Genomic DNA, 112,836 nt, shown 5'->3' with positions numbered 1-112,836 from the left:
GCGGACGGATACGTTTCGGGGGCGGTCTGTTCGGCGTCGTTGGTTCCCATGTGCGATCGATGGAGCAGAACGGGAAAATGGGTTTGGGTAGCGGACAGGGGTTCGCCTTGCGACAGCGCGATCCTCGGCTATCGGCGAATGCGGTCCGTGATCGTTACGCACCGTTCGCCGTCCGTTACTCGGACAACTGCTCCCAGGGCCGTTCGCGCTCGAGTGTCGCACTCGCCGCGAGAGCGGCGTCGCGGATTCGCTCGGCGAGTGCCACTGCTGACGGCCGGATGAGCGGTGTCTCACGTGACATGTGTCTAGCACTATGAGACGAGCTGATCGCTGCTCTCCCGACGGTCACGTCCGACCGCCCTGACTCGACGATCGACCGCGGTCCGGCCTTACTGATACATCCGCAGCGGCTGGGCCTGCGAACTCTCGTCCTGCCCGATCGCTTGCATCTGCTGGGCCAGTTGCTCTCGCTTCGCGCGGATCTCTTCGGCCCGGTCGACGAGTTCCTGGACGTCGATTTCGATGCCCGCGACCGGACCGATCCCGTCCTCGAGCAGGACGCTCGCGGCTTCGGGGTCGGGGAACTGATGGTTACACTCGACGACGAGGGCGAGGCTCCCGTAGTCCTCGTGTGCGGCGCGGTTGATGAGCGCCCCTGTCGGCCCCGTGATGACACCGTCCTCCGGCGGCATCGCGATGTCGGTCGACTCGAGCCGGTCGCCGGCGTCGCCGGTCGCGACGCCGTAGAGGGCGGGACGGGTTCCGTTCTCGCGCTCGGCGGGGAGGCCGCTGAGGTAGATCGGCGTCGCCGCCCGGTCGACGATCCAGCCGGTCAGACAGTCGGCGACGCTCTCGACGGCCTGGGACGCGATCGGCGCGTCGCTCTGGAGGGCAATGAGGTCGTGTTCCTCGCTGACGTAGAGGCGCACCGGCGGCTGCGCCGTCCGGTCGCCGCTGCGGTAGACGCCGATCCGGGGTAACCCCTCGCAGTTGACGCTCGCGTAGTAACGCATGTCGAGTTGCTCGACGAGGTGGTCGGTCGCGATCTTTCCGACGAGGCCGACGCCTGGAAACCCCTCGACGAGCGTGGGGTTCTCGAGGTCCGGCTCCGGTCCCTGAACGCGGATACCTGCCATACTCCGACCGATGGCCGTCACCGGCATAAAATCGAGGGCCGAGACCGTCGGCGATCTCTCGGGCAATTCGTGTGAGCACCCTGTCTGTTATGTCGGTCGCGTCCGAAGATTCGATACTGATGCCGACGCCGGAAACGGACCGCGACCCGGCCGACGACCGTGATTCCGACGCCCGGTACGCGCTCGTCCGTGCGGCGTACGCGGACGCGATTTTCGACGCGATCGGAACGGTCCTCTTGCTTGGGTTCGCACTGCTGTTCCTGGCCCTCGGGACGAGAGGGCTGCTCGTCGATGCGTCCACCGAACTCGCCGTCGGTCTCATCCTCGGGGCCGTTGTGCTGGCCGGTGTCGCGTTCGGTCTGGTGCCGCCCGTCCGGAAGTGAGCCCGGCGATCCGGCGTCGGCTTCGAAACCCACAAGCGCCAGTCGCTCGAACCCCGAGCCGATGGAGCCACTCGAGCGGTATCGACCGATTATCGACGATTTCGACGCGTTCCTCGCGGCCTGCGAGCGGCCGCTCGGCAACGCCGTCCGCGTCAACACGATCAAGGCCTCGGTCGAGCGGACGCTCGCGGCCCTCGACGAGGCGGGCGTCGACTACGACCAAGCCGACTGGAACCCGCGCGTCCTGACCCTCGAGACCGACTCGCCGGGATCGACGTGGACCTCCTTCCACGGCTTTACCCACGGCCAGGAGGAGGTCTCGGCGGTGCCGCCGGTCGTTCTCGATCCACAGCCCGGCGACCGGGTCTGGGACTGCTGTGCCGCGCCCGGCGGCAAGGCGACCCAGATCGCGGCGCTGATGGACGACCGCGGGACGGTCGTCGCGAACGACAACAACCTCGGCCGCATCTCGGCGCTGCGGTTCAACGCCGAGCGACTCGGCGCGACCAGCCTCGCCGTGACCAACGCCGACGCGCGCAACTACTCGCTCGAGCGGTTCGACTTCGACGCGTTCGATCGGACCCTCGTCGACGCCCCCTGTTCCTGCGAGGGGACGATCCGGAAGAACCCCGACGCGCTCGACAACTGGTCGGAGGGCCACATCTCCTCCGTCGCGGGCATCCAGAAGGGGATCATCCGCCGAGCGATCCAGGCCACCCGCGAGGGCGGGACGGTCGTCTACTCGACGTGTACCTTCGCCCCCGAGGAGAACGAGGCCGTCGTTCAGCACGCCCTCGACAACGAGTCCTGTCGCGTCGTCGACTTCGACCTCGATCTAGCGCACGCGCCGGGACTGACGGCGTGGAACGGCGAGAGCTTCGACGAGCGCCTCGAGCGGGCGGCCCGGATCTATCCCCACCAGAACGACACCGGCGGGTTCTTCGTCGCGAAACTGGAGGTGACCGCCTGATGGCCGACGGCAACGACGGTCAGCGGTTCGACCGACTCCCCGCGACCGACGCCGAACGCACCGTCGACGGGCGAGCCACGCGCGAGGCGGTGGTCGACTACTTCGCGGATCGGTTCGGCATCCCACCGGAGACGTTCGACGAGTACACCTTCTGGGAGAAGGGTGCGGGGAAGATCTGGATTTACCGCGGCGAGGCCCCGACGCCGCTGGAGATCGAGGCGATCGGAATGACCTGCCTCCGCACGCGACAGGAACACTGGAAGCCGACGACGGATTTCGTCCAGCGCGTTGGCAGCCACGCCACCGAGTGCGTGATCGACCTCGACCGCGAGCAGGCGCGTCGCTTCGCCGCCGGCGAGGACCAGACGCTCGAGTGGTGGGACGGCGACTGGGGGTATCTGATCGCCGCCCACGAGATTGCGGGCGAGTCCGAAGCGATCGGCGTCGGCCTCTACGTTCACGGCGAACTCCGCTCGATGGTCCCGAAGGGACGACAACGGGACCTCGAGCCGTAGCGACGGGGAACGCGAGCGACCACTCGAGAGACGGTCTCGGCGAGATACGCTCCCCGACGGCTGTTTCTCTCAGGGGCGTCCGAGGCGGACGTGGCGACGGTACAGATAGGCAGAGAGCGCCGGCACCGAGAGGAGCAGGAGCTTCGGGACGATCACCCCGCCGAGATGGACGACGCCGGCGAGCCCCCACCAGCCGCTCGGCGACCACGTCTCGTTCCCGCTGAGCGCTCGGCAGTCAGCGAGCAAACACCCGAGGACGAGCACGGCCACGAGGACCCCCGTCCAGAAGGAGAGCGTCTGCAGTGCGAACCACGCGATGCTCGCACCCAGCGGCGCGTCGGTCGACGGGTGAGCCGCAGCAGCGAACGCCCGGAACGCGACACGCGTTATCAACGCCGTCAGTACCACGACGGGAAACGGAACGATGCCGTACCACCACGTCGACTCCGTCATGCGACACCGTTTCGTGGGGCTTGAATTAAACCTGCTGACCTAAATTCGTGGCCACAGGCTGCCGTATATATTTGTCCTCGGCCGAACGAAACGGACAGATAGCCGGAGCCGTCGCTGTTCGATCGTCGACGACGGAGGAAGGCGGGGCTTACGCGAGCGTCTCGCCGAGCGCCTCGAGCGCCGCCTCGCGGACCGCGTCGCGTTCGCCGGGCAGGAACTCGACGTGGCCGTCCTGGCCGCCGACGACGCTGACGCCGCCGTTGGGCACGGCCTCGGCAATCGAGTCGCCGAGATCACGGACGTTGACCGAGGCCGTCGCGCGGACGTGGAGTTCGTCATCGCCGACGCCGAGCGTGACGTACGGCGAGTCCGCTCGGTCCCGTTCGCTGCGGTGGAGCGCGTCCAGCAGCAGGATCGTCGTCGGGAAGTTGTAGCGGTGGGTGAAGGCGTCCGTGTCGAGCACGGAGACGGTGACGCCGTTGACGCCTTCCACCGTGAGGTTCTCGCGGGCCGTCTCGAGTTCGGTCTCGAGTTTGTCGCGGAACTGCTCGGAGACGTGGGCCGCGAGATCGCCGTCCCGGGGCCGTCCGGATTCGTCGCCGTCGCCGAACAGCAGGTCGATCACGAGTTCGCGCTTGTCCTTGTAGGACTGATAGTAGGCCTCGAGCGCGACGGCTTCGCGGCGCTCGGAGACGCCGGTCTCGTCGTAGCCGGCTTCGGTCGCGAGTTCGAGGTACGCCTCGGGCGTGTCCTCCCAGTAGCTGACCGCGGGGAGGTGCTCGAGATCGTCGCGCACGTCGTCGTTGACGTGGGCTGCGACGTTCGTTGCCAGCGCGGTCGAGGTGACATCACTGACGTCGACGCCGGCTAGCGACGGTGCGACATCGACGCCGACGGCGTCGGTAACCTCGTCGTCGGCTCGGCTGTCGTCGATGACGAGCGCCTCGGCGTCGTACAGCGAGAGTAGTTCGTAGCCGTCAGTGGACTCGACGGTCGATCCGGCGTCGATGAGGACGACGAGCGGGAGTTGCTCGCCGTGGCGCTCGCGTGCCTCGAGCATCGAGGTGACGTCGTTGGTGGCGGCGTCCATGTCGTAGACGCGGCCGTCGAGCGGACGTCGCTCGAAGTAGTGATACTCCGCGTCCTCGCGGGTGTGTTTCTCGCGAATCAGCGGGAGCACGGCGCGCTCGATGGCGGCACCGGCGACGTAGCCGTCGGCGGTCGCACCGTGGCGAACGACGATCGGCCGCGCTTCCATGACGGCCCGTCGGATCGCGGTCGCCGCGTCGGCGATATTCGACTCGACGGCCGCGACCGCGTCGTGATCGGCCAGCAACTCGACGTCGGCCGGCCGGGCCTCGCGTTCGAGCGCGCTCTCGAGGCGGTCGACGACGGTGTCTCGCTCGTCACCCTCGAGAATATCGAGGGACTCGGTCTCGACCTGTAGGTCGCCGTGGTGGTGTTCGACCTCGCCCTCCAGGGCGACGACGTCGTCGAGTTCGACATCGGGGTAGGCGCGAACGCCGGCCTCCTCGAAGGCCGCACACTCGACGGTGGCGGTCTCGTCGCGCAGTTCGAAGACGGTCGGACCGCTGGTCTGGCGAACGCCGGTGATCTCGCCCTCGAGATGAACGACGCTACCGACCTGGTTCTCGATGGAGCCGATGGTCGTGCGCTTGAGTGCGGGTTCGGATTCGCCGTCCGGTTCGGCGTCAGTGGCCGGCGTCGAGGCGGCGGCGGACTCGGTCGCGACCGAACCGCTGCTCGCGACGGAGCCGGCGGGTTCCGCGGCCGGGGATTGCTCGTCGACGGCGTCCGTCTCCGATTCGCGTTCGGTTTCGTCGGCGGCGGCCTGCAGTTCGCCGGCCGTCGCCGCTCGGTCGTCGGTGGGTTCGTCGCGTTCGGCGACTGACTCCTCGGACGAGGTGGGTTCGGTCGTCGTCTCGGCGTCCGACTCGTCGGCGTCGTCCTCGAACTCCTCGGGTCGGTACTCGTCGTCGCCCGTCTCGATCAGTTTGCCGCGGAACTCGCGTTCGCGCTGGCGGATCGACCAACCGAGGTCGACGTTACCGTTGTCTCGAACGTCGAGCACCTGGACGAAGACGTCGTCCCCCGGTTCCCAGTCGAGACTTTCGAGTCGTTGGTCGAGTTCGCTTCGATGCAACAGGCCGGTGACGTGGTCTCCGATGTCGACGAAGACACCGAAGTCGGCGTAGCCGTCGACGGTTCCCCGGTAGTAGCGTCCGGGTGTGAGCTGCGAGGCAGACGTGCCGCGAAATTCGAAAACGGCATCCTCCTCGTGACTCTCACAGATCTCGCCGTCAACGGGTGTGCCGCAGATGATACAGTTACCCATCTACTCGAACCAAGCGGTTTCGCCCTAAAACGGTTGTCGAAATGCGTTCGCGACGCGGGTCACCGTTACAACTGCGGTATAGCCCCGCGGTCAGTCGAAAACCGCCGAATCATCCTCGAGCGCCTCGATATCGTCGGCGATCCGGCGAACGTCCTCCGGGAACAGCGAGACCTGTACTTCGTTGTCGTCCTCGTCCTCGAAGACGAGTTTGATGCGCTTGTCACCGAACTCCCTTGCCTCGACGGTGTCGACATCGAACAGTTTGACCGTCGCTTCCTTGTTGTTCGGGCCGACGTTCTTGATCGCGCCGTCGTTGAGCTCCAGCATGAACTCCTCGAGCGTGAGTGCGAGCATAGTCGCCGTACGGCCCCCGGGTAAAAAACGCCACGGCATCGCCGCCCAGTGTGCTGATACCCCGTGAACGCCACGGGGGTTCGCAGTGGTTGGGTGCCGAATGGTGAGAGTGGATCCGCCTGGCGATCGCAACGGAACGGGCGGTTGCGGTACACCGGAACCGACCGGAATACGATCCCAGACCGCACGCGTGGTGTGTCAGTTCGCTTGCGGCGTCCGCTCCTTCCGAGACCGAACGTATAAGAGTTGGTGATAGTACATGTCCGAGGCCGGTCGGAAACCAGTCGTTGCGGACAGTACGGAGCCACACGCGGTCCACGGGTCGACGCGATACGCGGCGGCATGGTCGGACCTCGCCCACCTTTATTGTGTTCTCGTACGAATCACTCGGTCGCTATGGAACTCACTTGGCACGGCCACTCGACGTGGCACGTCACCGTTGGGGAGACCGATCTGCTGATCGATCCGTTCTTCGACAATCCGAAGACCGACCTCGAGCCGTCCGATATCGACACGCCGGACTACGTCCTGTTGACACACGGCCACGCCGATCACATCGCCCACGCGGGCGAGTTTTCGGACGCGACGCTGGTCGCGACACCGGAACTCGTCTCCTACTGCGAGGCGGAGTTCGGCTTCGAGGATGCCGTCGGCGGCATGGGGATGAACCTCGGCGGAACCGTCGAGTGTGGCGACGCTTACGTCACCATGACCCGCGCCGACCACACGAACGGGATCATGACGGAAAACGAGACGAGCGGCGGGATGCCGGCCGGGTTCGTCGTTTCGGATACGAAACCGACGCAGGTCAGCGACGACGAGTCGACGACGTTCTACAACGCGGGCGATACGTCGCTCATGACCGAGATGCGTGAGGTCGTCGGCCCGTACCTCGAGCCCGACGCCGCCGCGGTCCCGATCGGCGACCACTTCACCATGGGCCCGATGCAGGCCGCGATCGCCGTCGACTGGCTCGATGTCGACCACGCATTCCCGCAGCACTACGACACCTTCCCGCCGATCGAGCAGGACCCCGCGGCGTTCGCCAGCGAGGTCCGCGGAACCGGCAGCGACACCGAGGTCCACGCGCTCGAGGCCGACGAACCGTTCACACTCGAGTAGACGGGGATCGAATGCGCCGACGGCATCGAACGTCGGCGCTCTTTTTTGCCGTCGCGGTCGCCCCGGTTCGATCATCCTTGCCCGAGCTATCGGAGCCGGCGAACGAGCCGGAGGAACAACGACACGGCCGTCCCGAGGCCGGGGACTCGAGACGAAAGCGCGGCTGCGGCGAGGAGCAGGAGGCCGCTCTTTCGACGGCCGCGCCGAAACGCCAGCGCGCTGTCTAGCAGGGTCGAGACGATGCTGAGTGTGTTCGCTGACCGTCTATTGATGGGGTCCATATACAACCGAGATACCCGTATCGGGGAAACAAACGCCGCTGCAAACGCAGGGTATCTGAACTGGTGTGCCACGACTTCTTCCCATACGTACGGGGCTGAAACAATCGGGCCAACAGTCTTATTAATACTACAAATAATGAGAATGTGTGGACAGACGTAAATTATTGGTAGCTGGTGGGACAGCAGTAACGACCGCGCTCGCAGGCTGTAGTGGAAGCGACGATACGGATCGTGAGAGTGGGGACACGACTAACGACGACTCAGGAAACGGTGACGGGAGTAGTAACGGGAGTGGTGGTGCAAGCGACGGCGGCGATCTCATTAAAATCCTCGATCACGAGTGGTACAACGAGGGTTCGTTCAGTTCCGGGGTTCGGGGACAAGTAGAAAACGTCTCCGATGAGACGCTCGGATACGTGGAGGTCTCGGTCTACTTCATTGATGCAGACGGCGTGCAATTCGAGGAAAGTCTGGATAATACCTCCGACCTCGCCGCGGGTCGCGTTTGGGAGTTTGAGGCGATGTTCCTCGGAGAGGATCCATCTCGAGTAGAGGAATACGAGGTTCAGGGAGACGTTACCAATATCTGAGCGTCGATTCGGTAGCCGCGGTATTCAGCCGATTCGTTCCAAGTAGACGCACGTTCGATAGGACTGACCCTGATCGAGACCGGTCTCTCCCGCGATCACCAAACGTTTACAGCACCGCCCGTTGAGGACTCGACTGCTATGGCGAAGCAGGTCACCACTGTCTCCGATGAGGGGTACAGCGCGACGAACGAGATTCGCGACTTCGAGACGACGGTCGACGCCAACGGCGAGGCGGCCCCCGATACGCTCGAGACACTGCTCGCTGCCTATGGTGCCTGTTACGTACCGGCGCTGCGCGTTGGTGGCCAGCAGCGTGGGGCCGACGACCTCGGACGGATCGAGATCGATATCGACGGCGACCTCAACGACGACGACAAACTCGAGTCGGTCCAGTTTGATATCCGCGTCGAGGCCGCCGTGGACGACGACACCGGCGACGAGATCATCGACCGCGCCTTCGAACTCTGCAAGGTCCACGACGCGCTGAAAGACGGCCTGCACGCGGACACGACCTTCGAGAGCGACGCGTTCTGAGGTCGGCGGCACACGGGCGGTCCAGGTGCGTGCGATACGAACCCGGCCGCGACGCGGCGTCGGTTCGATCGAAACGTGTTGGAAACTTCGACTGTTGAGCCCGCATGCGGGCCACAACCGACATAGCCACGGGACACGTCGGATCGGACTACGATGCGACGAGCCGCGCTGGTCGTAGCAGTCGCCGGACTCCTCGTCTTCGCGGGCTGTAGCGGGTTCGACGGTCTCGACGGTCCCGACGAACGGGCTCCGAGCGACGTCAGCGGCGACCTCGAAATCCATCACATCGACGCGGGACAGGCCGATTCGACGCTCCTCGTCACGCCGTCGAACGAGACGATCCTGATCGATACGGGCGACTACCGCGACGACGGCGCGGCCGTCATCGACTATCTGCGGGCTCACGATATCGACCGGGTCGATCATCTCGTGGCGACCCACGGCCACGCCGACCACATCGGCGGCCATCCCGAGGTGATCGACTATCTCGAGACGGACGGCGACGGGGTCGGCGCGGCCTACGATTCCGGCGTGCCCCACACCACCGCGACCTACGACGCCTATCTCGATGCGATCGAGGCACACGACGTGCCGCTGTTCGAGGTCGCAGCGGGCGACACGCTGCCGCTCGAGGACGGCGATCTCGAGGCCACCGTTCTGAACCCACCCGCGGACGGGACGGGCGACATCGACGCGAACGGCGTCGTGCTCGCGATTGCGTTCGGCGACGTCTCGTACCTGACGACCGGCGATATCGAGGCCGGCACCGACCGCCGACTGGTCGCGGAGCGGGGCGACGACCTCGCGGCCGACGCCTACCAGGCGGGCCACCACGGCTCGTCGACCTCCTCGAGCGAGCCCTTCCTCGAGCGGGTTGATCCGGCCGTGGCGATCGTCTCGAGCGCTCGCGACTCCCGGTACGGGCACCCACATGACGAGGTCCTGCAGGCTTTCGCCGACCGCGGGATCGAGACCTACTGGACCGGCGTCCACGGCGATATCGTGTTGACGACCGACGGAACCGACACCGCGATCGAGACGGAGCGCGACGGACCGACCGACCCGGGCGTGCTGCTCGAGCGGGACGGAGGCGCGCAGTCGGCCCGCGAGCGACCGCCGGTCATCGGCCGAGCGCGGACGCCGGCGTCCGGGTGACTTTTGGCGACGCCGCGCCGACACGAACCCGATGCTGACGAAGGACCTGCTCCGCGTCTCGCGGGCCGGCGGCGGCTACCAGCCCCAGTTCGCGGACCGGAGCCACCGCCCGCTCGCTGCTCGCGTCATCGGCACGTACCAGGGTCACGTCGGCGAACCGCGCGCCGCCCTCGAGTCCGCGCTGACCGACCTCGAGCGCGGGACGCCTGGCGGCTCGGGCGACGCCGCCGACTTCAAACTCGTACGCGGGCTCTCGGCGCTGCTCGAGCGCGAGGCGACGTTCGAGACCGATGCGGCGATCGAACCCGACCGCGCCCGCCGGGCCGCGTTCGAGGCCGCCGAGGCGGTCGGCGTCGTCACCGAGGACGAGCGCACGGCGGCACTGATTCGTGCGAGCGAGTCGCTCGCTATTTCGGCGGACGATCTCGAGACGGCCCTCTACGCCGACCTCGAGGACCGCCAGGTCCTGACCGCGGTCGACCCGCGCTGGGACCCCGACGGACTGATCGCCCAGTACAACCTCTCGCTGGCGCAGACGGTGCTGTTCGACGCCACCGAGCTTCGCGTCCGCTCGAGCGACCCGAAAGCGCTGATCTCGGCGATCAAGCGCCTGCGATTGATGTACGAGATCCGGCAGACCGGTCGCGAGGAGCCGGACGGGGCGGCCGGGAGTTCGGACCGCGAGGTCGTCGTCACCGGCCCGACCCATCTCTTTCGAGCGACGCGCCGGTACGGGACCCGCTTCGCCCGACTCCTCCGGACGGTCGCCACGAGCGAGCAGTGGTCGCTCACAGCGACGATCGACGACCGCGGGACCGACCGGACCCTCTCGCTTTCACACGAGGACCCGATCCGCGTCCCCGACGCCGATCCGGTGGCCGATGTCTCGTTCGACAGTAGCGTCGAAGCCGATTTCGCGGCTCGGTTCTCGAACCTCGACCTCGAGTGGGACCTCGTCCGCGAGCCCGAGCCGCTCGCGACGGGAACGCGAGTGATGATCCCGGACTTCGCCTTCGAGTACGCCCACGGCGAGTTCCGCCTCTTTTTCGAGATCATGGGGTTCTGGACGCCCGAGTACGTCGCGAAGAAACTCTCACAGCTGTCGGGGCTCGAGGACGTGGACATGCTGGTCGCCGTCGACGAGTCCCTCGGCGTGGGCGAGGACATCGCCGCGCGCGACCACCGCGCGATCCCGTACTCCGGGACGGTACGAGTCAAAGACGTCGTCGACGTCCTCCGGGAGTACGAGCGGCAGTTCGTCGCCGAGAGCGCGGCCGCGCTTCCCGACGAACTGCGGCCGGACGAAGCCGTGATCACGCTGGAGACGCTGGCCGCTCGCCACGGCGTGAGTGCGGACGCGCTCGCGGACACGTCCGTCCCCGAGCACGACCGCGTCGGGCGAACGCTGATTCGGCCCGCCGTGCTCGACGCGCTCGCCGAGGAGATCGAACCCGGCATGGAACTCGCCGACGCCAAAACGATCCTGGGTGAAGCCGGTATCGACGACTCGAGCGCGGTGCTCTCGCGGCTGGGGTATCGCGTCGAGTGGGACGGGTTGGCCGGCGGAACGCTCGTCGAACGGGAGTGACCGTTCCGCCGGTCGGGCGTCGACTCGACCGCGGGCGGCCCGTAGCCAATGTGCTTTGTACGCAGGCTTATATCCCCGTGTGGAGATGATCGGATAGTGCCACCGTCCCTCTCCACCGGTCCCGGCTCTCTCCTGCTCGTTGAGGATAATCCCGGCGACGTTCGGCTCATCGAGGAAGCGTTCAAATCGGCGGGGTTCGACACGACGTTCCACGCGGTCCCCGACGGCGACGCCGCCCTCGAGTTCCTGCGAGAGCGGGCGGCGACCACGTCCGGCCCGGGTATCGATCTCGTCTTGCTTGACCTGAATCTGCCCGGCATGGACGGGTTCGAAGTCCTCGAGACGATCAGGGACGATCCGGACCTGGTCTCGTTGCCGGTGCTCGTCCTCTCCAGTTCGGCGGCGACCGACGACATCGTCAGAAGCTACGAACTGGCTGCGAACGCGTATCTCACGAAGCCGACCGATCCCAGCGAGTTCGCCGATATCGGGCGTGCGGTCGAGGCGTTCTGGTTCGACGAAGCGATGCTGCCGCCGGTCCTGTCGTAATGACTCCCGTCGGAACCCGATGGGAGCGGGACCGTCGCGTTCCGTTCGTCACCCATCTCCGTCGAGTTCGGTTCGGCCGCGTTCGAGGCGACCGTTTCGCGAGCCGTTTCGCCTGCAGGGTGACGGGTCCGACCGAGGCAGGTGATGCCGGCCGACGAAACCGTGGCCCGATAACGTATTTGCGGTCCCGACACGAAGTCGCCGTATGGATGCGATCGAGGGGACCGGTTCCGATCGCACCGGGGAGCAGCTATCGACTCGCTTTCGTGAGCACGCGTCCGGCATCGCGTCGCTGCTCGTCACCGCGATCTGGCTCGGTGCGATGGTCACGGGTCAGGACTGGTGGCTCGCGGCGTTGCTCGTCGGTTACATCGCGGTCGTACCGATAGTCGGGATGCTGTTCGACGAAAAGCCCCAGGACGAGCCGGAACGGACCGCCCCGGAGACGGACGAGATGGAACGGAGCCCCGAGCCGGCACCGACCGACTCCGACACCGCTGCTCGCGACGCACTCGAGACCCTGCGCGAGCGCTATGCCGCGGGCGAATTGACCGACGCACAGTTCGAGCGCAAACTCGAGCGGCTGCTGGATACCGAAACGCTCGCGGACGCTCGGGCGCGGGCTCGAGACCAGCGTCGACCGGACCGACCCGTCGATCGGGAACGAGAGCGGAACCGGGAGCGCGAGTTCGAACGCTGACGCCTCTAGTCGTCGGTCGACTCGGCCTCGTCGGAGCGGTCGGAGCGGTCGACCGCCGACGGGTCGGGCCAGGTGACGCTGCCCAGGAAGGGAATGCCGATCCGCTCGGCGGCGCGGGCGATCATGTGCGAACCGGTGGGGACCGTCAGGAAGAGGAAGGCGATCCCGATGAGCGCGGTCAGCCCCTCGCTGCCCGGGCCGAACTCCGCGAAGCCGGCCAGGAAGATCGCGGCGGTGCCGAGCGTCGTCGGCTTGCTCGTGGCGTGCATCCGGTTGTAGACGTTCGGTAGCCGTAACAGCCCGATCGTCCCGACGGTCAGGAAGAAGACGCCGACGACGAGCAGCGCGATGACGATGGCCGTGTGAATCATTCGATCACCTCGCCGTCGGTGACGAACTTGGCAACGGCGACGGTCGCGATGAAACCGATGATCGCGAGCACGAGGCTCACGGTGATGAACAGCCCCCGGCCGGTCAGCAGGGCGAACAGGACCGCGATCGCGACGACGTTCGTCGCGATGGCGTCCAGGGCGACCACGCGATCCGGGTTCGTCGGCCCGCGGATCACGCGATAGCCACACAGGACACAGAGCCCGCTAACGAGGACTAACGCGGCGTGGATCGCCGTCTCGAGGACGGCGGGATCGCTCTCAGTCATCGCCGACACCCCCCGCTTGGCGATCCGGCCCCCTGTCTCTTTCCCCGCCGGAGACGACGATGTCCGGCGGCGGGTCCGACGGCGATGCGTCCTCATCGAACAACTCGAGGGCGTAGTCCTCCCAGGTGCGGATCGGGTCGGCGATCGCCTCGGGGTGGCGGCCGTTGACGCCGTGGACGTACAGCGCGTTGGTCTCCTCGTCGTAGTCCAACGTCACGGTGCCGGGCGTGATCGTGATACTGTTCGCGATGACCGTGATCGCGATGTCGGACTCGACCCGCAGCGGGACCAGGATCACTTCCGGCTCGATCGGCATGCCGGGCGAGAGCACCCGATAGGCGACGTCGAGGTTTGCCCGCAGGAGTTCCCAGGTGAACGCACCCAGGTAGAGCCCGGCGTAGGGGAGCGCCCGAACCCCGCGCCCGAGATTCACGTGCTTGCCGTACAGCCGCCGGAAGACGAACGCCACCGGCAGGCCGACGAGCAGTCCCGAGAGGAAACCGCGGACGAGCGAGATGGGTGTCAGCGGCTGTCCGACGACGAACACCCACAGAACGGCGAAGACGACGCCGACGACCGGCCAGGTCCGGACTCGCATCAGTGTCCACCTCCGTTCGAGCCAGCCAGTTCACTCGCCGTCTGCGGATCGACTGCGTCGACGTACCCCTCGGTATCGAGCGCGGCCTCGGCGGCCGTTTCCGCGAATTCGTAGACGGGTTCGAAGCCGATGCCGACCGCGATGATCGCGACCGCAAGGCCGACGAGGATCGCGATCTGAACGGGGTCGACGGTCGCGGCCTCGACGGCGTCCGTCCGTGCGCCCCAGAAACTCCGATTCCAGAGGCGGGTCGCGTAGGCGATCGTCAACAGCGAACCGACGAGCAGGAGGACGAGAACGGGGCCGGAGCCCGCTCGAGCGGCGGCGTCGAAGACGAGGAACTTCCCGAAGAAACCGGACAGCGGCGGGATACCGACGAGTGCGAGCGAGCCGACGAACACGGCGAGTGCCAGCGGCGGCGACCGCTTGGCCAGCCCACCGAGGTCGGCAAAGCGACTCGTCCCCGTCGCGGACCGGACCGTCCCCACTGCGAGGAAGAGCAGCCCCTTCGCCAGGGTGTGGTTGAGCGCGTACACCAGTGCGGCGATGATCGCGAACGTGCGTAGCTCCGGGCCGGCCGCCGTCGCCGCGATCGCGACCGGGATCGCGATGAACCCGACCTGGCCGATGCTCGAGTACGCGAAGACCCCTTCCATGGAGTCGCGGCCGACGGCACCGATACCGCCCAGGAGGATGCTGCCGGCCGCCATGACGAACAGCGCTGCGCCGACAAACGGCAACGGCGAGTCGCCGGTGATCGCAACGCCGACGAGCGGAAGCGGGAGGTCGACGGCGACCTCCGCACCCGCAAAGATCGTAAAGGAGAGTCGGATGATGGCGTAGATACCGACCTTTTTCGTCGCCCCCGCCAGGAGGGCGGTAATCTGGGGCGGCGCAGCCCGGTAGGCGGTCGGAATCCAGAACTGGAAGGGGACGAGGCCGGCCTTGATCGCGAACACCGACAGCAACAGGCCCAGCAGACCGACGACCGGTACGGGATCGAGGCCGTAGGCCGCCGGCTCCGCGAGCCGTTGTGCGAGGTCGGCCATGTTGAGCGTCCCCGTCGTCGCGTAGATGCCGCCGACGCCGAGCAGGAAGACGGCGCTGGCGAGCAGGTTGAGCGTGACGTACCAGAACGCCGCGCGGGTGTGCTGGGGGCCGCCGCTGTAGGCGACGAAGACGTAACTGGCCATCAACATCACCTCGAACCAGACGAAGAGGTTGAACAGATCGCCGGTGAGGAAAGCACCGGTGACGCCCAGCGCGAGGAAGTGAAAGAGCGGGAAGTAGTAACTGCGTCCCTCGCCGCCGGGGAGGTGTCTGGTCGAGAAGACCAGCGACGCGATACCGAGGATCGCGACCATCGTGAGCATGAACGCCGACAGGCCGTCGGCGACGAGCGTGATCCCGAAGGGGGCCGGCAAGTCGCCGACCTGATACGTCGCGATTCCGGGTGCGTCCGGCGCGAGAACGATATACCAGTCGATCGCCGCGACCGCGATCGCGTAGCCCGCTCCGCCGGCGAGACTGACGGCCGTCCGAGCGCGTGGATGCCGGCCGAGCAGCAGCGTTCCGGCGGCCGCGACGAGGACGACCAGCATCGGTGCGATCACGAGCGTCGATGCCGTGCCGACGGGCGTCGCCGTCATCGGCGCTCACCCGTCGTCGCCGTCGGCGTCCGGTTTCGGGTACTCAGCATCGTCGTCGCTGTCGCCATTGTCGTCATTCGCTCTCACCGAGTTCAGTCACGTCGAGCGTGTCGTGTTCCTCGTAGACCCGATACGACAGCACGAGCGCGAACGCGGTCATGCCGAACCCGATCACGATCGCGGTCAACACGAGCGCCTGTACCAGCGGATCGGCTGTCTCCGGGACGTGCTCGCCGTGGCCCGCGAGGATCGGGACCGACTCGGCGGTGGCCGGTGCGATCCCGCCCATCGCCAGCAGATACACGTTCGCGGCCTGGCTGATGATCGCCAACCCCCAGACGACCCGGATCAGGTCCCGGCGCAAGAGCAGGAACGTCCCGAGGGCAAAGAGCGTGCCAATCGTGGCTGCGAGGACGACCCCGGTCATTCGGCTCCCACCACCGAGAGGATCGTCAGCAGTCCACCGACGACCACGCAGTAGACGCCGAAGTCGAACGCGAGCGCGCTCGCGACCTCGAGATGATCGTAGATCGGGACCCCCTCGAGCATCTCGAACGTCTGCGTGAGGAACGGCTTGCCGAACAGCAGCGGCGCGAGACCGCTGGCGACGGCGAGCGCGAAGCCGTAGGCGAAGAGGCGACGATACGCCAGTACGACGCGGTCCCGCGACGGCTCCTTGCCGGGGTCGACATCGCGGCCGAGGATTCCGCGCTCCAGGAAATCGAGCCCGAATCCCATGTAGACGATCGCGAACGCCGTCGTCGTGAGCACGCCGCCGATGAAACCGCCGCCTGGGAGGTTGTGTCCGTCGAAGAACAGCGAGATGGCGACGACCAGGATGATCGGGACGATCGCTCGAGCGGTCGTGCGCATGATAACCGTCGTCATTCGTCATCACCTCCGTCGGCGGGTGTCACCGCGGGCTCATCGCCGGTCAGCTCGTCGCCGTCGCGAATCGCGGTTCGATCGCCGTCGCGGTCGCGCATGACGATCAACGTCAGGATCGAAATCGCGGCGAGTGCGATCACGGCGAGTTCGCCGAGGGTATCGAAACCACGGAAGTCGACGAGGGTGACGTTAACGATATTGGCCCCGCCGCCCCGCGGAATGGCCTGCTCGGCGTAGGCACGAGCGATCTCGCTCGAGCCGTCGGGGCGGGCCCCGGTCGTGACGAGCACGGTGACGAACGCGGTCGCGCCGACGAGGACCGAGAGGACGGCGTCGCGGGCGACCGTCCCGATCTCGACCTCGTAGCGCTCGGGGATCTCCTCGATCACGAGCAGGAAGATCACGAGCACCAGCGTCTCGACGACGAGCTGGGTCAAGGCGAGGTCGGGCGCGCTCGCGAGGATGTAGAAGATAGCGACCATGAAGCCGAGGATCGAGAGGGTGAGCACGCCGGCGATGTGTGACTCGGCCGTCGCGACGGCGACGCCACCGATCACCGCGACGAGCAACACGAGCGCGATGGCAAGCGAGACCTCGACGCCCAGTTCGGTCGGCGCGATGGCACCGGCCGCGACGAAGCCGGCGAGCGCGAGCGTACAGGTCGCCGCCAGCGTCCACGTCGCGTACGTCCGGAGGGTGCCGTCGTGGACCGTTTCGGCGAACGCCCGCCCCTCGTCGCTGAGGCCGTCGACGGCGGTATCGTACCACCAGTTCGCTCCGATCGGCGGTACTGCCCGCGGGACCGATCGGATCGCGTCGTGGAGCCGGCCGTAGGACGGGTACGCGACGAGCCCGACGCCGATCGTGACGGCGCTCATCCCCAGCGCGGGCGAGTAGGACGTCGGGAGGCCGACGTGCATCTCGTGGGGATCGACCGCCGTCGCCTCGAGCCCGGACTGGACGATGGCGTCGACGGCGAGTTGGGGATCGACGCTGATGACTGCGGCGAGCAGCGCCAGTACGGCCGGTGGGACGAGCATGGTGACGGGCGGACGGTGGACGTGGCCGAGCGCCTCGGGTCGCTCGCCGAAGAACAGCGAGAGGAATCGCAGCGAGTAGAGGACGGTAAAGATGCTGCCGAAGACGGCGACGGCAGGGTAGAGCCAGCCCAGCAGGCCGATATCGTGGTGGTGACTCGCCTCGACGGCGGCCTCGAAGAGGAGCTCCTTCGAGTAGAACCCGTTGAACGGCGGAATGCCGGCCATGCTGAGCGCGACGACGGTCGTAATCACCGCTGTCACCGGCAGATCGTGGCGGAGCCCGTTGAGTTCGTCGATCTCTCGCGTCCCCGCCTCGTGGGCGATGATGCCGGCGACGAGGAACAGCGCGGCCTTGAACAGCGCGTGATTGAGCAGGTGGAAGACGCCGGTCTCCGCGCCGTAGACCGATGTAAAGCCGAAGCCGGCGACCATCAGCCCGAGATGACTCGCCGTCGAGTAGGCGAGCAGTTCCTTGATGTCCGTCGATGCGACGGCCAGGATCGCACAGACCGTCATCGTCGTCAGGCCGAGCGTCGCGAAGAGGAACAGCCACTCGGTGCTCACGAGCATCGGGCGGACCCGGCCGATGAAGTAGACGCCGACCTTGACCATCGTTGCGGAGTGGAGGAACGCCGAGACGGGCGTCGGGGCTGCCATCGCGTTGGGCAGCCAGAAGTGGAGCGGAACCTGCGCTGACTTGGTCCCCGCACCGATCGCGAGCAGTCCGAGCACCGGGAGGAACAACCCCCGCTCTCGCAGGGCCGATTGCATCGTTTCGGGGCTCTCGAGCATCGCTGCGAGGTTGAACGCAGCGCCGGGACCGAGGACATCGCTCGCAACGAGCGAGAGCAAGAGGAGGCCGACGAGCAGGAAGAGGCCGCCGCCGACGGTGATGAGCATGGCCATCCGGGCGGCGTACTGCGAGGAGTCGTCCGCGGTGTAATAGCCGATGAGAACGAACGATGCGAGGCTGGTGAGTTCCCAGAAGAGAAAAATCGCGATCAGGTCGGCGGCGAGCGCGACGCCGACGATCGAGCCCATGAAGGCGAGCAATGCGGCGTAGTACCTGACGAGTCCCGACTCGCCGTGCATGTATGCGGGCGAGTAGGCGAAGATCAGCGCGCCGATACCACACGCTAACATCGCGAACAGCAGCGCCCAGCCGTCCACGTAGAACCGGAGCGCGAGGTCGAGAGAGGGGACCCACTCGAGTCCGACGGTCCCGTTCGTCCCATACTGGGTCGCGAGGAGGCCGAACGAGGTGAGCGCCACGACGGTCCCGGCGAACCCGGTTCCCTCCCCGAGGACGCGAAAGACGACCGGCGTGAGTGCTGCAACGACGAACGGTAACGCGACCGCGGCGATAACCATCGCCAGGTCGGGAGACATTCAGTACGCCGAGGATAGGGGGAGACTACCCTTAAACGATTACCTTTCGGAAGCCGCGACTGTACGGAATCGACGCACGCGCGTCGGCGCGAATCGGCGATCGGTCCGGGAGTCCGACACGCTTATTCGCGAACGGCGACGAATCACGTGTAGTGAGTACCGAGACGCCAGAACCGACCGAAACCGAAGCGTTCGAGCGGGTCTGTGAAACGCTCGTCGAGCGGATCCTCGCCGGCGAGGTCGAGCGTGACGAGGTCGAGAAAGCCAAACTCGAGGCCTGTTCGGAACACTCGGCACCCAAGGTACCGAAGAACTCCGAGTTGCTGGACTACGCGCCCGAGGAGCACCGGAAGGAGTTGGAGACCGTGCTCCAGCGCAAGCCGGTCCGGACGGCCTCCGGCGTCTCGCCGGTCGCGATCATGACCTCGCCCGAGCGGTGTCCACACGGCAAGTGCCTCTACTGCCCCGGCGGCCCCGACTCCGAGTTCTCCTCGTCGCAGAGTTACACTGGCGAAGAGCCCGCCGCCGCCCGCGGCGTCCAGAACGAGTACGACCCCTACGGCCAGGTGACGCTGCGACTCGAGCAACTACGCCAGATCGGCCACCCCGTCGACAAGGTCGAACTCATCCTGATGGGCGGGACGATGACCGCCCGCAGCCACGACTATCAGGAGTGGTTCGTCAAGCGAGCCCTCGAGGCGATGAACGACTACGACGTCGACAAGGAACCCGAGCCGGCACAGGGAGTTAGCTTCGCCGAGGACCCTGAGGAGTACGAGTGGAAATACCTCGAGGACGTCATCGCGGAAAACGAGACCGCGGACATCCGTAACATCGGGACGACGTTCGAGACGAAGCCCGACTGGTGTGACCCCGAACAGATCGACCGGATGCTCGATCTCGGCGGCACCAAAGTCGAAGTGGGCGTCCAGACGACCTACGAGCGGATCAACCGCGACATGCATCGCGGCCACGGCGCGCAGGCCTCGATCGATGCCAACCAGCGACTGCGCGACTCGGCGTTCAAGGTCGGCTTCCACACTGTCTCTTATACACATCTCTNCATCAGAGATGTGTATAAGAGACAGACCTACGACTGGTGGCACAAAGACGAGTACGAGCCCCTTTCGAACGACGAAGCGGCGGATCTGATCGCGGAGATCAAGGACATGATCCCCCGGTATACGCGGCTCCAGCGCGTCCAGCGGGACATCCCGGCGGACTTCATCGACGCCGGCGTCTGGAAGTCGAACCTCCGACAACTCGCGCGCAAGCGCATGGACGAACACGGCTGGGAGTGTGAGTGCATCCGCTGTCGCGAGGCCGGGATGCACGACGAGGAACCCGAAACCGTCGATCTCGACGTGATGCGGTACGAGGCCTGCGGCGGCACCGAACACTTCATCTCCGTCGAGGACTTCGAGAAGGACCTCCTCGTCGGCTTCTGTCGGCTTCGCTTCCCGGACGATCCCGTTCGACCGGAACTCGAGAACGCGGCGCTCGTCCGCGAACTGCACGTGTACGGGTCGGAAGTCGCGATGGGTGACGAGGGCGAGACGGACCAACACCAGCACCAGGGCTACGGCCGTCAGCTGATGGAACGGGCCGAGGACCTCGCGGCCGACGCCGGCTACGACAAGGTCAGCGTGATTTCCGGCATCGGCGCGCGGGAGTACTACCGGAACAAGCTCGGCTATCATCAGGACGGACCGTACGTCAGCAAACGACTCTGACGCGGGAGAGTCGATCGTCCCGGCGTCGAGTCCGCACATCCGGCGTGGAACTCTCGCAGCTGTTCATCGCCGCCCCCCATTTCATTCGCAACGGATGGCAGAAAATTTATAGTGGGGACGGATCAACTATCCGATGCCGACGATCGTCGGCACGCTGTCAACTCCCCCCCCACTTCGACAGCGACACACCGCACTGTCCCGTTCGGGCGCGCCGATTCCGCCATCCGGTTGCTCAGTCCCCTGGGGCGACCGTTGCGGCGCGCTCGTCACCCGGATCCTTTTCGCCGTTCGGTCCCGATGACCGTCTCGAGTAGCAATGCGGGAGACGTGACGACGGTAACACGGCGGTCCTGAGAGCCACGGGGAGACCGTCGGCTTGCCAGTCACTCCGTGTCACGCGATCCGCCATCGGAGACAGCGTGTGGGGCCGTCTCAGACCGCGAGTACGGTATCCCGTGTCGGTGCGGGAGAACGGCGTTGACCACGAGCAGGAAGCGGCCGCCCGCGAGGAGGCCGGCGGCAACCTCGAGCGGCGAGCCCAACTCGAGGCCGGGACGGACGAGCATGAAGACGGCAGCCCGATCATGATTCCCGCTGCGAGGCCGAGCGGGCCGTCGTAGACGCGGTGGCTGATTCGATCAGTACACCGGAGTGGGAGTGCGACTAGACGTCACGCGTCCTCCGGTAACCGCCGACGCCCTCGTACGCGAGATAGCCGATCAGCAGTCCGGCGACAAGCAGGCCGACGAGCGTCCGATCGGTCCCGTCGGTGACCCCGATAAACGACAGCAGCAAGAACAGACTGACCCCGACTGCGGTTCGAACGCGAGTTCGCGGCGCGAACTCGTCGTTGCCGTCGGTCGCCGCGAGATACAACTGCGGTCCGAGGATCGGGATCACGACCATCACGAGGACGCCGAAGAGGAGGTGTTCGATCTCGAGGACGAGTCCGACGCCCAGCCCGGCGAAAAAGAGGACAACGGCGACGGCGAGAACTCGGTTCTCTCGTGAGAGCATAGGAGTGGTTCGAGCGCTGATAGGATAGTCCTTCGGATCGGGTGGGTCGAAGCCGGCCCCGCCGCTCGCGTCCCGGCCGAGGGGCCGCCGTCAGTCGATCGTGACCTCGAGTTCGAGCAGACCGAGATGGGCGGGCGCACCGCCACCGTTGGTGCGGAACTCCGTCGGCGTCGAGTTGACGACGTTGTAGAACTCGGACTGGCTGGTCGGCACGAGCGTGCTGCCGTCGTCGCGCTGGAGGAAGGCGGGCGTGTCGGTGCCCTCGATGAGTGCCAGTTGTTCCTGCCAGTCCTCGTCGGCGTAGATGAAGGTGCCAAAGGAGAACCGACCCGCGGCGAGGGCGTCGTGTTTCGACATGAACATCCCGGCCTCCTCGGCGTTGTACTCCTCGTCGCTCACCCAGGCGATCGCCGCGATGCCCGCCGACTCGAGCAGATAGAAGTCCCAGGAGAGCGTCGCGTCGAACACGGCCCAGACGCTGCGTGGACCGACGGTATGGAGTTCGACGCTGAACGCGGGTCGCAGTCGATCCCCTTCCGGCTCGGGGACGAAGGTGGCATCGTAGCCCGGCGATCGGATGCCGCGGTCGTGGTAGACGACCCCGTCCATATCGATGTCCGCCTCGATCCGGTCGACGATCCCCCTGACCGTGGCACCGCCCTGCCCCTCGAGGTGCTCGAGGAAGTCCGGAAACCGGGAGACGTTCTCCCACGGGAGGTCATCGCCCGCGCTCATACGGTCCGCCCCCCGTGGGGGTTGTGCGATCGGTACCCCTGTCCGTCACCCGAGATCGATCCGGTCGACTCGCGGGTGGCACCACCGGTAGCCTCGTGCATGGCTCCTTCTGGGTGCTGGTACGGATTAGGCTTTCCGACCTCGGCGGCGTCTCGAGGCCGTGCGAGTCGGCGGACGCGCTCACTCGGGGGCGAGTCGTCGAGCGGGACTGTCGATCGTCGGGCGGACGTATGCGCGTCGGAGCGACACGTCTTTTTGACCGGACCGGGCAGTGTGTGGTATGGATCCAAAGCGGGAGCTCACCAGCGTCGATCTCGCCGCCCTCGTCGGGGAACTCGGTGCCTACGAGGGAGCGAAGGTCGACAAAGCGTACCTCTACGGCGACGACCTCGTCCGGCTCAAGATGCGGGACTTCGATCGAGGCCGCATGGAACTGCTCCTCGAGGTCGGCGAGGTCAAGCGGGCCCACACGGTCGCCCCCGAGCGAGTGCCCGACGCCCCCGGTCGGCCGCCGCAGTTCGCGATGATGCTCCGGAACCGACTGTCCGGAGCGGACTTCGCGGGCGTCGAGCAGTACGAGTTCGACCGCATCCTCGAGTTCATCTTCGAGCGCGACGACGGGACGACCCGGATCATCGTCGAACTGTTCGGACAGGGTAACGTCGCCGTCACCGACGGCGAGTACGAGGTGATCGACTGCCTCGAGACGGTCCGCCTGAAGTCCCGAACTGTCGTTCCGGGCTCGCGCTACGAGTTCCCAGACACTCGAACGAACCCGCTGACGGTTTCTCGGGAGGCGTTCGACCACGAGATGGACGACTCCGATACGGACGTAGTTCGGACGCTTGCGACTCAACTGAACTTCGGCGGCCTCTACGCCGAGGAGGTGTGTACCCGCGCCGGCGTCGAGAAGGGGATGGACATCGACGACGCCGACGAGGCTGTCTACGATCGACTCTACGAGACCATCGAGCGCCTTGCGCTCGACATCCGGAACGGCAACTTCGATCCCCGTCTCTATCTCGAGACCGACGACGAGGACGACGATGCGGACGGTGACGGGACACCCGAAGGCGGTGACGCCCACGTTGTCGACGTCACGCCGTTCCCGCTCGAGGAACACGAGGATCTCGACGGCGAGCCCTACGACTCGTTCCTCTCGGCGCTCGACGACTACTTCTTTCGACTGGAGCTCGCGGAGGAGGAAGAGCCCGATCCCACCGACCAGCGGCCCGACTTCGAGTCGGAGATCGCCAAACACGAGCGCATCATCGAGCAACAGCAGGGAGCGATCGAGGGGTTCGAGCAGGAGGCCGAGTCGTTGCGCGAGCAGGCCGAACTCCTCTATGCGGAGTACGGATTAGTCGACGACATCCTTTCGACGATCCTGGGGGCTCGCAAACGGGATCGCTCGTGGGATGACATCAGGGACCGATTCGAGGAGGGGGCCGAGCAGGGTATCGACGCCGCCGAGGCCGTCGTCGATGTCGACGGCAGCGATGGCACGGTCACCGTCGATATCGACGACGAGCGGATCAGCCTCGATGCCCAGCAGGGCGTCGAACAGAACGCCGATCGACTCTACACCGAGGCCAAGCGCGTCGAGGAGAAAAAAGAGGGTGCGCTCGCGGCCATCGAAAACACCCGTGACGACCTGGAGGATGCCAAGCGACGCCGCGACGAGTGGGAGGACGACGAGAGCGGTGGCGCGGACGAAGCGGAGGCCGACGAGGACGAGGAAGACAGCCAACGCGACTGGCTCTCGGAGCCATCCATTCCGATCCGTGAGAACGAGCCCTGGTTCGACCGCTTCCGCTGGTTCCACACCAGCGACGGCTACCTCGTGATCGGCGGCCGCAACGCCGACCAGAACGAGGAACTGGTAAAGAAATACCTCGAGCCCGGGGACAAAGTCCTTCACACGCAGGCCCACGGTGGTCCCGTCACCGTGTTGAAGGCGACCGATCCCAGCGAGGCCTCCTCGAGCGACATCGACCTCCCAGAGTCGAGCGTCGCGGAAGCGGCGCAGTTCGCCGTCTCCTACTCGTCGGTCTGGAAGGACGGCCGCTACGCGGGCGACGTCTACGCCGTCGACTCCGATCAGGTTTCGAAGACCCCCGAGAGTGGCGAGTACTTGGAGAAAGGCGGGTTCGCGATCCGGGGCGACCGGACCTACTACCGCGATACGGCGGTCGGCGCGGCGGTCGGGATTCAGTGCGAACCGTACACCCGCGTCATCGGCGGCCCGCCGTCGGCAATCGAGGGGCAGGCAGTGACGACGATCGAACTCGAGCCCGGGCGGTACGCCCAGGCGGACGCGGCCAAACGGCTTTATCGGCGCTTCCGCGATCGCTTCGAGGACGAGACGTTTGTCCGCAAGATCGCCAGTCCGGACCGGATTCAGCACTTTATGCCGCCGGGTGGCAGCCGGATCGCGGACGACTGAGGTCCGAAGTCTTCCTGTTCGACCGCGAGAGCGGACGGTTCACACCAGTCTGCAAACCGTAATATCCCAACCGGGATTCCTCCGCTTGAAGGTGGGGGTGGTTGTCAATCGAGAGCGAAACGCGGACCGATTGTCGGAGTATCTCGTGTTCTGGTTCCGTGCGAGCAATCAGAACTGTCCGAACGAAGTCGGCGTCGGTCAGCCGTGTTTTTCCACCTGGTACCAGTTGACTTCCCGCCCGAGGGCATAGCTGACGATGACTTGCACGACAACGAGTCCGTAGAGCGTCAGTGTGACCGGGATGAGTAGCCACGCGAGATCGAACCCTTCGGTGCCGGCGGCGTAGTTGTCGATGGCGCGGATTGTGAGTACGATGCCGTAGATACCAGCCAACCCCGCAGCGACGAAACCGGGATACGAGAGCGTCGCTACGATGAGTTTCGGGACTGTTACCGAGAGGACAACCCCCGCAACGAACGTCCCCACGAGTGACAGGAGCGAACTGAGGTACGCCGGGTCGGACAGATTGCGCCAGTCGTCGACGTGGCCATGACAAATAGAGAGATGGCCCGTAATCCAGCGAACCCGCTGTCCCCACCAGTCCCGCAACGTGTGCGCCGCCTCCTCGAAACAGGGATAGTACGATAGTTCTCGGATCGAGAGGTTGGCCTGGTGACACCGATGGGTGAAGTCCATATCCTCGGTCAGCGCTCCCTCGTCGAACCGTCCCACCTCATCGAAGACCGATCGCTCTACGAGGACGCTGCGGCTTCCAACGATGCGAAGCCCCAACAGAGAGCGAGCGAGTTTCTGTGGCAGGAAAAAGAGGAGCAGATACTCGTAGTACGCTATCGATTCTATGAGGCCAGTCGGTCGGGGGAGGCTTCGGACCCGCGCGATGTCGTGGTCTCGTAACGCGGCCATCCCGTGGGCGATTAGCTCCGGGTGGGGTTCTTGATCGGCATCAAACATCGCGATCACGTCGGCATCGCTCCGTTCGATGGCATCATTGAGCGCGCCTGCCTTCGATCCCGACCGACGATTCTGGATCGAGTGGACACACTCGTAGTCGGCCGCCAAATCGTCAGCCCGATCGATAGAGGTGTGATCATCCGGTTCGCAGACGATTGTGATGGTGAGGTCCTCGTAGGTCGAGGCTGCCAGTCGTTCCACTGAGCGGTGTAGTACCTCGGGTTCGTCGTGGACGGGGACCAGCGCCTCGACGGATCGGCCCGAATGGACCAGCGCGTCGGGATCCTCCCGAAACAGCGACGATAGATACAACAGTAACGAGATCGTGAGGGTCACGACAGCAACCGCGAGCCAAACACGCGTGTCGAAGACGGCACTGAGGAACGGAAGGGCGTGTCCGATGACAACGATGGCGAGAAAATCGGCCATCAGTGTGAGTGCTGTGAGAGCGAGAACGCAGGCAACGATACCAGTGGTTAGGAGGTATCGATGGAGGGCGACCATACTCCCGGCTTGTAACGATTGTAATATAAACCTTCATATGTTGTTTAACGTTCACAACTCTGCCATATAGATGGGTTCCGAGCAGTATTACATCTTTCAACAATTATAAATATTCCGTTAGTAAACACGGATCTCACAGTCCGACGGATGAAGCTCGCGGCTCTTTCGGGTATTAGTAGCGACGATGCAGGTTGTCGAGGATCACAGCAGTGATACCGCCACCGACTAGCATCGGAATCCAGTAAGTCGCTCCCCGATAGATGACGACGGCGGCCGTCGCGGCCGTCGTCGCGACTCCGGTTGTGGAGACGACGAGAACGATAAACGCCGTCTCGACGCCGCCGATACCGCCCGGAAGCGGGAATATTCCGGCGATGCTGGCAACAGGAAGTACGATGAGCATCGCCATGAAGGGGACAGTAACTCCGATCGACGCGAGCGAGATCCAGAGACAGACCGACAGCGTGAGCCACCCGATACACGAGAACAGGCCGGCCAGGACCAGGAGCCGCGGGTTGCTGGCGATCCGTGCGATCGACTCGAAGAACCCATTTACGCGGTGTTTGATGTCCGCTCGCGTCGGCGCGCTAACCCGTGGAACGGTCCGTCCAACCCGGTGAACGATCGGCGGAAGCACCGAGAGAACTATCGTCTCGATTCGATGGTGGAACCGCCACCCGAGCGTCAGTGCGAGAACAAACCCGACGAGGAGTCCCGTTACAGTGAGACTAGCCAGGAGTAGGTTCCGACCGAAGTCGAACCCACGCAGGACGAACAGTCCGATACCGACGAGCCCCATCCCAATCGAGGGGAAAAATGCAGGGTATCGACGCTCGCGATGGCGGCTAACCCGTTCTCGTACTCCGTGTCGGCGGTCTCGGAAATCAGGAAGGCACTGATGGGTTCACCGCCGGCCTGCCCGAACGGGGTGACTTGATTCGCGAAGGTCGCAGCAGTAAACACGACGATTGACTGGACTCGAGAGGTTGGCGTTCCCAGCGCGCGCAAGACGGTGTGTAGACAGAGCCCCCAAGCGACGAGCCAGAGAGGGATGAGCCCAAGCAAGATGGCGATGACAGCAGGCTGGGTCTTCCGTAGTTGTGCAATGATTCCGTCGACACCGACAGTGATGAGCAGCACCGAGAGAACGAGTCCGGCACCGACGAACCCAATCAGAATGGATCGCCAATCGAACAATTCCTCAGATGACATTACGCGGACCCATTGAGAACATCAGCCGGTGGCAAAGGGTTGCACGTGCCGATAGGGGCGGTGTTAGTCGAGGAACACATGGCTCGAGATGGGGACAGGTCGTTGACGAGAGGACGGTAAATAGATGCCCACGGATCGGATAGGGCTGAATTTCATGTTCGGCTGAACGGCCGGGTCGCATTTAAACTTAGTTCATTCGGCGGATCACTACACGGGAGTCCGCTCACTCGATCAGAGCGCGGTGAGACCGCTGATATCCACGTGACTCTCCCACCAATGCAGTGTCTCCGTCGAGTAAACGTGCTGAATCGAATCCGTAGTTCGAGTGGCGACCTCAGCGGCGGCGGGGGACTCGAGACTCGATCGGGCTGCCTGGCGGGCCGCGTGTTAGTCTCTGTTCTCCGCTTGTGCGGCGGTCCCGATGGTGTCGCCGAACCCGTTCTGAATCGGCTCGCCCCGGTCGGGGAACGGCCGCGTGCTGCCGTCCTCGAGCGCGTCGAGGCACTCTTCGACGGTGTAGGTTCGGTTGCCGTCCGAACAGGGTGCGACACATTGGAGGTCGTCGTCCTCGTAGACGGCGACGCAGACCGTCGGGACCTGGATTTCGGTGGCGGGACGGTGCTCGAGCATCGAATCGGTCTCGTGTCGGTCGAACGCCGGGCGGAGCGTGTATCCCTCGCGATCGGCCCAGGACTCGAACGCGTCGACGGTGAGCGATACCGACGGCTTGGCGTCGCTGAGTTCCTCGAGCGCAGTCCGAACCGATGTCCACGTTTTGACGCGTACGTCGGCCGCTATCGCTCGCTCCTCGAGGCACCGCGCTCGCGAAACGATCGATCTGAGCGGTTCCACGACGGCCGCGGAGGCGTTGTTTCGGAGAAACACCTCGATACGTACCGTCTCCGTGGCGGTTTGGTTTGCGTCTCTCATTATTGCTGTTCGGTGGCAACCACATCATCGGCACCATCAGTCAGGAGTATAAAGCTAACAACGTCCGGCCGATGCCGACTGTCGGCTCCCCCATCAGATCGGCCGTCGAATCGCGGTCTGGTGTCTCACCGACCCGAGACGGGCATCCGGTTTCACTCGTCGTTTCCCGACAGTCGACCGTGCGTCGTCGCGACACGTCGCCCGGATTGAAAAAGGGTGCGTTGCCGACGCGGGGGTGACCGGTCTAGTCGGTGATCCGACGCGTTCGTGCCCCCGATATCGTTCACGGAACCGGGTCGCCGTCGAAGGGCTGATGCGAAACAGGTTTGTAACGGGTTATTACCGTCGTTTCGTGGCCGAGTCGTCCATGTGCATCTCGTGAATCGAGACCCGGATATCCGAGGCGTCGTCGAACTCGGTCGTCGGGATGGACGGCTGTTCCGAGTCGGTGTTCTCGTCGTTGCGTTCGATGTTGCGGACCGCTCGGCGCTCGGCCGCGTCGTAGGACGATCCCATCGCGATCAGGAACCCGACCATCGCGGTCACGAGCGCGACGACGCCGATCGCGATGGCACCGATCGAGGCGACCGAACCGGAGAGGACCTGTCCGGAGACGAGCAGCGAAACCGCCGTCACGGCCGCGATCAACGTGAGAAGTCGCGCGAGCCGGCCGGTGTCGAGCCCGTGGTAGGTCTTCTCGCCGGTCGTATCGAACAACACCGACAGAATGCCGTCGTAGGAATCGTCGGTTCGGGCGTTGCCGAGCGAGTGCGTCGACTGTGCGACCCATACCCCGGCGGTGAAGTTGAGGAACGCGACGAACGAGACGAGGCCGACCTGGCCGTCGACGAACAGCCCCACGACGATCGCACTGGTAAACGTCACCGCCATGATCGCGTGGGTGACGAGCGACCGGGTGCCGAAGTCCTCGAGTTGGGAGAGGTGTCCGAGGTTCATACTCGATACTGGAGCGCAACGCGGATAGCCGCAGCCCCTAACTATGAAGAATGTGGGCAAACCACATGGATGTCGGCGGTCACGCCCCCTCCCGAGCGTGGGGGAGCGTACGCTCGCCGCGGCGATCGCGTCGTCGAGCGAGACGAACCGATCGCAGTCCACTTACCGCCACCCTGCGAACGAACCTCCATGCAGATCAAAGACCGGGAGCAGGTCGAGGGCGGCCGCGAACGGGTGACGGTCGTCCCCGAGAGCGTCGACGACCTCTGGCACTTGCAGTACGTCCTCGAGCCCGGCGACCGCGTCGCGGGCGATACGACCCGGCGCATCCAGCGCAACGACGACCAGATGCGCGACACCGGCGGCGAACGCGAACACATGTGGGTTGCACTCGCCGTCGAGACCGTCGAGTTCCACAAGTTCGCCAATCGGCTTCGGGTCGGCGGCGAGATCGTCGCCTGCTCGCGCGAGGACCAGCTGAACTTCCACCACACCCTCAACGTCGAACCGCGCGACGAACTCTCGATCGAGAAGCGGTTCAAGCCCGATCAGACGGCCCGTCTCGAAGAGGCCGAGGAAGCCACCGAGAACCCGGACGTAGCGATCGCGACCGTCGAGGAAGGACAGGCTCACGTCCACACCGTCGCCCAGTACGGCACCGAGGAACGGGCGACGATCACCGGTACGACCGGCAAGGGCGAGTACGCCCGCGGCCGTTCGGAACTGTTCGAAGAACTCGCGACGGTCCTCACGCGCCTCGAGGTCGACGCGATCATTCTCGCCGGACCCGGCTTTACGAAGCAAGACGCCTACAAGTACCTCGAAAACAACGAGCCCGCGGTCGCCGAGCAGATCACGATGGTCGACACGGCGGCCGTCGGCGACCGCGGGGTCCACGAGGTACTCAAACGCGGTGCGGTCGCGGACGTACAGGAGGAGACCCGCATCGAGAGCGAGGCCGAGTACATCGACGAACTCACGCGGCGTATCGCCGACGGCGCGAAGGCGGCGTACGGTCCCGAACAGGTGAAAAAGGCCGCCGAGTTCGGGGCGATCGAACGCCTGCTCGTGCTCGACGATCGATTGCAACGGGAACGCGGGCCCGACGGCGAGTGGGCGATCAGCGTCGACGACATCGTCCGGACGACCGAGCAGAAAGGCGGCGAGGTGACGGTCTTCTCGAGCGAGTTCCCGCCCGGCCAGCAGCTCTCGAACCTCGGCGGGATCGCGGCACTGTTGCGATATCGTCTCGAGTGAGCGCGCGACGATGCTCGCAGCTTCGTGACGTTCACTCGGCGTGTATCTCGTCGCTGGCCTCGATCAGTTGGATGAGCACGGAGGCAAACAGCGAGCCCGAACTCCAGATCGCGGTTTCGCCGTCCTCGCCGCCCCGAACGCTCAACAGGACGCTGTCGTCGTCGACGAGGACGATCCGGCCCGACCGCTGATCGTCCGTTCGGTGGGCCGGGGGGCGTTCGATGGTGACGCCGTCGACGGCGGCGAACTGCTCCCGGACGGCGTCACGGTCGCTGACGACGAAGACCGAGACGCCGGCCGCCGCGCGCTCGGCGAGCGTCCGCTCGATCAACGGCGTGATGAGTTCCGGGAGGCGGGTCCCGAAGACGATCCGATGCTCGGCCTGCGAGAGGATGTCGACCGTGCGATCGTCGACGCGGTCCCGTCCGCGAACCGTCCAGATGTCCTCCTGCGTCTCTTCCCCCTCGGGTTCGCTTTCGACGGCTTCGACGTATTCGAACGCCCGCTCCTGTTCTCGCTCGAACTGGCTTCGAAGCGTCTCTCGGGCCTCCTCGACGCTGACCGGGCGGTACCGGATCGGGTTCGACTGCTGGACCTCGAGCAGACCGCGGTCCTCCAAGCTCTCGGCGACGCTGTAGACCTGCGAGCGCGGCACGTCCGTGATGTCGGCGACGTCCCTGGCCGTGCCCGCGCTCAGCCGGCGTAGCGCGATGAACACTTTTGCTTCGTAGCTGGTGAGACCCAACTGTTCGAAGGCGTCGATAGCCGCGGTTTCGTCGCTGCTCACTCGTCGTCACCTCGAGTCGGGTCGATGCCACCGTCGCTCGCGGTCGGCGTTCCCGACTGCCGCTCGGACGGATCGAACGAGACGTCCGGTCCGAAGTACCGCGTCCACAGGACCAACAACGCCGGGAGCACGACGACGCTCGCGAGGAACGCGTACGTGATCGTCAGCGCGGTGATGATCCCGAACTGCTGGAGCGCTGGGAGGATCGCGAGCGCGAGCGTACCGAACCCGCCGACGGTCGTGGCCGCGCTGCCGAGCAACGCGCCCCCGGTCCCGGTAACGGTCGTCCGAAGCGCCGACCAGACGTTGCCCTGCCGCTCGAGTTCGAGCGCGTAGCGGTCGCTCACGTGGATGCTGTAGGCGACGCCGAGTCCGATCGTGAGACTCGTAATCATCCCCGTCAGGACGTTAAACGGCATGCCGATCCAGTACATCGTCCCCAGAATCCAACTCACCGAGAACGCGACCGGCAGCAACGTCACGACCCCCAGCGTCGCGCTGCTCCCGGTCAGCCGGTAGGCGACGGTCAGGAAGACGAAGACCGCCACGAGCGTGATCAGTAGACTCTCGAGGACGGTATCGAGCAGGTCCTGCTCGACGACGTACCCGACGATCGGGTTGCCGGTTGCGGTGGCGCTCCAGCGGTCGTCGCTGCCGTCCTCGATAGTGTCGGCGATGTCGCGCATCTCGCTTGTCGTCTCACCGTTCGTAGCGTCGCCCTGTATGGCGATGATCAGCCGCGCAGACTGGTAGTCCCCGTCGTCGGTCCGATGGAGGACCTGCTTCGCAGCCTCCCCGTCGATCTCGAAGAGGTGGTCGTACAGCGCCGACACGTTCTCGTCGGGGATGCCGTCGTCGCCGGTGTCGGCCGCGGTGAACGACTCGTTAAACGACTCGTTCTGTCCCGCAACCCGTTCCATCGTCGAGAGCGGGTCCTGAACGTCCGCCTCGCCGGTCGCCAGGGTGTAGGCGACGCCGCCGTCCGCGGCGATCTCCTCTCGAGCGACGTCCATTCGCTCGAGCGCGTCGGGATCGGTCACGTTCCCCTCGACGAGGAGCTGTGCCTGACTGTCCTGGCGCTGAAAGTGCTGGTTGACGTACTCGAGGTCGTCTTTGGCCTGGTATTCGCCGGGTTGTGCCGGACCGGGTAGTGATTCGGTCCAGTCCGGCGGGCTGTCGGCGATGAAGTCCTCCTGTTGGAAGCTGGTGTCGACCTGTGTCGCACCGTAAACGCCCCCCGCGGAGAGCAGGACGGCGACGAGGAGGACGGCAAGCGGCGCTTTCCGAGCGGCGGTCGCGCCGATGGCGAGCACGTCGCCGAAACGGCTATCGCCGGTCCCGAAGGCTCGCTTACGGCGATCGAGGCCGCGGCTTTCGAGGAACTCGTCGAGTTCGATCTTCGCGGCGGGGATCAACGCGCCGAAGACGATCAGCGCGGCGACGATCCCGACCGCGCTGACGATGCCGAACTCCCGAATGGGGCCGATCGGGCTGACGAGGTTCGAGAGAAAGCCGATGACGGTCGTGGCGGTCACCCAGACGAGGGCGACGCCGACGCCGGCGAGCGCGACCGTCATCGAGCCGCGGACCGTCCCGTCGGGACCGTCGGCCTCGCGCTGCTCCCGGTGGCGCATGAAGACGTGGATCGCGTAGTCGATCGAGAGCCCGATCAACAGCACCGGTACTGCCACGAACATCTGGTTGAACGCGATGCCGGCCCAACCCATGAAGCCGAACGTCCAGACGAGGACGGCGACGATGCCGGTGATTCCGAGAACGATGTCAAGCAGGTCGCGGTAGGCAACGACCAGCGCGACCACGACGAACAGGAGCGCGAGCGGACCGACGATGGCGAGACTGTCCCCCATCGACCGTTCGATCTCGTCGGTCATGATACCGGTACCGAAGACGAGCGGCTCCTGTTCCTGAGCCGCTGCGAGGTCGCGAATGGCGAGTTGGCTGTCGACGATCCGATCGCTGACCGCGCCGGCTTCCATGCCGCTCGCGCCGCCGCCAGCCATCGACTGGATCACGGAGGTCAGCCGCGCGTCGGCCTCGGTGGTTCCGGGCTTGTAGGAGGAGGGCAGTAACGCGGTCGCGACGCTGTCGTCGGAACCGTTCGACGGAAGCGTGCGCTCGAGGGTGCGCTCGTAGTCCTCGTCGCTCAGTTCCTCGAGCGCCGCGATCTGCTCGTCGAGCGGCGGCCGGTCCTCACGTTCGAGCGCCGCGTACTCGTCCTCGAGTACGCCGGCCGTCCCGGCCCGATACGCCTCCTCGAGTTGTGCGGAGAGTCGCTGGTAGTCGGGGTCATCCGCTGGGGTCGCCGTTTCCGACCGGAGCTCGGAGCGCTGCGATTCGATCTCCCGAACCTCCCGAACTGCGGACGCGTACTGGGCCGTCTGGGCCTCGGTAAGTCCCGTCGTCGCGTTTGCGACGACGACATCGAACTGCGCCTCGAGTTCGGCCGATCGAATCCGGTATTCGTCCTCGCTGATGGTGTCGGGTTCGGTCGACTCGTTACTCGAGGCGTTTCCGGCGGCCTCGGTGGGCGACGTGTCTGTAGTCGACTCGTTGGCCGAAGTGTTTTCGGCGGCCTCGATAGTCGACGCGGTTGCTGCCGGTGCTTCGGTCGAACTGCGCTCGACCGACTCGTTCAACGCCTCGTACTGCCGTTGAAGCTCGACCGTCTCGTTGAGGCCGTCCTCGAGACCCGCTCTCGTCTCGTTTAGCTCGGCGGCCTGCTCGTTTCTGATCGCCGTGATGGCGACGAGATTCTCGATGCCGGTGATCGACTGGTTCTCGGCGAGCGTCGAGTTGATCGACTCGTTCGCGTGGAGTGCCTGCTGGAACTCGAGCGACGAGCGCAGCGACTCCCTCGTGAGAACGTCGTCGCCGCGCGTGATCACCTGGACGCTGGTCGTGTTCTCCTGTTGCTGGCTCGTGAAGTTCCCGTTGATGCGCTCGAGGGCGTTCGCTTCCTCCGAGTCGCTCTCGAACTGGTCGAGTGAGGAGTCGTCGTCGACCATCGGCATTCCGGCACCGATCAACGCCGTCGAGACGAGGAGGACCACGAGCACGAGCCGCGTGTGCGTGGTGATCGCGTCCGCGAGCCGGTCGGGGACGCTCATTCGGTTACCGCTCCGTCCGTGTCCGTCTCTTCGGTGAGGACCATGCTGTTGTTACGATCCTACAAACGCGACAGTATATACGCGTTCCGTACATCAAGGATGTTGATATTACAGATTGGAAGACAGAATAAATTCATTCGGTCATGACTGTCAGCGTTCCGTGACAGTTGCGCAACGAGAGACAGGGGCGGCGATTCGGACGACGACCGGTCAGCTATTCGATGGAAACCGTCATGAGGTCCTCGGCGAACCGGACATCGCCGTCGTAGTGGGCCCCGATCGACTCGAGCATCTCGTCGTGGCGGCCGTCGGTGTGGGGATAGAGGTGGGTCAGATAGACGCGCCCGATGTCGCGGCCGTCCAGTTGCCGACCCAGCGTCTCGGGTGTCGGGTGGTTGGAGACGTCGACGTCGTCGGGAAACGAGCAGTCGTGGGCGAGGATCGCCGATCCTTCCGCGAAGTTCGCCAGCCCTGCGAACGCCTCGCTGTCGCCGCTGAACGTAAAGCGGTCGTCGAACCGGTAGGCCAAACACGGCAGCGAGTGACGCGTCTCGTAGGCGGCGACGTCGAACCCCGCGACCGAAAAGTCACCCGGAACGACCTCGCGAACCTGCAGATCGACTTTGTCCTGCATGTAGTCGTAGACCGAGAGCAGATCGTCGACCAATCCCTTGGTCCCCTGCGGGCCGACGATCTCGAGGTGGTCCTCGCCGGCGAGCCAGCGGGCCTTCAACAGCGGTAACAGATCGGCGACGTGGTCGAGATGGTGGTGAGTCAGGAGGACGGTCGAGACGTTCTCGTAGCCGATGCCGGACTGCTGGAGTCGCTGGAGCACGCCGGCACCGCAATCTAGCAGCAGCGTTCGGCCATCGTCCTGCACGAGAAGCCCCGCCTGAAAGCGTTCGCCGGTGGGCATCGCGCTGCCCGTGCCGAGAAAGGTGACACGCATACGCGGTTTTGGAACGGCCGTCCCGATAACAGTTGTTATGAAACCGATCCGTCCGCGGCGGCGGACCGGGGCCACGATCCGTGTCCATGGCCGCAGTATCGGAGTGGGGCCTGCTGTTCGAGGAACCCGACCACGACCCGTCTCGGGAGCGTGTCGAGCGGCTCGAGTCGGTTGCCGGAGAGCGAGACGGCTGGGCCGCCCGTGACAGCCGGTCGCGACGACGCCGCCGCGCGGGGTGCGGCGACCGATCGGCGGCTTTATCGCTCCGTCGGCCCGATGGACGGAAACGAATCCATGACTGTCGTTCTCGCCGGCGTCGGTGCCGACAGCACGAACGTCGGCGCGCTGGCCCCGCTCTACGACGACGGCCGCTTCGAATACGTCCCGATCCCGGAGAAAACGCGGGCGACCGACGAGTCCGAGACGCTCGGCTCGTGGGAGCTCCGAGCGGGCGACGGCACCGCCGCGGACCTGACGAGCCGCATCACGCCCCAGCCAGTCCACGACGGGACCGACACGGTCACCGGCGAGGCCCTCGAGTCCTGGCCGCTCCACCGGGACCCGAACTTCGAGGCGCTGACGTACGGCGAACACCGGACCAGCGGCTACGTCTCGCGGCTGCGCGCGCTCGAGTCGGGCGACGTCGTTGGGTTCTACGCCGGTCTGCGACGACCCGGCGGGGACCGCGCCCACCGCTACCTGATCGGCTACATCACCGTCGACGACGTGGTCGTCGTCGGCCCGGATACGCCGCCGGCCGAACGCGCGGCCGTTCTCGAGGCGCATCCGGCAAACGCCCACGCGAAACGCGCCCGGGACGGCGAGCTGTATCTCGAGAAGCCGGTCGTAATCGTCGACGGCCGCGAGCCGGGCGGCCTCTTCGAGCGCGATCCGATCCGGCTCAGCGACTATTACGTCAGTGACGGCAACGAGCGGGCACAGTACTACCTGCGCGAGGAGATCGCCGACGAGTGGCACGTTCGGGCCGGCGGCGCGAATATGATGTTCAAACCCGCCTATCGGTGTGCACTCTCGGGCGCTGCGTTCCGGGAACTGGTCGGTTTGCCCGGTAATCGAACGGCCGTGCGGGACGGCCGCGACTGAGGAACGGGGGCGTTCGTTCGACTCGATCGCGCTCGTCGCGTCGAGAGCTGGTTCCGCATCGCTCGGTTTGATGTACCACTGCGTCAAACGTGACAGCCAGTGACGGCTTCAGACGAACCGACGCCGCGACACGACCGCGTCGAGCGTCACGCGACGCCCGGGCCGCGCAACTCGCTGGCCCACTGGACCGCCGCTCGCAACCCGCTCCGGGTCGCGATCAACTACGTCGTCGTCTGGCTCGTCCGGATCTCGCCCAGCCTCCGACTCAAGCGCTGGCTCCTCCGCCGGATCGGCGTCACGGTCGGCGCGGGCGTTTCGTGGGGGCTCGAGGCGACGCCGGACGTCTTCTGGCCGGATTTGATCACGGTCGAGGCGGGCGCGATCGTCGGCTACGACGCGACGATCCTCTGTCACGAGTTCCTCCAGGACGAGTACCGAACGGGCGAGGTCGTCGTCGGCGAGCGGGCGATGATCGGGGCCGGCGCGATCGTCCTCCCAGGCGTCGAGATCGGCGAGGGGGCAAGCGTCGCGGCGAACTCCTTGGTGACACGCGACGTACCGCCCGGAGCGACGGTTGCCGGCGTCCCGGCCCGACAGATGGGCGACGAGGGTGACGCTCCGGCCGCGACGTAACCGTCTCCGCTCGGTCCCCTTCCGATGTCGTGGTGTGCGTCTCTTGGGTGCCGTCCTCGTCTCGGTCGCGACGAGTGTCTTCGAGAACAGAATTACTATACCGAAGTGAACGAATTCCTGCCCATGTCGTACTGTCACAACTGTGACGAGGACTTCGAACCGGGGACCATTCTCTGCCCGGAGTGTGGAGGGAAATTAACCGAGGAGAACAATGATACGGAGACTGCGTCGGGCTGGTCGACCGACGATCCCGGACACGACGATACGTTCGGGTGGTCGAGTGACGACTCGGCAAGTACTGACACGTCCGGCTGGTCGACGGATGATTCTGCGAGCGATGACACGTCCGGCTGGTCGACCGATACTTCTGCGAGCGACGACTCCGGGTGGGGGAGCGACGATACCGCGGGGACCAGTGGAGCGGCGACGGCCCAGCGGGAATCGGGGCTGACCGCCGCGTCGGAACCGCGGTACCACGACAGGGATATCTTCGACTTCTCGTTTGCGTTCCCGCTCGGGAAGGGCGGCAAGCCGTTGCTGATCGACTCCGTCCTCATTCTCTTGTCCTTTCTCCTCGTGCCGCTGCTGTTTTCCTACGGCTACTCCTATCGCGTCGGTCGCGCGGCGGCGCGGGGAGACGGCGATGTCCCCTCGTTCGACGACTGGGGCGGACTGGGAACGGACGGACTGATCCTCGTCGGCATCTATCTCGGCGTCGTCATCGCGCTCAGTGTGCTCGTGGCCGCGTTCATCGGCGCGATAGCTGTGGTCGGGGAGTCGTCGGAGCTCGTGCTCGTCCTCCTCGCGATCGGGACACTGCTCGTATTCGCGTGCGTCTACGTCGCCGGCGCGATCGTCCCCGTCCTGATCGGCACGGGCAGCCTCACCGAGACGTTTTCCAACGGCCGCCTCCTCGAGTTCGCGCTCTCGCGACACTATCTCAAGGGCGTCGTCCTCATGTTCGTGTTTTGGTTCATCCTGTCGACCGCGGCCAGTATCGTTGCGGTGGTCCTCGCGATTACCGTTCTCGGTATCGCCCTGCTGATTCCGCTGTACTTCGTGTTCACGGCGTACAGTGCGAACCTCGCCTTCGCCATGTGGGGCTACATCTACAACGAAGCGGCGGCGGCCGGCGACGTCGACCCCGTCGACCCCGACGCATCGCTCGGCCTGCGATAGCGGTCCGGTCGGACGGATCGCTCCGAATGTGAGCAAAAACGGGCCGCGATGGGATGGCCCACGAGACGCGACGCAGACCGTGCCGATTGGGGCGACCCACCGCTACTCCCCGGTTCAAATGCCGGGACTACAGCGACGACCAGGACTTCCGCGCTTCGTTCCAGGAGGTAACGTCGGCGATCCAGCGGGCCGCGATCATCTTTTTCAGGTTCTGGGCCGGGAGACCGCCGAAGGTGTCGACGGGCAGGGAAATCCCGAATGCCGGCTTCACGTCGTGGGCGACCGCCTTTTCGCCGACGGAGACGACCGTCCCCTTGTCCTCGTGTTCCCAGGTCCGGAGCGGTCGATTCTCGATCGCACGCGCGATGTTCTCGCCGGCGACCTCCGCGGCCTGCCAGGCGGCCTGTGCCGTCGGCGGTGCGGGCTGGTCGCCCTGATCGATGAGCGCCGAGTCGCCGATCGCGAACACGCGTTCGTCGGAGGTCTGGAAGTTCGCACCGGTGTTGACGCGGTTGTGTTCCTTCTCGAGGTCGGCGTTCTCCATCGCGTCCCGTCCCGTGATGCCACCGGTCCAGACGAGCACGTCGTGGTCGAGGGGCTCGCCCTCGTCGAACTCGATGTGATCCGCAGTGGCCTCGGTGATCGGGTCGTCCGTATGGACCTGGACGCCCGCTTCCTCGAGCAGGTCGCGCAGCGCCTGTTGGATCTCCGGATCGTTGCCGGGGAAGATCTCCTCGAGCGCTTCGACGAGGTGGATCTCGATGGGTGCGCGGTGTTCGTCGCGGAACTCGGCGATCTCGCCGGCGGTCTGGATGCCGGAGAGGCCGGCACCGCCGATGACGACCTGTGCGGGCTCGCCACGAGTCGCATCACGCCTGGCCTCGCTGACGGCCTCGTGGATCTCGAGGGCGTCGTCCAGGCTCTTGAGGGTGAGGGAGTGTTCCTCGAGACCCGGAATGCCGTAGTAGGCGGTCTGGCTGCCGAGTCCGATGAGGACGTGGTCGTACTCGACGTCATCGCCGTCGGCGAGTTCGACGGTCCGTTCGTCGACATCGAGGCCGGTGACTTCGTCCTGGATGAACCGGGTCGACGGGTCGGCGATCTGCGTGGTCGGGAACGTAATGTCGGATCGGACGTCCGGGTCCCGAATAACGCGGTGTGCTTCGTGTAGCACGAGGTGATAGTCGACATCGGCGATCCAGGTTAGCCGCGCGTTGCCCCCGAGCTCCGACTGGAGCTTGTTGATTGCACCGGTACCGGCGTATCCAGCACCGAGCACGACGACGTTCTCAGTCATATCCCACACTGGGAATCACTATGATACAAAGCTGTTGAAACAGGAATCGGTATGTTTACTATTGACAGGCCGTCGGCTCGCCCGAACTCCGTCGTCAGTGCCCTCAGAGGATTCGTTTGCCGAACGTGCTGGCGGTTAGCTCCGCCGCCAGCGTCGCCGTTTCGTTCCCCTCGTCCAGGATCGGGTTTACCTCGACGACGTCCATTGATCGGAGGACTCCCTCCGCCTCGTCGCGTCGAGACAGCGTCTCAAGTGCGGCGTGGGCTTCCCGGTAGGTGACACCGCCGCGGACGGGAGTGCCGACTCCGGGTGCCGTCTTGGGATCGAGCCAGTCGAGATCGAGGCTCACGTGGACGCCGTCGGTGCCGTCGGTCGCGACCGCGAGGGCGTCGTCGACGACCGCGGAAATCCCTCGCTGGTCGATGTCGGCCATGGTGAAGGCGGTGATCTCGCTCTCGCGGATCAGTTCGCGCTCGCGGTCGTCGATGCTCCGGAGCCCGACGTAGGCGATCGACGACTCCCGTAGCCGAGGCGCAGGTGCCCACTCCGTTTCGCCGAACGCGCCGCGGCCGAGGGCGGCGGCCAGCGGCATTCCGTGGACGTTTCCGCTGGGAGACGTCTCGGGCGTATTGAGATCGGCGTGTGCGTCGAACCAGATCACCCCGAGGTCGGCGTCGCGCGCCGAACCGGTCAGCGACCCGATCGCGACCGAATGATCCCCGCCCAGCACGAGCGGGAACTCGCCGTTCGCGAGCGTTGTCGCGACCCGGTCGCGCACCCGTTTACAGACGTCCTCGATCTCCCGGAGGAACTTCGCATCCCCCCGACTGGGCTGGTCGGCGTTCGGATCGCGCTCTTCCGCCCGTGGCATCGTCAGGTCGCCGTCGTCGACGGGGTCGACGCCTGCTCGCTCGAGGCCGTCCGCGAGGTCCGCGTATCGAATCGCTGACGGTCCCATGTCGACGCCTCGGCGGTTCGCTCCGTAGTCCATCGGTGCCCCGATGATTCTGACGGTCCGTTCCATACGCCCGATAGATCACCGCCCGGCTTGGTCGTGGCGATTACGGTGCGGTCGCTCTGGCGACAGCTTTAGGGTTAGACCCGTCTAAACTCGGCACAGCATGATGCTGAGCGACGTGATGGAAGACTACCTCAAAGCGATCTACCAACTTCAACGCGAGACCGACGATCGGATCAAGACCTCGGAGATCGCCGAGGAGTTGGACGTCACGTCGCCGACGGTCACCAGCATGCTCGACAAACTCGAGGACCGGGAACTCGTCGATCGCGAGAAGTATCGCGGCGTGACCCTGACGGACGAGGGCGAGACCGTCGCCCTGGAGATCGTCCGCCATCACCGCCTGCTCGAGGCCTACCTCACCGAGCACCTCGATTACGACTGGTCGGAGGTCCATGCTGAGGCCGATCGACTCGAACACCACATCAGCGAGGACTTCGAGGCGCGCGTCGCGGACGCCCTCGGCGAACCCGAGGTCGACCCCCACGGCTCGCCGATTCCGAGCGCCGATCTCGAGCCTCCGACACGGCCCGACGGGAAATCGATCGCCGAGTTCGAGGCGGGGACCGTCGTGACCGTCGCCGAGGTCGCCGATCGCGATCCGGACGTCCTCTCCTATCTCGCCGAGCACGGCGTCGAACCCGGCGTCGAACTCGAGATCATCGAGATCGCACCCTTCGGGATGGTGACGGCCCGCTCGAGCGAGGCCGACGACCCCGTTTCACTGCCCGAGTCCGTCGCGAGCCACGTCTGGGTCGCAGCGCCCGCAGAGCCCGAACCGTAGCCGTCCGGACTGCGACCCCGGCTTGGATGGCCCCAGCCCCGGCCGCCGTGATGCAGTCGAACCCCGCCGGGAGACCAGTCTGGCCCGGTCGCCTCGAGAGGGTCTCGACGGCGTCCGCCGTAGCGGCGCACTCTCTCCGAGACGATGGTGACGGAATAACATGTCTCGAATCTCTCCCCGGCGAACGAAGAGAAACACCTTCCCATACCCGATTCAAACGTCACAATCCTGGCGAAACGATTCCGCTGACCCGCCGGGTTTAAGGAATCCAAATACGAATAAATACCTATGTCATCAATCGAACTCACGCCGAGCCAGAAGAAAATCCTCCGCGCGCTCACGAACCTCCACAAGGAGACTGAAGACGCCATCAAAGGCGAGGATATCGCCGAACAAGTCGACCGCAACCCGGGGACCATCCGCAACCAGATGCAGAGCCTCAAGGCCCTCCAACTGGTCGAAGGCGTCCCCGGCCCGAAGGGCGGTTACAAACCGACGGCCGCCGCCTACGAGGCCCTCGAGATCCAGCAGATGGACGAACCCGCCGCCGTCCCGATGCAACACGAAGGCGAGCCCATCGACGATACCATTATCGAAGAGATCGACCTCTCGAGCGTTCATCATCCGGAACTCTGCCGCGCGGAGATCCACATTCAGGGCACACTCAGCGAGATTCACGAGGACGATTCCGTCACCGTCGGTCCGACGCCGCTCTCGAAACTCCTGATCAAGGGGACAGTCGACGGCAAAGACGACACGAACAACATTCTCATCCTGCGGATCGACGACATGGTCGCGCCCGCCGAGGAACCGGCTCACTGATCCGCCGGGCGGCCGCGTTCTCCCTCTCTTCGAGCGTCGCCACTGCCGTCTCTTGCTCTCCGATCGTATGACGGCCGCGCGATCAGCGTGCAACTCGGTGTCGGTACGGACTCCGATGGCGGTCGGTCTCGAGCCGTTTCCGGCCGCCGAAAACGCGTTATTCGGCCGCGTCGGAGGCGTCGTCGGCGGTCGCCGACGCAGGGATGTCATCGACCGCGGCGACCGCGTCGCCGTCTTCGACCTCCATGACGATCACGCCCATCGTGTTGCGGCCGACGGTCGAAATCTCGTCGACGCGGGTCCGGACGATCTGGCCGCGCTCGCTCATCAACACGAGTTGGTCGTCGTCGTCGACCGCCTTGACGGCCGTCACGGGACCGTTTCGCTCACCGGTCTTGATGTCGATCAGCCCCTTGCCGTACCGGGATTGGGTACGATATGCGGAGAGCAGCGTCCGCTTGCCGTAGCCGTTCTCCGTGACGGTCAACAGTGCCTGCTCGTCGTCCTCGTCGGTCGCGACGAGGCCAGCCACGGCATCGCCCTCCTGCAGTTTGATCCCGTTGACGCCGCGTGCGTTCCGGCCCATCGCGCGGACTTCCGTCTCGTCGAAGCGGATCGTCATGCCGCCTTCGGTCGCGATGACGAGGTCCTGCGAACCGTCAGTGACCTCGACGTCGACGAGTTCGTCGCCGTCTTCCAAGTCCGCGGCGATGATTCCCGTCGAGAGAATGTTGTCGAACTCCTCGCCGGCTGTGCGCTTGACGTAGCCGTTCCGGGTCGCCATCGTCACGAACTCGTCGTCGCCGAAGGCATCCGTGTCGACGATGGCCGTGATGTCCTCACCGGGGTCGAGATCGAGGATGTTGACGGCGGATTTCCCGCGTGCGGTCCGTCCCATCTCGGGGATCTCGTAGGTCTTGAGCCGGTAGACTGCACCCTGGTTCGTAAAGCACAGCAGGTAATCGTGGGTGTTCGCCCGGAAGACCGTCGAGACGTTGTCGTCCGTTTTGACGTCCGCGCCGATGATCCCTTTCCCGCCGCGACCCTGGGGGTCGAACTGCTCGATCGGCATCCGCTTGACGTAGTCGTCTTCGGTCATGACCACGAATACCTCCTCTTCCGGGATGAGGTCCTCGTGGGTGACCGTCCCCTCGTCCTCGACGATCGAGGTCCGACGGTCGTCGGCGTACTCGTCTTTGATCTCGCGGAGTTCGTCTTTGATGACCGAGAGCAGTTCGGACTCGCTCTCGAGGATCGCCGTCAGCCGTTCGATCTCGGCCTGGACGTCTTCGTACTCCTCGTTGATCTCGGCGGCCTCCATCGAGGTGAGACTGCCCAGTTGCATCCGGACGATGTGGTCGGCCTGGTCTGCGGAGAAATCGTATGCCCGCTGAAGGTTCGCCTTCGCGTCCGACCGCGTCTCGCTATCCCGGATCAACTCGACCACGTCCTCGGCGTTCTCGACGGCCGTTAGCCGCCCCTCGAGAATGTGTGCTCGATCTTCGGCTTCCGCGAGGTCGTACTCGCTGCGTCGGCGGACGACTTCGCGACGGTGGGAGATGTACTCCTCGAGCGTCTCCTTGAGCGAGAGCACGCGCGGTTGGCCGTCGACCAGCGCGAGGTTGATCACGCCGAACGTTCGCTCGAGGTGGTTCTCGAGCAGTTTGTTCTTGACGACCTCGGCGTTTGCTCCGCGGTTGAGCTCGATGACGATACGGACACCATCGCGGTCGGACTCGTCGCGCAGGTCGGTGATCCCTTCGATCTCGCCCTCGTTGACGTCATCGGCGATGCGCTCGACCAGGCGGGCCTTGTTGGCCTGGAAGGGGAGTTCGGTGACGACGATCCGCTCCCGGTTCGAGTTCCATTCCTCGACCTCGAACTCGGCGCGAACGCGGAGGCGGCCGCGACCGGTCTTGTACGCCGAGTAGATCGCATCCCGGCCGACGATGTTCGCGCCCGTCGGGAAGTCTGGACCCTTGACGTGTTCCATCAGGTCGTCGACGGTCGCGTCGGGATCGTCGATTAGTTCGATCGTCGCGTCGATGACTTCGCCCAAGTTGTGCGGCGGGATGTTCGTCGACATCCCGACCGCGATTCCCGAGGAACCGTTGACAAGCAGGTTCGGGAACGCCGCCGGAAGCACGTCGGGCTCTTGCAGGCGGTCGTCGTAGTTCGCCGAGAAGTCGACCGTATCCTTGTCGATGTCCTCGAGCAACTCCTCGGCGACGGGAGCCATCCGGGCCTCCGTGTATCGGGGTGCGGCGGCCGGATCGCCGTCCATCGAGCCGAAGTTCCCCTGGCCGTCGACCAGCGGATACCGCATCGAGAAGTCCTGGGCCATTCGGACCAAGGTGTCGTAAATCGCGCTGTCGCCATGTGGGTGGTAATCACCCATCGTCTCCCCGACGATCGAGGAGGACTTGCGGTGGCTCGAGCCGCTCGAGACGCCCATCTCGTGCATCGCATAGAGGATGCGCCGATGGACGGGTTTGAGCCCGTCACGGGCGTCGGGTAGTGCGCGACCGGCGATGACGCTCATCGCGTAGTCGATGTAACTCTGCTCCATCTCGTCTTCGATACGGACGTTTTCGACTGACCGTGCCTCTACGTCCGTCGGATCGGGTACGTCTGAACTCATTTATTCGCTGTTTTTGTGGGTTGTGTAGTGTGGGTCGTCTGGCAAGCACTGCATCCGTGAGCGAGTTCGCGTCGCGAACTCGCGACCGGGCCGACGACCGACCCGGAGAGCGCGGCTTCGCCGCGTCGGGGGGAGGGAGGAGTGCTTTTGATCGAACTGTTGCCGCGAGCGCGGCTACGCCGCGCCCGCAGAGCACCATTTCGTTAGATGTCGATCCACTCGGCTTCGGGCGCGTGGTCCTTGATGAACTGCTTGCGGGGTTCGACGGCGTCGCCCATCAGGACGGAGAACATCTTGTCCGCTGCGGCCGCATCCTCGATCGTGATCTGTTTGAGGATGCGGTTCTCGGGATTCATCGTCGTCTCCCAGAGCTGTTCGGGGTTCATCTCGCCGAGACCCTTGAACCGCTGGACCTGCGAGGGGGTGCCGTCGCACTTCTCTTCGACGATCCGATCGCGTTCGGCCTCCGTCATGGCGTCGTAGGTCTCCCCGCGGTATCGGATGCGGTACAGCGGCGGCTGGGTCGCGTAGACGTATCCGCCCTCGAGCAGCGGCCGCATGTGTCGGTAGAAGAACGTCAACAGGAGCGTTCGGATGTGCGCCCCGTCGACATCGGCGTCAGTCGCCATGATGATCTTCTTGTAACGGACGTCGTCGATGTCGAACTCGTCGCCGATCCCGGCCCCGATGGCGGTGATCATGTTCCGGATCTCGTCGTTCTCGAGGATACGATCGAGGCGGTGTTTCTCGACGTTCAGGATCTTCCCTTTGATGGGCAGGATGGCCTGGAAATCGGGGTTGCGGGCCTGTTTCGCGCTGCCGCCCGCGGAGTCGCCCTCCGCGATGAACAGTTCGGCCTCGTCGGGATCTTTGGTCTGGCAGTCCGCCAGTTTACCGGGCAGCGAAGTGGACTCCAGAGCGGACTTCCGGCGGGTGAGCTCCTCGGCCTTCTGGGCGGCCATCCGGGCCTTCGCGGCCTCGACGGCCTTTGCGACGATCGCCTCGGCGGTGTCGGGATGTTCCTCGAAGTAGGTGCCCAGCCCCTCGTGCATGGCGCTCTCGACGATGCCACGAACTTCCGAATTGCCGAGTTTCGTCTTCGTCTGTCCCTCGAACTGGGGGTCGGGGTGCTTGATCGAGATGACCGCCGTCAGTCCCTCGCGGATGTCCTCGCCTTTGAGGTTGTTATCGAGGTCCGAGAGGAGGTCGTTCTCGTTGGCGTAGTCGTTGACACACCGGGTCAGCGCGGTCTTGAAGCCGGTGAGATGGGTGCCACCCTCGCGGGTGTTGATGTTGTTCGCGAAGGCGTGGATCGAGCCCTGCAACTCCTCGGTGGCTTGCATCGCGACTTCGACCTGGATGTTCTGTGCCTCGTCCTCGAAGTAGATGATGTCGTCGTGCATCGCCGAGCGCGTCTCGTTCAGATAGTCGACGAACTCGCGGATGCCACCGTCGTACTCGTAGGTCTCGGCGACCGACTCGCCCTCGTCGGTCTCCTCGCGCTCGTCCCGGAGCGTGATACGAACCCCCGAGTTGAGGAAGGCCAGCTCTCGAAGCCGGTTCGACAGCGTCGAAAACGAGATCTCGCCGGTCTCGAAGATGTCGGTATCCGGCCAGAACCGGATTTCCGTGCCCGTTTCCTCGTCGGGCTCCATGTCGCGAACGCGCTCCATGTCGCCGACGGGTTCCCCGGCCTCGAACGCGTGACGGAAGACGCCGTCGCGTTTGACCTCGGCCTCGAGGCGTTCGGAGAGGGCGTTGACGACGGAGACGCCGACGCCGTGAAGCCCGCCGGAGACCTGATAGGACTTGTTGTCGAACTTGCCGCCGGCATGGAGGACGGTCAGAATGACCTCGAGTGCAGGGCGGTCGTACTCCTCGTGTGTATCGACGGGGATACCACGGCCGTCGTCCGCGACGCTCACCGACCCGTCCTCGTGGATCGAGACGGTGATGTCGTCGCAGTGGCCGGCCAGTGCCTCGTCGATCGAGTTGTCCACCACTTCGTAGACCAGATGGTGGAGTCCTCGAGAATCGGTAGAGCCGATGTACATCGCCGGTCGCTTACGTACAGCCTCCAGGCCTTCCAAGACCTGAATCTGCCCGGCTCCGTACTCGCTTTCCTGGGACATGTAAAACCTGCTTTCGGATAGCAGTCCGGCCCTAATAAAAGTCACGTGTACGCGCGCGAGCGCGAACAGGACCGCGTCGAGCGAACGGTCCGTCGTGTGGCCTAGATAACCGCGTCGAAGTCGTCGTGACCCCGAATGTCGACGCCCTCGTCGGTGATCTCCGCGAGGAAGACGCCGTTGCCGGAGCCGGTATCGCGCTCGACGGCGCTTTTGATCGCACGAGCCGCCACTGACTGGGCGTCCTCAAGCGAGAGGTCGTCCTCGTACTCCTGCTCGAGGAGGCCGTAGGCGAGTTGCATCCCGCTGCCGGTGACGGTGTAGTCGTCGGCCATTACGCCGCCGGCGGGATCGATGCTGTAGACGTGGCTCCCCTCGGCGTCGACGCCGCCGAGGATGGGGTTGATCGCTCGGAACGGGCCGCCGCGGGCGAAGTTACCCGCGAGCGTTGCCAGCGCCTCGATGGGCATCGGCTCATCGCGACGCGACTCGTAGAGGTTGACCTCGGCCCGCAGCGTTCGGATGAACGACTGTGCGCCGCCGACCGAGCCGACCAGCGTCAGCGCGCCCGTGGGGTGAATCTGCTCGACTTTCTGGACGTCCTTGTTCGAGACGAACCGGCCGCCCAGACTGGCACGCATGTCCGTCGCGATGACGACCCCCTCGTCGGTCGTGATACCGATGGTCGTCGTCCCCGTGGAGTTGACGTTCTCGCCGTAGTCGTCGCTCGCCTGGCTGCCATCGGGAAGCGAGCCCAGTTCGGGCTCGTACGGCGACGGGTCGCCGTTCCCCTGGGGTGTCGACGGCTGGGTCCAGTTATTCATCGGTCTCCTCCGGTGTGTCGATCTCCGCGAGGATCGACTCGAGGCGGTCGGTCTCGACCGAACGGAACGATTCGTCGTCGGTCGTCACGGTCGCGACATCGACATCCATGGCGTCGACAAGGTCGTCCTCGGCGGCGCTGAGCGCGCTCAAGGCGAGTTCGATGCCGCCGTCGACGTCGAGGTCCTCGCGGTAGTGCTCCTCGAGGTAGCCCTGGATGGTGTCGCGGTCGCCGCCGATGGCGGCCGCCTTCCACTCGTAGTCCGTCCCCGAGGGGTCGGTCTCGAACAGTTTCGGCTCGCCGTCGTCGATGCCGCCGACGAGGAGGGCGACGCCGAACGGTCGGGCACCGCCGGTCTGGGTGTACTCTTGGATGTGGTCGGTGACCGCGCGGGTCAGCGTTTCGACGCCGATTCGCTGGCCGTAGCGGAGCTGTTCTCCCTGCGCGCGGCGGCGAGCGAGATCGACGAGCTGGCGGGCGTCGGCGACGTGGCCGGCGCTCGCGACACCGACGTGGTCGTCGGCCTTATGGATCTTCTCGACGCTCTCGCGTTCCATGAGCGGCGAACTGACCTGCCGGTTGGCGGCGAGGACGACGCCGTCGGACGTTCGAAGACCGACGCTCGCGGTGCCGCGCTTGACGGCCTCGCGGGCGTACTCGACCTGGTAGAGGCGTCCGTCCGGGGAGAAAATGGTGATTCCCCGATCGTATGCCTGCTGATTGGATTGTCCTTGCATAGATTTCAGTCTTCACCTCTGGTAAGGGATAGAAATATATAGGCCTTCTTCTGAAGGCAACCTGGCCTACGGCGGCCCGTTCGTCCCGGACACGCAAGAACGTACTGCCAGCAGACGCCGCGAGCCCGGGAATGCGACGTAATCGCGGGGAGCCGACAGCGAGCCGCCCGTTAAGCGCCGAAGCCGTTCGACCGACCCACGCGCCGCCTCGTGGAGCCTCTCAGCGGTCGCCATTACAGTCCGATGGCGTCGCTCTCGTTGCTGAGACACGTCTCTGTTTCCGGTACCGACGACCGGTCTCGAGTCGGTGAGCCAAAGAGCCATCTGCTATTTCAAGCGGTTCCCTCAACCGACTCCCAGCCGTTACGCTGGTACAGCATTCCGTACAGGTGTACACAGGTGCGTGCTTCCGGCCGACCCGCCTCGAAATCGGCGGCCGTCGGTAGCTCGAGGTGGCCGAGACACCTGCCGCGTTTCTGGACGCCACGACTCATGGAAAAACACAGTACCGCAGTGGACGTTTCCGTCGAAAAGGCCAAAGAAACCGTTCATCAATACGGGCTCGGGCTCCTCTTTGCGGCGAATATTTTCGGAGCCGGGTCCGTGTACATTCTGACGCAAGCGGGCGTCGGCTTCGGATTCGGTCTGTTGTGGGTCATGCCGCTGGCGCTCGGCGTCGGGCTAACGATGCACGAGATGTCGGCCCGACTGGCGGCGAGGAACGAACCGCTCATGGAGTACATCAGGGACGTGATCGGACCGACGGCGGCCAAACCGTTTGCCATCGGCATCGCATTCATCATGCAGTTCTGGAGCGTCGCCAACTACGCGCTCGCCGGGGCTGCACTGGTCTTTCTGACCCCGCTCTCGAGTTTGTACGTGGGCATTATCGTCACGGCTGCGCTCGGCATCTCGCTGGTCGAACTCCGTGTCTACAGCCGTATCGAGGGCGTCATCGCCACGCTCGTGCTCGGTATCTTCGCCTCGTATCTCGTTATCGTCGCGAACCTCCAGCCGTCGCTCGGGGGGGTCGCCCTCGGATTCGTCCCGACGATTTCCGCCGACTTCGACTATCTGACGATGATCATCGCGCTGATGGGGACGACGGTCTACTATCCGAACTTCTTCATTCAGACGAGCATGCAACACGAAAAGGACTGGGAGGCCGTCTCCCGGTACCGGAAAGACCACACGTTCGGACTGGCCGCTGTCGTCGTCCTCAGCGCGACGGTGATCATCGCGGCGGCGATGGCCATTCCCGATGGGACGCTCACGCTGACCGCACCCGCACGGCCACTCATCGATATGGTCGGGCCGTGGGTCCTCGGCGTGTTCGTCCTCGCCGTCGGCGCTGCATCCTTTACGAGCGCAACCGGCACGCTGTTCGCCGCCGGGTTCATGGTGCCCCAATCCTACGCGTTGCACACGCAGTTCGGCGACATGCACTTCCGCCGGACCGTTCACTTCCTGATCGGACTCTCCGTCGCCCTTGCGATTCCGATCCTGGCGTTTACCGAGTTCACACCCGTCAGGCTGGCGCTCCTGATGCCCGCGGTCAACGGTGTCGTCGGCCTGCCGATCACCTCGCTGGCGTTGTTCGCGGCGATCAAACGGTACGTCGATCCGAGTCGACTCGAGCAAGCGGTCTTCCTCGCCGCCGTGGTGCTGATGTTCCTGATCTCCCTCGTGACGGCCGAATCGCTGACTCGATCGATCGTCGAACTCCTCTGAGAGCGGCCCGTTGGCGAGCGACGGGGTCACCAATCCCGGTATGAATACGTCGGGAACGGTCCGTCTCACCGCCGTTCGAACTGCGTTTCGGCCTGCTCGCTGGACCGTTCGTGCGTCTCGACCGCCGCCTCCCGCTTGTCGGGAGTTGCCTGTCGAGATCCCCGCTAAACCGGTCCACCGGGGCGAAACGGGACGGCCGTCGCCGTCGTTCCGAATGTGGCATACTCCGGCACAATCGACTTATCCCCCGTTCTGGTAGGATGGGCCGATGCTTCCGCTCGTCGCCGGCGTGCTCGTTCTCGTCGGTTGTGCGGTGGTCCTCGAGGTCGTGTCGTACCGGGCGCTCGAACTGATTCCCTCGGTCGCTACCGAGGAGTTCCCCGAGATCGACCGGGAGTTACTGGGGAAGTTCAGCAGTTTCGACCCCGAACTGGGCTGGTGTCCCCAGCCGAATCGGGAAAAACAGAAAGACACCGGCGACCACCTTCCCGGCGAGGAGGTCCGGAGCGTCGTGACCTACGCCACCGACGAGTACGCGAGCCGGGTCTGTCCGGCGGCAGAGCGCGACCCCGACGCCGAACTCACCGTCTCGACGTACGGCGACTCCTACTGCTTCTGCCGGGAGGTCGACAACGACGAGACGTTCCAGCACTACCTCGCGGCGGAACTCGACACTCACGTCGCCAACTACGGCGGCGGGAACTACGGCCTCGACCAGGCGCTCATGCGGCTCAAGCGCCAGTATCCGGACGATCCGACCGACCACGTGTTCATGGTCGTCACCGCCTCCTCGATCGCGCGCATCCTCTCGGTCTGGAAACACTATCAGGAGTTCGGGAACGTCCTCGCGGTCAAGCCACGGTACGTCCTCAAGGACGGCGAGTTGGAGCGGATCGACAGCCCCGTCGACGAGAAGACGGACCTGCTCGACCTCGAGTCGAAAGCCGATGTCCTCCGGGAGTACGACTTCCATTACGATCACTGGTTCAAACCGCACTTCGCGACGCGGCCCTACACCGCGGCCTTCCTCGAGCGGAACGAACACGTCCGGTACGCAGCGTATACGGTCGGGAAGGAACTCGAGCGCCGGCTCGGCCGGTCGCTGCCGGGGATCGACTTCGACCTGGCCCAGACGCAGTCGGCGCTGCGGCTCGAACGGCCCCGCGTCCGGTATCACGAGCGGCTGTTCGAGACCCACGAGTTCCTCTTCGACGCGCTCGTCGAGGAGTTCGTCGACTACGCGGCCGAACGGGGTTTCGAGCCGACGTTCGTGCTGGTCCAGCAACTCCGGTACGCGACCTACGAGTCAGAACACGGGCCGATCCACGGCGACCTGATGGAGCGACTCGAGGAGCGATACGACGCGTTGACGACGATCGACATGGCCACGCATCTCATCCCCGACGACGGCGATGTCGAGTCGCTATACGTCGAACGCGGTGAGGGCGGCCACTACAGCCCCGAGACCAACGCGGAAATCGCGCAGGTGCTGGCCGAGAGCCTCGAGCGGCGAGCGGTCGTCGAATGAACCCGTTCTATCTCGCTATCGGGGTCGTCATCCTCGTCACCGGCATCGTCGACATCGTCTGGACGACGCTGTGGGTCGACGGCGGCTCCGGCCCCGTCTCGGGCCGGCTCACGACGGGGATCTGGAAGGGGCTGCGCGCCGCGACGGGGGACCGCAACCGCGCGCTCAGTCTCGCGGGTCCCCTCATTCTGATGCTCACGCTCGCGACGTGGATCGGGCTCATCTGGATCGGCTGGACGATCGTCTTCGCGAGCGAGCCCCTTGCCGTCGTCAACAGCCGGACCGGCGGTCCCGCCGACTGGTGGGGGCGGTTCTACTACGTCGCCTACACGATGTTCACGGACGGGAACGGCGACTACACCCCCGTCTACGGCGGTAACGTCTGGGAGGTCGCCAGCGCGTTCACGACGGCCTCCGGAATGGCCTTCGTCACGCTCGGCGTCTCCTACGTCCTGACCGTCCTCGGTGCCGTCGCCGACAAACGCTCCTTCGCCAGCACCGTGACGGGATTGGGCGACCGCAGCGAAGCGGTCCTCCGAACCGGCTGGAACGGCGAGGATTTCCGCGGGCTCGAACTGACCGTCGAGTCGCTCGCGGCGGACCTGAGTACCCTCGCCGAACAGCACAAGTCCTACCCGATCCTGCACTACTACCACAGCGAGCAGGCCTCTCGGGCCTCGGCCGTCGCCGTCCCGATCCTCGACGAGGCGCTCATGCTGTCCCGGTACGCGATGCCCGAGGGACAGGGGCTCGACCCCGCCATCGTCGAGAACGGCCGCTCGAGCGCACAGAGCTACCTCGAGACGTTGGACGACTCGTTCATCGAGCCCGCGCCGTCGGTTCCGCGAGCGCCGGACCTCGAGCGCCTGCGTGAGGACGACATACCGACCGTCTCCGACGGGGTCTTCGCCGAGGAACTCGCCGACCTGACCGAGCGGCGACGGCGACTCCTCGGCGTGGTCGAGGCGGACGCCTGGGAGTGGCCGCCGGTCGAGGAGTAGCGCGGGGTTGGTTTTCGGTAGTTTTCGGACACCACCGGAGCGGATTCCGCCCGAGTCCTGCAGAAGCGTGGCCCGCTATTCATTGCGTTGGGGGCCGTCCTCCGCCTATGGAGGAGTACGACTTCCTCGTCATCGGCTCCGGATCGGGGCTCGACGTGGCGAACGCGGCGGCGAATCAGGGCCAGTCGGTCGCGATCGTCGAGAAGGGGCGGCTGGGCGGGACCTGTCTGAACCGCGGCTGTATCCCCTCGAAGCAGTTGCTGTATCACGCCGACGTCCTGAAGACGATCGAGCGGGCCGACGAGTTCCACATCGACGCGACCGTCGAGGACGTCGACATCGCCGAGATCGTCCGCGAGGTCACCGAGGACGTTCACAGCAGTTCCGACGCGATCGAGCGCGGCCTCGCCTCGTCGGACCGCCACGATCTGTACAAGGCCGAGGCCCGGTTCGTCGACGAGCGGACGATCGAACTCGCCGACGGCGACCACGACGGCGAACGGCTCACTGCCGACACCGTCCTCGTGGCGGCCGGGACCCGCCCGGCAGTCCCGCCGATCGACGGGCTTGAAGCCGTCGACTACCTCACCAGCCGCGAGGCGCTGCAACTCGAGTCCCCGCCGGACCACCTGATCATCGTCGGCGGCGGCTACATCGCCGCGGAACTGGGCCACTTCTTCGGCACCTTCGGCAGCGACGTGTCGATCGTCGGCCGTCGGCCGCACCTGCTTCCCGACGCCGACGCGGCGGTCGCCGCCGAGTTCACCGAGCGCTACGCCGACCGGTTCGATGTCTACACCGGTTACGAGGCCACCGCCGTCGTGGAGTCAGGGGACGCGATCACCCTTGAGGCCCGCCCGTTCCCGGAACCGGGAGGCAATGCGGCGAACGACGTCGAGACGGTCTCGGTCACCGGCGACGAACTGCTCGTCGCCGCCGGTCGCGTCCCCAACACCGACACGCTGAACGTCGAGGCCGCGGGGATCGAGACCGACGCGGCCGGCTTCGTCGAGACGGACGCGTACCTACGCACGACCGCCGACGGCGTCTGGGCGCTCGGCGACGTCGTCGGCGAGTACCTGCTGAAACACAACGCCAACCACGAGGCACGGACCGTCGCGCGGAACCTGTTCGGCGAGGACCTCGAGCCGGTCGACTACTCGGCGATGCCCTTTGCCGTCTTCGGCTCGCCGGCGGTCGCCGGCGTCGGACTGACCGAGCAGGAGTTGCGGGAGTCGGACCGGGAGTACGCCACGCGCACCTACCGCTACGAGGAGACCGCCCGCGGGTCGGCGATGAAAGCCGAGGGGTTCGTCAAGCCGATCATCGACCTCAAGGGCGAGATTCTGGGTTGTCACATCATCGGCCCCGGGGCCTCGGATCTGATTCAGGAGGTCGTCGTTGCGATGACGGCCGGCTCCGGAACGGTTCGGGACATCCGGGACTCGGTCCACATCCACCCCGCACTCTCGGAGGTCGTCCAGCGGGCCGTTTCGGGGCAGTTCACGCGGGGTGACGGGCACGATCACTGACGCCGTCCAGCAGGCTGATACCGCCCATCGCGTTCCGCCCCCGATATCGCACGCCTCGAGTCGACTGACAGTCGCCGCCGTTGACGGCTCTTCGACCGCGGCACACGACCGCCGGTCCCTTTTGTAGTTCACCGGCGTCCCTCCCTCCGTAATGACGAACGCAGCCATCGTAATCCTGGCAGGCACCGAATCGCACAGCGATACCGGGCGACTCGTCAACGGCCTCGAGGCGGCCAGGGGGTTCGCCGAGAACCCCGACGACGACCTCGAACTCATTTTCGACGGGGCCGGGACCCAGTGGATTCCGGAACTGGAAGCCGAGGACCACGACTATCACGACCGCTACCGGTCGGTCAGCGACAAAGCGGCGGCCTGTGACTACTGCGCGGGCGCGTTCGGCGTCGAGGATGCGATCGACGATGCCGGGGTCGTCACGATCGACGACAACGAGGGCCACCCAAGCATCCGCTCGCTGATCGACGACGATTACGAGATCATCACCTACTAACCGGGCGGAACCCGCAACCGTCCCGGTTTGTGGCACCGATGCAGTGAAAACGCCGCTGCGGATTCACTTTCACTCCGGTAGCACACACCTTTTAGCCTCCCCGTTAGTACAGGGAGACGATGACGTCGTTCCAGTCGACACTCGGTGACGAGCCGGGGATCGCCGAGGAGCTGGCCGAGAGCCAGCAGTCGATCTCCATCGCCGAGTTCTTCGAGAAGAACAAGCACATGCTCGGCTTCGACAGCGGCGCTCGAGGCCTCGTCACGGCCGTCAAGGAGGCCGTCGACAACGCCTTAGATGCCGCCGAGGAGTCGGGCATTCTCCCGGATATCTACGTCGAAATTCAGGAAGTCGGCGACTACTATCGCCTGATCGTCGAGGACAACGGTCCGGGGCTGACCAAGGAATCGCTCCCGAAGGTTTTCGGGAAACTACTCTACGGCTCTCGCTTTCACGCACGCGAACAATCCCGCGGCCAGCAGGGGATCGGGATCTCCGCCGCCGTTCTCTACGCCCAACTGACCAGCGGCAAACCCGCCAAGATCACCAGTCGCACGCAGGGGTCCGAGGAGGCCGAGTACTTCGAACTCATCGTCGACACCGACAGCAACGAGCCCGAGATCAGTGTCGAGGAGACGACCACCTGGGATCGCCCCCACGGGACGCGCATCGAACTCGAGATGGAGGCGAACATGCGCGCCCGCCAGCAACTTCACGACTACATCAAGCACACGGCGGTCGTCAACCCCCACGCCCGCCTCGAGTTGCGCGAACCCCAGGAACACTTCAAGTTCGAGCGCGCGACCGACCAACTCCCCGAGGAGACCGAGGAGATCCGGCCCCACCCCCACGGCGTCGAACTCGGGACGGTGATGAAGATGCTGACGGCGACGGACTCCCAGACGGTCTCGGGGTTCGTACAGGAGGAGTTCACCCGCGTCGGGAAGAAGACGGCCGGGTCGATCATCGACGCGTTCCGCGACCGCTACTACGGCCGCGAAATGCGCTGGCGGCCGCCGGCCACACATGAGGACGTCGACCTCCACGCCGCGGTCGAGGACGCGACGGCGAACAAGGGTGCCGAGGCGACGGCGGCGTTCGCAGAGGCCATCGCCGATGGAGTTGCCGACCGCGACCGCATCGCACACCACGAACTGCTCGAGACGGTCGAATCGGCGGCCGAAGCGGTCGAGGACGAGCACGGAACGACGTTCGGCGACACCGTCCGCGAGAACGCGGTCGAAGCGGTCTGGCTCGAACTGATCGACGCCGCCGAGACGGAGGGCGACGGGGCCGAGGGAGACGGCGACTCCCGGCTGGTCACCGACCTCCACGACCTTGCGGACGAGGCGACGAGTACCCGCAAGGACGACGAGATCATCCACGCCTTCGCCGACCGACTCGCCGCCAAGTTCGACGCCGAACTCGAGAGCGACGAGGAGGACGGCGGGAACGTTCGCCATCGACTCACCCGCACGGACCTTCGGGAACACGTCGACCGGGTCGCCGACCTCACCGAGGAGTACGACGATGTCTCCTTCGGCGAGACGGCTCGCGAGAACGTCACCGACGCGATCTGGGGCGTGATGGCAACCGTCCCCGACGACCCGCCGCTCGTCCGGGAACTCGACGGCGACCGCGACGCCACCAGCGACCTCGTCGATGCGATGCGCGCGACCGACATCATGGCACCGCCGACGCGGTGTCTCGCACCCATCTCCGAGGACCTCATCACCGCCGGTCTCAAGAAGGAGTTCGATGCGGACTTCTACGCCTCCGCGACCCGCGATGCGGGCGTCTCCGGCGGCGATCCGTTCATCGTCGAGGCCGGGATCGCCTACGGCGGCGAGTTACCGGCGGAGGGCACCGGCGACGTCATGCGATTCGCCAACCGAGTGCCGCTGGTCTATCAGCGCGGTGCCTGTGCGACGACGGACGTGGTCAAGTCGATCGGCTGGCGTAACTACGGGCTCGACCAGCCCGGTGGCTCCGGTCTGCCGAACGGGCCGGTCGTCATCATGATCCACGTCGCCTCGACGAACGTTCCCTTCACGAGCGAGTCGAAAGACGCCGTCGCGAACGTCCCGGAGATCGAAGACGAGATCGAGCTTGCGATCCGGGAGGCGGCCCGCGACCTCAAGAGCTACCTCAACAAGCGCCGGTCGATGCAACAGCGCCGGAAGAAACAGAACGTCCTCGGGAAAATTCTCCCGGAGATGGCCACAAAAGTCGCCGAAGTCACCGGCCGCGACGAACCCGACATCGACGACGCGATCGCCCGCATCATGAACAACGTCCTCGTCGAGCGCGAGGTGAACGAAAACGGCGACGGAAAGGCCGTTTCCGTCGTCGTCGAGAACAACTCGAGCACGAACGAATCCCTCGAGATCACCGACATCGTCTCGGCGGAGCCGACCGCCCTCTCGGACGGCGCGACGACCGTCGAGATGGACGGCGAGTGGTTCGTCAAATGGGAACCCGAGGTACAAAGCGACGACGATGCGGCCCTCGAGTACGAGGTACCGGCCGACGCGACGTTCGATCTGGACGTCAAAGGCGTCGAGAGCGAGAAGCTGACTGTAAACCAATGAGCGCAGACGACAACCAGGAAGCCAGAGAGCAGTTGATCGATCTCGCGGCGCAGTTCTACGACCAGTTCGAACTGGGCGAGATCCCCCACATGTCCGTGCCGACGCGGACGAAGAACAACATCGAGTACGACGAGGAGATGGCTGTCTGGGTTTACGGCGACCGCGAGTCGACGCGGTCGGCCAACTCCGTCCGCGGCGCGCGAAAGCTCCTGAAAGCGGTCTACACGATCGAGTTCCTCGCCGACCAGCTCGAGGAGGACCGCTCGTCGACCCTGCGTGAGCTCTACTACCTCTCGGAGAGCTGGGACAACGACGAGGCCCAGTTCAACGATCAGGACGAGTCCAACAGCATGGTCGAGGACCTCGAAATCGTCTCCGGGGTTACCCGCGAGGACTTCCACATGCGCCCCGAAGAATCCGGGGCGACCCTCATGGGGCCGTTGCACCTCCGCGAGCAGACCCGGCGGGGCGAACGCGAGATCCACTGTCAGGAAGACGTCGGCGAGGGCGGGTACCAGATTCCGAACAACCCGGACACGATCGAGTTTCTCGACTGTGACGCCGACTTCATTCTCGCCGTCGAAACCGGTGGGATGCGAGACCGGCTCGTCGAGAACGGGTTCGACGAGCAGTACAACGCCCTAATCGTCCATCTCAAGGGCCAACCCGCGCGGGCGACCCGCCGGATCACAAAGCGACTCCACGACGAACTCGGGCTCCCGGTGACCGTGTTTACCGACGGCGACCCGTGGTCGTACCGCATCTACGGCTCCGTCGCTTACGGCTCGATCAAGTCCGCCCACCTCTCGGAGTACCTCGCGACCCCCGAAGCGGACTTCATCGGCATCCAGCCCGCAGACATCGTCGAGTACGAACTGCCGACAGACCCGCTCTCCGATTCGGACATCAACGCCCTGGAGAGCGAACTCGAGGACCCGCGGTTCCAGACCGACTACTGGGAGGAACAGATCGAACTGCAACTCGACCTCGGGAAGAAGTCCGAACAGCAGTCGCTGGCGTCTCACGGCCTCGACTTCGTGACCGAAACCTATCTGCCGGAGCGACTGGACGAGATGGGCGTTATCTGAGGCGACGCGGGTCGTCGAACCCCGACGGGTCGGTTCGGACGCGATCGAGTCCGCCTCGGGATCGCTGGCGTGTCCCGAGGGACGGTCGAATCCCACGAACGGCGATTTCAAACATGGTCCCGTTCCGCGTTCGGCTCCGCCGACGAATCGTTCGGTTCCGGTTCCACGGCCGGCGCATGCTCGCCCGCGGCGGTGGCGGCCGACTCCGCGTTCGCACACTGTCGACAGTAATAGTTGCGGCCGCCGGTTGCGGTCACCGGCACGCCCAGTACGCACACTTCCGCGCGGTAGCGCCGCTCGAGGCCGCGGTCGATAGGGCCGGCACACGCGGCACACGGGTCGTCGGGGGCGATGACGGTGCGGTCGTCGACCGTGTGTGTTCGCCCGTTCGTCAGCACCGAGTGGCGGTTCTCGAGGCGGCCACTGACCGACGGGAGCACGCTCGTCGCCGCAATCGCGAGGCCGAGTGCGAGCGCGAACAGACCGAGGCCCACGGCAGAGACCCCCAGTTGGACGCCGATCGCGACGAGGAGCGCCGCCAGCAGCCATCCGAGGACTGCGAGCCCCCGCCGGAACAGGGTCGAGTCGGTCGTGGTGTCGTCCGGTTGGCCGGTATCGACCGGCTCCGCTCGGACGACTGTTCGCTCGGTACCGTCGACGTATCGGTACGCGCCGTAGAGAACGTTGCCGATCCCCATCGTCCACCAACCGGTGAGCAGCGCGACCGCCAGGTGGTCGGCCAGGCCACCGAACGTCCGCCGGAGTAACACGGCGTGGTCGCCGAAGTCGTGTTCCAGTCGCCAGCCGTCCCGCGAGGCGGCGGCGATTCGACGCTCGAGGCGGTCGCGGTCTGTCGCCGGGTTCGAATTGCGGCCGCTCGTCCCCGCTGGCTCACGGCTCGTATCCGTTCGCGGGCGGTGTTCGGTCCCCGGCCGCGACAACGATGTCGCCGCCGACCGCGACCGTCGGCTCGAGCGGGCAATCATCGCGCCACAGTCCGGACAGTAGCGCATCGTGGGCTCGAGGGGTGCGCCGCAGTCGGTGCAGTACAGCGACCCAGTTCGGCCGTCGCGCCGGCGTCGCGGGCGGTCACTGCGCATAGTCGTGCGTCGGTGACTGCGACACTAACTCTTTGGAGCCGTCGGAATTCCAACTCGGACGGTCAGCCGATGATCCCGAGTCGAACCGCGGCACCCATCGCCCCGAAAAGCAACACCAAGAGCAGGCTGACGATGTAGTACGCGTGCCAGGCCCGCGAGGGACGGAACGGGTCTGGCAGGTTCTTCTCGACGACGTACCAGTTGGCCGGGTAGAAAAAGATCTCGGTGACCGCTAACACTGCGGCGACGTAGAGCAACAGCGTCACCGGGACTTCGCCCAGCGCGAGAACCATCGCGCTGCTGACGGCGACGACGCCGACGACGACGAGTTTCCGTACCCGCTCGCTGTCGATGTCGTCGTTCTCGAGGGCCATCGGCAGGATGTCACCGGTGGCCCGGGCAGCCCCATCGAGCAGCGTGATGACCGTCGAGTATAGCGCGGCGAACCCCCCGAGCAGCATGGCGTAGTACGACCAGTCGCCGAAGGAGTCGCTGAGAATCGCCCCGATCGCGACGGCGAGATTCGCGTCCGTCGGCGGCTCCGGGTAGAGCACGCTCGACGCCAGCAGTACCATGGCGACGATCAGCAGGAAGCTGAACGCGTAGCCGATGTTGAAATCGCGGCGGCCGGTCCTGATCCACGCCCGGATGTAGTCGTGGTGCTTCGGGTCGTCGGGATCGAGCCCGCGCTCCTCGAGTTCGCTTGCGCCCTCGCCTTTCGCCATGCTCCAACTGCCGATCAGGATACTCGTGCTGAAGCCGGTCGGCGCGAAACCAGCGGCGGCGGCGAACAGGCCGATAAAGACCGGCCCGGTCAGATCGGGCACTGCAAAGGCGGTCCCACGGACGATATCGCCCGATGGCGGTCCGACGATCACGCCCAGGAGGACGAGAAGGCCAAGTGCGATCGTAAAGGCGATCAGGGCCGTCTCGAGCAGGCTGTAGCGTGAGACGACGACGAGCAGCCCCGCCCCGCCGACGAAGACGACGTACGCGATGGTGGCGGTGAACCACGCGGGGGTGAGCGCGGCGACGAACGCGGCCGTGCTCATGCCGACGCTGGCCGTGATGAACGTATACATGCCGGTGAACACGAGGATCGTCACCCAGAGCGCCCAGTTCTTGGGACCGGGGAGTTGGTCGTAGGCTTCGATCGGGTTTGCGCCCGCACCGTAGTTGTACCGTATGCCGAGCTCCCAGGCCCCGTACTTCGCGGCGTAGATGAGCCCGAACATCCAGATCGCGACGATCCCGAAGGTCCCGCCGAGGGTAGGCGCGAGCACGATGTGGCTCCCACCGATACTGATGAGGGCCCACAGCATCGACGGGCCGAAGTGTTCCCTGAAAAACCCCCGCCAGTCCCGCTCGGGGTACTCGAGGTCCGGTTCGGGGACCGTCGTCTCCTCACCGCTCATCCGAATCACCGATCGCCCCGGATGTCCTCTCAGCGCCCGGGAACGCGGGGGCGAGTCGAATCGTCTCTCCGACAATGGTAACAAACATCATGGGTGTCGAAGGATTTCCCACGGGCCACTTATATCGTGCGACTTGCGGATCGGTACCACTGAGGTCGGCGAGATGGCTGGGTCTCCCGTCGGTGCCCTGTGACTGCAGGTGCAACCGGTTCCCGTCTGTGGCGGCTCTTCTCGGCTAGACTCGTGATATGGCCGACGACAACGACAGCGAACGGCCGTTGCACAGCGAGCCCGACGAGGAGGCGATCGACGAGCCGACGACCTCCCCCGCCCAGGAGGCCGACGAAACGGCGTGGATGGTAAAGGAGGGCGTCACGATCGGTCTCATCGCCATCGGGGCCATGGTGGTGCTCGGGCTGGGCCTCCTGCAAGGGACCGGTCTCGTCGATCCGTTCGCACCGATCGCGGACACCGAGTTCGGGCAGTGGGCGGCGTTCGCAGTGGTGGTACTCGTCGGTGTCGCGGTGTTCGTCTGGTCGCGACTGGGCGTCTAATCGCACCACAAGGATGTTTTCCGACCACCGCCAACCGTCCGTGTCGACCGCAGCAACCGCGTTCGTCGCTCGAGAGGTACGCGCTCTCGGCGCGGCCGTCCGCGCCGTTTATTCGTCGAGGGCGACCGGAATCCCGCGCCTCGCGACGTCGACGACGAACGCGTCGGCGTCGGCTTCGATCTCGGGAACGGTATCGTAGCGGATCGGGACCACGAGGTCGGGATCGATCCGTTCGGCCAACAACGCGGCTTCGTGGCGATCCATCGTGACCGTTCCGTCGATCGGCGGGAGGAAGCAATCGACGGTCACAGTGTCGTGAAAGCCGTGGACATCGGTATCGCCGGGCCAGAACGTGGTAACACCGTCGATCGTGATGCCGAAGCCACAGCCTCGACCGTCGGGATGATAGGGCACGCCCTCGTCGTCCGTGCGCGGTCCGTCGGGGTCGTTGTACGCCGGCGTCGTGAATAGGTCGAGCGGTCCGAGAACGAACGACTCGTCCGCGCGGACGCGTTCGACATCGAACGGCAGGTCCTCGGGTCGCTCGCTGCTGCCCTCGCTCGCGTCGATCGATTCGTGGACGACGACCAGCGCGTCATCGCGAGCGACCCGCCGAATCGATTCGGGATCGTAGTGGTGGCCGTGAGAAACGAGGATCAGATCCCCGTCTCGAGGCTCGGACCCGTCCAGAACGCCGGCTCGTTCCGGACCGGGGTCCGTGTAGACGACCGCACCGGTCTCTCCCTCGAGTCTGACGGTCGCGAGGCCGACCCACTCGAGCGTTACCGCGTCGAATCGTACCGTCATGCCTAGTGGTTCCTCGAGCGACCCGAAAAGGGTTCACCGATCGCGTCGACGGCTCGGTTCGCGGCTCGCAACTCAGGGAATCCGGACTGCGTGCTCGAGCGTGCCGACGCCCTCGACTTCGATCTCGATCTCGTCGCCGTCGGACAGGGGTCCGACGCCCTCGGGCGTGCCGGTCGCGATCACGTCGCCGGGCTCCAAGGTGAGGTAGGTCGTGATCTCGGCGATCAGTTCCGGGATCGAGAAGATGAGTTGCTCGCGGGAGCCGTCCTGTTTCGTCTCGCCGTTGACTCGCGTCCGCACCGACGCGTCGGCGGGTACTTCGTCGGGCGTCGCGAGTACGGGTCCCATGGGCGCAGCGCCGTCGAACGCCTTGCCGCGAATCCAGTTTCGCTCCTGGCGCTGGTCGTCGCGATTCGAAAGATCGTTGACGCAGGTGAACCCTTCCACGACCTCCATCGCGTCGTCCTCGGGGACGTGCCGGCACTGCTCACCGATGACGACGCCGAGTTCGGCCTCGTGGTCGATCCGGTCCTTTCCCGCGGGCAGGGACACGGTGTCGCCGTGGGCCGCGAGCGCGTTCGGTGGCTTCAGGAACAGCATCGGGCGGTCGGGAACCTCGGAGTCGAACTCCGCGGCGTGCTCGGCGTAGTTCTTCCCGATGCAAACGACCTTCGAGGGCTCCGACGGCGGGAGGATATCGATATCGTCGTCCTCGAGCGCGTAGCGCTCGGTGCCGAACCGAACCGTCCCGTTCTCGTACTCGCCGCGGCGGACCGCACCGGCCGGATCGCGAAAGCGGACGTATTTCATGTCGGTGGAATGGGCACAGGAGATGAAAAGGATTGAGGTGGTGTGGGGTTGCCCGGCCGATCAGGTGCCACCGTCTGTTGTCGGCGAAATAACGGGTTAGCGTGCGTGATCTCGTACCACTGCTGGATCGGAACGGAACGTTTTTCATTAGGCCTCGGCAACAACCAGTTGCGAAGCACGCTCCGTTGGTGTAGTCCGGCCAATCATTTCGGCCTTTCGAGCCGATGACCTGGGTTCAAATCCCAGACGGAGCACTCTCCTGTGGATCGACGTAACGAAACGGAAAGCGAACGCTCCGGTAATTGAAGTACACGGACATCCGAGCGAGGCGATTTTCATTTTCAGGACGCCTCGAGTCCGCTCTCGAGATAGTTCACGGGTGCGATCCGTCCGCGTGGCCGGTAGGAAGCGACGAGGCGACCGCCTCCGTGAGCGGCGGTCGGCCGTCTCACTCGAGTGTGCGGCCACAGTTGCGACAGAACGACGCGATCGAGTCGTTTGCTGTGGCACACGCGGCACATTGCCCGTCACGAGTGGTCGTCGACTGCGGTTCGGACGGGGCCGCAAGGAGGTGGTGTCGTGGATCGGTGGACGCGTCGATGACGTCGCTCCACGTGACGGTCGGGTCGGAGTAGCCCGCACGGGAACTCGTTCGAGCGATCAGTGACCGCCGTTGCATGCGGACGAGTCCGTTCCAGAACCCGAGGAAGAGCAGCGACGGAAGGAGGCAGAGCACAAGGACTGCCCCGACGAGTAGGACGGTCATACGGGTCGTTTCGTCTCGGTCTCTATGACCGCACTCATTGAATTGTTCACGAGTTATAGACGCGTCCATCGGACACCGAGATGGAGTGGTGTTTTCGGCGAGCGACCGCGAAGGTTGGTCGGGTCTCGATCACTAATTCAGCCCTCCCACGACTCGTCCGCACACATCGCAACACCGTCTCAATAGTACCGGATAGAACTGGATATTCGTAAACCCCTAGTACGTGGGGGAATTTATATCGGACAATGACCTACGAACACTTGGATTCCGATCTGGTCAACGAACTGCTCGACGACGGCCGCGCGAGTCTGCGAAGCCTCGCCGAGGAACTCGACGTCTCCGTCACGACCGTCTCGAACCACCTCTCCGATCTCGAGGACGAGGGTGTGATCGAGGGCTACACGCCGAAAGTCGACTACGATGCCGTCGGCTACGATGTCACCGCCGTCATGCAATTCAAAGCCGAAGGGAACGCCCTCCCCGAGATCACGGAGACGCTGAAGGAGCATCGGCAGATGATCTCGGTGTACGAGGTTACCGGCGACTACGACGTGATCGCCATCGGGAAGTTCCAGGACACGGACGATATGAACGATCAGATCAAGACGCTGATCACCGATCCCGATATCAACCAGTCGAATACGAGCATCGTTCTCAACTCCGTCTCGGAGAACGAACAGTTCGAACTCGACACGGAGTAAGCCGCCGACTACCGCGGTCTCCGACCCGGACCGCGAACGGGACGTGACAATACTTGTTCGGCTCGGTAATAGCCACAATAATCGATCGTTCCGCAAGTTATTAATAGCACGATGTGGCGGTAGGTATCGATGGGCCAATCCCTCGCAGTCGACACCGACGAGGTCCACGAGCGTATCGTCACCGGCGTCGCGACGCTCGAGGATATCGATCCGCTGTCGTTACCGCCGTTGTTTGAGGCGGTCGATCCCGATGCCCTCGCAGCGATCTTTGCGACGACCGAATCTGGCGAGCGCCGAGCCGGTCGGATCGGGTTTTCCTACGCCGACCACGAGATAACGGTCGAGTTCGATCAGCGCGACGACCCCATCGTGACGATCGACTGATCACGGGGGTCGTCTCCGAGCGATCGCTCGGTTACGCGTTCGATCGCCGATGGTGGGCCGCGAGCCGCGGCCGTGAGTTGCACGCCGACCCCGATCGAAAGAAGACTGATAGGGGTTCGTCCGGTACGTGGTGGCAATGGCGCGACTTGCTCGGCTCAGGGTGTATCCGGTGAAGGGGCTGGACGGCATCGATCTCGAGGCGGCCGACGTCCTCGACGGCGGGACGGTGGCCCACGACAGGGAGTTCGCACTGTTCGATACCGATGGCGACGTTCTCAACGGCACACGGACCGAGCGCGTCCACGCTCTGGATACCGAGTACGATCCGGCGACGGGTCTGCTCGCGGTCGAGACGCCCGACGGCGAGGTGCGGCAGTTCGATCTCGAGTCCGACCGTGGGACCGCCGCCTCCTGGTTCAGCGAGTTTTTCGACGTCGAACTGTCGCTCGAGCGGGACACGTCACTGGGGTTCGTCGATCGGCGCGAAATGGGGCCGTCGGTGATCAGTACGGCGACGCTCGAGACGGTCGCGTCCTGGTTCGACGAGATGACCGTCGAGGGTGCGCGACGACGACTCCGAGCAAACATCGAGATCGCCGGCGTCGACCCGTTCTGGGAGGATCGGTTCGTCGGCGCGGACGCACCGGCGTTCGAGATCGGTGGGGTCCGATTCGACGGGGTGACACCCTGTGGCCGCTGTGTCGTCCCCCGGCGCGATCCCGATACGGGGGAGCCGATCGAGGAGTTCCGAACGCGGTTCGTTCGAAAGCGAGAGGCGACGTTTCCCGAGTGGGCCGACCTCGACGCGTTCGATCACTACTACTCGCTGATGATCATCACACGCGTCCCCGAGTCCGATCGCGGCCGGACGCTCAGCGTCGGCGATCCGGTCGAAACCCGCCGGAACTAGTGGTCGATGCCGGGCCGCTGAAACGTCGTCTCGGCCTCCTCCCGGTCGTCGCTCGAGGCAGCCAGTACGTCCTCGAGTTCCGGCGCGGCTAGCACATCGTTTCGCGCGGGACCGGCCTGCCGCCGGAAGTAATAGGTCTCGGCACAGCCGGCGACCAGTTCGGAGAGCCGTCGATCCTCGTCGTGGACGACCGAGACGAGATCACCCGTCACCGCGACCAGCACCGCGTCGTCGGGTTTGTAGAGCGCGTCCCGGAGCTCGTTGACGGTACTGTCGGCCGGTAGTTCGAGGGTGACACCGTCGACGGTCGCCCATCGCGTCTCCATACCCGGTCGTTCGGCCGTGATCGTCTATACGATTGTGCCCGCAGACACAGGCCGATCACAGTGTCCCGATCGGTGACAGCGTTCAGCCATAGCGATCGCTCGGATTGCAGTTACGGGGGCGAAACTCCCCGGCAGTGGCCAGTGCGATAAAGTGGGCTCGGTTGGAGAACCGAGACGTGATGGGTGATCGAACGGGGGCTGCGATCGAGACGCTCGAGTACGTGGCGCGTTCACCGACCCGAGTACGGATCCTCGAGACGCTGGCAGCGGAGGGTGCCGTCTCGAGGGATGCGCTACGGGCCGAGGTCGACGTCGTGCGAACGACGCTACAACGGAATCTGGATGGATTGGGAGAACGCGGCCTGCTCCGCGAACGGGGTCGACGGTACGAACTCACGTCGGCCGGGGCCCTCGCGACGGGCGCGGTGACGAAAACGCTGGACCGGGTCGACGCGATGGTTCGGCTGCGGCCGGTGCTCGAGCGGATTCCGGCGATCGAACTCGGCTTCGATCTCGAGGGGCTGGTCGACGCGACGGTCGTCGAGTCCACGACGGCGAACCCCTACGCGCCGACCGAGTACCGCGCGGCGAGTCTCGCCGACGCGGAGCACGTCAGGGCCGTGCTGCCGGCGACGGCGGCGAAACCGCTCGAGGCGTCGCGAGAGGCACTCGAATCGGGGGCCGTCTTCGAGTTGCTAGTCACGGAGTCGGTCGCGGAGACGCTGCGGACGGAGCCGTCGGTCGCGGAGACGTTCGCGGCGATGGCCGACGCCGAGTCGCTTGCCGTCGCGGTCGTCGCCGACGAGGTCCCGTTCTATCTGGGGATCGTCGACGACGCGGTTCAGATCGGCGTCCACGACGAGAACGGGCTCCCGACGGCGCTTCTCGAATCGACCGATACGCGAGTCTGGGAGTGGGCGGTCGATCGATTCGAAGCCCTCGACCGGCGCGCGACGGCGATGGACGGTGCCGAGTAGCCGCCGACGATCGGCGGGTCACTACTGGCCGGTCCGCGACCGCGGTGCGTGCACGCCGTGCACAGACTGTGTGGGATACACTGATATCACTTCCACTCGGCACCTACGAGTGCGGTAGGTGGAGACTCTCGAGCGCGCTCTCGGACGCCGCTGACGGCTACTGGATGGGGGATGCCGGCGGGCGGACGATAGCGAGGGCCGCCGCGACGCCGGCCCAGGTTCCGACCCGTCGGAACCGCTTCGTTTCTCGATCGTGACTCACTCCGACCCTGCCCCAACCCCAACCGGTCTCGCTCGAGGCGACGACCGGATCAGGAAACGCTTAGGGCATCGCGTCCGGTAGCCCGAGTGTGAGCGAGAATCGCGTCGTTCAGGGACGAATGGTGACGGCCGAAAAACTCGCGGAACTCGTCGAGGGCGACGCCGTGATGGAGGTCGACTCGATCGAGGAGGCCGACGAGGAGTGCCCGGAGTGTGCCGGGAACGTCCTGCAGGTCGTCTACATGCCGTCGGTCACCGAACTCGTCACCGGCTGGAAGTGCCAGGACTGCGACTGGAGCGAAGCCGACCGCGACTGAGTCGCCCGAGCCGAGTGTCGACGGCCGACCGATAGCGATCGCTGTCCTCGTGGCACTCGCCGCCGGACGGAACGCGGTTCGTGCCCTTTCGAAACGTCGCGATGCTGCCAGTGCGTGTCGCGTCGAGCGTCGCCGCTACCAGATCAGCCACTCGAGCGCGGCGACGACGGCCGCGAGGAAGACGTGTTCGCCGTCGACGACGAACCCGTAATACAGCGGCCCGCGATCGGTGGTCGCGAAGGGGATGTACGCACAGACGTAGGCGTTCATCGCGAGCACGACGAGGAACTCGTGTGCAATCGCGCCGCCGGCGACGAGGGCGATCACCGCCGCGGCGACGGCGACGGTCGCCACCAACGACAGGAGACGGGTCCAGCGCGGGCCGAACAGGTTGGGGACCGTCGGGATGCCCTCCGCGAGGTCCCCTTCGATATCTTTCACGTCGAAGATCACCGCGGCGATGGTGATCATGATCGTGATATACCCGAACAGAAACAGGATCGCCGGCGAGCGCAACTGACCGTAGTAGTAGCCGACGCCGAGCGGAATCGCGCCCCAGGCGAATCCGACCACGAGGTTCTTCACGAGAAAGAGTTGCTTGACCCCGCCGACGGAGTACAGGAGCACGACCACGAGCGGGAGGAACATGTACACCGCGCCGGGAACTCCGACCGCGACGGCGATTCCGACTGCGGCGACGTAGAGGCCGACCCCCGCGGCCAACCAGAGCGTTCCGTACCGCCTGGTAAACGCCGCGCGCTGTGGAACGTTCCGCTCGTCCTCCTCGAGATCGGTAAATCGATTGACGGTGTAGACGAACATCGTCGCCGCAAAGACGATGAACAGCGGCAGGGGCTCGAGTGGCAGGTCCGCGAGAAGAACAGTCGTCACGGCGACGCTAACCGTCGCAAGCGAGATGAAGAGGTTGCTATGGACCAACAGGCGGAGCCCGGTCTTGACCGATGTTACCCAGCCCGGTGGTCGATGCGTCGCAGTGGAATTTCTCACGGCGGGTGCCCCTTGTCCGTGACCTTAGGAGAGGCGACGTTTGAATGCTGTGTCGGCTTCCGTCGACCGCTCGCGTTCGACCCCGGAACGGAACCCGTTCGAGCGATCGGACGCCCTCTCAGCGCGAGGTATCCGCCCGGAGTCCGGACGTGCGGGTACATCACACCCGAGTTCAGTTGAGAACCTACACAAAGAGGGCGACTGGGAAAACGGTACGGCCGTGACGTGCCCGGTATCGTTGATGCGCGTCGATGGAACGCCCGCGGCGAGTGGAAACTGGCATGATTTAAGCAAGGTCGGCACGCCCGTTCGAATGGCATGAAATTACACGAGTATCAGGCGAAGACCGTCTTCGCCGATGCCGGGATTCCGACGCCGGACTCGCAACTCGCGTCCGACGTCGACGGTGTGGTATCCGCGGCCGAGGAGATCGGGTACCCAGTAGCGGTAAAAGCGCAGGTACAGGTCGGCGGCCGTGGGAAGGCCGGCGGAATTAAACTCGTCGAGGACGCGGACGAGGCCCGAGAAGCGGCCGACTCCATCCTCGGCATGGACCTGAAGGGATATCACGTCGATCGGGTCCTCGTCGAGGAAGCGGTCGACTTCGTCAACGAACTCTACGTCGGGATCACGATGGACCGCGGCGAGGGCAAGCCCGTCGCGATGGTTTCGACCAAAGGCGGCGTCAACATCGAGGAAGTCGCCGAGGAGGACCCCGACGCCATCGCTCGCGAGCACATCGACCCCTCCTTCGGAATGCATCCCTATCAGGCCCGAAAGGCCGTCTACGACGCCGGTGTCGACCAGTCGGTCGCGCGCGATGTCTCGAGCGTCCTCACCACGCTCTACCAGCTCTGGGACGACAAGGATGGGGCCGACGCCGAGATCAACCCGCTGATGGTCACGGCCGACGACGAGGTCATCGCGGCCGACGCCGTGATGAACATCGACGAGGACGCCCTGTTCCGCCAGCCCGAACTCGCCGAGATGGAAGAGGAAGCCGCCGGCGGCGACGAACTCGAGCAGAAGGCCGACGAGTACGGCTTCGACTACGTCCGGCTGGACGGCAACGTCGGCATCATCGGCAACGGTGCCGGACTCGTGATGACGACGCTCGACTTGGTCGACCACTACGGCGGCCAGCCCGCCAACTTCCTCGACGTGGGTGGCGGCGCGAAGGCCGCCCGGATCGCGAACGCGCTCGACATGGTGTTCTCCGACGATAACGTCGATTCGGTCGTCTTCAACATCTTCGGCGGAATTACCCGGGGCGACGAGGTCGCCCGCGGGATCAACGAGGCGCTCGAGCAGTTCGACGAGATCCCCAAGCCGGTCGTCGTCCGACTGGCCGGCACGAACTGGGAGGAAGGCATGGAGATTCTCAACGAGGACCTCGTGACGGTCGAGCAGACCCTCGAGGACGCGGTTCAGCGTGCTGTCGAGTACGCTGGGGAGGTGAACGACCAATGAGCGTACTAGTCGACGACGACACGCGCGTCGTGGTACAGGGCATCACCGGCGGGGAAGGCAAGTTCCACGCCGAACAGATGATGGAGTACGGCACCAACGTCGTCGCCGGCGCGGTCCCCGACAAGGGCGGCCAGGAGGTCAGCGGCGTGCCGGTCTACGACACGGTCCACGAGGCCGTCGACGAGGAGAACGCTGACACGTCCGTGATCTTCGTTCCGCCGGCCTTTGCCGGCGACGCGATTTTCGAATCGCTCGACTCGGAACTCGACCTCGCGGTCGCCATCACGGAGGGCATCCCGACCCAGGACATGGCGCGCGTCAACAAGCGCCTCTCCGAGACGGAGACCCGACTCATCGGCCCGAACTGTCCCGGTCTCATCACGCCCGGTGAGGCGAAGCTCGGTATTCTCCCCGGCAACATCTTCGCCGAGGGGAACGTCGGGCTCGTCTCCCGTTCCGGGACCCTCACGTACCAGGTCGTCGATAGCTTGACTAATCGCGGGATCGGCCAGACGACCGCCATCGGCATCGGCGGCGACCCGATCATCGGGACCGACTTCGTCGACGCCCTCGAGCTGTTCGAGGACGACCCCGACACCGACGCCATCGTCATGTGCGGGGAGATCGGCGGCGAAGACGAGGAGGAAGCAGCCGCGTTCATCGACGAGTACGTCGACACGCCGGTCGCTGGCTTCATCGCCGGCCGCACCGCACCGCCGGGCAAGCGGATGGGCCACGCCGGTGCGATCGTCTCCGGCTCCGGCACGGGAACCGCGGAGAGCAAGATTAGCGCCCTCAACGACGCCGGCGTCCCCGTCGGCGACACCCCCGAAGAAGTCGCCGATCACATCGAAGAGTTCCTCGCGTAACTAGCCCGTCTCGCGTACGCAACGACCCGACCGCAATCGCGGGCGACCGGTTGCGGTCTCGCGTCCTTTTTCGAGCCGACTCGAGCGGCGGCGGGTCCTGCGTCCAGTACTGTGACCGCCCGGTGCCGGCTCCTCGTCGCTTTCCGCAGCAGATCATGGTCGTCCAGCGCGTCACTGTGGTATGCCGGTCCGGCTCGAATGCGATCGCTGTGGCTCCGCGGACATCCCGGAGCGGACGACCCGGACGACCGGCGGGACGCAGTGTCCGGCGTGTGGTGCAAAAGCGTCTCCGGTTCGACGGAACGGGCTCGCGTGGCATCCCGAGGTCTGATCGGACTCGAGGCGGGGACGATCGGACCAACGGGTTGGTTCCAAGCTGTCGCGATACGGACGTCGTGAGTCTCACCGACCGGACGGCGGGTCGGCGGCGCGCGTTCGACGGGCTCGGACGATCAGCCGAACAGCGACCGCACTCGTCCGAGCAGTCCCGCCGAGCCGTCGTCGGCCGCGGACTCGGCCTCGGACGCATCGATATCGGTCTCGCCCCCTCCGGCGTCGGTGTCGCGGTCGGCCGTGTCGGGACCGTCGACCGCGGACGCGTCCACCCCGTCCTCGAGACGCGACTCCGATTCGTCGCTCTGGACCGACGAGTCGGCAGTCGCGTCCGACGGCGTCTCCGGAGCGGCGTCGCTATCGCGTGTGGTGTCGGCGTCGCTCTCCGCGTCCGTTTCGGTCACCGCAGCCGCGTCGGGCTCGACGGGGCTGTCCGTCCCGTTCTCGAGGGTGGGGTCGCCGTCGAATGGCTCGTCCGCGGTCTCGGGGGTCGTCGTCGCGGTCTGCGAGTCGGCCTGCGCCTCGACGGTCGGCGGCTCGGCGTCGCCGCTGTCGAGCCCCTCGTTCGTGGAGGTGGTGGAGTCGACGGGGTCGTCGTCCCGTCGGTCGTCGGAACCAGCGGTGTCGACCCAGAGGAACTCCCCGTCTTTCGTGCGGCCGGTGAGAAGCAGATCCGTGAGTTCGTCCTCGTCGGCTCGCAGCTCGTCGTCGACGGGTATCGCCGGGTCGGGTTCCGGCTCCGCCGCGCTCGCGATGATGTCGTCCGGCGTTTCGTCCGCGAGCACGTCGTCGGTATCGCCCTCGTCCGCGGCTTCAGCACGGAGCTGATCGAAGACTTCAGCGGCCGTCCTGTCTTCGACCCCGTCCGGTTCGTCCTCGTCCACCCGTTCTGTCCGCTGCCCGGCTCCCGTGTCGGTTTCCTCGAGGTCCCCGAACAGCTCGTCGGTGCTCGCACCCACGTCGAGCCTCCCGTCGCCCGGACTGTTTGTCGTACTATCTGTCATGAACCCGCTTGCTATTACTGGATTATCACACGACTTTAATTTTCGGAATTTTTCCCGGTGCGATAGATGCGCGAAGTGCAATATTAGTGTACTGGCCGCTAGCGGCCATCGATGGCGGTTACAGTTGACGATCGTGCATAATATGGGTGAGAAAGAGGGCGATCGTGAGAATCGCTGTACGGGGCGAGAGTCGGACTATATTGCCCGTTCGTAGCGACTCGCCGGGTGCCGGCACAAGCACTATTACTCGACGCGTCGTATGTCGGACGGTATCATGACAGGGATCGAGTACGACGACTTTCTGGACCTCGGATACGAACCCGCCGCGACGGAACTGGTCTGTGAATTCACGATCGAACCGGCCGACGGGATGTCCATGGAGGCGGCAGCGAGTCGCGTCGCCTCGGAGTCATCGAACGGCACCTGGGCCGCCTTACACGTCGACGAGGACGAACTCACGGACCTCGGTGCAGTCGCCTGTGGTATTGACGGACCGACGGTTACGGTCGCGTACCCGGCCGCGCTGTTCGAGGCCGGCAGCATGCCCCAGATCCTCTCGTGTATCGCCGGCAACATCCTGGGGATGAAAGCCGTCGACTCGATCCGACTCGAGGACTGTGACTGGCCGGAATCGATCGCGGGCGGGTTTCCGGGCCCGCAGTTCGGGCCGAGCGTCGCGCGCGAGAAACTGGACGCGGGCGAGCGGCCGGTGTTGGCGACGGTGCCGAAACCCAAGGTGGGCCTCTCGACCGACGCCCACGCCCGCATCGGCGAGGAGGCCTGGCGCGGCGGCATCGACCTGCTGAAAGACGACGAAAATCTCACTGACCAGGCGTTTAACCCATTCGCGGACCGACTCGCCGAGAGCCTCGCCGCCCGCGACCGCGCCCAGGAGGAGACCGGCGAGCGCAAGGACTACCTCGTGAACGTGACCGCCGAGACCACAGAGATGCTCGAGCGGGTCGATCTCGTCGCCGAACACGGCGGCGGGTTCGTCATGGTCGACGTGATTACCTGCGGCTGGGCGGCCGTCCAGTCGGTTCGGGAGCGTTGCGAGGACCACGGGTTGGCGATCCACGCCCACCGCGCGATGCACGCCGCCTTCGACCGACTGGACTACCACGGGGTGTCGATGCGCGTCATCGCCCAGATCGCTCGCCTCTGTGGCGTCGACCACATCCACACCGGGACCGCGGGGCTGGGAAAGCTCGCGAACGAGGACACGCCGGGGATCAACGCGTGGCTCACGAGCGACTGTCACGGCCTCAGGCCCGTCCTCCCGGTCGCCTCCGGTGGACTGCATCCCGGCGTGGTCGATCAACTCATCGACGCGCTGGGGACCGACATCATCGTGCAAGCCGGCGGCGGCGTCCACGGCCACCCGGACGGCACGCACGCGGGTGCGAAAGCGCTCCGACAGTCCGTCGAGGCCTCGATGGCGGGCACGGACCTCGAGACCTACGCCGACGACCACGCGGAACTGGCGACGGCCCTCGAGAAGTGGGGCGCGGAGACGCCGCGGTAACGGTTCGGATCGGACCGACGGGCAGCGATCGAATCAGGTTCGATCGACGAAGGCGACGATGCGCTCGGCGATTTCCTCGCCGGCGTCTTCCTGCAGGAAGTGTGCGGCCTCGTCGATCCAGACATCGGGCTGGTCGCTCGCGGTCGGGAGCAACTCGCGCAGCGGGTCACGGTTGCCGGCGGTGATCGGGTCCTCGCTGGCGAACAGGACGAACGCCGGCGTCTCCCACTCGGCGAGTCGGTCCTGGGCGTCGGCGAACAGGTCCGCCCCGGGGTCGTCGGGTGACTGCGGGACGAGTCCTGGGAACGTCCGCGCGCCGGCCATGTATCGCTCGTCGGGGAACGGCGCGCGGTAGGCGTCGAGCACGTCCTCGGAGCAGTCCCGATGACAACCGTTCGCCACGAGTTCGCCGATATCGAGGTCGTCGGCGGTGGCGACCAACTCGGCGAACGCGTGCCAGGTATCGGTCATCTCTTGGGTCCCGTCGGGAAGGCCGGTGTTCATCGGCACCAGGCGGGCGAACCGTTCGGGCTGATTCGCCGCCAGCGAGAGCCCGAGCAACCCGCCCCAGTCCTGACAGACGAGCGTGATATTCGTCAGGTCGAGTTCCTCGACGAACGTCCGGAGCGCGTCGTAGTGCATCTCGACGGTGTAGTTGTCGCGGTCCTCGTATCGATCCGACCGTCCGCAGCCGATCAGGTCTGGGACGACGACGCGGCCGCGCTCGGCCAGCGTCGGCATCATTTTGCTGTAGAGAAACGACCACGTCGGCTCGCCGTGCAGACAGAGGAACGTCTCCTCGGCGTCGTTGCTGCCCTCGCCACCGCCCGTTTCCACGTACGCCATGTCTAACTCGCCGATGTCGACATACTGGGGTTCGTAGTCGAAGTCCGGAACGTCCTCGAAGTGTTCCTCCGAGATACTGAGGGCCATACTGCACGACACCATACGACATCATACAAGCGTTGGGAAATCGATACGAACGTCGCGCTCGGTGTTCCGTTCGGACACCGTCGGTGACCCGCCGCGGCATAGTAACAAAATACGTACCAGTGCTGCGTGACAGAACGACCATGCACCGCCCGCGCCGGTCACTCCTCGCCACGATCGGTCGTCCCGCGCTCGCCGGTCGTCTCTCCAACGGATCGGGACGATTCACCCACAGTGAGAATCCACAATCATTATAGTCTCGTTAACCACAACTCATATCGTGGTTTACGAGACTGGAAACGAGACGGTCGACGACGCGCTCGAGCGGGTGATGGCCGGCGAGCGACTCGATCGGACCGACGGAGTCGCGTTGATGGCCCAGCCGACCGACGCGCTCGCGGAGGCGGGTGCGGCCGTCCGCGATCACTTCGGCGACGGCACGGTCGACGCCTGCTCGATCGTCAACGCGAAGGCAGGCAACTGCGCCGAGGACTGCGGGTTCTGCGCGCAGTCGGTCCACTTCGACACCGGGATCGACACCTACGGCTTCCTCGGTCCCGAGAAGGTCCTCGAGGCCGCCAAACGGGCCGAACGCGACGGTGCCCAGCGCTTTGGCATCGTTGTCGCCGAGAAGGGCGTCTCGAAGGAACACCGCCCCGACGAGTGGGAAGAGGTTCTCGAGTCGATCCGCCGCGTCCGCGACGAGTGCGACCTCGAGGTCGACGCCTCGCTGGGCATTCTGACCGAGGAGGAGGCCGCGATCCTCGCCGAGGAGGGGATCAATCACTACAATCACAACATCGAGACCTCCCCGAACTACTTCCCCGAGATCGTCGATTCCCACAGCTTCGAGGACCGGGTGAAGACCCTCGAGGTCGCCAAGGAGGCCGGGATGGACCTCTGTGCGGGCGTGATCCTCGGAATGGGGGAGAGCCCGACCGACCGCGTCGAGGCAGCCATCGCCCTGCAGGACATCGGCATCTCCTCGCTGCCGGTCAACGTCCTGAACCCGGTCGCCGGGACGCCGCTGGCCGAGCAGGGCGTCGACATCAGCACCGAGGAGATCGTCAAGACGGTCGCGGTGTACAAACTACTCCACCCCGAGTCCCGGGTCCGCTTGACCGGCGGCCGCGAGGTCAACTTAGCGCCGGACGAGCAGCACCTGCCGCTCGAGGCCGGCGCGGACGGCCTCCTCACCGGCGACTATCTGACCACCGGAGGCCAATCTCCCGGCAAGGACTTGGAGATCGTCGAGCGTGCGGGACTGGAGCCCAATACGGACACGAACGACTTCGATCCGGAGGCGGTGAAGGCCCGTCACAGCGAGACGGCGGAATCGTCGAGCGAGACGGCGAGTATGGGCGCGGAACCGAGCGACGACTGACGACACGACGAACACAGCACATCGACACCATGGACGAAATTACGTTTGCGGTACTCGGAACCGGAGGTATCGGCCGACGAGCGCTCGAAGTGAGCCAGCACAAGGACGCGCTGACCCCCGTCGCGGCGTGTGACCGCCACGGCGTCGCCGTCGACTTCGACGGCCTCGATGTGGACGAGTTGCTGGCTGCGACCGAGGGCAACATAGACAGCGAGCCGCGAAGCGGCTCGGAAGAGTCGAGCGGCGATGAGCCGCGAGACAGCGAGGTCGCGACGGACGGCGGTACGGGCGCGACGACCGCCGGGGGCGGCGTCAAACAACACGGCGAGGACAGGGGCGTCGTCGCCTCGAGTCAGGCCCGGCCCAGCGAGGACGCCATTCAGGAGATCATCGACCGCGGCGACCGGATCGACGCCGTGTTGTTGGCGCTGCCGAACTACGAACACGACTTCATCCCCCGAACCGCCGACCGCTTCGCCGAGGGCGGCTACTCCGGGGTCATGATCGACGTCCTCAAGCGCTCGCGCGTGATCGACATGCTCGACGACCGCAGCGACGAGTTCGAGGAGAACGGTATCACGTTCATCTGCGGGGCGGGCGCGACCCCCGGCCTGCTGACCGGCGCGGCCGCGCTGGCCGCCCAGTCGTTCGTCGAGGTCACCGACGTCGACATCCACTGGGGTGTCGGCCTCAAGTCGGGCTACGAGGACAACCGCGGGACCGTCCGCGAGGACATCGCACACCTCCCCGAGTACGACATCGAGACCGCCCGCAACCTCTCCGAGGCGGAGATCGAGGCCATCATCGACGACCACGACGGCGTCATCGAGTTCGAGGACATGGAACACGCCGACGACGTCCTGCTCGAGCGCGCCGGTGTCTGTGACGCTGACGATGTCACCGTCGGCGGGGTTCTCGACGTTCGCAACGACGAGAAGCCGACGACGACGACGGTCCGCGTGACCGGCCGCACCTTCGACGGTGAGACGGCGACGAACACGTTCCAACTGGGCGACGAAACGAGCATGGAGGCCAACGTCAACGGGCCCGCGCTGGGCTATCTGAAAGCCGGCGTCCGCCGGAACCGAGCGGGCGAGTACGGCGTCTTCGGCCCAGCCGACCTGTTGCCCGGCTTCTAATCTCGTCGCAGTCCGTTTCGATGAGGGAGCGACTACGATCCCCCAAACCGTCGCCTATCGGCCGCCTCGAGCCGCAGCGACGCCGAGCTTGCTGCTCGGTCCGAACCGTGAGAGTCAAACCGTGGCGTTGAGTCGGTTTAGCCGAATGGCCGACCGCGGGTTCGACCTCGAGACGCGACTCGAGACGCTCGAGGAAAACGATTTGAAACGTGCCCTCTCGCCCGTCGACCGGGTCGCCGAGCACGGCTACTTCGCCGAGCCATCGGGCGGCGAGTTGCCCGTCCTCGAGACGGCGGAGGCGCTCGTTTTCGCCTCGAACAACTACTTGGGATTGACCGACGACCAGCGGGTACAGGACGCGGCCCGGCAGGCCGCCGCGACCGTCGGAACGGGTGCCGGGGCGAGCCGACTCGTGACCGGGGATACGATGGTCCACCGAGACCTCGAGCGGCAACTCGCCGAGGTCAAAGGCACTGAGCGCGCGCTGGCCTTTTCGTCGGGGTACGCCGCGAACGTCGGTACGATCACGGCGCTCGAGCCCGATGTCGTCTTCTCCGACGAGTTGAATCACGCGAGCATCATCGACGGCTGTCGACTCACGGACACCGAGACGGTCGTCTACGACCACTGCGATGCGGCGAGCCTGCGATCGAAGCTCGCGGACCGAGCCGAACGGGCGGCCCGAGACGGCCGCCAGCCGGCCGACGAGTCCTGGCTGATCGTCACCGATTCGGTGTTCAGCATGGACGGCACCGTCGCACCCCTCGATGCGATCTGTGACGCCGCCGAGGAGTTCGGCGCGTGGGTGATGGTCGACGAGGCCCACGCGACCGGCCTCTACGCCAACGGCGGCGGCGTCGTCCAGGCGGAGGGGCTCGAGGACCGTGTCCACGTTCAGATGGGAACGCTCTCGAAAGCGCTGGCCAGTCAGGGCGGGTACGTCGCCGGTAGCGCGGAATTGATCGAATGCGTACTCAACGACGCGCGCTCGTTCGTCTTCTCGACCGGACTCGCGCCGCCGGCGGCCGCGGCGGCGAGCGAGGCGCTCCACGTCGCCCGTCACGGCGGTGCACGGGAGCGACTCTGGGAGAACGTCGCCCACCTCCGGGACGGCCTCGAATCGATGGGGTTCGACGTGTGGGGCGACTCCCAGATTCTCCCCGTCATCGTGGGCGACCGCGAGGACGCCATCACGCTCGCCGACGGGGTCCGCGAACGGGATGTCGTCGCGCCGGCGATCCGGCCGCCGACGGTTCCGGAGGGAACCAGTCGCATCCGCGTCGTTCCGATGGCCACCCACGATCGGAGCGACATCATCGCCTGTCTCGAGGCGTTTCGCGCCGCGGGCAAGGAGGTCGGACTGCTATGAGCGCCCGGCGACCGATCGCCGTCGTCGGCACCGGAACGGGCGTCGGGAAGACGGTCGTGACGGCCGGGCTCACGCGCCTGCTCCGCGAGGAGGGCCACGACGCCCGGGCGATCAAACCGGCCCAGACCGGGCATCCGCCGGACGACGACGCGGCGTTCGTCGCCGCCGCCTGTGGCGCTCCGGAGGCCGCGACCTGTCCCCGCTATCTCGAGCCAGCGCTCGCACCGCGGGTCGCGGCCGAGGTCGCCGGGGAGGACCTCTTCTACGAGTCGATCCGCACGGCCTGCGAGCGGGAGATCGAAGCGACCCCGGTCCCGATCGTCGAAGGGATCGGGGGCCTCCGCGTCCCGCTGGCCGGCGACCGGGAGGTGATCGATCTCGTTGCCGATCTCGAAGCCACGGCAGTCATTGTCACGCGGTCGGGACTGGGCACGCTCAATCACACCGCGCTCTCGGTCGACGCACTCGAGGCCCACGACATCGATATCTGTGGGATCGTCGTCAACGAGTACGCGGGCGAAACGACCGCGGAGCGGACGAATCCCGACGAACTCGAGCGGATGACCGACTATCCAGTTACGACGGTCCCGCCGCTGGACGGGACCGAACCCGACGGCGATCGCGAGCCGCCTGCCCTCGCTGCAGGCGTTAGCGAGGCACTGTCGTCGGCGTTTCGCGATCGACTCCCGGTAGAAGACCGCTGATCCGTGTTCGCACTCGTTCAGGCGGACGGTGCCCGTGGCTCTTCGTCGACGGTCGTCGACTCGTGATCGGACGGGATATCGGTCACCGCCGCGTCGAGTTCGACCAGAGAGGAGACGACTTCGGATTTCCGGTGGGTCACCTCGAGATGGACGCGGAGGTCGTTGCGATCGTCGTACGTCTCCGTACAGAGCGGGCAGCTATGTGTCTCAGTCATTCGGCGGGTCACCAAGAAGTACTCTCATCGTTCAGCGACGTAATAGTGCCGGTCAGTCAATATGTAGACAGATGTTGCCGAGGGTATCCGAACGCCGCTCCGATATCCCCCTGCGTCCGTACGCCGCCGCCGGCACACTGCTCACATGAAGTCGCTTAGCCCGGCCTGATCGTCGTCGGGGTCGTCGACCGACGACGAGTCGTCCGACACGGAGCCGCCGTCACTATCGTCCGACTTCGCAGCCGTGAGCGCCTGCTGCCCGCTCGAGTCGTCGCCGTCGCCGCTTTCGTCGGTCGCAGCGGCGGCCGTCTCGTCGGCACCGCTCGAGCGCTCGGCCTCGAAGAAGGCGTTGCCCGAGTGCTCGACCGCTTTTTCGGCTTTCAGTTCGTCGGCGTCCGCGACGACCGATTCGACTTTGTTGGTGTCCTTTCCGCTGCCGGTAACGAAGGAGACCTCGGATTCGTCGAGATCGTAGGCCGCAGCCATGCGGACGGTCAGTGCTCGGTTCTTGCAGTGGTGGGTCATCGCCGATAGGAACGGAAGGATCTCCCGGCGGGCGGTTGCGACGCTTGCGCCTTCCCGCTCGGCGATGCGCTCGGCGATCGAATCGCGGGTGTTCCGGGTGCCTTTGGTGCGGCCGAGTTTCGACCAGTAGCTCGGCGGGCCGTAGCGGGTCCAGCCACCCTTCTCGCCCCGTCGCGAAGCGGCGACGCCGGCGGTCATGTTGTCCGTCGCGTACCGCCAGTAGGAGTAGTCCTGTGTGGCCCGGACGCGACCCAGCCAGCGATCGGCGTTCGAGAGGAACTCGTAGGCGTCGGCGAGTTCGGCCCCCTCGTAGTCCTTCGGCACGTTGTCCTCGATCCAGTTGAGCAGATCGTCCGGCGTCTCGTCGACGTCGTAGGAGGCTCGCAGCGCACCCTCGGCGTCTTTCTCTTTGATCAGTTCGTCGAGGAAATCGAAGATGCCCTCGGTGGTATCGCGCTCGCTCGTCACCACGTCGTCGACGGTCAGGCGCTCGGCCTCCTCGGCGACCGCCTGCAGGTCGTTGACCGCCGAGCGCAGGTCGCCGCTGGTCGATTCGGCGATCTTCTCGAGGGCGCCCTCCTCGAATTCGACCCCTTCGCGCCGACAGATGTCCCGCAAGACGGGGACGATCGATCGCTTCGAGACGTCGCGAAACTCGATCGTCTCACAGGCGTTTCGCAGCGACTTGCTCATGTCGTAGAACTCGTTTGCGACGAGGACGATCGGCTGGTTCGCGTCCTTGACGACGCGCGTGACCTCTCGAGAACCGCCGTAGTCGGCGTTGCCGTGGAAATTGTCCGCCTCGTCGAGAACGACAAGCCGGCGGCCCGCCTCGCCGCCGGTGAGGGTCCCGCTCTTGGCGGCCTCGCCGGCGATCTTCTCGATGACGTCGGCTCCGCGGCTGTCGCTGGCGTTCAACTCCATTACCGGCCAACCCATGTCGGTGGCCAGCGCGTGGGCGGCGGAGGTCTTCCCGACGCCGGGGCTGCCGTGGACGATCACCGACTTGCGGTGGTCGTCCCAGCTTTCGGCCCACTCCTCGAGTTGGTCGCGGGCCTTGTTGTTGCCGCGTACCTCCGACAGCGTCGTCGGACGGTACTTCTCGGTCCAGTCGGTCATTGGACGTTCGTAGGGGTGAGCCGCGTTTAGTGGTTGCGGACGCTACTCTTCGGTGACGGTCTTCAAGTCGAGACGAGGCGTCACGTCCTCGTATGTGTCATCGCTCGAGACCATAGTATCCCCGTTGGATTCGACGAGGTGAAGGGCGTCGAACGGTGTGAACCCGTGGTCCTCCACGTACGTCGCCGCCGTAACGACCGTCTCCGCGTCACCGCGTACCTCGACGAGGTTGGCGGCGTTCGAAACGACCCGTTCGGTATCGCGGTCCTCGCGGTAGGCTACTAACAGGAGTTCGATGAGCGTGAATTGCGACGTCCACAACTCGTCCTGTCGGTCTCGGTATACCGCTTCGGCGGCGTCTCCGAGCCAGTCTTCATCCTTGATGAGCGCGAGCAGAAAGTCGGTTTCCGCATACATTTACTGTCCGGCCTCGTCGAGCGCTGCTTCGCGTGCTTCTTCACGAAGTTCGTCGGCCGACTTCTCGACATCCGCAAACTCGTCTCTGAGTGCCTCGAGCGGGTCGTCAGCGACCGGAACCAATTTGACTCCGTCTGGAAGCTGAACAACGCGATATCGGTCCCCGTATCGCTCTCGGACCTCCTTGGGGAGCGTGAGACGACCGCGGTCGTCCAGCGCTACGTCTGACATATCTTGGCGTATGGTGGGCGAAAGCAAAAATGTTCCCCGATATACAGAGCTACCCATTCTATCTCTACTGGCCGGAATTCATCTCCGCATCGACGAGCGAACGACGAGAGGTATTCGACGTTCTCAGTACATCGAATCTATATCGTATTTTCCGGACTTCTCCGTCCAGTCGGTCATTGGACGTTCGTAGGGGTGAGCCGCGTTTAGTGGTTGCGGAGCGGTACGCCTCGCTCGAGGCGGGTCGGACGCTTCGAACGTGTCCTCGCTCGAGCCCTTGCGATCGTCGTTCGGGTTGGTGAGGCGGAACGCGCCGTCTCGAAGCGGAGGCCGGCGTGATCGCGCGGCGTCTCAGTCCGTCCCGTGGACGAGTACGGATCGTTCGGCCGCGTCGTCGCCCACTTCGATGCGGACGGGAAACTCCTGATCGGCGTCGACGCGCGGCGTTTCGTATCCCGTCGTGATGGTCGTCCGCTCGCCGGCCGCGAGGCTCACCGTCCGCCGTTCGACCCGTTCGGCACTGTGGCCGACGATCAACGCGAGGTCGTGCGTGCCGTCGGTTCCGCCGGTGTTCTCGACCGTCGCGCTCACGTCGAGGAAATCGCCGGCATCGATCGGCGCGTTCGTCTCGAGACGGACGATCTCGAACGCCGCGGGGGTTTCGACGGCGGCATCCCCGCCATCGTCGGCTTCGATTTCGCGCAGACACTCGCGGGCGTGGGGATTCCCGTGGGAGACACCGCCGGTGAGATATGCCTCCCGCTCGGTCGTGACCGACGAGATGACGGTCCCGTCACTGCCGTACGGCGGCAGTTCGACGACGATCTCGTCGGCCGCCTCGCGAACGGCCGCTGTCTCCCCGATCTCGAACGCGACCGTGCCGGAGAACGGTGCAGCCACGTCCTCGCCGAACACGATCCCGTCCTCGAGCACGGTGTTTCCGTACAGTCCGTCCTCGTAGAAGCCCGTGCTCGCGAAGGCGACATCGTCGGCCGCGAACGTCCCCGTAACCTCCGCTCGAGTGCACGAGGGAAACGTTACGGTCGGCTCCGAGTCCCCGCTCTCGCCATCGGAGTCGTCGCCGGTCCCCGCAGTCTCCGTCTCGGCCTCGGTCCCCGTCGACGGATCGGCGTTCCGATCCGCCTCTTCGGTGGCCCCGTCCGTCGCGTTCTCGGTAGCGAGGTCGGGGTCGCTACGCGACCCGTTCGAATCAGTGGGCGTCTCCGAATGCGTGTCGAGACAGCCCGCGAAACCGAGTCCGAGACCGGAGACGCCGATGAACGTCCGACGGTTCATACTCCGACGGAGGACATCTCACTTGATAAAAATATAGGTCGAGTATCATGTCCGAATACAGTCATCGGCACGGACGTGCGCGTTCGTCGTACTCGACCGTCGTCCCAGAGCATTACGTCTGCCGCGGGTCGTCGCGTCCGACCGCGAACCGCTCTGCGGTTCGAACGGGTCTCCACCCCGGACCGGTGGTGGCCGGCTCGCTCGAGCGCTCAATCTATCGAGCACGCAGCGAAACCCCGTCGATGGCGTCAGTGGGACGACTCGTCGGCCTCCGGTACGGCCTCGCTGACGGTCACTCGCGAGATGCGCGTCCCTTCGACGGCGTCGACGGTGAGTTCGTAGCCGTCGACCCCGATCGCGTCCCCGACTTCGGGAGCGCGGCCGATGCGACTCAACACCAGGCCGCCGATGGTATCGAACGCGTCGCCTTCGAACGTCGTTCCGAGCGCTTCGTTGACATCAGCGAGCGGGACGCCGCCGTCCATGGCGTATCGGCCGTCGGCGAGGTCGTCGATCGAGGGCTCCATGTCGGCGACGTCGAACTCGTCTTGGATCTCGCCGACCACCTCCTCGATGACGTCCTCGATGGTCAGAATCCCTTCGAACGCACCCCACTCGTCGATGACGACGGCCAGTTGGACGTTCCGCTGGCGGAACTCGGCGAGGATTTCGTCGATTCGGCGCGTCTCGGGGACGATGAGGACCTCTCGAGCGAGGTCGCGTGCGGTCGGTTCGTCGCCCGCTCGGCCGTCGTGGCCGTCTGTGGCTTCGATGGCCTTGAGGACGTCCTTCGCGTGAACGAATCCGACGACCGGTTCGTCGGCGTCTTCGTCGACGACGGGGAATCGCGTGTAGGTGCCGCTGGCGGCGACGCCGCGGAGGTCGGAGAGGGGCATGCCAGCACGGACGGTGACGACGTCGGGACGCGGAATCATGACTTCGCGGGCGACCGTCTCATCGAGGTCGAAGACGGATTCGATCATCTCGACTTCGTCCGCGTCGACGACACCCTGTTCGCCCGACTGGGCGACGATCCGTCGGATCTCCTCTTCGCTGTGGCCCTCGTCGCGCTCGGAGGCCGGCGCGACGCCGATGAGCCGCGTGAAGAAGTTCGCCGTGCCGTTGAAGACGATGATCCCAGGGACGAAGATGTAGTAGAAGAACTTCATCGGCGCGGCGACGAGCAGCGCGATCCGTTCGGCGTCCGCGATCGCGAGGGTCTTTGGCGCGAGTTCCCCGAAGACGACGTGCAGGAACGTGATGATACTGAACCCGATCGCGATGGAGACCAGATGAAGCGTTCCTGCGGGAAGCACCGGCCCCAGCACGGGCTCGAGCAGCGAGGCGATGGCCGGTTCGCCGACCCAGCCGAGCCCCAGCGAGGCGATCGTAATGCCGAGTTGGGTCGTCGCGAGGTAGTCGTCTAGGTTCTCCTCGGCCTCCTGGACGAGTTTCGCCGACGACCGCCCCTCCGCGACGAGTTCTTCGATCTGTGTCGGCCGAATGCGGACGTACGCGAACTCAGCGGCGACGAAAAAGCCGTTCAGGAAGACCAAGAAGAGGGCAAAGAGGAGCCGCCCGAACGAGAACGCGAGGTCGGCGGCTACCATCGGGCCCACCCCGGTCGTCGCAACGGCTCCCGCGTCGTCGGGCTCGCATCGAATCCGCATCGGGTTCGATCGCCGGTTCGCTCCGCCGCCGGGTCAGCACCGGGCCGGCGGCGGCTCTCGTTCGGCGACGGGGACACGGCGAAACGTTCGTCGCCGGTGAAAACTTCCATACGGTCACTTAACACAGGGCTTACAAAATCGTGGCGCTGGCGATCGACGAACGGCGACCGGGTCCGACGGCCGCGAGCGCGGTTCGATCGCGCGGTGACAGGTCCGGCAATCGTTCCTCGGTCCCATCCCCCACCGACCGCCGGCCGGAACCCGAGCGGATAACTGGCCGGCTGCCGAACCCCGGCTATGAACGTCGCGATCGTCACCGTCGGCGACGAGATTCTCGCGGGATCGACGACCAACACGAACGCATCGTGGCTGGCCGAGCGGCTCACCGAGCGCGGCAGCACGGTCCAGCGAATCCTGACGATCCCGGACGACCGCGAACTCATCGCGGACTACGTCGACCGCTGGAGCGACGCGTTCGACGCGGTGATCGTTACCGGCGGCATCGGCGGCACACCCGACGACGTGACCGTCGAAGCCGTGGCCGACGGGTTGGAACGCGAGTTCGTCGTCCACGACGAGATCCGGGAGCGACTCCTCGAGAAGGCAGCCGCGTTCCGCGACGAGAACCCCGAGCTGGTCGAGGAGTACGATCTCCAGCTCGATATCGACGCCGCGGCCTCGATTCCGGAAGGTGCGACGCCGATCGTCGTCACCGACGGCTGGGCACCGGGCTGTCTCGTCGAGAACGTCTACGTCTTCGCCGGCATCCCCGACGAGATGCGGGCGATGTTCGACTCGGTCGGCGACGAGTTCCAGGGCGATTCGACCGCGGAGACGCTGTACACGCCGGCACCCGAGGGGTCGCTACACGAGGCGCTCGAGGGGGTTACCGAGCGCTTCGACGTCTCGGTCGGCAGCTATCCGCGCAGTGAGAACCGGCCCGGCCGGATTCGCGTCTCGAGTACCGACCCGGAAACGGTCGCGGCGGCGATGGCGTGGCTCCGCGATCGCGTCGAGACGACCGCGCCGCCGTCCACGAGCGAGGGGGGATCCAAGTGACCGGTCCGCTGTAACTCGCGACAACGGCCTTGTCGAGTCGCCGGCTGCGGTCGAGCCGTCACTCTCAGTCGGCCCGCCGTCCCTCGACGAGTCGAACGAGTACCGTTCCGAGTCCGGCGACGGTGAGCACGAATCGTTCACCGGTCGCCGCGATGGGGAAGATCCGCTCGACGGCAGTCGCCGGCTCGTCTCGAGTGGGATCGAACCCGGTTCTGTAGTGGGTGTTCTCGGTGGTCCCGCGAGCCGTCGACTCGGCCAGGCTTCCGGCGTCGAGTTCGACGAACGTCTGGACGAGGCCGCGTTGATCCGTGACGAGGAGTTCGCCCGAGAGGTCGTAGAACCGGTCGTGGAGCGGCCAGAAGAGGTTGACGCCGTTGAAGAACGCGTCGAACAGGACGTGTGCGACGAACACCCCGGCCAAACTGGCCCACGCGACGCGGTGGCCGTAGCTCCCCCACCGGTCCCGGAGCGTCGATTCCGCGCGGATCGTCCCGTCCCACAGCAACGCGGCGGCGGGGACGAGAACGATCCAGACGTTGTGCAACGCCGCGCGATGTGTCCCCGGGACGACGATGCCGATCAGCGTATCGAGATCGATGACGGCGGCACAGCCCATCACGAGCACGATCGCGCGGGTATCGAATTCGTCGCCGAGCAGCGCGACCCCGAGCAAGCCTGCGAACGCGACGTGGACGACGGTCGATGGCACGTTCCGCGGACTCGAACCGCGGGGGCTTGACTGTTGGGCCGCTCGAGTCGGAACCGATCGTCGACTCTCGGTCCTGACGAGCGGTCGGTCTCCGGTAGCTACTTGCATCGACCGGGAGACGGTCGAGTATGAGCGGACGCGGACCGAAACGGGAACTCGCGGAGAAAATCGCCGGGGAGATCACCCTGAGTGAGGATCCCGGTGCGACGCTTCGGAAGTGGCGGACCGACTTCGACGTCTCACAGACCGATCTCGCGGCCGAACTCGACGTCTCGTCGTCGGTCATCTCCGACTACGAGAGCGGCCGCCGGGAGAGCCCCGGTATCGGCGTCGTCGGGCGACTCGTCGAGGGAATGCTCGCGATCGACGAACGCCGCGGCGGTGAGCGCATCCGACAGTACGGCCGCGTCCTCTCGGCTGGCTTCGAGAGCGACGTCGTCTATGACCTCCGGGAGTACGCCACCTCGCTTCCCCTCACGCGACTGTACGACGATCTCGAGGCGACTGAAGTGGCCTCGAGCGGTACCGAGCAGGTCAGCGGCCACACCGTCATCGACAGCATCGAGGCGATCACCCGCCTCTCGAGCGAGGAGTTCTTTCGCCTCTACGGGCAGAGTACGAACCGCGTCCTCGTGTTCACCAACGTCACGCAGGGTGAGGGCGTCGGCATCGCGCTGCGGGTCGTCAACCCGACGCCGAACGCCGTGATCCTTCACGGACTCGAAGAGGAGGACCTCTGGGACCACGCGAGGGAACTCGCGCGCATCGACGGCTACTCGCTGGCGGTCACCTCGGCCCCGCTCGACGACGTACTCGAGCACCTCATGACGCTCGACTAACTCCCGAGCGGGTCGTTTTCCGGGATGCGATCGGTGACCGGTTCCGGTCGGACGGCTCGGCGGCCGGTTCGGCTGCCGCTCACGGCGAGTATTCCGACCGCCTGCTGCTCCGGTTTCAGTTGTTTCGACGAGTTCACGGGAAGCCGTGTCCGGCGAGCCACCACAGGAGAGCGGTCCCGCTGCCGATCAAGACGGCCGCGGCGAGGGCACAGCCACCGATCGTCTCCCGCAGGGCTCGAGCGACTTCGTGGGTGCCACCGGGCGCGACGATGAAGTCGGTGTGCCAGTCGTCGGTCGCTGCGATCGACTCCCTGCCGTCCGTGGCGTCGGCGACGCCCAGCACGGTTGCCGTCTCGCCGACCGCGAGGACCGCCTCGTGGTAGCACCGATCATTGTCACTGGTCTCGAAGTCGGCCGCCTCTCGGAGCCGACTCGCGAGCGGTTCCGGCGGGCACTCCTCGGCGGCGATCCGTTTCGACGCCCGCCGCTCGAGTCGGCACGCCGCCGCCGCGGGATCGACGACGACCCGACCGGCCTCGGTTTCGATGGCGAACGGGAGCCGCCGATCCGCGAGCAGACGGGGCGGATCGGTCGAGTAGGTCAGGACGCTCCGAAGCAGTGAGTCGGCAGCGCCGTCGGCCCGGTCCTCGGCATCCTCCGAGCGGAGCGTCGTCGCCGTGAGTTGATACCAGACCGCGTCACAGCCCGTGAGGGGTGCCTCGAGCGGCTCTCGGAGCGGAGTGACGCGCCCGGAGACGGCGACGAGTCCGCCCTCGACGGCACCGGCATCGGTGACAGTCGCCCGCCGAAGGGTGACATAGGAGCGAAGCGTCGTGAGCAGCCCGCCGACGAAGTACCACCCGCTGCCCACCAGCAGGCCACCGACGGCGATGGGGACGATGACGCGCCGCGATCCGCCGACGGGACCGGTTCCGAAGAACGGGTACGAGCCGACGGCAAACGGCAGCCAGATGACGACCGTCGCACCGAGCATGAGGAGTGCGTACAATCGCGTGCCGACGTGGAGTCGGTGTCTGGTCCAGTCGAGTCCCGACAGTACGTCGTCGTTGGCGGCGTCTATCCCGACAACGAGACCCCAGACGTGCAGGAGTCCCAGCAAGACGACCAGGTCGAGACCGGAAATCGCGGCTGCGGTGGCCGGGCCGGTCGACGACGCTGCGAGGGAAGCCATTACCGTCTGCTGACGTGTGTACGTTCCTAACCGTTTCGGGCGAGTCCGCGAGCGGTTCGACGGACGAGGGCCGCCGTCTCGGACGGCCGGCACTCCGGAAAACCGACGGTGCAGTCGCTCCCGAAACGACGGCCTCACCGAAACCGAAGACGGGACTGCGGCTCAGGCGATCTGGTCTTCGTACTCCTCGGCGGTCAGCAACGCCTCGAGTTCGTCGGGATCGTCGGCCTCGATCTCGAGCATCCAGCCCTCGCCGAAGGGGTCCTCGTTGACGAGTTCGGGGGCGTCGAACAGGTCGTCGTTGATCGCGACGACTTCGCCGCCGACGGGTGCGTAGAGATCGGACACGGCTTTGATCGATTCCACGACGCCGAACTCCGTCTCTTGCTCGAGGTCGTCGCCCTCGTCGGGGAGTTCGACGAAGACCACGTCGCCGAGTTCGTCCTGTGCGAAGTCGGAGATGCCCACGCGGACGACGCCGTCGGTCTCGAGTGCCCACTCGTGCGATTCCAGATACCGTCTCTCGTCGGGAACGTCGAAGCTCATTATACTGTATCGATGAAGGGTGTGGTTTCGACTCTTGCTTTCTTCGATTGCCCGCGGACGACGACCTGCAGCGTGGTCCCCGGCTCCGCGTACTCGACCGGCACGTAGCCGAGGCCGATCGGCTTCTCGAGGGTCGGACTCATCGTCCCGCTGGTGACGGTGCCGATCACTCGGCTCTCGGTCGTCGTAATGTCGTAGCCGTGTCTGGGAACGCCGCGGTCGATCAGCTGGAAGCCGACGAGTCGCTCGTCGACGCCCGCCGCGTCGACCGCCGCCAAGGCGTCCCGGCCCACGAATTCGGTCTCGAGCGCGACGGTGAAGCCGATGCCGGCTTCGTAGGGCGTCCGCGGGTTGTCCTCGGGATCGAAATCCTGTCCGGCGAGCAGCAGGCCGGCCTCGATGCGGAGCGTGTCCCGCGCGCCGAGGCCGCAGGGTTGGCAGTCGAGTGCCGTCCAGATCTCCGCGGCGTCCGCCCAGGGGACGATCAGTTCGAAACCGTCCTCGCCGGTGTAGCCCGTCCGGGCGGTCCAGCAGTCGACGCCGTCGATCGTCGCGTACCGGGCCTCGAACCGCTCGAGGTCGTCGACGGGGTCCGCGGTGACGCTCGCCACTAGATCGACCGCGTTCGGCCCTTGGACGGCGAACATCGCGTATTCGTCGGTCCGGTTGTCGACGGTCGCCTCCAGGTCCCACTCGTTGCGGTAGCTGAGCCACCGTTCGTGGGTCGCCTCGTCGGTGCCGGCGTTGGGGACGAACAGATAGGTCGGCTCCCCGTCGGCGTCGCCGTCTCCGTGGGACTCCTGTGGCGTCTCGCCCTCGTCGGGCAGCCGATAGACGACGGTATCGTCGATGACGATCCCGTCATCGTCGGTGATCGCGGCGTACTGGGAGTCGCCGACCTCGAGCCGGGAGACGTCGTTCGACGTCAGCCGTTGCATCAACTCGGTCGCGTCCGGGCCGGTCACGTGAATTTGACCCATATGCGAAACGTCGAAGATCCCGACGTCCTCCCGGACGGCCGCGTGTTCCGTCTGAATGGAATCGAACTCGACCGGCATGTCCCAGCCGCCAAACTCCGTGAACTTCGCTCCACGTTCGTCGTGAATCCCACGTAACGGCGGCGTCTGAAGCGGCATGGTCGAGACATCTCCCGCGGTGTAGTAATGTCTTTTCGTCGGCTGGCCGCGACGACGGCCCCTGCCCTCCCCGCCGAGTCGGCAGGTTCGACGGCTGCCCCTCCTTCGTGGCCACTCGATAACCGATTCCAGTTACAACTGCTCGACCTATCGTCTCCGGTTGCCGAAAACATATGGCCGGAAGTGACCTACGAATCGATGCATGAGCACGCCAGCACTCGACCCACAGGCCGACTGGGATCAGATATACGTCGACGGCGACTGGCGGGACGCAGCGAGCGGCGAAACGATCCCCGTCGAAAACCCGGCGAAACAGGACGTGTTTACCGAGGTCCCCGCGGGGACGGAAGCCGATGTCGACGCCGCCTACGAGGCGGCCGAGGCAGCCCAGTCCGACTGGGCGGCGACGCCGCGGGAGGAGCGCAACGAGATCGTTCAAAACCTGCTGGACGAACTGAACGCGCACGTCGAGGAGATCACCGGACTGCTTGCGACGGAGGCCGGCACCCCGGGCTACCGGGCCATGGGCGAGTTCGCGACCACGACCGGCGACGTGGAGATGGCGCTCGAACTCGAGCCACCCGAAGAGGAGGTCCGGCCCTCCCCGTCGGTCGAGGGGAAGGACAACCACATCGTCCACGAACCGGTCGGCGTCGTGGGCGTCATCTCGCCGTGGAACTTCCCGCTCCATCTCACCATGCGTGCGGTCGCGCCCGCAATCGCACTGGGCAACACGGTCGTTCTGAAGCCGGCGACGGACACGCCGATCACGGGCGGGCTGCTCATCGCGAAGCTGTGCGAGGCGGCCGGCATCCCCGACGGCGTCCTCAACGTCGTTACCGGCCGCGGCTCCGATATCGGCGATCGAATCGCCGGCCACCCGACGCCGCGAGTCGTCTCGTTTACCGGTTCGACGGCCGTCGGCAAGGGCGTCGCCGAGCAGGCCGGCGAGAGTCTCGCCTTGCCCGCCCTCGAACTCGGCGGCAACGCCCCGTTTATCGTCACCGACGAGGCCGACCTCGAGAAGGCCGCCCGCGCCGGCGCGTTCGGCTCCTTCTTCCACCAGGGGCAGGTCTGTATCTCGATCAACCGCCATCTGGTCCACGAGGATCTCTACGACGAGTACGTCGACCTGCTGGTCGAGCACGCCGAATCGCTCACCATCGGCGACCCCTCCGAGAACGACGACGTCACGTTCGGCCCCGTCCAGAACGAAACCCAGCGCGACGACCTGGTCGACTTCATCGAGGGCTCGCTCGAGGCGGGTGCCACCCTCGAGACGGGTGGCGAGGCCGACGGCCTGTTCGTCGAGCCGACGGTCCTCTCGGACTGTACCAACGACATGCCGACGGCGTGTAACGAACACTTCGGCCCCGTCGCACCCGTGATCCCGTTCTCGGACGACGAGGAAGCGATCGAGTTGGCGAACGACACCGAGTACGGTCTCTCGGCGTCGGTCTTCTGCGAGGACGCCGAGCGCGCCCGCGACCTCGCCGATCGGGTCGAGGCGGGGATGGTCCATATCAACGACCAGCCGATCAATGAGGACCACAACGCGCCCTTCGGCGGCATCAAGCAGTCCGGCCTCGGCCGCTACCACGGCGAGTGGATCACTCGCGAACTCACCGAGCCCAAGTGGATCTCCGTCCAGGACGAGGAACGCGATTACTTCGTCTTCGAATAGCGCTACCGAACCCAGGACGTCATGTTCCGTCCAAGTCGTCGGTTCGCCGCCGTCGCTGGCCCGATTTCACCGCTTTATCGACCGCGCTCCTCGAGTCGGAGCGTGTACTCGCCGCTCCCGTTGACCGCGTGTACCTGGAGTCGGATCTCCTCGTCGCCCTCGAGCGGGACCGTGATCGATTCGTTCGTGCCCGCGTCCGCGGACGACGCGTCGTGATCCCATCTGGTGGGTTTGCTGCCGTCCGTGGTCACGTAGAGATCGAAATCAGTGTCGGCAGGCCCCTCGAGCGTGACCGTCGCCGAACAGGGGGTGGCGGCGTTCAACGGGTAGCTGTAGCGGTCGCTCTCGCCCCACCAGCCGCTGCCATCGAGGGAGCCGCTCGCGCTCGCGGTGATCGTCTCGTCGCCACACTCCCCGGGTTCCTCCTCGTCGGGGTCGTCCCCGTCCGGGAACGGATCGGTCTCGACCGCTGCAGCCGCATCGACGCGGCCGTACCCCTGTTGGGTCTCACGGAGGCCGAGATCGGCTGCGGTCGCCCGAAGATGCTCGCGGAGTTCCGTCCGCGAGAGGTCCGGATAGGCGGAGAGTACGAGGCCGGCGACGCCGGCGACGACCGGCGCTGCCATCGACGTGCCCGACATTCGCGCGTACTCGTCGCCGGTCACGCTCGAGACGAGCCGACTGCCCGGGGCGGCGAGTTCGATCGCCGGTCCGGTGTTCGAAAACGAGGCGAGCGAATCGTCGCTGTCGACGGCCGAGACGGCGACGACGCTGTCCGCCGCGGCCGGCGAATAGACGCGATCGCTCCCGTCGTTGCCGGCCGCTGCGACCAACAGGACGCCGTGGTCGGCCGCGTACTCGCAGGCCGCAGTCAGCGTGTCGTAGGAGCCGTCGACCCCCAGTGAGAGGTTGACGATATCGGCACCCTGATCGGCGGACCACTGAATCGCGTCGGCGATATCGGAGAGCGATCCAACCCCGTTTTCGTCGAGCGCACGGACCGAGAGCAGCGAGCAGTCGCTGATACCGGCGTGGCCGATGCCGTCGTCCGATCTGCCAGCCGCGATCCCGCCGACGTGCGTGCCGTGGTTCGCCTCGTTGGCGGGATACGGATCATCATCAGCGTCGAGGAGATCCGTCCCGATCCGGTCGTCGATCGCCGCCTCGAGCGCGGGATGATCGTACTGAATCCCCTGATCGACGACGGCGATAACGACGTCCTCGCTGCCGCGGGTCGTCTCCCAGGCCGTCTCGCAGCCGATCTGTTGGGGGGCGTGCTGAAAGTCGTAGTAGGGATCGTTCGGTTCGAGCAGCGACGCGACCGTCACGTTCGGTTCCGCGTACTCGACCGCGGGGGAGCGAGTGACGGCGTCGATGACGTCCTCGCGAGCGTTCGCGGGCGCGTCCGATGGAAACGAAACGACGGCGTAGTGGATCGACTCGTTCGCGTGGACGACATCGGCACTGCCGGGGACGGCAGCACGGGCCTCACCGGCCACGTCCGTGGCTGACGGCGAAATCCCCAGAATGAGTTCGTCGCTCTTCGGCCCCGGTTCGCGGTTCGGAGTCGCGGTCGCGACGCCGCTCGAGCCGATTACGCCGCCGATGACGATCGAACCGGCACCGGTCAGGACCGAGCGGCGATCGTACGCGTGAGCGGGGTCGTCCGGGGGATCGTTCTGTGTCATGGAACGACAGTCAGCAAGCCCTGAAATTAGTAAAGCGTTATCGAACCATCTGCGGATTTATTTTGGAAATAAAGCACTAAATGGTGTCAGATTTGGCGTTTATTAGATATGAAGTATGAACATGTGAACTCGGTCGTTCATCACCGAGCGTGTGGGCACGAGAACCGGGTCGGAGTTTCCGGGACTAACGCGACCACAGAGGGGACGGTTTGCCGTCGGTCGGCCGCGTGATCGGGCCTCCGATGCTCATCTAAGCCCGCCGCCGTGCTACGGGTTCGTCACGCGAGACCGGGTCGCGACGGTCCCTGCGGTCGCCGTCGCCGAACTCCGAGCGGCCGGCGGTCCTCTCGGAGAAGTCGGTGGCGGCCGTCGCCTGCTCTATCGACCGCGTTCGTCGATAGTCAGGGAGTAGGAGCCGCTCCCGCTGTACCGGGTGACGAGGATGCCGAACTCTTCGCTGCCCGTGAGGTCGAGTTCGATCGTTTCGTTTGCGTCCTGGTCCGCCGAGCGCTCGTCGTAGTCGTACGTCGACGGCGTCCGTCCGTCGAGCGTCATGTAGAGGTCGAAGTCAGCGCCGGCCGGTCCCTCGAGCGAGACGGTGGCACTGCAGGGATCGGCCGTCTGAAGCTGGTACGTGTAGGTGTCGCTCGGGTTGCCGCCCCAGCCACCGCTGAGTTCGCCGTCCTCGTTTGCGGTGTTGACCTCATCGCCGCACTCACCGGGCTCCGGGTCGGGATCGGGGTCCGGGTCCGGAGAGGTTCCCGGTTCAGTGGTGACGGCATTGCCGGCGTCAACGCGGCCGCTGCCCTGTTCGCTTGCCGAAAGGCCGACATCGACAGCGGTTTGCTTGAGATGCTCTCGCAGCTGATCGTTCGAGAGGCTCGGCCACGCCGAGAGGGTGAGCCCGGCGACGCCGGCGACGACCGGCGACGCCATCGAGGTTCCGGAGAAGGTATCGTAGTCGTCCCAGGGAATGCTCGAGAGGACATTGCCACCGGGTGCGGCCAGTTCGATCTCCGGGCCGACGTTCGAGAAGTCGGACAACGCTTCACCCTCGTCCAGCGAGGAGACGGCCACAACGCTGTCGTAGGCGGCCGGGTACGAGACGCTGCTGCCGTAATCGTTGCCGGCCGCTGCGACGACTAAGGACCCCTGTGAGGTGGCGTACTCGCAGGCCTCCCGCATCAGTTCCGTGGCACCGCCGCCGCCGAGGGACATGTTGATGATGTCGGCACCCTGGTCGGCCGACCACTGGACCGCATCGGCGATGTCGGAGAGCGAACCGCCGCTCCCGCCACCGAGCGCGCGGGCCGAGAGCAGCGAACAGTTCGAGATGCCGGCGTGCCCCGTCCCGTTGTCGGTGCCACCGGCTGCGATCCCAGCCACGTGCGTCCCGTGGTTCTCGCTCGCACTTGCCGGGTACGGATCGCCGTTATCATCGACGAAGTCGGACCCACTGTTCGAGACGCTGTTGTCCATGTTCTCCGCGAGATCGGGGTGATCGTACTGGACCCCCTGGTCGACGATCGAAATCGTAACGTCCGGATCGCCGAGGGTCGTGTCCCAGGCGTCCGGGGCGTTCACCTGCTGTGGCGCGTACTGACTCCCGAGATCCGGGTCGTTCGGGGTATAGAGCGTCGTCGCCGTCTCGCCGTCGCTTTCCAATTCCTGTGGTTCCGCCTCGATAGCCTCGTAGGTCACGTTGTCTTCGGAGAAAGTCACCTCGTCGGCGTCGAGGACGGTCCGTTTGACGGATTCCTTGGCCTGAATGGAGGCCTGGTCAGCGATCTCCACTGCGGCATAGCCCAGCGTCTCGTTCGTGTGGACGATATTCGCGTTGCTCGGAATCTTCGGCTCCACGGCCGCTTCGATGTCCGAGACGTCGGGGTCGACCCCGACGATTAGCTCGTCTTTCTTCGGCCCCGGCTCCCGTCCCGGCGTCGCGGACGTGATGCCACCCAGACCGACTAGCGCACCGACTGCGCCGACTGTTTGCAAAAGCGACCTTCGATCAATGTGTTGGTTATTGTCACCGGACATAACGCAATCGAAAGAATTCCAGCACGATATTAAATTCTTCCTAAACACCAAGGAATACAATAAAATTCGAACACTAATATTATAATCGGGCACGTGAGAGGCGAGCACCCATGCTGAGGGTTACCAAGTGTAACAGTAATAATAGTAGGTGGTTGAAATGAACCAAGGGTCAGTTTATTTTTGTCTCAGACGTGGTTGATTGTGGGTGAATCCGAGCCGCGAACGCCACGATTCGTGTTATTCCCCTAACTATTGCTCCGGTGGTCAGCGATGCTCACGTTTCGTCACACCTATTTCCGTGCGCGGGAAAATCCGGGCAACTGACCATGTTTGACCGCGTTCGCGCACGTCTCGTGCCTGACACCGCGACCGAACCGGCAGTAGGGTTGTTCGTTGACGGGCCGAACGTCTTCCGCGACGAATTCGACGTCGATCTCGATGACCTCCGCGATACCGCTCGCAGGCTCGGTCGCGTCGGCGTTATTCGACTCTATCTCGACGAACACGCCACGCCCGGCCTCATCCAGGCCGCGGAAGCGCGCGGCTTCGAAGTCATCATCACCAGCGGCGACGTCGACGTGAAACTCGCCGTCGATGCGACCGCGATCGTCGGCGACGGGACCATCGACCGGCTCGCCATCGTCTCCCGAGATACGGACTTCAAACCCGTCCTCGAGTACGCGGGCACCGCCGGCGTGGAAACGATCGCGATCGCACCGGGCTCGCACGGCCGTTCGGACGCGTTACAGAACGCAGCCGACGACGCGGTCACGCTCGACCGATGAGGCCAGCCGGCTTCCCGACGCTTTAGGTGGGTGCAAGAACGGCACGAATCCGGTTTTGAGCGGGCCGAACGAATGCTCGCGGCGCGCCCTCACTGAAGCCGGCTGCTCCGTTCGCGGCGACGAACGCATCGACCCGGACGGGTCGATTGCGCCGTTGCTGCGTTGTGTGGCCGCGTTGCGTCGCAAAAAAGACAGTCGGCTTCGCCCGGTCCGGGTCGTTATTCGGCGTAGGAACTCTCGCCGACGACTTCGACGAACTCGCCGCGACCGCTCGCGGTTGTCTCGTCGAATTCGGTCACCCGAACGCGGACCTGCTTTTCGATCGTTTCCGGACCGGCACCCTCGACGACGAGTTCGGTGTCGCCGACGTACGCGCGACCCGACGTGCCGTTCGACTCCGCGATGAAGATATCGATTTCGCTTCCCACTTCGAACGACGGCCGAGACGTCCGGAGACGCCAGCCCGCGAGGTATTTGTCGAAGAGGCTCATACGCGCGCCACCTCCTCGGTCTCGCGGTCGGTGATGTATTCACGGCCGAAGCCGGTCAGTGCGGCGATGACGAAGACCGCGACCAGCAGCCAGCCCTGAAAGACGAACGGAACGACGTCGATCGGCGTGACGAGCATCGACTGGTCGAGCCATTCGTACTGCTCGGGAAGGGTCTGCATCGCGCCGTACCCGGCAAGAACCCCGCCGGACCACGGGAAGATGTAGCCCATGGCGGCGGTCTGGCCGTCGAGGATGTTCGCCCGCCGGTAGCCGTTCAGATTGAAGCGTTCGCCGATCTTCGAGATGTAAGGGCCGATCGCGACTTCGGCGGCCGTATTGATCGTGATGATCGAGTTGATCAGCGCCGCGGTCGCGACCATCGTGAGTTCGGCGTTGCGGACGTTGGTCGCGAGGTTCTCGAGCGACCAGTCCAACAGCACCTCGAAGGCACCGCCGCGGATCATGATCTGGGCCGCACCGATGATCAGGAGCACGAGAATCGAGAGTTCGAAGAACCCGGCCACCCCGCTCATCAGACTCCCGGTGACGCCGACATCGGACGACTCGACGATCGTGAGGACCGGAAGGAACTCCAGCGGACCGGCAAACGGCGCGTCGCTGGGTGCGTTGAACATGACGATGTCACCGAGGGACGCCAGTCCGAAGATGAGGTTGAACGCGATCGCGATGACGATCCCCCACGAAATCGCTTCGACGATGTGACGGCCCGCGACCGCCGCACCGATCACCGCAAGCATCGGGATCACGTGAACGAGGCCGATCGCCTCGCTGCTCTCGAGGAAGACCGCTTGGGCTTCGCCGCTGATCTCGAGGCCGTCCATCGCGCTGCCAGCGACGATGTAGCCGGTGAAGGCGACGACGGCGGCGATGATGATGTACTTGAACCGCGAGGCGACGACGCCCCCGATATCGGCATCCTGCGTGACGGCGCTGACGATCGTCGTGTCACTGACCGGTGCGAGGTTGTCGCCGAAGATGGCCCCCGAAAGGATCGCCCCGAACAGGAGGACCGGGTTCGCACCGAGTAAGATGCCGGCCGGGAAGAACAGGCCGACGAAGGCGACGCTCGCGCCGTATCCCGTCCCGATACCCGTCGTGAAGACGGCGGCGAGGACGAACGTAATCGCCGGGAACAGCGTCGCGCCGACGCCGGCGGCGTCGGCCAGCCAGACGAGGCCACCGACGAAGCCGCCGTCCTGTAGCAACTGGGCGAACATGCCGGCCCAGATCCACGCCACGATGGCAGTCACCGCGACGGGTTGGGTCATCCCCTCGAAGATGGTGTTGGCGTAGGTTTTCCAGTTCCCCCGCACGAAGAACATCCCGAGGATCAGTCCCACGAGAATACCGACGATAAGTCCCCCCGTATCGCCGATTCGCCAGAGAGCGGTCTGGACGATCGCCCACACGATGAAAAACGCGATCGGGAACGCGCTCATCCCGCGGCCGCCGTAGAACTCGACCCGAGGACCTTCATCGTTGTCCCCCCCGATGAACTGGTCTGACGGGTCGTCGCCGGGAGATGCTGCTCCGTTTTCGCTCATAGTCGATCACTCATACTGAAACACACTTGTGCTGATTCGATTGGAACATAATAACTATTGTTGATAGACCCGGATCAGTGTGGTAGTTGTTCGGTATCGATCCGCTCGGTAATACGCCACACGACCACCATTTATCTATCGAATCGCTCTCGAGAGAGCGATCGGCTCGTGAGCGCCGCCCGCGCCGGATCGGAGCACTTTCGGATCTCACCGACCCACTGTCGAGTATGATCGACGATCGGCCGGTGGTGGACGACCACCTCCACCTCGATCCGGACGCCCATCGTGGCATCGACGCCGTCAGAGATTTCGCTCGCGTCGGCGGTACACATCTACTCGTGGTGAACAAACCCTCCTGGCACCTCGGCGTCGACGCCGAGACCGGTGCTGACTTCCGGACGGTCTTCGAGCGAACGATCGAGATCGTCGACGAGGCCGCGAGCGAACTCGAGGGGGACGCGTGGCCCGTCCTCGGCGTGCATCCGGGGTTGATAACGCGTCTGGTCGACGACCGCGGGTTCGATCCCGAGGAGGCGCGCGACCTCATGCAGGCCGGAATCGACGTGGCGGCCGAGTACGTCGACTCGGGTGCGGCGCTGGCGCTGAAATCCGGACGGCCCCACTACGAGGTCGACGACGATGTCTGGGCGGCTTCGAACGCGGTCATGCGCCGGGCGTTCGAGCACGGTGCTGAACTGGACTGTGCCGTCCAACTGCACGCCGAGGCCAGCGAGGACATGACCGAAGTCGCCGACTGGGCCGCCGACGCCGGCATGCCGTCCCATCGCGTCGTCAAACACTACGCGGGCGGCCGACTCGAGGGACCGACTCCGAGCGTCATGGCCGATAAAGATCGCCTGCGGACCGCCGCCGAGCGCGGCGAGCCGTTCCTGATGGAGACCGATTACATCGACGATCCCGATCGGCCGGGGGCGGTACTCGGCCCCAAGACGGTCCCCCGACGGGTGCGGTGGCTGCTCGAGAACGGCTTCGAGGAGGCCGTTCGGATGGCCCACGTCGAGACGCCAAAACGGGTCTACGGCATCGATACGGAAGCGACACTCGAACGCGACTGACAGGGACCGAGACGACCCGATTACGATCGCTCGATCGCGGCTGTCGACGGGTCACCGATCATGCTAACAGGCATCTAAACGGCTGTACGCTGCTATTGGTCGGTCGTCCGGTCGTCCCAAACGTTCGCTTTCGGCGGCTAGTGTAGAGAAAGGCATTTCAAGCGGCCGGTGTAGGTGTCTGTATGAGCAATCCCCCGACCGAGTTCTACTCGGAGGAACGCTGGCAGAACTGGATCGATCGCATCAAAGACGAAGACATCGATCCGGAAGACGAATCGTCGGCTCGGCTCCTGTTGAACCTGCAGGACGATACGGCGATCGCGATCGCCAAGATCGTCGCCGCGTACGATGACGGGGAACTCGACCAGGAAGAGACGCTCGAGGAGATCAACGACGTTCGCGAGATCGTCCTCAGCGAGATCGATATCGAAGACGAGGAGAAACTGATCCTCGTCGACGGCGTCCAGACGAGTCTGGTCTGTGTCTTCTTCGCGGCCGAGGAGTACGTCGCGAACGGGCCGGCCGACGAGGGGACCGTCGGCGACTACCTCAGCGCCGCGGCCGATGCCGAGGCCGAAGAGGATCTCGACGCCGCGCTCGGGTACGCGGCACAGGCCGGGACCCTCATCATCGACGAGCAGGAACTCGATATGAGCGTCGCGGAGGACCTCGAGTATGGACTCGTTACGGAGTGGATCAACGGCCTCGACAGCCTCCAGAGCGCGATGAGCGATCCGGAAGTCGTCGAGGAAGACGAGTAGTTCTGTCGACGGAGTCGATCACGTTTTCGGCACGCGGTAGCTACTGGCCGATTCCGCTCGGTGACTCGCTCCGCGGACTCCGACAGGAGACGACCGTATCGTGACTATGTCTAGTCCGAACTGAAACGAGTCACACACCCACGTCCCGTCGCCGTTGGTGCCGTGCGATCGGGTGGGAATGACGTGTAGTCGCGACTGTCGTTCGGGTCTCCTCTAGGCCGGCAATCCTTACCTTCGTCTCCCGCCAGCGTCGTCCCGCCGAGAACGCAGCGAGTAGCGGCGACGACACCCCGTAGGCACGCGCGGCGCTGTCGCATATGATATGTCACAAAGCACCATCCCGCAATCAATTTCGCCCGACCACCGACGATACCTTTTCGACGGCTGTCGAAACAGCGAACGACAATATCATGTACCATCGCCCGTATTGACGAGGTATGACTGCAGTCGGCATCGACGCCGTCGAAATTTGGACCGGGAACCTCAAACTCGACCTTCCCGGCACGTTCGCCCCGGAGAAGGGCGAAGACCCGGAAAAGTATACGAAAGGGCTCGGCCTCAACGCCAGTTCCTTCCCCGACAGCTACGAGGACATCGTCACGATGGGGGCCAACGCTGCCCACCGGCTGATGGAGCGTAAAGGCCTCGAGCCCGACGATATCGGTCGTATCGACGTCGCGACCGAGAGCGCGTTCGATAACTCGAAGCCGGTTTCGACGTACGTCGCTGGCTGCCTCGAGCAAGTCTACGAGGGCGACTTCCACCACGCGAACAAGGGCGAACGGAAGTTCGCCTGCATCGCGGGGACCCAGAGCTTGGACGACGCGTACAACTGGATCCGTGCGGGCCGGAATCGCGGCCGCTCGGCGCTGGTCATCGCGACCGACACGGCGCTGTACGCCCGCGGCGACGACGGCGAGGCGACGCAAGGAGCCGGTGCCGTCGCGATGCTCATCAGCGAGGACCCGAACCTGGTCGAACTCTCCGCCGAGCAGGGCTACGGTTCGGCCGACGAGACCGACTTCCTCAAGCCCAACCAGCAGTTCCCGTCGGTCGACGGCAAACGCTCCGTGCAGGTCTACCTCGCGCGGATGCGCGAAGCCCTCGAGGACTTCGAGAGCGTCGCGGGCGAGGTCCACGAGGAGGACTTCGTCTACGCGCCGTTCCACACGCCGTTCCCGGGCATGGTCCGGAAAGCCGCCCTGCTCGCGTTCCGCCACGTGACGCGGGACACCGAAGTCGAGGACGAACTGGCCGACGAAATCGGTCGTCAGCCCCGACCCGAGGCGTTCGACTCCGACGACGACTACCGCGACGCCCTCCGGGAGTACATGGACCTCCTCAAGGACACCGACCGCTACGCCGAGTGGTACGACACGACGATCGATCCCACGCTGACGATCTCCCGCGAGGTCGGCAACTGGTACACCGGGTCAGTCCACGTCGCCCGCGCGAGCGCGCTCAAACACGCCCTCGAGAACGACCGCGACCTGGCCGGCACGAAACTCCTCGTCGGCTCCTACGGCAGCGGTGCGCAGGCGGAGATCCACGCCGAAACGATTCGGGAGGGCTGGGCGGAGGAGATCGATGCCCTGAACGTCGACGCCCAACTCGCCGAGCGCTACGAGATGGAGTGGGCCGACTACGAGGAGATCCACGACGCCCACAACCACGAGATGGACGTCGACATCGAGGAGTTCACGACGCCCAGCGAGGAGTTCGTTTTCGACGGCTGGGGCCGCATGGGCGAGCGGAAGTATCGGTACGTGGACTAGCTGCGGGTATCGGACTGTTGCCGGCCGACGCGAGGACCGCCGGAATGCGGTTAGTTCTCTCCGGGATCGACCCAGCGGTCCTGGCCACAATCCGACGCCAACTGCAGATCCCAGCGCCGTTCGCCGGGGCGGTCGAAGCTTTCGTTACAGAAGTTCGTCGTCTTCTCCGGGCCGTTCATGCCAAGGGGAGTCACGAAATGGTACGATTGGGACCAGATTGAATCGTTCGTTTTCGTGACTTCGCCCGTCGTGTGTCCTCCGTGGGGGAAATCGTAGTCCCGTTCGCGTTTTTCGTCGGCCTCCGGATCGAACTCGAGCATCTGGTGTCCGATCTCGTGGATGATCGTCTGCATGTCTCCGTGTCCGCGTCCCGTATTGTACCGCTGATAGGTATCGGGAGCCTCGTCGACGTGTTTCGCCTCGGCGACGATGTAGGTCTCGCCGTTATCATCGGCAGTGACGCCACCGCCGCTTTCGTTCGTCAACAGGATGTGACAGTCGTCCGCTTGCATGTACGATGGGCTCTCACATTGGACCCAGTCTCGGAACCAGTCGTTCATCCAGGTGTACGCTCTCTGCTCTCCGCAGAGCGTATCATAGTGCTTTCGCCTTCTGACACAATCGTCGTCGGAGTCCGTTTCCAGACACTCGCTCACGTAGTTTTCGATCGGCGGATCGGGTAGATCGCTGGCAGCAGGTGCGTACACTTTCACGAACGCAGTGTGGGGCGACGAATCGAACGCATGTTCAATATATTCTTTGACTTTACCGAGGAAGTTCCCGGTCCCCTTCGCCTCGTAAAGCGACCGCGACATCGTGACGGTGAATTCGTACTCGCTCATCTAGATCACCCGTTTCGAGACCCTGAGCTCATCGTTTGGCGAAACGTCGACGTGGTACCCTGCTGCGGCCGAGAACCCCTCGCCGAATACGGTCAGTCGCCTCTCGACCTTCTGGTCGCCGTACGTTGCGACGATCTTGTAGTCTCCGGCGTCGTCGATACCGATATCCGCTATCGTCGCGAGTTGTTCGTTCTGCGTTTCGGTCGTGTAGGTGAACACCTCCGCCTCCGACTCTTCGTCGGTCACGGTGACGCTTACGTGCTCGTTCGGATCGGGACTATCTCGGACGTGGAGATCAGGCGTTCGCCGCTCCTTATCCGATCGGTTGGCATGGCTCTCATCGGTCACCGCTTCCGTTGCGCTTGCGACACCCGTCAACCCACTTGCCGCCGCCGTTCCAGCACTCGCTTTCAACACCCTTCTTCGAGTATGGTCCGACATGCACATAATACATTTCCGAACTTAATTATAAATTTTATATAAATTATATTATGGCCTGAATAAATAGTGGTCTGTGACGTATAATCCCACATCGGAACAGTACCTGTGTTACAGGTCACACACAGTCACTCGAGCGGAGCGAGCATTGAGTTACGCTCCTGTTCGTGACGGACCGGGATCGGAAGCGAGTGCAGCCAGGGACTGTCCGACCTCGATGACACGTGGGAGTCAGTAGTATCAGCAGACTAATGTCTACCGCGATCACATGCCTCCGTATGGTTGACCGTGCCAGTCCCCCGGACTGGATCGTCGAACAACCAGTCCTGACCGCGCTCGCGCTGCTCGGCGTCGCCCTCGGGCTCCTCGTCGTTCTCCCCTACTTGCAGTACGTCCTCTTCGGGATCGTCCTCGCGTACATCCTGCTTCCCCTTCAGCGGCGACTCGAGGAGTACCTGCGGCCGATGATCGCCGCGTCGGTCACAATACTCGTTGCGATCATCGTCATTTTGCTGCCGCTCGTCTACATCCTCAGCGTCGCACTCAGGCAGACGTCGCAGCTCGTGACCGCCGTCCGGAACGGGAACGTCGACCTCGAGACCATCGAGCGGACGCTCGCCGAGCGCGGGTATTCGGTGAATCTTACCGGGCTGTATGGATCGTATCAGGACGCAATTACGAGCGGGGTGGAAGGACTGGCGACCGGCCTTCTCGATATCGTCGGCGGGCTGCCCGGTATCGCTATCGGAGTGACGATCACGCTGTTCGTCTGCTTTGCGCTGTTACGGGACAGGGAGCAACTGATCGAGTGGCTGTACTGCGTCGTCCCGATCGACGACGCGATCCAGCGGGAACTGTTCACGGAACTGGACCAACTCATGCAGGCGTCGGTTATCAGTAACGTCCTCGTCGCGGCGATTCAGGCCGTGCTGATCGGGGTCGGACTCGCGGTGCTGGGGATTCCCGCCGTCGTCCTGCTCACCGTTGTGGCCTTCGTGCTCACGCTCCTCCCGCTGGTCGGCTCGTTCGGTGTCTGGCTTCCCGTCTCGATTTATCTGGTCGCGCTCAACCGGCCGATCGCCGCGGTCGGGCTCACGCTCTACGGTCTGCTCGTCATGGTCTCCGATACGTATCTCCGGCCCGCACTCATCGGCCGGACGAGCGCGTTCAACTCGACGATCGCCGTCGTCGGTATCTTCGGCGGACTCATCACGTTCGGTGCTGTGGGGCTGTTCATCGGTCCCGTCGTCCTCGGCGGCGTGAAGGTCGTCCTCGATATCTTCGCTCGAGAACGCGCCGATGGGGCGGCAGGAGCCGGAGCCGTCACCAACACCGAATCCGACAGCGACCCGGAGGAAGACCCCTGATCGGCCGACGGCCCGGCACAACTCACGGTAGAACGGCCGGCCTCGCGAGGAGGCGGACGGGCGGATCGAATGGGGAGAGCTTACTCGTTTTTCCAGGCACCCGTCTCGACCCCGTGGATCTCGCCTTTCGCCTCGCGTCCGCCCGGCCACAGTCCGACCGCGATCACGCTCGCGAAGAAGAGGCCGAGGACTCCCGCCACGACCGTACCCGGAATCCCCGGCAGTTCGGCGGCTTCGGTCCACCGCTGTTCCGGGGTAAACATCGTGATTTTGAACACCCAGCCGACCCCGGCCACCGCGAATAACAACCCGTACACGCGACGGATTCGCCGTGAGACGGCCTCTCGACTCGAGACTTTGAACGTCGGGTTTCTGAGATCGTCGCTCAGTTCCTCGCGCCACGCCGGATGTTCCACGCCGGTGGGCTCCAGCGCGTTCGCGAATACGTTCTCCTGTATGAAGCGGACGCGGGCGCGCCAATGGTCGTAGAACCGGTATCGACGCACCTCGTAGAACAGGAAGATCGACAGGACGAAGACCCCGATCAAGAGCAGGAACGCCGGCATAGTGCGACTCGAGAAGACGAGCGACAGGAGTGCGGCCAGCAGCGTGATCGCCCAGTCGGTCGTCCGATCGATCCGGTCCTGTGCGCTGTTGGCCTGATTGACCTCCCCACGGTAGAAGTGGGGGAGGACGCCGAGCAACGAGTCGGTGTCCGCCGCGGCCGCCGCGCCGATTTCCTGATCGTCGCGATCGAGCGGGCCGTCTCGATCCGCCCGATCGCCCCCCGCCACCCGTCCCCTCGGGTCCGCATCGCTGCTCGGTCCGGAATCGTCATCGAACTCGTCCACCATGCGGTCGTTTGACGCCGTCGCGGTGCATAGTCCTCCGTGTAGCGACTGCAGGGCCTGCGGCGGTCGGTCCGGCGGGCGACCACTGCGCGTCGGCACCGAAACGAGTGCGTTCATTACCCCGTGCCCGCTAAGGGCCAGTATCGTGTCTCGAATCGAACGCCGACACCGACGCCGGTGGGGAACGGACCGATCGCTCGCTCGAGACCACTGGTAAGCATGCACGGATCACACGCCACGGGGAGCCCCTACGCTCCCTACACGGAGGAGGACCGTACGGCAATGCTCGAGACGGTCGGTGCGGAGGCCGTCGACGAACTCTTCGACATTCCGGCCGATGTCCGGTTCAACGGCCGGTTCGACATCGACGCGCGAACGGAACGGGAAACGAGACGCCTGGTTCGGTCGATGTTGGACCGCAACGACGACGTGACGGAACTGCTCGGCCGCGGCCACTACGGCTACTACGTCCCGTCGCTGGTCGACCACCTCGCGGATCGCTCGGAGTTTCTCACGTCGTACACGCAGTACCAGCCGGAGGTCTCACAGGGATTCCTACAGGCCCTGTTCGAGTACCAGTCGCTGCTGGTCGAGTTGACCGGCCTCGAGGTCGCGAACTGCTCGATGTACGACGCCGCGACGGCCCTGGGCGAGGCTGCCACGCTGGCCGACCGCGTCCGCGACACCACGGGCCGCCGCGTGCTCGTTCCCGAACTCCTGCGCGAGGAACGGCGAAGCACGCTCGAGAACTACGTCGCCGGCACCGACCTCGCGGTCGAGACGTACCCCGTAGCGGACGGGACCGTCGACCTCGCGGGCCTCACCGACCTCGTCGACGACGGCGTCGTCATGATCTACGCCGAGAGCCCGACCGTTCGCGGGACCATCGAGGAGGACCTCGAGGCCATCGGCGACCTCGCGGCCGACACCGAGGCCCTCTTCGTGCTCGGGTCCGACCCGGTCGCCCTCTCCCTGCTCGAGCGACCCGTCGATGTCGGTGCGGACGTGGTCGTCGGCGACGCGAGCGTACTCGGGTTGCCGACGAGCTACGGGATGGGGCTGGGACTGTTCGCGACGCGGGCGGACTACCTCCGCCAGGTCCCCGGCCGGCTGGTCGGGGCCAGCGAGGACGCGACCGACCGCCGGGCGTTCACCCTCACCCTGCAGACCCGCGAACAGCACATTCGCCGGGAACGCGCGACGAGTAACATCTGTACGAATCAGGCCTGGGTGGCGCTTCGAACCGCCATGCACGCCGCCGTGCTCGGGCCGAGCGGGCTGGTCGACCTCGCGGAACGGGACGTTCGGCGGGCGCGGGACCTCGCAGCGCGTCTCGACGACCTCGTCGGCGTCATCGCACCGGTCCACGATCGCCACCACCTCCGGGAGTTCGTCGCCCGCGTCGACCAGCCAGCTCGAGCCGTCGCGGACGCCCTCGAGAAGCGGGGCTTCGCGGTCCACGTCGTCGGCGATCACGAGATTCAGATCTGTATCGCCGGTGTCTCCGACGAGCGGATCGATGGGTTCGTCGCGGCGGTCGAGGAGGTGACGCGATGAGCGGCGACCGACCCGACGGATCCGACGATGGTGACGTCCCACAATCGCGGTACGACCAGGCCCGATACGTCGAGAACGGCGAGTACGAACCGCTGCTCTCGGAGAAAGATCTGACACGCGTCGAGATTAGCGGTGATAACGATACCGACGGCTCGCCGCTTCCCGACGACCTCACCCGCGACTCCCTCGAACTCCCCGAACTCTCCGAGCCGGAACTGGCCCGCCACTACACGCGCCTCTCCCAGATGATCTACGGGATCGACAGCGGCCCCTACCCGCTGGGCTCGTGTACGATGAAGTACAACCCCACATTCACCGAAGACGTGGCCGCGTTGCCGTCGGCTGCCGTCCATCCCGACCGCACCGAGGCGTCCGTACAGGGGACCCTCGAGGTGCTGTATCGGCTGCAGGACTACCTCGGCAGGATCGGCGGAATGGACGCCGTGACGCTCCAGCCGCCCGCGGGCGCGGCGGGCGAGTTCGTCGGCATTCGCGTCGCCGCGGCCTACCACGAGCACAACGGCGAGGGCCATCGGGACGAAGTCATCGTCCCCGAGAGCGCCCACGGCACCAACTTCGCCAGCGCCGCCCTGGGCGGCTACGATGTCGTGTCGCTACCAAGCGACGACGATGGCCGGGTCGATCTCGAGGCGCTCGAGGCCGCCCTCTCCGAGGACACCGCGGCGCTCATGCTGACCAACCCGAACACGCTCGGGCTGTTCGAACGTGAGATCACGACGATCGCCGACATGGTCCACGAGGCGGGGGGACTGCTCTACTACGACGGCGCGAACCTCAACGCCTTGCTCGGCCGCGCCCGACCGGGCGACATGGGGTTCGACGTGATGCACTACAACGTCCACAAGACGTTCGCGACACCTCACGGGGGCGGCGGGCCGGGTGCGGGTCCGGTCGGCGTCGTCTCCGACCTCGCGCCGTTCCTGCCCGCGCCCCGCGTCCGCGAGCGCGCCACGGAATCACCGGCCGGGGAACCGGTCTACGAGCGCTTCGACCCCGAGCATACCATCGGCAAGGTCCACGGGTTCGACGGCAATTGGCTGGTGCTGCTCAAGGCCTTCGCCTACATCGCCCGCCTCGGTGACGAAGGGCTCGCGGACGCGAGCGCGTCGGCAGTGCTCAACGCGAACTACCTCGCCGAGCGGATCGAGTACGACGTTCCCTACGGCCCGTTCCACCACGAGTTCGTCGCCAGCGCCGGCGAACAGGACGCCGCCGACGTGGCCAAACGGATGCTCGACTACGGCGTCCACCCGCCGACGACGAAGTGGCCCGAGATCGTCCCCGAGGCGCTGATGACCGAACCGACCGAAGTCGAGAGCAAGGACACGCTCGATCGCCTCGCCGCCGCGTTCAACGCCGTCGCCGGCGAGGACGACGACGCCCTCGAGACCGCGCCGGAACGGACCACCGCGCGCCGGATCGACCAGACGACCGCCGCACGGACCCCGCGGCTGTCGTGGCAGGCGCTCGAGGACGACGCCTGATCGCGGACGCGGCCAGCACTCACCGACATCCCCTGCCGTCGGACCGCTCGAGCGTGACGCCCCGGCAGGCAAGTAATCGGAACACGTTACGCGTAATTGAGATTCGTCCCACCGGGCACTATCGGAGGAGACCAATGTAAACTGGTATCGGTTTCAATCGTGTTACTCAGAACAAATCTTTTTACGCCGCCCCGGTGTCTCCATCGACCATGTCTAGCCAATCAGACTCGGTCGATGACAGCCGAAGCGACGTCCTCCAGCGCCACCGGGATACAGCCGATGCCGTCGTTCCCGAACGGACATCCCTGTATATCGGCGGCGAGTTCACGGAGCCAGCCGATGGCGAAACGTTCGCAACGACCGATCCGACGACGAATCAGGAGCTCGCGTCGGTCGCCCGCGGCCGAACGGCGGACGTAGACCGTGCAGTCGACGCCGCGTGGGACGGGTTCGAAACAGAGTGGTCGGGATACGACGCCGGGGACCGCCAGCGCGTACTGATGGCGATCGCCGATGCGATCGAGGCGCACGCCGACGAACTCGCCCAGTTAGAGACCCTCGATAACGGGAAACCGATCACGGAGGCGACGATCGACGTCCACTCCGCCGCGGAACAGTTCCGATACTTCGCGGGCATCGTCCGCGAGAACGGCGGCGAGACGATGACCGACGGCTCGAGGTACGGACAGGTCATCGCGGAACCGTACGGCGTCGTCGGACAGGTTATCCCGTGGAACTTTCCGCTATTGATGGCCTCGTGGAAGCTCGCACCGGCACTCGCTGCCGGTAACTGTTCGGTGTTGAAACCAGCCGAACAGACGCCGCTTTCCGCGCTGCGGCTCGCCGAATTGATCGACGACATCGTCCCGGACGGCGTCGTCAACGTCGTGACCGGGTTCGGTGAGGAAGCGGGCGAACCGCTGACCCGGCATTCCGACGTTCGGAAAGTCGCGTTCACCGGCTCGACGGCCGTCGGCAAACAGGTAATGAAAAACGCCGCCGAAACCGTTACCGATGTGACGCTCGAACTCGGCGGCAAAAGCCCCGTCGTCGTCTTCCCCGATGTCGATGTCTCGACGGCCGTCCAACTGGTCACCGCTGCGATCTTCTACAACACCGGCGAGTGTTGCGAGGCCGGATCACGGCTGTTCATTCACGAGGACGTTGCCGACGACGTCCTCGAGGGCCTCGTCCAGGCGATCGATGGGATGGAACTCGGGGACCCGTTACGCGACGAAACGGACCTCGGTCCGAAGGTGTCTCGCGAGCAAGTCGATCGAACCATCGACTACCTCGACGCGGCGCAGGACGCCGGCGGGGAGTTCCTCGCCGGCGGCGATCGACCCGACGACGATGTCCTTTCCGAGGGCTGTTACGTTGAACCGACCCTCATCGAGGGACTCGATCACGATCACGCCGCGGTCCAAGAGGAGATTTTCGGCCCGGTGCTCGAGGTGTTCCGCTGGGACGACTACGAGACGATGATCGAGTTGGCAAACGACGTCGACTACGGGCTCGCAGGCGGCGTTATCACGGACGATCTCGAGCGAGCGAACGACGCGGCACGGGATATCGAAGCGGGGTACATCTGGATCAACAGCTATCACGACCTTGCTCCCGGCCTCCCGTTCGGCGGCTACAAACAGTCCGGAATCGGCCGCGAACTCAGTGCCGACACGCTCGACCACTATCAGCAGACGAAAACCATCAATCTCTCGCTTACATAAGAGCGCGTCGTCTCCATGCCGTGATTCCGACCGCGTCGAATCGCCGCCCCCGACGAGTTACGCCGTACTCGAGTCGACGGCGGTGCCGTTGTCGCCGATACGGACGAACCCGTAGTCGCAGTCCGGACAGTGCCACTTGACCTTCTCGCCGAGGTGCAGCGTCGTACTGGCGGCGCGATAGAACGTCTTTTCGCCCCCGCAGTTCGGACACTCGTGCTCGAGTTCCAGAGCCATAGCCGACGGTAGCGAGCGAAGCGAGTTTAACGTACTGGTTCCGACGGCGACGAGCGGGATGTCGGGACGGCCGCCCGTCACAGCGCCACAGGTGACAGGGAAGTTAAGTGGAGTCCGGCCGTCGATCCAGCCATGTCGATTTACACTGGCCGCGGCGACGACGGGGAGACCGACCTCCGGGACATGACTCGCGTCTCGAAGGCGAGTGCCCGCATCGAAGCCTACGGGACCGTCGACGAACTCAACGCCCTGCTTGGGACGGTTCGTCCGACCGATCACGACGACATCAACGACCGACTGTCCGCCATCCAGAACCACCTCCACGTCGTGCAGGCGGATTTCGCGAACCCCAACCCCGACGAGGACGACCCCGCGATCCGCCCCGCCCACGTCGAGACCGTCGAGGACTGGATCGACGCGTACGACGAGGAACTCGAGCCCCTGACCTCCTTTATCCTGCCGACCGGCAGCGAACACGGCGCGGCGCTACACCACGCCCGTACCGTCTGCCGGCGCGCCGAACGCCGTGCGGTCGCGCTCGCAGCCGAGGAGCGGATCAACGAGGACGCGGTCCAGTACCTCAATCGGCTCTCTGACGGTCTGTTCACCTTCGCCCGCGTCGTCAACGCTCGCGACGGGGAACCGGAAGAGGCCCCCGAGTATTAGCAAACCAGGAGTGCGCGACTCGAGACGGCCCAGCGCGTGGCGAACACACGCTCCGCTGGTCGGCTATCGCGCGTCGGTGCCGGAGGTTCGACGGATGCGATCCCCGCTCGTTACAGCCCGATATTCAGCGCGTAGCCCCAGGGCTCGCCGGCGAGGACGAACACGAGCAGGGCGGTGCCCAGCAGTTCGACGTTCTTCATGAAGTGGATCAACTCGTCTTGTTGCTGCTCCTCGGGGACCGCCCAGAAATCGTGCATGAACGGCGTCACGAGGACGAAAAACACCGCGAGCATCCCCGCAGCGATGACGGGGTAGACGCCGAGTACGATCCCGACGCCACCGAGAACGAGCATCACACCCGACGCGACGACGCCGAACCTGGCCGCGGGAACGCCCTTTGCCTCCGCGTAGCCGACCATGGTGTCCGTCGCCGCGAAGTGATTCAGGCCCTGGTAGACCAGCAGGCCACCGAAGAGCAGGCGGCCGACGAGCAGGACGACTGCACCGAGTCCGCTCTCGAACGCCATCAGTCGCTCACCTCCGCTCGCGAGGCAGCGGCGTTCCCTTCGGTCGGCTGGTGGCGTCGATTCCGATCCGCGAATCGCAGTTGTAGTTGCATTACGTTACCAGGTACGTACCAGAACCAGTTATACGCTCGCTAACGGGAGTGTTACCGGGTGAAAAGCGAGTTATCGGTGCCCTCGAGCAGCGGAGGCGACGCGAACGGGCGACGCGTTCGGCTCGATTCGACACCGGGGAACCGCGGGTCGCTCGAGCGGGGCTACCGACGATCGGTGAAAGGAAGTCTTAAGTCGAACGCACGGGAAGCACCTCGTGCGGGTTGGTGATCTAGTCCGGTTATGATACCTCCTTCACACGGAGGAAGTCGGCAGTTCGAATCTGCCCCAACCCACTCGTCGCCTTGCTCCACGTGACGTAGTAAACCGCAAGAGGGCGGCATATTGCCGTTGCACCCCGTCAGCAATTCATACAGTCGCTGAGCGTGTCATAGAATCCAACTCATAGCTTGAGCATCTCACGTCCTGGATCGTGTCCTCGCTCGTAGTTGGTGATTGCAATGACGATCCG

107 protein-coding genes, 2 tRNA genes and 4 pseudogenes (1 of these 113 only partly in view) are annotated in these 112,836 nt (G+C 65.3%); 53 read left to right on the top strand and 60 right to left on the bottom strand.

Annotated elements, in window-relative coordinates; all coding sequences use genetic code 11:
• From C487_RS16195 to C487_RS16190, 3 genes and pseudogenes are all read right to left on the bottom strand, one after another.
• Positions 1-50: pseudogene (locus C487_RS16195) on the bottom strand (aldo/keto reductase); it reaches 771 nt to the left of the window's first position.
• Between the two features lie 125 nt (positions 51-175).
• A complete protein-coding gene (locus C487_RS21760; RefSeq protein WP_275039952.1) occupies positions 176-301 on the bottom strand; it encodes a hypothetical protein in 126 nt (41 codons plus the stop codon).
• Positions 302-389: 88 nt separating this feature from the next.
• Complete coding sequence (locus C487_RS16190; protein WP_049908216.1) at positions 390-1,136, bottom strand: proteasome assembly chaperone family protein; 747 nt, start codon at positions 1,134-1,136, stop codon at positions 390-392.
• Positions 1,137-1,255: 119 nt separating this feature from the next.
• Between C487_RS16190 and C487_RS16185 the strand changes: the two genes are divergently transcribed.
• The 3 genes from C487_RS16185 (at position 1,256) to C487_RS16175 (ending at position 3,004) form a co-directional block, all read left to right on the top strand.
• A complete protein-coding gene (locus tag C487_RS16185) occupies positions 1,256-1,519 on the top strand; it encodes a hypothetical protein (protein ID WP_138651989.1) in 264 nt (87 codons plus the stop codon).
• 61 nt (positions 1,520-1,580) lie between these two features.
• Positions 1,581-2,489 carry an RsmB/NOP family class I SAM-dependent RNA methyltransferase gene (locus tag C487_RS16180; protein WP_006186903.1) on the top strand — a complete coding sequence of 303 codons (909 nt, stop codon included), beginning with the start codon at positions 1,581-1,583 and terminating at the stop codon, positions 2,487-2,489.
• Positions 2,489-3,004 carry a DUF7122 family protein gene (locus tag C487_RS16175; protein ID WP_006186902.1) on the top strand — a complete coding sequence of 172 codons (516 nt, stop codon included), beginning with the start codon at positions 2,489-2,491 and terminating at the stop codon, positions 3,002-3,004. Before C487_RS16180 ends, C487_RS16175 begins: the two co-directional genes overlap by 1 nt.
• Positions 3,005-3,073: 69 nt before the next feature.
• On the opposite strand, the gene C487_RS16170 is transcribed toward C487_RS16175, so the two are convergent.
• From C487_RS16170 to C487_RS16160, 3 genes are all read right to left on the bottom strand, one after another.
• A complete protein-coding gene (locus C487_RS16170) occupies positions 3,074-3,457 on the bottom strand; it encodes a hypothetical protein (protein WP_006186901.1) in 384 nt (127 codons plus the stop codon).
• Between the two features lie 148 nt (positions 3,458-3,605).
• The gene (locus C487_RS16165; protein ID WP_006186900.1) at positions 3,606-5,813 is read right to left on the bottom strand and encodes an OB-fold nucleic acid binding domain-containing protein; all 2,208 of its coding nucleotides are present in this window, start codon (positions 5,811-5,813) and stop codon (positions 3,606-3,608) included.
• A 90-nt stretch (positions 5,814-5,903) separates the two neighbouring features.
• A complete protein-coding gene (locus tag C487_RS16160; protein ID WP_006186899.1) occupies positions 5,904-6,167 on the bottom strand; it encodes a hypothetical protein in 264 nt (87 codons plus the stop codon).
• 396 nt (positions 6,168-6,563) lie between these two features.
• Here C487_RS16160 and C487_RS16155 point away from each other — a divergent pair, with 396 nt between their 5' ends.
• On the top strand, positions 6,564-7,289 hold the full coding sequence (locus C487_RS16155) for a metal-dependent hydrolase (RefSeq protein WP_006186898.1): 726 nt from the start codon (positions 6,564-6,566) through the stop codon (positions 7,287-7,289).
• An 86-nt stretch (positions 7,290-7,375) separates the two neighbouring features.
• On the opposite strand, the gene C487_RS21580 is transcribed toward C487_RS16155, so the two are convergent.
• Entirely contained in the window at positions 7,376-7,570 is a 195-nt protein-coding gene (locus tag C487_RS21580) for a hypothetical protein (RefSeq protein WP_083864639.1), read from the bottom strand.
• A 146-nt stretch (positions 7,571-7,716) separates the two neighbouring features.
• Here C487_RS21580 and C487_RS16145 point away from each other — a divergent pair, with 146 nt between their 5' ends.
• The 6 genes from C487_RS16145 (at position 7,717) to C487_RS16120 (ending at position 12,686) form a co-directional block, all read left to right on the top strand.
• On the top strand, positions 7,717-8,160 hold the full coding sequence (locus C487_RS16145) for an FxLYD domain-containing protein (protein WP_049908210.1): 444 nt from the start codon (positions 7,717-7,719) through the stop codon (positions 8,158-8,160).
• 138 nt (positions 8,161-8,298) lie between these two features.
• Entirely contained in the window at positions 8,299-8,694 is a 396-nt protein-coding gene (locus C487_RS16140; protein WP_006186896.1) for an OsmC family protein, read from the top strand.
• Between the two features lie 153 nt (positions 8,695-8,847).
• Positions 8,848-9,849 carry a ComEC/Rec2 family competence protein gene (locus C487_RS16135; protein WP_006186895.1) on the top strand — a complete coding sequence of 334 codons (1,002 nt, stop codon included), beginning with the start codon at positions 8,848-8,850 and terminating at the stop codon, positions 9,847-9,849.
• A gap of 31 nt (positions 9,850-9,880) precedes the next feature.
• Positions 9,881-11,437 (top strand): DUF790 family protein, encoded by a 1,557-nt coding sequence (locus C487_RS16130; RefSeq protein WP_006186894.1) that lies wholly within the window; start codon positions 9,881-9,883, stop codon positions 11,435-11,437.
• A 96-nt stretch (positions 11,438-11,533) separates the two neighbouring features.
• A complete protein-coding gene (locus C487_RS16125; RefSeq protein WP_006186893.1) occupies positions 11,534-11,986 on the top strand; it encodes a response regulator in 453 nt (150 codons plus the stop codon).
• A 205-nt stretch (positions 11,987-12,191) separates the two neighbouring features.
• Positions 12,192-12,686: an SHOCT domain-containing protein gene (locus C487_RS16120; RefSeq protein WP_006186892.1), complete on the top strand. Its 495-nt coding sequence runs from the start codon at positions 12,192-12,194 to the stop codon at positions 12,684-12,686.
• 5 nt (positions 12,687-12,691) lie between these two features.
• Here the strand turns inward: C487_RS16120 and mnhG are convergent, their stop codons facing one another.
• The 7 genes from mnhG to mbhE form a co-directional block, all read right to left on the bottom strand.
• Positions 12,692-13,057 carry a monovalent cation/H(+) antiporter subunit G gene (mnhG, locus tag C487_RS16115; RefSeq protein ID WP_006186891.1) on the bottom strand — a complete coding sequence of 122 codons (366 nt, stop codon included), beginning with the start codon at positions 13,055-13,057 and terminating at the stop codon, positions 12,692-12,694.
• Positions 13,054-13,344, bottom strand: a complete 291-nt coding sequence (locus C487_RS16110; protein ID WP_006186890.1) for a monovalent cation/H+ antiporter complex subunit F — start codon at positions 13,342-13,344, stop codon at positions 13,054-13,056. Before C487_RS16110 ends, mnhG begins: the two co-directional genes overlap by 4 nt.
• On the bottom strand, positions 13,337-13,942 hold the full coding sequence (locus C487_RS16105; RefSeq protein ID WP_006186889.1) for a Na+/H+ antiporter subunit E: 606 nt from the start codon (positions 13,940-13,942) through the stop codon (positions 13,337-13,339). The genes C487_RS16110 and C487_RS16105 overlap by 8 nt, the downstream gene beginning before the upstream one ends.
• Complete coding sequence (locus C487_RS16100; RefSeq protein ID WP_006186888.1) at positions 13,942-15,591, bottom strand: complex I subunit 5 family protein; 1,650 nt, start codon at positions 15,589-15,591, stop codon at positions 13,942-13,944. Before C487_RS16100 ends, C487_RS16105 begins: the two co-directional genes overlap by 1 nt.
• A 73-nt stretch (positions 15,592-15,664) precedes the next feature.
• Positions 15,665-16,018, bottom strand: coding sequence for a sodium:proton antiporter (locus C487_RS16095; protein WP_006186887.1), 354 nt, complete (start codon positions 16,016-16,018; stop codon positions 15,665-15,667).
• Positions 16,015-16,479 (bottom strand): MnhB domain-containing protein, encoded by a 465-nt coding sequence (locus C487_RS16090; RefSeq protein ID WP_006186886.1) that lies wholly within the window; start codon positions 16,477-16,479, stop codon positions 16,015-16,017. Before C487_RS16090 ends, C487_RS16095 begins: the two co-directional genes overlap by 4 nt.
• Positions 16,476-18,908 carry a hydrogen gas-evolving membrane-bound hydrogenase subunit E gene (mbhE, locus tag C487_RS16085; protein ID WP_049908209.1) on the bottom strand — a complete coding sequence of 811 codons (2,433 nt, stop codon included), beginning with the start codon at positions 18,906-18,908 and terminating at the stop codon, positions 16,476-16,478. Before mbhE ends, C487_RS16090 begins: the two co-directional genes overlap by 4 nt.
• A 152-nt stretch (positions 18,909-19,060) precedes the next feature.
• On the opposite strand from mbhE, the pseudogene C487_RS22090 reads away from it, so the two are divergent.
• Positions 19,061-19,948 (top strand): annotated as a pseudogene (locus tag C487_RS22090) (tRNA uridine(34) 5-carboxymethylaminomethyl modification radical SAM/GNAT enzyme Elp3); the annotation flags it as partial.
• A gap of 45 nt (positions 19,949-19,993) precedes the next feature.
• Positions 19,994-20,641: pseudogene (locus C487_RS22085) on the top strand (GNAT family N-acetyltransferase); the annotation flags it as partial.
• Between the two features lie 455 nt (positions 20,642-21,096).
• On the opposite strand, the pseudogene C487_RS21575 reads toward C487_RS22085, so the two are convergent.
• The 3 genes and pseudogenes from C487_RS21575 to C487_RS16070 form a co-directional block, all read right to left on the bottom strand.
• A pseudogene (locus C487_RS21575) lies at positions 21,097-21,308 on the bottom strand (ZIP family metal transporter); the annotation flags it as partial.
• Entirely contained in the window at positions 21,305-21,658 is a 354-nt protein-coding gene (locus C487_RS16075; RefSeq protein ID WP_006186883.1) for a hypothetical protein, read from the bottom strand. The gene C487_RS16075 and the pseudogene C487_RS21575, both read right to left, overlap by 4 nt.
• Before the next feature lie 90 nt (positions 21,659-21,748).
• Positions 21,749-22,393, bottom strand: a complete 645-nt coding sequence (locus tag C487_RS16070) for a hypothetical protein (RefSeq protein ID WP_006186882.1) — start codon at positions 22,391-22,393, stop codon at positions 21,749-21,751.
• A gap of 280 nt (positions 22,394-22,673) precedes the next feature.
• Here C487_RS16070 and rqcH point away from each other — a divergent pair, with 280 nt between their 5' ends.
• Positions 22,674-24,839: a ribosome rescue protein RqcH gene (gene rqcH, locus C487_RS16065; RefSeq protein ID WP_006186881.1), complete on the top strand. Its 2,166-nt coding sequence runs from the start codon at positions 22,674-22,676 to the stop codon at positions 24,837-24,839.
• A gap of 198 nt (positions 24,840-25,037) precedes the next feature.
• On the opposite strand, the gene C487_RS16060 is transcribed toward rqcH, so the two are convergent.
• The 5 genes from C487_RS16060 to C487_RS16045 form a co-directional block, all read right to left on the bottom strand.
• The gene (locus C487_RS16060) at positions 25,038-26,315 is read right to left on the bottom strand and encodes a glycosyltransferase (protein WP_006186880.1); all 1,278 of its coding nucleotides are present in this window, start codon (positions 26,313-26,315) and stop codon (positions 25,038-25,040) included.
• A gap of 172 nt (positions 26,316-26,487) precedes the next feature.
• Positions 26,488-27,114, bottom strand: a complete 627-nt coding sequence (locus tag C487_RS21755) for a lysylphosphatidylglycerol synthase transmembrane domain-containing protein (RefSeq protein ID WP_006186879.1) — start codon at positions 27,112-27,114, stop codon at positions 26,488-26,490.
• Positions 27,033-27,527: a flippase-like domain-containing protein gene (locus C487_RS21750; protein WP_275039951.1), complete on the bottom strand. Its 495-nt coding sequence runs from the start codon at positions 27,525-27,527 to the stop codon at positions 27,033-27,035. The genes C487_RS21755 and C487_RS21750 overlap by 82 nt, the downstream gene beginning before the upstream one ends.
• Before the next feature lie 387 nt (positions 27,528-27,914).
• A complete protein-coding gene (locus C487_RS16050; RefSeq protein WP_006186878.1) occupies positions 27,915-28,457 on the bottom strand; it encodes an HTH domain-containing protein in 543 nt (180 codons plus the stop codon).
• A gap of 339 nt (positions 28,458-28,796) precedes the next feature.
• Positions 28,797-29,414 carry a hypothetical protein gene (locus C487_RS16045; protein WP_006186877.1) on the bottom strand — a complete coding sequence of 206 codons (618 nt, stop codon included), beginning with the start codon at positions 29,412-29,414 and terminating at the stop codon, positions 28,797-28,799.
• Positions 29,415-29,603: 189 nt separating this feature from the next.
• Between C487_RS16045 and C487_RS16040 the strand changes: the two genes are divergently transcribed.
• A complete protein-coding gene (locus tag C487_RS16040; RefSeq protein ID WP_006186876.1) occupies positions 29,604-30,671 on the top strand; it encodes an mRNA surveillance protein pelota in 1,068 nt (355 codons plus the stop codon).
• Positions 30,672-30,702: 31 nt separating this feature from the next.
• Here C487_RS16040 and C487_RS16035 read toward each other — a convergent pair whose 3' ends face one another.
• The 3 genes from C487_RS16035 to C487_RS16025 form a co-directional block, all read right to left on the bottom strand.
• On the bottom strand, positions 30,703-31,458 hold the full coding sequence (locus tag C487_RS16035; protein WP_006186875.1) for a TrmB family transcriptional regulator: 756 nt from the start codon (positions 31,456-31,458) through the stop codon (positions 30,703-30,705).
• The gene (locus C487_RS16030) at positions 31,455-34,586 is read right to left on the bottom strand and encodes an MMPL family transporter (protein WP_006186874.1); all 3,132 of its coding nucleotides are present in this window, start codon (positions 34,584-34,586) and stop codon (positions 31,455-31,457) included. The genes C487_RS16035 and C487_RS16030 overlap by 4 nt, the downstream gene beginning before the upstream one ends.
• 214 nt (positions 34,587-34,800) lie before the next feature.
• A complete protein-coding gene (locus C487_RS16025) occupies positions 34,801-35,535 on the bottom strand; it encodes an MBL fold metallo-hydrolase (protein WP_006186873.1) in 735 nt (244 codons plus the stop codon).
• Positions 35,536-35,829: 294 nt separating this feature from the next.
• Here C487_RS16025 and C487_RS16020 point away from each other — a divergent pair, with 294 nt between their 5' ends.
• From C487_RS16020 to C487_RS16010, 3 genes are all read left to right on the top strand, one after another.
• Complete coding sequence (locus tag C487_RS16020; RefSeq protein WP_049908213.1) at positions 35,830-36,639, top strand: Nmad3 family putative nucleotide modification protein; 810 nt, start codon at positions 35,830-35,832, stop codon at positions 36,637-36,639.
• Positions 36,640-36,738: 99 nt separating this feature from the next.
• Entirely contained in the window at positions 36,739-37,272 is a 534-nt protein-coding gene (locus C487_RS16015; protein WP_006186871.1) for an acyltransferase, read from the top strand.
• A 123-nt stretch (positions 37,273-37,395) separates the two neighbouring features.
• Positions 37,396-38,451 carry a DUF4013 domain-containing protein gene (locus tag C487_RS16010; protein ID WP_006186870.1) on the top strand — a complete coding sequence of 352 codons (1,056 nt, stop codon included), beginning with the start codon at positions 37,396-37,398 and terminating at the stop codon, positions 38,449-38,451.
• Between the two features lie 127 nt (positions 38,452-38,578).
• Here the strand turns inward: C487_RS16010 and C487_RS16005 are convergent, their stop codons facing one another.
• Positions 38,579-39,748: an NAD(P)/FAD-dependent oxidoreductase gene (locus C487_RS16005; RefSeq protein ID WP_006186869.1), complete on the bottom strand. Its 1,170-nt coding sequence runs from the start codon at positions 39,746-39,748 to the stop codon at positions 38,579-38,581.
• Positions 39,749-39,851: 103 nt separating this feature from the next.
• Positions 39,852-40,772, bottom strand: a complete 921-nt coding sequence (gene rocF / locus C487_RS16000; protein WP_006186868.1) for an arginase — start codon at positions 40,770-40,772, stop codon at positions 39,852-39,854.
• Positions 40,773-40,869: 97 nt separating this feature from the next.
• Between rocF and C487_RS15995 the strand changes: the two genes are divergently transcribed.
• Together C487_RS15995 and C487_RS15990 are read left to right on the top strand one after the other, a co-directional pair.
• Positions 40,870-41,550, top strand: coding sequence for a metal-dependent transcriptional regulator (locus tag C487_RS15995; protein ID WP_006186867.1), 681 nt, complete (start codon positions 40,870-40,872; stop codon positions 41,548-41,550).
• Between the two features lie 288 nt (positions 41,551-41,838).
• Positions 41,839-42,372 carry an Rrf2 family transcriptional regulator gene (locus C487_RS15990; RefSeq protein WP_006186866.1) on the top strand — a complete coding sequence of 178 codons (534 nt, stop codon included), beginning with the start codon at positions 41,839-41,841 and terminating at the stop codon, positions 42,370-42,372.
• Between the two features lie 157 nt (positions 42,373-42,529).
• Here C487_RS15990 and gyrA read toward each other — a convergent pair whose 3' ends face one another.
• The 5 genes from gyrA to C487_RS20695 all read right to left on the bottom strand — a co-directional run bounded on the left by gyrA (position 42,530) and on the right by C487_RS20695 (position 49,196).
• Positions 42,530-45,013, bottom strand: a complete 2,484-nt coding sequence (gene gyrA, locus C487_RS15985; RefSeq protein WP_006186865.1) for a DNA gyrase subunit A — start codon at positions 45,011-45,013, stop codon at positions 42,530-42,532.
• Positions 45,014-45,216: 203 nt separating this feature from the next.
• Complete coding sequence (gyrB, locus tag C487_RS15980) at positions 45,217-47,145, bottom strand: DNA topoisomerase (ATP-hydrolyzing) subunit B (RefSeq protein ID WP_006186864.1); 1,929 nt, start codon at positions 47,143-47,145, stop codon at positions 45,217-45,219.
• A 101-nt stretch (positions 47,146-47,246) separates the two neighbouring features.
• The gene (gene psmB, locus C487_RS15975) at positions 47,247-47,966 is read right to left on the bottom strand and encodes an archaeal proteasome endopeptidase complex subunit beta (RefSeq protein WP_006186863.1); all 720 of its coding nucleotides are present in this window, start codon (positions 47,964-47,966) and stop codon (positions 47,247-47,249) included.
• Positions 47,959-48,702 carry an archaeal proteasome endopeptidase complex subunit alpha gene (psmA, locus tag C487_RS15970; RefSeq protein ID WP_006186862.1) on the bottom strand — a complete coding sequence of 248 codons (744 nt, stop codon included), beginning with the start codon at positions 48,700-48,702 and terminating at the stop codon, positions 47,959-47,961. Before psmA ends, psmB begins: the two co-directional genes overlap by 8 nt.
• A gap of 332 nt (positions 48,703-49,034) precedes the next feature.
• Positions 49,035-49,196 (bottom strand): hypothetical protein, encoded by a 162-nt coding sequence (locus C487_RS20695; RefSeq protein ID WP_161605721.1) that lies wholly within the window; start codon positions 49,194-49,196, stop codon positions 49,035-49,037.
• Here C487_RS20695 and C487_RS15965 point away from each other — a divergent pair.
• From C487_RS15965 to C487_RS15935, 7 genes are all read left to right on the top strand, one after another.
• Positions 49,195-50,433, top strand: coding sequence for an NRAMP family divalent metal transporter (locus tag C487_RS15965; protein ID WP_006186861.1), 1,239 nt, complete (start codon positions 49,195-49,197; stop codon positions 50,431-50,433). The genes C487_RS20695 and C487_RS15965 overlap by 2 nt on opposite strands.
• Positions 50,434-50,701: 268 nt before the next feature.
• Positions 50,702-51,961, top strand: coding sequence for a hypothetical protein (locus C487_RS15960; protein WP_006186860.1), 1,260 nt, complete (start codon positions 50,702-50,704; stop codon positions 51,959-51,961).
• Positions 51,958-52,962 carry a hypothetical protein gene (locus tag C487_RS15955; protein ID WP_006186859.1) on the top strand — a complete coding sequence of 335 codons (1,005 nt, stop codon included), beginning with the start codon at positions 51,958-51,960 and terminating at the stop codon, positions 52,960-52,962. The genes C487_RS15960 and C487_RS15955 overlap by 4 nt, the downstream gene beginning before the upstream one ends.
• A gap of 107 nt (positions 52,963-53,069) precedes the next feature.
• Positions 53,070-54,494, top strand: coding sequence for a dihydrolipoyl dehydrogenase (locus C487_RS15950; protein ID WP_006186857.1), 1,425 nt, complete (start codon positions 53,070-53,072; stop codon positions 54,492-54,494).
• Between the two features lie 151 nt (positions 54,495-54,645).
• Positions 54,646-55,002 carry a DsrE family protein gene (locus tag C487_RS15945; RefSeq protein ID WP_006186856.1) on the top strand — a complete coding sequence of 119 codons (357 nt, stop codon included), beginning with the start codon at positions 54,646-54,648 and terminating at the stop codon, positions 55,000-55,002.
• 119 nt (positions 55,003-55,121) lie between these two features.
• Positions 55,122-57,593, top strand: coding sequence for a DNA topoisomerase VI subunit B (locus C487_RS15940; RefSeq protein WP_006186852.1), 2,472 nt, complete (start codon positions 55,122-55,124; stop codon positions 57,591-57,593).
• Positions 57,590-58,681, top strand: a complete 1,092-nt coding sequence (locus C487_RS15935; RefSeq protein WP_006186851.1) for a DNA topoisomerase IV subunit A — start codon at positions 57,590-57,592, stop codon at positions 58,679-58,681. Before C487_RS15940 ends, C487_RS15935 begins: the two co-directional genes overlap by 4 nt.
• Positions 58,682-58,788: 107 nt before the next feature.
• On the opposite strand, the gene C487_RS15930 is transcribed toward C487_RS15935, so the two are convergent.
• Together C487_RS15930 and C487_RS15925 are read right to left on the bottom strand one after the other, a co-directional pair.
• The gene (locus tag C487_RS15930) at positions 58,789-59,781 is read right to left on the bottom strand and encodes a zinc ribbon domain-containing protein (protein ID WP_152422524.1); all 993 of its coding nucleotides are present in this window, start codon (positions 59,779-59,781) and stop codon (positions 58,789-58,791) included.
• Positions 59,782-59,843: 62 nt separating this feature from the next.
• A complete protein-coding gene (locus tag C487_RS15925) occupies positions 59,844-61,196 on the bottom strand; it encodes an Nramp family divalent metal transporter (protein WP_006186849.1) in 1,353 nt (450 codons plus the stop codon).
• A gap of 248 nt (positions 61,197-61,444) precedes the next feature.
• Between C487_RS15925 and C487_RS15920 the strand changes: the two genes are divergently transcribed.
• Positions 61,445-61,750 (top strand): hypothetical protein, encoded by a 306-nt coding sequence (locus C487_RS15920; RefSeq protein WP_006186848.1) that lies wholly within the window; start codon positions 61,445-61,447, stop codon positions 61,748-61,750.
• Between the two features lie 108 nt (positions 61,751-61,858).
• Here C487_RS15920 and C487_RS15915 read toward each other — a convergent pair whose 3' ends face one another.
• Both C487_RS15915 and C487_RS15910 read right to left on the bottom strand, forming a co-directional pair.
• Positions 61,859-62,557 (bottom strand): MBL fold metallo-hydrolase, encoded by a 699-nt coding sequence (locus C487_RS15915; RefSeq protein WP_006186847.1) that lies wholly within the window; start codon positions 62,555-62,557, stop codon positions 61,859-61,861.
• A gap of 72 nt (positions 62,558-62,629) precedes the next feature.
• Positions 62,630-63,367 carry a fumarylacetoacetate hydrolase family protein gene (locus C487_RS15910; RefSeq protein ID WP_006186846.1) on the bottom strand — a complete coding sequence of 246 codons (738 nt, stop codon included), beginning with the start codon at positions 63,365-63,367 and terminating at the stop codon, positions 62,630-62,632.
• A 179-nt stretch (positions 63,368-63,546) separates the two neighbouring features.
• On the opposite strand from C487_RS15910, the gene C487_RS15905 reads away from it, so the two are divergent.
• Positions 63,547-63,621 (top strand) — tRNA-Glu (locus tag C487_RS15905).
• Between the two features lie 194 nt (positions 63,622-63,815).
• On the opposite strand, the gene C487_RS15900 is transcribed toward C487_RS15905, so the two are convergent.
• The gene (locus C487_RS15900; protein ID WP_006186845.1) at positions 63,816-64,133 is read right to left on the bottom strand and encodes a hypothetical protein; all 318 of its coding nucleotides are present in this window, start codon (positions 64,131-64,133) and stop codon (positions 63,816-63,818) included.
• 245 nt (positions 64,134-64,378) lie between these two features.
• On the opposite strand from C487_RS15900, the gene lrp reads away from it, so the two are divergent.
• From lrp to C487_RS15885, 3 genes are all read left to right on the top strand, one after another.
• Entirely contained in the window at positions 64,379-64,834 is a 456-nt protein-coding gene (lrp, locus tag C487_RS15895; RefSeq protein WP_006186844.1) for an HTH-type transcriptional regulator Lrp, read from the top strand.
• 129 nt (positions 64,835-64,963) lie between these two features.
• On the top strand, positions 64,964-65,218 hold the full coding sequence (locus C487_RS15890) for a HalOD1 output domain-containing protein (RefSeq protein WP_006186843.1): 255 nt from the start codon (positions 64,964-64,966) through the stop codon (positions 65,216-65,218).
• Between the two features lie 136 nt (positions 65,219-65,354).
• Positions 65,355-66,128, top strand: a complete 774-nt coding sequence (locus tag C487_RS15885) for an MOSC domain-containing protein (RefSeq protein WP_049908207.1) — start codon at positions 65,355-65,357, stop codon at positions 66,126-66,128.
• On the opposite strand, the gene C487_RS15880 is transcribed toward C487_RS15885, so the two are convergent.
• Complete coding sequence (locus tag C487_RS15880) at positions 66,125-66,454, bottom strand: hypothetical protein (RefSeq protein WP_006186841.1); 330 nt, start codon at positions 66,452-66,454, stop codon at positions 66,125-66,127. The two genes, C487_RS15885 and C487_RS15880, sit on opposite strands and share 4 nt — an antisense overlap.
• 179 nt (positions 66,455-66,633) lie before the next feature.
• Between C487_RS15880 and C487_RS15875 the strand changes: the two genes are divergently transcribed.
• Both C487_RS15875 and C487_RS15870 read left to right on the top strand, forming a co-directional pair.
• Complete coding sequence (locus tag C487_RS15875) at positions 66,634-67,431, top strand: helix-turn-helix transcriptional regulator (RefSeq protein WP_006186840.1); 798 nt, start codon at positions 66,634-66,636, stop codon at positions 67,429-67,431.
• Between the two features lie 350 nt (positions 67,432-67,781).
• Entirely contained in the window at positions 67,782-68,009 is a 228-nt protein-coding gene (locus C487_RS15870) for a DUF5795 family protein (protein WP_006186839.1), read from the top strand.
• Positions 68,010-68,144: 135 nt separating this feature from the next.
• On the opposite strand, the gene C487_RS15865 is transcribed toward C487_RS15870, so the two are convergent.
• Complete coding sequence (locus C487_RS15865; protein ID WP_049908206.1) at positions 68,145-69,017, bottom strand: UbiA family prenyltransferase; 873 nt, start codon at positions 69,015-69,017, stop codon at positions 68,145-68,147.
• 318 nt (positions 69,018-69,335) lie between these two features.
• Here C487_RS15865 and sucC point away from each other — a divergent pair, with 318 nt between their 5' ends.
• Together sucC and sucD are read left to right on the top strand one after the other, a co-directional pair.
• A complete protein-coding gene (gene sucC, locus C487_RS15860; RefSeq protein ID WP_006186837.1) occupies positions 69,336-70,487 on the top strand; it encodes an ADP-forming succinate--CoA ligase subunit beta in 1,152 nt (383 codons plus the stop codon).
• Positions 70,484-71,356: a succinate--CoA ligase subunit alpha gene (gene sucD, locus C487_RS15855; RefSeq protein ID WP_006186836.1), complete on the top strand. Its 873-nt coding sequence runs from the start codon at positions 70,484-70,486 to the stop codon at positions 71,354-71,356. The genes sucC and sucD overlap by 4 nt, the downstream gene beginning before the upstream one ends.
• Positions 71,357-71,808: 452 nt before the next feature.
• Here sucD and C487_RS15850 read toward each other — a convergent pair whose 3' ends face one another.
• A complete protein-coding gene (locus C487_RS15850) occupies positions 71,809-72,693 on the bottom strand; it encodes a midas domain-containing protein (protein WP_049908205.1) in 885 nt (294 codons plus the stop codon).
• 274 nt (positions 72,694-72,967) lie between these two features.
• On the opposite strand from C487_RS15850, the gene rbcL reads away from it, so the two are divergent.
• A complete protein-coding gene (rbcL, locus tag C487_RS15845; RefSeq protein WP_049908212.1) occupies positions 72,968-74,218 on the top strand; it encodes a type III ribulose-bisphosphate carboxylase in 1,251 nt (416 codons plus the stop codon).
• 33 nt (positions 74,219-74,251) lie between these two features.
• Here rbcL and C487_RS15840 read toward each other — a convergent pair whose 3' ends face one another.
• Positions 74,252-75,151 carry a haloalkane dehalogenase gene (locus tag C487_RS15840; protein WP_006186832.1) on the bottom strand — a complete coding sequence of 300 codons (900 nt, stop codon included), beginning with the start codon at positions 75,149-75,151 and terminating at the stop codon, positions 74,252-74,254.
• Positions 75,152-75,428: 277 nt separating this feature from the next.
• Between C487_RS15840 and bioB the strand changes: the two genes are divergently transcribed.
• From bioB to bioD, 4 genes are all read left to right on the top strand, one after another.
• A complete protein-coding gene (gene bioB, locus C487_RS15835; RefSeq protein ID WP_006186831.1) occupies positions 75,429-76,532 on the top strand; it encodes a biotin synthase BioB in 1,104 nt (367 codons plus the stop codon).
• Positions 76,533-76,561: 29 nt separating this feature from the next.
• Positions 76,562-77,671 carry a hypothetical protein gene (locus C487_RS15830; RefSeq protein WP_006186830.1) on the top strand — a complete coding sequence of 370 codons (1,110 nt, stop codon included), beginning with the start codon at positions 76,562-76,564 and terminating at the stop codon, positions 77,669-77,671.
• Between the two features lie 145 nt (positions 77,672-77,816).
• Positions 77,817-79,040 (top strand): aminotransferase class I/II-fold pyridoxal phosphate-dependent enzyme, encoded by a 1,224-nt coding sequence (locus tag C487_RS15825; RefSeq protein ID WP_006186829.1) that lies wholly within the window; start codon positions 77,817-77,819, stop codon positions 79,038-79,040.
• Positions 79,037-79,744, top strand: a complete 708-nt coding sequence (gene bioD / locus C487_RS15820; protein WP_006186828.1) for a dethiobiotin synthase — start codon at positions 79,037-79,039, stop codon at positions 79,742-79,744. The genes C487_RS15825 and bioD overlap by 4 nt, the downstream gene beginning before the upstream one ends.
• A 17-nt stretch (positions 79,745-79,761) precedes the next feature.
• Here bioD and C487_RS15815 read toward each other — a convergent pair whose 3' ends face one another.
• The 6 genes from C487_RS15815 to C487_RS15790 all read right to left on the bottom strand — a co-directional run bounded on the left by C487_RS15815 (position 79,762) and on the right by C487_RS15790 (position 85,154).
• Complete coding sequence (locus C487_RS15815; protein WP_049908204.1) at positions 79,762-79,959, bottom strand: hypothetical protein; 198 nt, start codon at positions 79,957-79,959, stop codon at positions 79,762-79,764.
• Between the two features lie 141 nt (positions 79,960-80,100).
• The gene (locus C487_RS15810) at positions 80,101-81,603 is read right to left on the bottom strand and encodes a replication factor C large subunit (protein ID WP_006186826.1); all 1,503 of its coding nucleotides are present in this window, start codon (positions 81,601-81,603) and stop codon (positions 80,101-80,103) included.
• Positions 81,604-81,645: 42 nt separating this feature from the next.
• Positions 81,646-82,020 (bottom strand): PIN domain-containing protein, encoded by a 375-nt coding sequence (locus tag C487_RS15805; protein WP_006186825.1) that lies wholly within the window; start codon positions 82,018-82,020, stop codon positions 81,646-81,648.
• Positions 82,021-82,251: an AbrB/MazE/SpoVT family DNA-binding domain-containing protein gene (locus C487_RS15800; protein WP_006186824.1), complete on the bottom strand. Its 231-nt coding sequence runs from the start codon at positions 82,249-82,251 to the stop codon at positions 82,021-82,023. It lies immediately after the preceding gene.
• A 348-nt stretch (positions 82,252-82,599) separates the two neighbouring features.
• Entirely contained in the window at positions 82,600-83,544 is a 945-nt protein-coding gene (locus tag C487_RS15795; RefSeq protein WP_006186823.1) for a hypothetical protein, read from the bottom strand.
• A gap of 248 nt (positions 83,545-83,792) precedes the next feature.
• Positions 83,793-85,154, bottom strand: coding sequence for a hemolysin family protein (locus C487_RS15790; RefSeq protein WP_049908211.1), 1,362 nt, complete (start codon positions 85,152-85,154; stop codon positions 83,793-83,795).
• Positions 85,155-85,511: 357 nt separating this feature from the next.
• Between C487_RS15790 and C487_RS15785 the strand changes: the two genes are divergently transcribed.
• The gene (locus C487_RS15785) at positions 85,512-86,273 is read left to right on the top strand and encodes a competence/damage-inducible protein A (protein WP_006186821.1); all 762 of its coding nucleotides are present in this window, start codon (positions 85,512-85,514) and stop codon (positions 86,271-86,273) included.
• A gap of 64 nt (positions 86,274-86,337) precedes the next feature.
• Here C487_RS15785 and C487_RS15780 read toward each other — a convergent pair whose 3' ends face one another.
• The gene (locus C487_RS15780; RefSeq protein WP_006186820.1) at positions 86,338-86,982 is read right to left on the bottom strand and encodes a metal-dependent hydrolase; all 645 of its coding nucleotides are present in this window, start codon (positions 86,980-86,982) and stop codon (positions 86,338-86,340) included.
• Positions 86,983-87,110: 128 nt separating this feature from the next.
• On the opposite strand from C487_RS15780, the gene C487_RS15775 reads away from it, so the two are divergent.
• Positions 87,111-87,821 (top strand): helix-turn-helix domain-containing protein, encoded by a 711-nt coding sequence (locus C487_RS15775; protein WP_006186819.1) that lies wholly within the window; start codon positions 87,111-87,113, stop codon positions 87,819-87,821.
• Between the two features lie 133 nt (positions 87,822-87,954).
• On the opposite strand, the gene C487_RS15770 is transcribed toward C487_RS15775, so the two are convergent.
• The 3 genes from C487_RS15770 to gcvT form a co-directional block, all read right to left on the bottom strand.
• A complete protein-coding gene (locus tag C487_RS15770) occupies positions 87,955-89,013 on the bottom strand; it encodes a GIDE domain-containing protein (protein ID WP_006186818.1) in 1,059 nt (352 codons plus the stop codon).
• 162 nt (positions 89,014-89,175) lie between these two features.
• Positions 89,176-89,559, bottom strand: a complete 384-nt coding sequence (gene gcvH, locus C487_RS15765) for a glycine cleavage system protein GcvH (RefSeq protein ID WP_006186817.1) — start codon at positions 89,557-89,559, stop codon at positions 89,176-89,178.
• Positions 89,559-90,695: a glycine cleavage system aminomethyltransferase GcvT gene (gene gcvT / locus C487_RS15760; protein ID WP_006186816.1), complete on the bottom strand. Its 1,137-nt coding sequence runs from the start codon at positions 90,693-90,695 to the stop codon at positions 89,559-89,561. Before gcvT ends, gcvH begins: the two co-directional genes overlap by 1 nt.
• Before the next feature lie 202 nt (positions 90,696-90,897).
• Between gcvT and C487_RS15755 the strand changes: the two genes are divergently transcribed.
• Positions 90,898-92,379, top strand: coding sequence for an aldehyde dehydrogenase family protein (locus tag C487_RS15755; RefSeq protein ID WP_006186815.1), 1,482 nt, complete (start codon positions 90,898-90,900; stop codon positions 92,377-92,379).
• A 74-nt stretch (positions 92,380-92,453) separates the two neighbouring features.
• Here the strand turns inward: C487_RS15755 and C487_RS15750 are convergent, their stop codons facing one another.
• Both C487_RS15750 and C487_RS15745 read right to left on the bottom strand, forming a co-directional pair.
• A complete protein-coding gene (locus tag C487_RS15750) occupies positions 92,454-94,067 on the bottom strand; it encodes a S8 family serine peptidase (protein ID WP_006186814.1) in 1,614 nt (537 codons plus the stop codon).
• A gap of 378 nt (positions 94,068-94,445) precedes the next feature.
• On the bottom strand, positions 94,446-96,107 hold the full coding sequence (locus C487_RS15745) for a S8 family serine peptidase (protein ID WP_049908203.1): 1,662 nt from the start codon (positions 96,105-96,107) through the stop codon (positions 94,446-94,448).
• A 326-nt stretch (positions 96,108-96,433) separates the two neighbouring features.
• On the opposite strand from C487_RS15745, the gene C487_RS15740 reads away from it, so the two are divergent.
• A complete protein-coding gene (locus C487_RS15740) occupies positions 96,434-96,892 on the top strand; it encodes an NYN domain-containing protein (RefSeq protein WP_008452785.1) in 459 nt (152 codons plus the stop codon).
• A 218-nt stretch (positions 96,893-97,110) separates the two neighbouring features.
• On the opposite strand, the gene C487_RS15735 is transcribed toward C487_RS15740, so the two are convergent.
• Both C487_RS15735 and C487_RS15730 read right to left on the bottom strand, forming a co-directional pair.
• Positions 97,111-97,383: a DUF7513 family protein gene (locus tag C487_RS15735; RefSeq protein WP_006186811.1), complete on the bottom strand. Its 273-nt coding sequence runs from the start codon at positions 97,381-97,383 to the stop codon at positions 97,111-97,113.
• On the bottom strand, positions 97,380-98,948 hold the full coding sequence (locus tag C487_RS15730) for a Na+/H+ antiporter NhaC family protein (RefSeq protein WP_006186808.1): 1,569 nt from the start codon (positions 98,946-98,948) through the stop codon (positions 97,380-97,382). The genes C487_RS15735 and C487_RS15730 overlap by 4 nt, the downstream gene beginning before the upstream one ends.
• A gap of 227 nt (positions 98,949-99,175) precedes the next feature.
• Between C487_RS15730 and C487_RS15725 the strand changes: the two genes are divergently transcribed.
• The 3 genes from C487_RS15725 to hmgB all read left to right on the top strand — a co-directional run bounded on the left by C487_RS15725 (position 99,176) and on the right by hmgB (position 102,560).
• On the top strand, positions 99,176-100,024 hold the full coding sequence (locus C487_RS15725; RefSeq protein WP_049908202.1) for a TatD family hydrolase: 849 nt from the start codon (positions 99,176-99,178) through the stop codon (positions 100,022-100,024).
• Positions 100,025-100,206: 182 nt separating this feature from the next.
• Entirely contained in the window at positions 100,207-100,785 is a 579-nt protein-coding gene (locus C487_RS15720; protein ID WP_006186805.1) for a DUF2150 family protein, read from the top strand.
• Positions 100,786-101,222: 437 nt separating this feature from the next.
• Entirely contained in the window at positions 101,223-102,560 is a 1,338-nt protein-coding gene (gene hmgB, locus C487_RS15715) for a hydroxymethylglutaryl-CoA synthase (RefSeq protein WP_006186804.1), read from the top strand.
• Positions 102,561-102,610: 50 nt separating this feature from the next.
• Here hmgB and C487_RS15710 read toward each other — a convergent pair whose 3' ends face one another.
• Complete coding sequence (locus tag C487_RS15710; RefSeq protein ID WP_006186803.1) at positions 102,611-103,402, bottom strand: hypothetical protein; 792 nt, start codon at positions 103,400-103,402, stop codon at positions 102,611-102,613.
• Entirely contained in the window at positions 103,403-103,843 is a 441-nt protein-coding gene (locus tag C487_RS15705) for a twin-arginine translocation signal domain-containing protein (RefSeq protein ID WP_241431097.1), read from the bottom strand. It lies immediately after the preceding gene.
• 275 nt (positions 103,844-104,118) lie between these two features.
• On the opposite strand from C487_RS15705, the gene C487_RS15700 reads away from it, so the two are divergent.
• Entirely contained in the window at positions 104,119-105,207 is a 1,089-nt protein-coding gene (locus C487_RS15700; RefSeq protein WP_006186801.1) for an AI-2E family transporter, read from the top strand.
• Between the two features lie 80 nt (positions 105,208-105,287).
• Here the strand turns inward: C487_RS15700 and C487_RS15695 are convergent, their stop codons facing one another.
• Positions 105,288-106,061 carry a DUF2270 domain-containing protein gene (locus tag C487_RS15695; protein WP_006186800.1) on the bottom strand — a complete coding sequence of 258 codons (774 nt, stop codon included), beginning with the start codon at positions 106,059-106,061 and terminating at the stop codon, positions 105,288-105,290.
• A gap of 216 nt (positions 106,062-106,277) precedes the next feature.
• On the opposite strand from C487_RS15695, the gene gcvPA reads away from it, so the two are divergent.
• The 3 genes from gcvPA to C487_RS15680 all read left to right on the top strand — a co-directional run bounded on the left by gcvPA (position 106,278) and on the right by C487_RS15680 (position 110,847).
• Complete coding sequence (gene gcvPA / locus C487_RS15690) at positions 106,278-107,615, top strand: aminomethyl-transferring glycine dehydrogenase subunit GcvPA (protein WP_006186799.1); 1,338 nt, start codon at positions 106,278-106,280, stop codon at positions 107,613-107,615.
• Positions 107,612-109,120, top strand: coding sequence for an aminomethyl-transferring glycine dehydrogenase subunit GcvPB (gcvPB, locus tag C487_RS15685; RefSeq protein WP_006186798.1), 1,509 nt, complete (start codon positions 107,612-107,614; stop codon positions 109,118-109,120). The genes gcvPA and gcvPB overlap by 4 nt, the downstream gene beginning before the upstream one ends.
• 209 nt (positions 109,121-109,329) lie before the next feature.
• The gene (locus tag C487_RS15680) at positions 109,330-110,847 is read left to right on the top strand and encodes an aldehyde dehydrogenase family protein (protein WP_006186797.1); all 1,518 of its coding nucleotides are present in this window, start codon (positions 109,330-109,332) and stop codon (positions 110,845-110,847) included.
• A gap of 57 nt (positions 110,848-110,904) precedes the next feature.
• Here C487_RS15680 and C487_RS21115 read toward each other — a convergent pair whose 3' ends face one another.
• A complete protein-coding gene (locus C487_RS21115; protein WP_006186796.1) occupies positions 110,905-111,081 on the bottom strand; it encodes a DUF7838 family putative zinc beta-ribbon protein in 177 nt (58 codons plus the stop codon).
• 132 nt (positions 111,082-111,213) lie between these two features.
• Here C487_RS21115 and C487_RS15675 point away from each other — a divergent pair, with 132 nt between their 5' ends.
• On the top strand, positions 111,214-111,747 hold the full coding sequence (locus tag C487_RS15675; protein WP_006186795.1) for a cob(I)yrinic acid a,c-diamide adenosyltransferase: 534 nt from the start codon (positions 111,214-111,216) through the stop codon (positions 111,745-111,747).
• 110 nt (positions 111,748-111,857) lie between these two features.
• Here C487_RS15675 and C487_RS15670 read toward each other — a convergent pair whose 3' ends face one another.
• Positions 111,858-112,274, bottom strand: a complete 417-nt coding sequence (locus C487_RS15670) for a DoxX family protein (protein WP_006186794.1) — start codon at positions 112,272-112,274, stop codon at positions 111,858-111,860.
• A 311-nt stretch (positions 112,275-112,585) separates the two neighbouring features.
• Between C487_RS15670 and C487_RS15665 the strand changes: the two genes are divergently transcribed.
• Positions 112,586-112,660, top strand: a tRNA-Val gene (locus C487_RS15665).
• Positions 112,661-112,836 lie beyond the last annotated feature (176 nt).

Source organism: Natrinema pallidum DSM 3751 (assembly GCF_000337615.1).
Lineage (GTDB): Archaea > Halobacteriota > Halobacteria > Halobacteriales > Natrialbaceae > Natrinema > Natrinema pallidum.
This window is presented reverse-complemented; position numbering and strand designations above follow the sequence as displayed.

What these genes read in the sequence shown, in the direction of transcription:
- C487_RS15935 (WP_006186851.1), top strand. Translation starts at nt 57,590, where the DNA reads ATGAGCGCAGACGACAACCAGGAAGCCAGAGAGCAGTTGATCGATCTC.
- C487_RS16095 (WP_006186887.1), bottom strand. Translation starts at nt 16,018, where the DNA reads ATGACCGGGGTCGTCCTCGCAGCCACGATTGGCACGCTCTTTGCCCTC.
- gcvPA (WP_006186799.1), top strand. Translation starts at nt 106,278, where the DNA reads ATGCACGGATCACACGCCACGGGGAGCCCCTACGCTCCCTACACGGAG.
- C487_RS21755 (WP_006186879.1), bottom strand. Translation starts at nt 27,114, where the DNA reads ATGGGGCTCGTCGGTATCGGACTGTTCGTCCTGCGTGGGTTCGACTTC.
- C487_RS16165 (WP_006186900.1), bottom strand. Translation starts at nt 5,813, where the DNA reads ATGGGTAACTGTATCATCTGCGGCACACCCGTTGACGGCGAGATCTGT.
- C487_RS15705 (WP_241431097.1), bottom strand. Translation starts at nt 103,843, where the DNA reads ATGTCGGACCATACTCGAAGAAGGGTGTTGAAAGCGAGTGCTGGAACG.
- C487_RS15720 (WP_006186805.1), top strand. Translation starts at nt 100,207, where the DNA reads ATGAGCAATCCCCCGACCGAGTTCTACTCGGAGGAACGCTGGCAGAAC.
- C487_RS15800 (WP_006186824.1), bottom strand. Translation starts at nt 82,251, where the DNA reads ATGTCAGACGTAGCGCTGGACGACCGCGGTCGTCTCACGCTCCCCAAG.
- C487_RS15790 (WP_049908211.1), bottom strand. Translation starts at nt 85,154, where the DNA reads ATGGTAGCCGCCGACCTCGCGTTCTCGTTCGGGCGGCTCCTCTTTGCC.
- C487_RS15915 (WP_006186847.1), bottom strand. Translation starts at nt 62,557, where the DNA reads ATGACGGTACGATTCGACGCGGTAACGCTCGAGTGGGTCGGCCTCGCG.
- hmgB (WP_006186804.1), top strand. Translation starts at nt 101,223, where the DNA reads ATGACTGCAGTCGGCATCGACGCCGTCGAAATTTGGACCGGGAACCTC.
- C487_RS15840 (WP_006186832.1), bottom strand. Translation starts at nt 75,151, where the DNA reads ATGGCCCTCAGTATCTCGGAGGAACACTTCGAGGACGTTCCGGACTTC.
- C487_RS15755 (WP_006186815.1), top strand. Translation starts at nt 90,898, where the DNA reads ATGAGCACGCCAGCACTCGACCCACAGGCCGACTGGGATCAGATATAC.
- C487_RS16040 (WP_006186876.1), top strand. Translation starts at nt 29,604, where the DNA reads ATGCAGATCAAAGACCGGGAGCAGGTCGAGGGCGGCCGCGAACGGGTG.
- gcvH (WP_006186817.1), bottom strand. Translation starts at nt 89,559, where the DNA reads ATGAGCTTCGACGTTCCCGACGAGAGACGGTATCTGGAATCGCACGAG.
- C487_RS15825 (WP_006186829.1), top strand. Translation starts at nt 77,817, where the DNA reads ATGGCCGACCGCGGGTTCGACCTCGAGACGCGACTCGAGACGCTCGAG.
- C487_RS15950 (WP_006186857.1), top strand. Translation starts at nt 53,070, where the DNA reads ATGGAGGAGTACGACTTCCTCGTCATCGGCTCCGGATCGGGGCTCGAC.
- C487_RS15910 (WP_006186846.1), bottom strand. Translation starts at nt 63,367, where the DNA reads ATGAAATACGTCCGCTTTCGCGATCCGGCCGGTGCGGTCCGCCGCGGC.
- C487_RS16100 (WP_006186888.1), bottom strand. Translation starts at nt 15,591, where the DNA reads ATGACGGCGACGCCCGTCGGCACGGCATCGACGCTCGTGATCGCACCG.
- C487_RS15785 (WP_006186821.1), top strand. Translation starts at nt 85,512, where the DNA reads ATGAACGTCGCGATCGTCACCGTCGGCGACGAGATTCTCGCGGGATCG.
- C487_RS16135 (WP_006186895.1), top strand. Translation starts at nt 8,848, where the DNA reads ATGCGACGAGCCGCGCTGGTCGTAGCAGTCGCCGGACTCCTCGTCTTC.
- C487_RS15940 (WP_006186852.1), top strand. Translation starts at nt 55,122, where the DNA reads ATGACGTCGTTCCAGTCGACACTCGGTGACGAGCCGGGGATCGCCGAG.
- rqcH (WP_006186881.1), top strand. Translation starts at nt 22,674, where the DNA reads ATGGATCCAAAGCGGGAGCTCACCAGCGTCGATCTCGCCGCCCTCGTC.
- C487_RS16130 (WP_006186894.1), top strand. Translation starts at nt 9,881, where the DNA reads ATGCTGACGAAGGACCTGCTCCGCGTCTCGCGGGCCGGCGGCGGCTAC.
- C487_RS16155 (WP_006186898.1), top strand. Translation starts at nt 6,564, where the DNA reads ATGGAACTCACTTGGCACGGCCACTCGACGTGGCACGTCACCGTTGGG.
- C487_RS16185 (WP_138651989.1), top strand. Translation starts at nt 1,256, where the DNA reads ATGCCGACGCCGGAAACGGACCGCGACCCGGCCGACGACCGTGATTCC.
- C487_RS15990 (WP_006186866.1), top strand. Translation starts at nt 41,839, where the DNA reads ATGTCATCAATCGAACTCACGCCGAGCCAGAAGAAAATCCTCCGCGCG.
- C487_RS15795 (WP_006186823.1), bottom strand. Translation starts at nt 83,544, where the DNA reads ATGAACCGTCGGACGTTCATCGGCGTCTCCGGTCTCGGACTCGGTTTC.
- lrp (WP_006186844.1), top strand. Translation starts at nt 64,379, where the DNA reads ATGACCTACGAACACTTGGATTCCGATCTGGTCAACGAACTGCTCGAC.
- sucC (WP_006186837.1), top strand. Translation starts at nt 69,336, where the DNA reads ATGAAATTACACGAGTATCAGGCGAAGACCGTCTTCGCCGATGCCGGG.
- C487_RS16070 (WP_006186882.1), bottom strand. Translation starts at nt 22,393, where the DNA reads ATGAGCGCGGGCGATGACCTCCCGTGGGAGAACGTCTCCCGGTTTCCG.
- C487_RS15880 (WP_006186841.1), bottom strand. Translation starts at nt 66,454, where the DNA reads ATGGAGACGCGATGGGCGACCGTCGACGGTGTCACCCTCGAACTACCG.
- C487_RS15920 (WP_006186848.1), top strand. Translation starts at nt 61,445, where the DNA reads ATGGCCGACGACAACGACAGCGAACGGCCGTTGCACAGCGAGCCCGAC.
- C487_RS15850 (WP_049908205.1), bottom strand. Translation starts at nt 72,693, where the DNA reads ATGACAGATAGTACGACAAACAGTCCGGGCGACGGGAGGCTCGACGTG.
- gcvPB (WP_006186798.1), top strand. Translation starts at nt 107,612, where the DNA reads ATGAGCGGCGACCGACCCGACGGATCCGACGATGGTGACGTCCCACAA.
- C487_RS16030 (WP_006186874.1), bottom strand. Translation starts at nt 34,586, where the DNA reads ATGAGCGTCCCCGACCGGCTCGCGGACGCGATCACCACGCACACGCGG.
- C487_RS15745 (WP_049908203.1), bottom strand. Translation starts at nt 96,107, where the DNA reads ATGTCCGGTGACAATAACCAACACATTGATCGAAGGTCGCTTTTGCAA.
- C487_RS16190 (WP_049908216.1), bottom strand. Translation starts at nt 1,136, where the DNA reads ATGGCAGGTATCCGCGTTCAGGGACCGGAGCCGGACCTCGAGAACCCC.
- C487_RS15995 (WP_006186867.1), top strand. Translation starts at nt 40,870, where the DNA reads ATGATGCTGAGCGACGTGATGGAAGACTACCTCAAAGCGATCTACCAA.
- C487_RS16045 (WP_006186877.1), bottom strand. Translation starts at nt 29,414, where the DNA reads ATGAACCTCGGACACCTCTCCCAACTCGAGGACTTCGGCACCCGGTCG.
- sucD (WP_006186836.1), top strand. Translation starts at nt 70,484, where the DNA reads ATGAGCGTACTAGTCGACGACGACACGCGCGTCGTGGTACAGGGCATC.
- C487_RS15735 (WP_006186811.1), bottom strand. Translation starts at nt 97,383, where the DNA reads ATGAGCCTCTTCGACAAATACCTCGCGGGCTGGCGTCTCCGGACGTCT.
- mbhE (WP_049908209.1), bottom strand. Translation starts at nt 18,908, where the DNA reads ATGTCTCCCGACCTGGCGATGGTTATCGCCGCGGTCGCGTTACCGTTC.
- C487_RS15945 (WP_006186856.1), top strand. Translation starts at nt 54,646, where the DNA reads ATGACGAACGCAGCCATCGTAATCCTGGCAGGCACCGAATCGCACAGC.
- C487_RS15750 (WP_006186814.1), bottom strand. Translation starts at nt 94,067, where the DNA reads ATGACACAGAACGATCCCCCGGACGACCCCGCTCACGCGTACGATCGC.
- C487_RS16140 (WP_006186896.1), top strand. Translation starts at nt 8,299, where the DNA reads ATGGCGAAGCAGGTCACCACTGTCTCCGATGAGGGGTACAGCGCGACG.
- C487_RS16005 (WP_006186869.1), bottom strand. Translation starts at nt 39,748, where the DNA reads ATGACTGAGAACGTCGTCGTGCTCGGTGCTGGATACGCCGGTACCGGT.
- C487_RS21580 (WP_083864639.1), bottom strand. Translation starts at nt 7,570, where the DNA reads ATGGACCCCATCAATAGACGGTCAGCGAACACACTCAGCATCGTCTCG.
- C487_RS15900 (WP_006186845.1), bottom strand. Translation starts at nt 64,133, where the DNA reads ATGACCGTCCTACTCGTCGGGGCAGTCCTTGTGCTCTGCCTCCTTCCG.
- C487_RS15740 (WP_008452785.1), top strand. Translation starts at nt 96,434, where the DNA reads ATGTTTGACCGCGTTCGCGCACGTCTCGTGCCTGACACCGCGACCGAA.
- C487_RS15700 (WP_006186801.1), top strand. Translation starts at nt 104,119, where the DNA reads ATGGTTGACCGTGCCAGTCCCCCGGACTGGATCGTCGAACAACCAGTC.
- C487_RS16120 (WP_006186892.1), top strand. Translation starts at nt 12,192, where the DNA reads ATGGATGCGATCGAGGGGACCGGTTCCGATCGCACCGGGGAGCAGCTA.
- C487_RS21760 (WP_275039952.1), bottom strand. Translation starts at nt 301, where the DNA reads ATGTCACGTGAGACACCGCTCATCCGGCCGTCAGCAGTGGCACTCGCC.
- C487_RS16110 (WP_006186890.1), bottom strand. Translation starts at nt 13,344, where the DNA reads ATGACTGAGAGCGATCCCGCCGTCCTCGAGACGGCGATCCACGCCGCG.
- gcvT (WP_006186816.1), bottom strand. Translation starts at nt 90,695, where the DNA reads ATGCCGCTTCAGACGCCGCCGTTACGTGGGATTCACGACGAACGTGGA.
- C487_RS16060 (WP_006186880.1), bottom strand. Translation starts at nt 26,315, where the DNA reads ATGGTCGCCCTCCATCGATACCTCCTAACCACTGGTATCGTTGCCTGC.
- C487_RS15775 (WP_006186819.1), top strand. Translation starts at nt 87,111, where the DNA reads ATGAGCGGACGCGGACCGAAACGGGAACTCGCGGAGAAAATCGCCGGG.
- C487_RS16105 (WP_006186889.1), bottom strand. Translation starts at nt 13,942, where the DNA reads ATGCGAGTCCGGACCTGGCCGGTCGTCGGCGTCGTCTTCGCCGTTCTG.
- C487_RS16180 (WP_006186903.1), top strand. Translation starts at nt 1,581, where the DNA reads ATGGAGCCACTCGAGCGGTATCGACCGATTATCGACGATTTCGACGCG.
- C487_RS15810 (WP_006186826.1), bottom strand. Translation starts at nt 81,603, where the DNA reads ATGACCGACTGGACCGAGAAGTACCGTCCGACGACGCTGTCGGAGGTA.
- C487_RS15680 (WP_006186797.1), top strand. Translation starts at nt 109,330, where the DNA reads ATGTCTAGCCAATCAGACTCGGTCGATGACAGCCGAAGCGACGTCCTC.
- C487_RS15930 (WP_152422524.1), bottom strand. Translation starts at nt 59,781, where the DNA reads ATGCGCAGTGACCGCCCGCGACGCCGGCGCGACGGCCGAACTGGGTCG.
- C487_RS16020 (WP_049908213.1), top strand. Translation starts at nt 35,830, where the DNA reads ATGACTGTCGTTCTCGCCGGCGTCGGTGCCGACAGCACGAACGTCGGC.
- psmA (WP_006186862.1), bottom strand. Translation starts at nt 48,702, where the DNA reads ATGCAAGGACAATCCAATCAGCAGGCATACGATCGGGGAATCACCATT.
- C487_RS15670 (WP_006186794.1), bottom strand. Translation starts at nt 112,274, where the DNA reads ATGGCGTTCGAGAGCGGACTCGGTGCAGTCGTCCTGCTCGTCGGCCGC.
- C487_RS15710 (WP_006186803.1), bottom strand. Translation starts at nt 103,402, where the DNA reads ATGAGCGAGTACGAATTCACCGTCACGATGTCGCGGTCGCTTTACGAG.
- C487_RS21750 (WP_275039951.1), bottom strand. Translation starts at nt 27,527, where the DNA reads ATGTCATCTGAGGAATTGTTCGATTGGCGATCCATTCTGATTGGGTTC.
- C487_RS15965 (WP_006186861.1), top strand. Translation starts at nt 49,195, where the DNA reads ATGGAAAAACACAGTACCGCAGTGGACGTTTCCGTCGAAAAGGCCAAA.
- C487_RS20695 (WP_161605721.1), bottom strand. Translation starts at nt 49,196, where the DNA reads ATGAGTCGTGGCGTCCAGAAACGCGGCAGGTGTCTCGGCCACCTCGAG.
- C487_RS16010 (WP_006186870.1), top strand. Translation starts at nt 37,396, where the DNA reads ATGTCGTACTGTCACAACTGTGACGAGGACTTCGAACCGGGGACCATT.
- C487_RS15875 (WP_006186840.1), top strand. Translation starts at nt 66,634, where the DNA reads ATGGGTGATCGAACGGGGGCTGCGATCGAGACGCTCGAGTACGTGGCG.
- C487_RS15695 (WP_006186800.1), bottom strand. Translation starts at nt 106,061, where the DNA reads ATGGTGGACGAGTTCGATGACGATTCCGGACCGAGCAGCGATGCGGAC.
- C487_RS15955 (WP_006186859.1), top strand. Translation starts at nt 51,958, where the DNA reads ATGAACCCGTTCTATCTCGCTATCGGGGTCGTCATCCTCGTCACCGGC.
- C487_RS16170 (WP_006186901.1), bottom strand. Translation starts at nt 3,457, where the DNA reads ATGACGGAGTCGACGTGGTGGTACGGCATCGTTCCGTTTCCCGTCGTG.
- C487_RS16175 (WP_006186902.1), top strand. Translation starts at nt 2,489, where the DNA reads ATGGCCGACGGCAACGACGGTCAGCGGTTCGACCGACTCCCCGCGACC.
- C487_RS15725 (WP_049908202.1), top strand. Translation starts at nt 99,176, where the DNA reads ATGATCGACGATCGGCCGGTGGTGGACGACCACCTCCACCTCGATCCG.
- rocF (WP_006186868.1), bottom strand. Translation starts at nt 40,772, where the DNA reads ATGGAACGGACCGTCAGAATCATCGGGGCACCGATGGACTACGGAGCG.
- psmB (WP_006186863.1), bottom strand. Translation starts at nt 47,966, where the DNA reads ATGAATAACTGGACCCAGCCGTCGACACCCCAGGGGAACGGCGACCCG.
- C487_RS16090 (WP_006186886.1), bottom strand. Translation starts at nt 16,479, where the DNA reads ATGACGACGGTTATCATGCGCACGACCGCTCGAGCGATCGTCCCGATC.
- C487_RS15815 (WP_049908204.1), bottom strand. Translation starts at nt 79,959, where the DNA reads ATGACTGAGACACATAGCTGCCCGCTCTGTACGGAGACGTACGACGAT.
- C487_RS15885 (WP_049908207.1), top strand. Translation starts at nt 65,355, where the DNA reads ATGGCGCGACTTGCTCGGCTCAGGGTGTATCCGGTGAAGGGGCTGGAC.
- C487_RS15960 (WP_006186860.1), top strand. Translation starts at nt 50,702, where the DNA reads ATGCTTCCGCTCGTCGCCGGCGTGCTCGTTCTCGTCGGTTGTGCGGTG.
- gyrB (WP_006186864.1), bottom strand. Translation starts at nt 47,145, where the DNA reads ATGTCCCAGGAAAGCGAGTACGGAGCCGGGCAGATTCAGGTCTTGGAA.
- C487_RS16160 (WP_006186899.1), bottom strand. Translation starts at nt 6,167, where the DNA reads ATGCTCGCACTCACGCTCGAGGAGTTCATGCTGGAGCTCAACGACGGC.
- rbcL (WP_049908212.1), top strand. Translation starts at nt 72,968, where the DNA reads ATGACAGGGATCGAGTACGACGACTTTCTGGACCTCGGATACGAACCC.
- C487_RS16075 (WP_006186883.1), bottom strand. Translation starts at nt 21,658, where the DNA reads ATGCTCTCACGAGAGAACCGAGTTCTCGCCGTCGCCGTTGTCCTCTTT.
- bioD (WP_006186828.1), top strand. Translation starts at nt 79,037, where the DNA reads ATGAGCGCCCGGCGACCGATCGCCGTCGTCGGCACCGGAACGGGCGTC.
- C487_RS16025 (WP_006186873.1), bottom strand. Translation starts at nt 35,535, where the DNA reads ATGCGTGTCACCTTTCTCGGCACGGGCAGCGCGATGCCCACCGGCGAA.
- C487_RS15730 (WP_006186808.1), bottom strand. Translation starts at nt 98,948, where the DNA reads ATGAGCGAAAACGGAGCAGCATCTCCCGGCGACGACCCGTCAGACCAG.
- C487_RS16050 (WP_006186878.1), bottom strand. Translation starts at nt 28,457, where the DNA reads ATGAGAGACGCAAACCAAACCGCCACGGAGACGGTACGTATCGAGGTG.
- C487_RS15830 (WP_006186830.1), top strand. Translation starts at nt 76,562, where the DNA reads ATGGACGAAATTACGTTTGCGGTACTCGGAACCGGAGGTATCGGCCGA.
- C487_RS21115 (WP_006186796.1), bottom strand. Translation starts at nt 111,081, where the DNA reads ATGGCTCTGGAACTCGAGCACGAGTGTCCGAACTGCGGGGGCGAAAAG.
- C487_RS15890 (WP_006186843.1), top strand. Translation starts at nt 64,964, where the DNA reads ATGGGCCAATCCCTCGCAGTCGACACCGACGAGGTCCACGAGCGTATC.
- gyrA (WP_006186865.1), bottom strand. Translation starts at nt 45,013, where the DNA reads ATGAGTTCAGACGTACCCGATCCGACGGACGTAGAGGCACGGTCAGTC.
- C487_RS15675 (WP_006186795.1), top strand. Translation starts at nt 111,214, where the DNA reads ATGTCGATTTACACTGGCCGCGGCGACGACGGGGAGACCGACCTCCGG.
- C487_RS15770 (WP_006186818.1), bottom strand. Translation starts at nt 89,013, where the DNA reads ATGGCTTCCCTCGCAGCGTCGTCGACCGGCCCGGCCACCGCAGCCGCG.
- C487_RS15925 (WP_006186849.1), bottom strand. Translation starts at nt 61,196, where the DNA reads ATGAGCGGTGAGGAGACGACGGTCCCCGAACCGGACCTCGAGTACCCC.
- C487_RS15805 (WP_006186825.1), bottom strand. Translation starts at nt 82,020, where the DNA reads ATGTATGCGGAAACCGACTTTCTGCTCGCGCTCATCAAGGATGAAGAC.
- mnhG (WP_006186891.1), bottom strand. Translation starts at nt 13,057, where the DNA reads ATGATTCACACGGCCATCGTCATCGCGCTGCTCGTCGTCGGCGTCTTC.